The 89,723-nt window shown below is 64.2% G+C and carries 81 protein-coding genes and 2 pseudogenes; 51 read left to right on the top strand and 32 right to left on the bottom strand.

Annotated features, from left to right (window positions below):
• Window positions 1–203 precede the first annotated feature (203 nt).
• The 6 genes from QMG52_RS13995 to QMG52_RS13970 all read left to right on the top strand — a co-directional run bounded on the left by QMG52_RS13995 (window position 204) and on the right by QMG52_RS13970 (window position 6,729).
• Window positions 204–1,031, top strand: a complete 828-nt coding sequence (locus QMG52_RS13995) for an ABC transporter permease (protein WP_283561006.1) — start codon at window positions 204–206, stop codon at window positions 1,029–1,031.
• A gap of 202 nt (window positions 1,032–1,233) precedes the next feature.
• Complete coding sequence (locus tag QMG52_RS13990; protein WP_283561005.1) at window positions 1,234–2,274, top strand: ABC transporter ATP-binding protein; 1,041 nt, start codon at window positions 1,234–1,236, stop codon at window positions 2,272–2,274.
• 5 nt (window positions 2,275–2,279) lie between these two features.
• Complete coding sequence (locus tag QMG52_RS13985) at window positions 2,280–3,188, top strand: ABC transporter permease (protein WP_283561004.1); 909 nt, start codon at window positions 2,280–2,282, stop codon at window positions 3,186–3,188.
• 34 nt (window positions 3,189–3,222) lie between these two features.
• The gene (locus QMG52_RS13980; protein ID WP_283561003.1) at window positions 3,223–4,515 is read left to right on the top strand and encodes a sensor histidine kinase; all 1,293 of its coding nucleotides are present in this window, start codon (window positions 3,223–3,225) and stop codon (window positions 4,513–4,515) included.
• Between the two features lie 67 nt (window positions 4,516–4,582).
• Window positions 4,583–5,308: a response regulator gene (locus QMG52_RS13975; protein ID WP_283561002.1), complete on the top strand. Its 726-nt coding sequence runs from the start codon at window positions 4,583–4,585 to the stop codon at window positions 5,306–5,308.
• A 137-nt stretch (window positions 5,309–5,445) separates the two neighbouring features.
• A complete protein-coding gene (locus tag QMG52_RS13970; RefSeq protein ID WP_283561001.1) occupies window positions 5,446–6,729 on the top strand; it encodes a M18 family aminopeptidase in 1,284 nt (427 codons plus the stop codon).
• A 67-nt stretch (window positions 6,730–6,796) separates the two neighbouring features.
• On the opposite strand, the gene QMG52_RS13965 is transcribed toward QMG52_RS13970, so the two are convergent.
• Window positions 6,797–7,447: a DUF1345 domain-containing protein gene (locus QMG52_RS13965; protein WP_283561000.1), complete on the bottom strand. Its 651-nt coding sequence runs from the start codon at window positions 7,445–7,447 to the stop codon at window positions 6,797–6,799.
• Between the two features lie 121 nt (window positions 7,448–7,568).
• On the opposite strand from QMG52_RS13965, the gene QMG52_RS13960 reads away from it, so the two are divergent.
• The 5 genes from QMG52_RS13960 to rplI all read left to right on the top strand — a co-directional run bounded on the left by QMG52_RS13960 (window position 7,569) and on the right by rplI (window position 11,146).
• Window positions 7,569–8,849: an MFS transporter gene (locus QMG52_RS13960; RefSeq protein WP_283560999.1), complete on the top strand. Its 1,281-nt coding sequence runs from the start codon at window positions 7,569–7,571 to the stop codon at window positions 8,847–8,849.
• A gap of 553 nt (window positions 8,850–9,402) precedes the next feature.
• On the top strand, window positions 9,403–9,708 hold the full coding sequence (rpsF, locus tag QMG52_RS13955; RefSeq protein WP_283560998.1) for a 30S ribosomal protein S6: 306 nt from the start codon (window positions 9,403–9,405) through the stop codon (window positions 9,706–9,708).
• A gap of 62 nt (window positions 9,709–9,770) precedes the next feature.
• The gene (locus tag QMG52_RS13950) at window positions 9,771–10,355 is read left to right on the top strand and encodes a single-stranded DNA-binding protein (protein WP_283560997.1); all 585 of its coding nucleotides are present in this window, start codon (window positions 9,771–9,773) and stop codon (window positions 10,353–10,355) included.
• 84 nt (window positions 10,356–10,439) lie between these two features.
• Window positions 10,440–10,679 (top strand): 30S ribosomal protein S18, encoded by a 240-nt coding sequence (gene rpsR, locus QMG52_RS13945; RefSeq protein WP_196397754.1) that lies wholly within the window; start codon window positions 10,440–10,442, stop codon window positions 10,677–10,679.
• Window positions 10,680–10,696: 17 nt separating this feature from the next.
• Window positions 10,697–11,146 (top strand): 50S ribosomal protein L9, encoded by a 450-nt coding sequence (gene rplI / locus QMG52_RS13940; protein ID WP_283560996.1) that lies wholly within the window; start codon window positions 10,697–10,699, stop codon window positions 11,144–11,146.
• 65 nt (window positions 11,147–11,211) lie between these two features.
• On the opposite strand, the gene QMG52_RS13935 is transcribed toward rplI, so the two are convergent.
• The gene (locus QMG52_RS13935; RefSeq protein WP_283560995.1) at window positions 11,212–11,511 is read right to left on the bottom strand and encodes a hypothetical protein; all 300 of its coding nucleotides are present in this window, start codon (window positions 11,509–11,511) and stop codon (window positions 11,212–11,214) included.
• 31 nt (window positions 11,512–11,542) lie between these two features.
• Here QMG52_RS13935 and QMG52_RS13930 point away from each other — a divergent pair, with 31 nt between their 5' ends.
• Window positions 11,543–12,379, top strand: a complete 837-nt coding sequence (locus QMG52_RS13930) for a PhzF family phenazine biosynthesis protein (protein ID WP_283560994.1) — start codon at window positions 11,543–11,545, stop codon at window positions 12,377–12,379.
• Between the two features lie 52 nt (window positions 12,380–12,431).
• On the opposite strand, the gene QMG52_RS13925 is transcribed toward QMG52_RS13930, so the two are convergent.
• On the bottom strand, window positions 12,432–12,935 hold the full coding sequence (locus QMG52_RS13925) for a hypothetical protein (protein ID WP_283560993.1): 504 nt from the start codon (window positions 12,933–12,935) through the stop codon (window positions 12,432–12,434).
• A 577-nt stretch (window positions 12,936–13,512) separates the two neighbouring features.
• Between QMG52_RS13925 and dnaB the strand changes: the two genes are divergently transcribed.
• The 4 genes from dnaB (at window position 13,513) to QMG52_RS13905 (ending at window position 17,831) form a co-directional block, all read left to right on the top strand.
• Window positions 13,513–14,898 carry a replicative DNA helicase gene (dnaB, locus tag QMG52_RS13920; RefSeq protein WP_283560992.1) on the top strand — a complete coding sequence of 462 codons (1,386 nt, stop codon included), beginning with the start codon at window positions 13,513–13,515 and terminating at the stop codon, window positions 14,896–14,898.
• Between the two features lie 464 nt (window positions 14,899–15,362).
• Entirely contained in the window at window positions 15,363–16,685 is a 1,323-nt protein-coding gene (locus QMG52_RS13915; RefSeq protein ID WP_283560991.1) for an MATE family efflux transporter, read from the top strand.
• Window positions 16,686–16,764: 79 nt separating this feature from the next.
• Window positions 16,765–17,358, top strand: coding sequence for a hypothetical protein (locus QMG52_RS13910; protein ID WP_283560990.1), 594 nt, complete (start codon window positions 16,765–16,767; stop codon window positions 17,356–17,358).
• 131 nt (window positions 17,359–17,489) lie between these two features.
• A complete protein-coding gene (locus tag QMG52_RS13905) occupies window positions 17,490–17,831 on the top strand; it encodes a hypothetical protein (protein WP_283560989.1) in 342 nt (113 codons plus the stop codon).
• A 4-nt stretch (window positions 17,832–17,835) separates the two neighbouring features.
• Here QMG52_RS13905 and QMG52_RS13900 read toward each other — a convergent pair whose 3' ends face one another.
• Entirely contained in the window at window positions 17,836–18,846 is a 1,011-nt protein-coding gene (locus tag QMG52_RS13900) for an N-acetylglucosamine kinase (protein WP_283560988.1), read from the bottom strand.
• A gap of 143 nt (window positions 18,847–18,989) precedes the next feature.
• Between QMG52_RS13900 and QMG52_RS13895 the strand changes: the two genes are divergently transcribed.
• The 5 genes from QMG52_RS13895 to QMG52_RS13875 all read left to right on the top strand — a co-directional run bounded on the left by QMG52_RS13895 (window position 18,990) and on the right by QMG52_RS13875 (window position 24,087).
• Window positions 18,990–19,919 carry a MurR/RpiR family transcriptional regulator gene (locus QMG52_RS13895; protein ID WP_283560987.1) on the top strand — a complete coding sequence of 310 codons (930 nt, stop codon included), beginning with the start codon at window positions 18,990–18,992 and terminating at the stop codon, window positions 19,917–19,919.
• A complete protein-coding gene (locus QMG52_RS13890; RefSeq protein ID WP_283560986.1) occupies window positions 19,912–20,667 on the top strand; it encodes a sugar isomerase domain-containing protein in 756 nt (251 codons plus the stop codon). The genes QMG52_RS13895 and QMG52_RS13890 overlap by 8 nt, the downstream gene beginning before the upstream one ends.
• Before the next feature lie 114 nt (window positions 20,668–20,781).
• Window positions 20,782–22,197 carry an N-acetylglucosamine/diacetylchitobiose ABC transporter substrate-binding protein gene (gene ngcE / locus QMG52_RS13885; protein ID WP_283560985.1) on the top strand — a complete coding sequence of 472 codons (1,416 nt, stop codon included), beginning with the start codon at window positions 20,782–20,784 and terminating at the stop codon, window positions 22,195–22,197.
• Window positions 22,198–22,294: 97 nt separating this feature from the next.
• Entirely contained in the window at window positions 22,295–23,191 is an 897-nt protein-coding gene (locus QMG52_RS13880; RefSeq protein WP_434621720.1) for a carbohydrate ABC transporter permease, read from the top strand.
• A 38-nt stretch (window positions 23,192–23,229) separates the two neighbouring features.
• The gene (locus QMG52_RS13875; protein WP_283561009.1) at window positions 23,230–24,087 is read left to right on the top strand and encodes a carbohydrate ABC transporter permease; all 858 of its coding nucleotides are present in this window, start codon (window positions 23,230–23,232) and stop codon (window positions 24,085–24,087) included.
• A 115-nt stretch (window positions 24,088–24,202) separates the two neighbouring features.
• Here QMG52_RS13875 and QMG52_RS13870 read toward each other — a convergent pair whose 3' ends face one another.
• Entirely contained in the window at window positions 24,203–24,757 is a 555-nt protein-coding gene (locus QMG52_RS13870; RefSeq protein ID WP_283560983.1) for a CGNR zinc finger domain-containing protein, read from the bottom strand.
• Between the two features lie 105 nt (window positions 24,758–24,862).
• Between QMG52_RS13870 and QMG52_RS13865 the strand changes: the two genes are divergently transcribed.
• From QMG52_RS13865 to QMG52_RS13855, 3 genes are all read left to right on the top strand, one after another.
• Window positions 24,863–25,891 (top strand): EamA family transporter, encoded by a 1,029-nt coding sequence (locus tag QMG52_RS13865; protein WP_283560982.1) that lies wholly within the window; start codon window positions 24,863–24,865, stop codon window positions 25,889–25,891.
• A 107-nt stretch (window positions 25,892–25,998) separates the two neighbouring features.
• A complete protein-coding gene (locus tag QMG52_RS13860) occupies window positions 25,999–27,105 on the top strand; it encodes a WD40/YVTN/BNR-like repeat-containing protein (protein ID WP_283560981.1) in 1,107 nt (368 codons plus the stop codon).
• A gap of 12 nt (window positions 27,106–27,117) precedes the next feature.
• Window positions 27,118–27,414: a MoaD/ThiS family protein gene (locus tag QMG52_RS13855; protein ID WP_283560980.1), complete on the top strand. Its 297-nt coding sequence runs from the start codon at window positions 27,118–27,120 to the stop codon at window positions 27,412–27,414.
• A 183-nt stretch (window positions 27,415–27,597) separates the two neighbouring features.
• Here the strand turns inward: QMG52_RS13855 and QMG52_RS13850 are convergent, their stop codons facing one another.
• From QMG52_RS13850 to QMG52_RS13830, 5 genes are all read right to left on the bottom strand, one after another.
• Window positions 27,598–28,233: a DUF8462 domain-containing protein gene (locus QMG52_RS13850; protein WP_283560979.1), complete on the bottom strand. Its 636-nt coding sequence runs from the start codon at window positions 28,231–28,233 to the stop codon at window positions 27,598–27,600.
• 366 nt (window positions 28,234–28,599) lie between these two features.
• Window positions 28,600–29,622: an NAD(P)-dependent alcohol dehydrogenase gene (locus tag QMG52_RS13845; protein ID WP_283560978.1), complete on the bottom strand. Its 1,023-nt coding sequence runs from the start codon at window positions 29,620–29,622 to the stop codon at window positions 28,600–28,602.
• Window positions 29,619–30,482, bottom strand: coding sequence for a carbohydrate ABC transporter permease (locus QMG52_RS13840; RefSeq protein ID WP_283561007.1), 864 nt, complete (start codon window positions 30,480–30,482; stop codon window positions 29,619–29,621). Before QMG52_RS13840 ends, QMG52_RS13845 begins: the two co-directional genes overlap by 4 nt.
• 15 nt (window positions 30,483–30,497) lie before the next feature.
• Window positions 30,498–31,445 carry a carbohydrate ABC transporter permease gene (locus QMG52_RS13835; RefSeq protein WP_283560977.1) on the bottom strand — a complete coding sequence of 316 codons (948 nt, stop codon included), beginning with the start codon at window positions 31,443–31,445 and terminating at the stop codon, window positions 30,498–30,500.
• On the bottom strand, window positions 31,445–32,842 hold the full coding sequence (locus tag QMG52_RS13830; RefSeq protein ID WP_283560976.1) for an ABC transporter substrate-binding protein: 1,398 nt from the start codon (window positions 32,840–32,842) through the stop codon (window positions 31,445–31,447). Before QMG52_RS13830 ends, QMG52_RS13835 begins: the two co-directional genes overlap by 1 nt.
• A gap of 125 nt (window positions 32,843–32,967) precedes the next feature.
• On the opposite strand from QMG52_RS13830, the gene QMG52_RS13825 reads away from it, so the two are divergent.
• Complete coding sequence (locus QMG52_RS13825) at window positions 32,968–33,978, top strand: sugar-binding transcriptional regulator (RefSeq protein ID WP_283560975.1); 1,011 nt, start codon at window positions 32,968–32,970, stop codon at window positions 33,976–33,978.
• Complete coding sequence (gene xylB / locus QMG52_RS13820; protein ID WP_283560974.1) at window positions 33,975–35,375, top strand: xylulokinase; 1,401 nt, start codon at window positions 33,975–33,977, stop codon at window positions 35,373–35,375. Before QMG52_RS13825 ends, xylB begins: the two co-directional genes overlap by 4 nt.
• Before the next feature lie 78 nt (window positions 35,376–35,453).
• Here the strand turns inward: xylB and QMG52_RS13815 are convergent, their stop codons facing one another.
• Complete coding sequence (locus QMG52_RS13815; RefSeq protein ID WP_283560973.1) at window positions 35,454–36,935, bottom strand: mannitol dehydrogenase family protein; 1,482 nt, start codon at window positions 36,933–36,935, stop codon at window positions 35,454–35,456.
• A 262-nt stretch (window positions 36,936–37,197) separates the two neighbouring features.
• Between QMG52_RS13815 and QMG52_RS13810 the strand changes: the two genes are divergently transcribed.
• The gene (locus QMG52_RS13810) at window positions 37,198–37,437 is read left to right on the top strand and encodes a hypothetical protein (protein ID WP_283561010.1); all 240 of its coding nucleotides are present in this window, start codon (window positions 37,198–37,200) and stop codon (window positions 37,435–37,437) included.
• A gap of 30 nt (window positions 37,438–37,467) precedes the next feature.
• Here the strand turns inward: QMG52_RS13810 and QMG52_RS13805 are convergent.
• Window positions 37,468–37,749, bottom strand: a pseudogene (locus tag QMG52_RS13805) (winged helix-turn-helix domain-containing protein); the annotation flags it as partial.
• A gap of 830 nt (window positions 37,750–38,579) precedes the next feature.
• On the opposite strand from QMG52_RS13805, the gene QMG52_RS13800 reads away from it, so the two are divergent.
• The 3 genes from QMG52_RS13800 (at window position 38,580) to QMG52_RS13790 (ending at window position 40,911) form a co-directional block, all read left to right on the top strand.
• Window positions 38,580–39,467: an FUSC family protein gene (locus QMG52_RS13800; protein ID WP_283560972.1), complete on the top strand. Its 888-nt coding sequence runs from the start codon at window positions 38,580–38,582 to the stop codon at window positions 39,465–39,467.
• 209 nt (window positions 39,468–39,676) lie between these two features.
• Window positions 39,677–40,420, top strand: coding sequence for an SDR family NAD(P)-dependent oxidoreductase (locus QMG52_RS13795; protein WP_283560971.1), 744 nt, complete (start codon window positions 39,677–39,679; stop codon window positions 40,418–40,420).
• Window positions 40,421–40,422: 2 nt separating this feature from the next.
• The gene (locus QMG52_RS13790) at window positions 40,423–40,911 is read left to right on the top strand and encodes a MarR family winged helix-turn-helix transcriptional regulator (protein WP_283560970.1); all 489 of its coding nucleotides are present in this window, start codon (window positions 40,423–40,425) and stop codon (window positions 40,909–40,911) included.
• Between the two features lie 214 nt (window positions 40,912–41,125).
• Here the strand turns inward: QMG52_RS13790 and purB are convergent, their stop codons facing one another.
• A complete protein-coding gene (gene purB / locus QMG52_RS13785) occupies window positions 41,126–42,577 on the bottom strand; it encodes an adenylosuccinate lyase (protein ID WP_283560969.1) in 1,452 nt (483 codons plus the stop codon).
• A gap of 397 nt (window positions 42,578–42,974) precedes the next feature.
• Between purB and QMG52_RS13780 the strand changes: the two genes are divergently transcribed.
• A complete protein-coding gene (locus tag QMG52_RS13780) occupies window positions 42,975–43,394 on the top strand; it encodes a hypothetical protein (RefSeq protein ID WP_283560968.1) in 420 nt (139 codons plus the stop codon).
• Window positions 43,391–45,079 (top strand): hypothetical protein, encoded by a 1,689-nt coding sequence (locus QMG52_RS13775; protein WP_283560967.1) that lies wholly within the window; start codon window positions 43,391–43,393, stop codon window positions 45,077–45,079. Before QMG52_RS13780 ends, QMG52_RS13775 begins: the two co-directional genes overlap by 4 nt.
• A gap of 9 nt (window positions 45,080–45,088) precedes the next feature.
• Here the strand turns inward: QMG52_RS13775 and QMG52_RS13770 are convergent, their stop codons facing one another.
• Entirely contained in the window at window positions 45,089–45,517 is a 429-nt protein-coding gene (locus tag QMG52_RS13770) for a phage holin family protein (RefSeq protein ID WP_283560966.1), read from the bottom strand.
• A 59-nt stretch (window positions 45,518–45,576) separates the two neighbouring features.
• On the opposite strand from QMG52_RS13770, the gene QMG52_RS13765 reads away from it, so the two are divergent.
• The 4 genes from QMG52_RS13765 to QMG52_RS13750 all read left to right on the top strand — a co-directional run bounded on the left by QMG52_RS13765 (window position 45,577) and on the right by QMG52_RS13750 (window position 50,483).
• Complete coding sequence (locus tag QMG52_RS13765; RefSeq protein ID WP_283560965.1) at window positions 45,577–46,698, top strand: histidinol-phosphate transaminase; 1,122 nt, start codon at window positions 45,577–45,579, stop codon at window positions 46,696–46,698.
• 147 nt (window positions 46,699–46,845) lie between these two features.
• Window positions 46,846–48,081: a pyruvate dehydrogenase (acetyl-transferring) E1 component subunit alpha gene (gene pdhA / locus QMG52_RS13760; RefSeq protein ID WP_283560964.1), complete on the top strand. Its 1,236-nt coding sequence runs from the start codon at window positions 46,846–46,848 to the stop codon at window positions 48,079–48,081.
• Window positions 48,078–49,052: an alpha-ketoacid dehydrogenase subunit beta gene (locus tag QMG52_RS13755; RefSeq protein ID WP_283560963.1), complete on the top strand. Its 975-nt coding sequence runs from the start codon at window positions 48,078–48,080 to the stop codon at window positions 49,050–49,052. Before pdhA ends, QMG52_RS13755 begins: the two co-directional genes overlap by 4 nt.
• Before the next feature lie 12 nt (window positions 49,053–49,064).
• Window positions 49,065–50,483: a dihydrolipoamide acetyltransferase family protein gene (locus QMG52_RS13750; RefSeq protein ID WP_283560962.1), complete on the top strand. Its 1,419-nt coding sequence runs from the start codon at window positions 49,065–49,067 to the stop codon at window positions 50,481–50,483.
• A gap of 65 nt (window positions 50,484–50,548) precedes the next feature.
• Here the strand turns inward: QMG52_RS13750 and QMG52_RS13745 are convergent, their stop codons facing one another.
• Together QMG52_RS13745 and ald are read right to left on the bottom strand one after the other, a co-directional pair.
• Window positions 50,549–51,862, bottom strand: a complete 1,314-nt coding sequence (locus QMG52_RS13745) for an aminotransferase-like domain-containing protein (protein ID WP_283560961.1) — start codon at window positions 51,860–51,862, stop codon at window positions 50,549–50,551.
• A 202-nt stretch (window positions 51,863–52,064) separates the two neighbouring features.
• Window positions 52,065–53,177, bottom strand: a complete 1,113-nt coding sequence (gene ald / locus QMG52_RS13740; RefSeq protein ID WP_283560960.1) for an alanine dehydrogenase — start codon at window positions 53,175–53,177, stop codon at window positions 52,065–52,067.
• 281 nt (window positions 53,178–53,458) lie between these two features.
• On the opposite strand from ald, the gene QMG52_RS13735 reads away from it, so the two are divergent.
• Complete coding sequence (locus QMG52_RS13735) at window positions 53,459–54,685, top strand: PucR family transcriptional regulator (RefSeq protein ID WP_283560959.1); 1,227 nt, start codon at window positions 53,459–53,461, stop codon at window positions 54,683–54,685.
• 81 nt (window positions 54,686–54,766) lie between these two features.
• Here the strand turns inward: QMG52_RS13735 and QMG52_RS13730 are convergent, their stop codons facing one another.
• Both QMG52_RS13730 and QMG52_RS13725 read right to left on the bottom strand, forming a co-directional pair.
• Window positions 54,767–55,210, bottom strand: a complete 444-nt coding sequence (locus QMG52_RS13730) for a helix-turn-helix domain-containing protein (protein ID WP_283560958.1) — start codon at window positions 55,208–55,210, stop codon at window positions 54,767–54,769.
• Between the two features lie 235 nt (window positions 55,211–55,445).
• Window positions 55,446–56,312: a universal stress protein gene (locus QMG52_RS13725; RefSeq protein ID WP_283560957.1), complete on the bottom strand. Its 867-nt coding sequence runs from the start codon at window positions 56,310–56,312 to the stop codon at window positions 55,446–55,448.
• A gap of 252 nt (window positions 56,313–56,564) precedes the next feature.
• Here QMG52_RS13725 and QMG52_RS13720 point away from each other — a divergent pair, with 252 nt between their 5' ends.
• A complete protein-coding gene (locus tag QMG52_RS13720; RefSeq protein ID WP_283560956.1) occupies window positions 56,565–57,590 on the top strand; it encodes a Gfo/Idh/MocA family protein in 1,026 nt (341 codons plus the stop codon).
• A 57-nt stretch (window positions 57,591–57,647) separates the two neighbouring features.
• Entirely contained in the window at window positions 57,648–58,931 is a 1,284-nt protein-coding gene (locus QMG52_RS13715; RefSeq protein ID WP_283560955.1) for an MFS transporter, read from the top strand.
• Between the two features lie 80 nt (window positions 58,932–59,011).
• Here QMG52_RS13715 and QMG52_RS13710 read toward each other — a convergent pair whose 3' ends face one another.
• Entirely contained in the window at window positions 59,012–59,473 is a 462-nt protein-coding gene (locus tag QMG52_RS13710) for an Lrp/AsnC family transcriptional regulator (RefSeq protein WP_283560954.1), read from the bottom strand.
• A gap of 411 nt (window positions 59,474–59,884) precedes the next feature.
• On the opposite strand from QMG52_RS13710, the gene QMG52_RS13705 reads away from it, so the two are divergent.
• Window positions 59,885–60,385, top strand: a complete 501-nt coding sequence (locus QMG52_RS13705) for a DUF456 domain-containing protein (protein WP_283560953.1) — start codon at window positions 59,885–59,887, stop codon at window positions 60,383–60,385.
• A gap of 119 nt (window positions 60,386–60,504) precedes the next feature.
• Window positions 60,505–61,052, top strand: a pseudogene (locus tag QMG52_RS13700) (acyl-CoA thioesterase).
• An 800-nt stretch (window positions 61,053–61,852) separates the two neighbouring features.
• On the opposite strand, the gene QMG52_RS13695 reads toward QMG52_RS13700, so the two are convergent.
• A complete protein-coding gene (locus tag QMG52_RS13695) occupies window positions 61,853–62,623 on the bottom strand; it encodes an IclR family transcriptional regulator (RefSeq protein ID WP_283560952.1) in 771 nt (256 codons plus the stop codon).
• A gap of 334 nt (window positions 62,624–62,957) precedes the next feature.
• Here QMG52_RS13695 and QMG52_RS13690 point away from each other — a divergent pair, with 334 nt between their 5' ends.
• Genes QMG52_RS13690 through QMG52_RS13675 form a run of 4 tightly spaced genes read left to right on the top strand, consistent with a single transcriptional unit; the run spans window position 62,958 to window position 66,743 of the window.
• A complete protein-coding gene (locus QMG52_RS13690) occupies window positions 62,958–63,857 on the top strand; it encodes an ABC transporter substrate-binding protein (RefSeq protein ID WP_283560951.1) in 900 nt (299 codons plus the stop codon).
• Complete coding sequence (locus QMG52_RS13685) at window positions 63,854–64,843, top strand: amino acid ABC transporter permease (protein ID WP_283560950.1); 990 nt, start codon at window positions 63,854–63,856, stop codon at window positions 64,841–64,843. The genes QMG52_RS13690 and QMG52_RS13685 overlap by 4 nt, the downstream gene beginning before the upstream one ends.
• On the top strand, window positions 64,840–65,604 hold the full coding sequence (locus QMG52_RS13680) for an amino acid ABC transporter ATP-binding protein (RefSeq protein WP_283560949.1): 765 nt from the start codon (window positions 64,840–64,842) through the stop codon (window positions 65,602–65,604). The genes QMG52_RS13685 and QMG52_RS13680 overlap by 4 nt, the downstream gene beginning before the upstream one ends.
• The gene (locus tag QMG52_RS13675; protein WP_283560948.1) at window positions 65,601–66,743 is read left to right on the top strand and encodes an aminotransferase class I/II-fold pyridoxal phosphate-dependent enzyme; all 1,143 of its coding nucleotides are present in this window, start codon (window positions 65,601–65,603) and stop codon (window positions 66,741–66,743) included. The genes QMG52_RS13680 and QMG52_RS13675 overlap by 4 nt, the downstream gene beginning before the upstream one ends.
• 61 nt (window positions 66,744–66,804) lie before the next feature.
• Here the strand turns inward: QMG52_RS13675 and QMG52_RS13670 are convergent, their stop codons facing one another.
• The 5 genes from QMG52_RS13670 to QMG52_RS13650 are packed head-to-tail and all read right to left on the bottom strand — an operon-like array spanning window position 66,805 to window position 74,055.
• Complete coding sequence (locus QMG52_RS13670) at window positions 66,805–68,013, bottom strand: allantoate amidohydrolase (protein ID WP_283560947.1); 1,209 nt, start codon at window positions 68,011–68,013, stop codon at window positions 66,805–66,807.
• A 48-nt stretch (window positions 68,014–68,061) separates the two neighbouring features.
• A complete protein-coding gene (locus tag QMG52_RS13665; protein WP_283560946.1) occupies window positions 68,062–69,402 on the bottom strand; it encodes a formimidoylglutamate deiminase in 1,341 nt (446 codons plus the stop codon).
• The gene (gene hutI / locus QMG52_RS13660; RefSeq protein ID WP_283560945.1) at window positions 69,395–70,624 is read right to left on the bottom strand and encodes an imidazolonepropionase; all 1,230 of its coding nucleotides are present in this window, start codon (window positions 70,622–70,624) and stop codon (window positions 69,395–69,397) included. The genes QMG52_RS13665 and hutI overlap by 8 nt, the downstream gene beginning before the upstream one ends.
• Window position 70,625: 1 nt before the next feature.
• Window positions 70,626–72,401 (bottom strand): urocanate hydratase, encoded by a 1,776-nt coding sequence (gene hutU, locus QMG52_RS13655; protein ID WP_283560944.1) that lies wholly within the window; start codon window positions 72,399–72,401, stop codon window positions 70,626–70,628.
• A gap of 13 nt (window positions 72,402–72,414) precedes the next feature.
• Window positions 72,415–74,055 carry an HAL/PAL/TAL family ammonia-lyase gene (locus tag QMG52_RS13650; protein WP_283560943.1) on the bottom strand — a complete coding sequence of 547 codons (1,641 nt, stop codon included), beginning with the start codon at window positions 74,053–74,055 and terminating at the stop codon, window positions 72,415–72,417.
• Between the two features lie 506 nt (window positions 74,056–74,561).
• Here QMG52_RS13650 and QMG52_RS13645 point away from each other — a divergent pair.
• Entirely contained in the window at window positions 74,562–74,723 is a 162-nt protein-coding gene (locus QMG52_RS13645) for a hypothetical protein (RefSeq protein ID WP_283560942.1), read from the top strand.
• Window positions 74,724–74,929: 206 nt separating this feature from the next.
• Here the strand turns inward: QMG52_RS13645 and QMG52_RS13640 are convergent, their stop codons facing one another.
• Together QMG52_RS13640 and QMG52_RS13635 are read right to left on the bottom strand one after the other, a co-directional pair.
• Window positions 74,930–75,211: a hypothetical protein gene (locus QMG52_RS13640; protein ID WP_283560941.1), complete on the bottom strand. Its 282-nt coding sequence runs from the start codon at window positions 75,209–75,211 to the stop codon at window positions 74,930–74,932.
• Window positions 75,211–76,581 (bottom strand): hypothetical protein, encoded by a 1,371-nt coding sequence (locus tag QMG52_RS13635; protein ID WP_283560940.1) that lies wholly within the window; start codon window positions 76,579–76,581, stop codon window positions 75,211–75,213. Before QMG52_RS13635 ends, QMG52_RS13640 begins: the two co-directional genes overlap by 1 nt.
• 687 nt (window positions 76,582–77,268) lie before the next feature.
• On the opposite strand from QMG52_RS13635, the gene QMG52_RS13630 reads away from it, so the two are divergent.
• Entirely contained in the window at window positions 77,269–79,416 is a 2,148-nt protein-coding gene (locus QMG52_RS13630; protein ID WP_283560939.1) for an MDR family MFS transporter, read from the top strand.
• Window positions 79,417–79,587: 171 nt separating this feature from the next.
• Here the strand turns inward: QMG52_RS13630 and QMG52_RS13625 are convergent, their stop codons facing one another.
• From QMG52_RS13625 to gabT, 3 genes are read right to left on the bottom strand one after another with little or no spacing between them, the layout of a single operon-like run.
• Entirely contained in the window at window positions 79,588–81,069 is a 1,482-nt protein-coding gene (locus QMG52_RS13625) for an aldehyde dehydrogenase family protein (RefSeq protein ID WP_283560938.1), read from the bottom strand.
• A gap of 28 nt (window positions 81,070–81,097) precedes the next feature.
• Window positions 81,098–82,270, bottom strand: coding sequence for an acyl-CoA dehydrogenase family protein (locus QMG52_RS13620; RefSeq protein ID WP_283560937.1), 1,173 nt, complete (start codon window positions 82,268–82,270; stop codon window positions 81,098–81,100).
• A gap of 53 nt (window positions 82,271–82,323) precedes the next feature.
• Complete coding sequence (gabT, locus tag QMG52_RS13615; protein WP_283560936.1) at window positions 82,324–83,694, bottom strand: 4-aminobutyrate--2-oxoglutarate transaminase; 1,371 nt, start codon at window positions 83,692–83,694, stop codon at window positions 82,324–82,326.
• Between the two features lie 139 nt (window positions 83,695–83,833).
• Here gabT and QMG52_RS13610 point away from each other — a divergent pair, with 139 nt between their 5' ends.
• Complete coding sequence (locus QMG52_RS13610) at window positions 83,834–85,561, top strand: PucR family transcriptional regulator (protein WP_283560935.1); 1,728 nt, start codon at window positions 83,834–83,836, stop codon at window positions 85,559–85,561.
• Between the two features lie 15 nt (window positions 85,562–85,576).
• Here QMG52_RS13610 and QMG52_RS13605 read toward each other — a convergent pair whose 3' ends face one another.
• On the bottom strand, window positions 85,577–86,755 hold the full coding sequence (locus tag QMG52_RS13605; protein WP_283560934.1) for a CaiB/BaiF CoA transferase family protein: 1,179 nt from the start codon (window positions 86,753–86,755) through the stop codon (window positions 85,577–85,579).
• Between the two features lie 281 nt (window positions 86,756–87,036).
• Here QMG52_RS13605 and QMG52_RS13600 point away from each other — a divergent pair, with 281 nt between their 5' ends.
• Entirely contained in the window at window positions 87,037–87,195 is a 159-nt protein-coding gene (locus tag QMG52_RS13600) for a hypothetical protein (RefSeq protein WP_283560933.1), read from the top strand.
• Between the two features lie 24 nt (window positions 87,196–87,219).
• Window positions 87,220–87,423 carry a hypothetical protein gene (locus tag QMG52_RS13595; RefSeq protein ID WP_283560932.1) on the top strand — a complete coding sequence of 68 codons (204 nt, stop codon included), beginning with the start codon at window positions 87,220–87,222 and terminating at the stop codon, window positions 87,421–87,423.
• Window positions 87,424–87,655: 232 nt separating this feature from the next.
• Here QMG52_RS13595 and QMG52_RS13590 read toward each other — a convergent pair whose 3' ends face one another.
• Window positions 87,656–89,059, bottom strand: a complete 1,404-nt coding sequence (locus QMG52_RS13590) for an MFS transporter (RefSeq protein WP_283560931.1) — start codon at window positions 89,057–89,059, stop codon at window positions 87,656–87,658.
• A gap of 149 nt (window positions 89,060–89,208) precedes the next feature.
• On the opposite strand from QMG52_RS13590, the gene QMG52_RS13585 reads away from it, so the two are divergent.
• A complete protein-coding gene (locus QMG52_RS13585; RefSeq protein ID WP_283560930.1) occupies window positions 89,209–89,619 on the top strand; it encodes a PucR family transcriptional regulator ligand-binding domain-containing protein in 411 nt (136 codons plus the stop codon).
• Window positions 89,620–89,723: the final 104 nt, after the last annotated feature.

Below are 89,723 nucleotides of genomic sequence, written 5' to 3'. Positions count from 1 at the left end.
TGGAGCCTCCGCCCACCCGACACGACAACCGGGCTTTTGTCATGCCCGGACCCAAAAGTTGCCGAAATTCACGCCCCCGCCAGAATTCCGGCCTCAAAAAGCCACTACTCGCGGATCCGGGTCAGACTCACCGGGCACGGCACCGGCCAGGAAATAACTGACCACGCCAGTGGACCGGAGAAGGTCACGGAAAAGAGGGTTCAATGACCACGACTTTGCCCCAGATCCGGCTCAATCCCGCGGCACTGTGGCTCTCCGACGGATGGATCGTCACGAAGCGCAATCTGATCAAGATGAAGCGCTCGCCGGACATGCTGCTCTTCGCTGTACTCCAGCCGATCATGTTTGTGCTGCTCTTCAGCCAGGTGTATGGAGGGTCCATCGCGGTGACGGGGACGGACTACACGCAGTACCTGATGGCGGGGATTTTCGGTCAGACGGTGGTGTTCGGTTCAACGTTTTCCGGCTCCGCCATGGCCCAGGACCTGAAAGCCGGCATCATTGACCGGTTCCGGACCCTGCCAATGAGTCCTTCGGCGGTGCTGATCGGGCGCACCAACAGTGACCTGCTGCTCAACGCAATTTCCATGCTGATCATGATCGCCACCGGTCTTGCGGTGGGTTGGCGGGTGAACTCCTCCGTGCTGCATTTTCTGGCCGGCATTGGCCTGCTGCTGCTATTCAGCTATGCCTTCAGCTGGGTGATGGCCCTGCTGGGGATGAGCGTGAAGAGTCCGGAGACCATTAATAACGCCTCCTTTGTGGTGCTGTTTCCGCTGACTTTTATTTCCAATGCCTTCGTTCAAAGCAGCAACCTTCCCACTGCGCTGCGGCTATTCGCGGACTGGAATCCGGTCTCGGCCCTGGTACAGGCCGCGCGGCAGCTGTTCGGGAACCTAGGTACTGCGCCCATTCCGGATACGTGGCCTATGCAGCATGCCATTCCCACCGTGATAATCGGCGCCCTCGTGATGCTGACGGTCTTCGTGCCGCTGTGCGTGCGGAAATTTGCCTCCATCAGTTCCCGGTAGATTTCGGAGGGCCTGGACCGGGGCCGGCCCCGGGCCGATCCGAGGAGAAATCCCGATGTCATCCCTGCGGATTACCCGGAGCGGACCCTGAATCATCCCCCAGGCAGACGTTTAATGCCCGGAGGGTGAGTAGCGTTGAGGCTGAAATCGACAGACCGCAGCCACCAGGCTGCCGGCAGATCTACACAAAGAGGATGATCACATGATCGAGGCAACAAACCTCGCTAAGCATTACGGTGAAAAACCCGCCGTGGCGGGCGTGACCTTCACCGTCAGGCCCGGCCAGGTCACCGGTTTCCTCGGGCCTAATGGTGCCGGCAAATCGACCACGATGCGCATGATAGTCGGGTTGGATCGCCCTTCCGCCGGCTCTGTCATCGTCAACGGCCGCCCCTACGCCGAACATCACGATCCGTTGCACCAAGTTGGCGCGCTCCTCGATGCCAAGGCCGTGCACACCAGCCGCAGCGCCTACAACCACCTGCTGGCCATGGCGGCGACGCACAATATTCCGGACCATCGGGTGAACGAGGTCATCGAAATGACCGGGTTGGCGGAGGTCGCGAAGAAAAAAGCCGGCGGATTCTCCCTGGGCATGGGGCAGCGTCTGGGCATTGCCGCCGCCCTGCTGGGTGACCCGCAGACCCTTATCCTTGATGAACCGGTCAACGGGCTGGACCCCGAAGGTGTCCTCTGGGTGCGCAACCTGGTCAGGTACCTGGCCGGCCAAGGCAAAACCATCTTCCTTTCCTCGCACCTGATGAGCGAAATGGCCCAGACCGCGGATCACCTGATCGTCATTGGCCGTGGCCGGATCATCGCCGATGCCCCGATCAAGGACATCATCGCCGGCAACCAGCAGGCCCGGACCAGGGTACGGACGCAGCAGGTCTCCGAGCTGGCCGCTCTGCTCGCCGGCAACGGTGTGAGTGTCAACAGCGGCGAAAACGAGACACTGGAGGTGTCCGGCCTTGATGCTCGCCAGATTGCCCGCATCGCGCTGGACAACCGGGTGCTGATCTACGAGCTGACCCCGCTGAACGCCTCGCTGGAGGAGGCGTACTTCGATCTGACCAAGGACGAGGTCGAATACCACTCCCATCCACTCGACAGCGGCCCCGGCTCGGGTTCAGGTCCCGGTAACTTCGCCGCTGCAGTCCCCGCCCCGGGCGGCTTCCCCCCGGCCGGCACGAACGCCGGTCCGATGACCGGCAGCGGTTTCGACCGCGCGGAAGGAAAGTAAGAGCTATGGGTACCTCAACAACGGCCAAGTCGGCCGTCCCCTCGACCGCCGGTTCGGCCGGACTGACCTTCGGCGGTGTGCTGAAGTCCGAGTGGATCAAGTTCCGCTCGCTGCTGTCCACCAAACTCCTGGTGCTCTGCGCCTTCGTGGCCGTCATCGGCGTGGGCACGTTGGCGGCCTGGCTTCGCGGCACCGTGATACAGCAGCTCATGAGCGGCGCGGCAGATAGGGGGCCGGCCCAGGGTGCGGGCGGCGCCAAGCTGACCGAGGCCATGGCGGAACAGAGTCTGCCGCCGGCTTTCGAGATTTACGGTGTCCCCAATGCCGGTCTGCAAATCGGCATTCTGATTCTCGGATCCCTGGCGGTGCTGTTCATTTCCTCCGAGTTCGCCACCGGCATGATCCGCTCCACCATGACAGCCGTTCCCAGGCGCCTGCCGGCGTTCGCGGCCAAGGCCATTGTGCTGGTTGTGGTGGCCTATGCTCTCACGCTTGTCGCGGCGTTCGTCACCTTCCTGATCTCCATTCCGATCCTGCACGCCTACGGGGTCAGCATGAGCCTGCAGCGCGACGGCGTGGTGCAGGGGATCTTCATGGGCGGCCTGTACGTTGCCGGCGTCGCCCTGATCGGTCTCTCGCTGGGAGCGCTGCTGCGCAATTCGGCCGGCGGGATCATGGTGCTGGTAGCGCTGTTCTTCGTGCTGCCGTTCGCCACCTCGCTGCTCGGCCTGGTGCCGGGGGAATTCTGGATGCATGTCAATGAGTACGTGCCCAGCGTGGCCGGCGGCAGGATGCTGGAGATCGGGCACCGCGATGCCTTTATCGATCCGGGGGACGGTGGCCTGATCTTCCTGGCCTGGATCCTGGTCTTCCTGATTCCGGCCGTGGTCACGCTCAAAAAGCGTGACCTCTAGCCCGCGGGGAAACAGGGCACCTAAGCTCACCACCATGGGCACCACAGAGCAGGCGGGGGCACCGGCGGAACGAACGGCCGACGGTGCCACTGCCGAACTGCATGGCGGGCACGGCATAGCGGCCGTGTCCCCGGCCGAACTCACCGCGAGGCGACGCGGAGCGTTCCGGCGGTACTTTTACGAACGGCCGCTGGTCATGGATCTCGTGATCGTCGCCGTCTACCTCCTGCTGTCCGCGTCCACGGTAATCCCGCGGCTGATCGCCGGTGAGCTTCTGCACCTGATTCTGACCGTCGTCTCCGCCGGTCTGCTGATGTTCCGGCGGCGCCGGCCTGTCGCCGTCGTCGTCCTGCTGGCGGTGATCGAAACGGTGCTGCTGGTCCAGGACCCGCTCTCCAGTAACGCCAGCCTGAGTCTGTGGTTCGGGCTGTACGCCGTCGCGGTGCAGCGCGGCCGGGTTTTCAGCTTCATCACGACGGCGGCGGTCAGCCTCCCGCTGCTGCTGGTGTTCCTCCTCCTCTTCAGGCTCCCTACCCGAATGGTTGCAGAGGGGACCGACAACCTGGCGCTGACCGGCATCATTGCCGCCGCCGTCGTTCTGCTGTCCAATGTGGTCGCCACCGGAATCGGACTGAACGTACGGCGGGACCGTGAGCATGAGATGGACCTGCGCGCCTGGGCGGACCGCAATGCCCAGCTGGCGTCAGTCTCCGAGCGGAACCGGATCGCCCGTGAAATGCATGACGTGGTGGCGCACTCGCTGACGGTGATGATCGCGCTGTCGGACGGGGCCGCCATCGTCGTCAAACGCAGTCCCGAGCGCGCCGGCCAGGTGCTTGCGGAACTGTCCCAGACGGGACGCACCGCTCTCGCGGATATGCGCCGGGTGCTCGGCGTGCTGCGGGCGGACGGATCACTGACGTCGCAGTCGAGACCACCGCTGCCGGCCGGAGCAGGCATCGATGGTCTGCTGGACGGCTTTCGGACGGCGGGTCTGCCACTGACGCTGACCCGGACCGGACCGGCGCTCCCGACGGACCCCGCCTTTCAGCTCACCGTCTACCGGATCCTGCAGGAGTCGCTGACGAATGTGCTGCGCTACGGCCGCTCAATTTCACGGGTCCAGGTGGAAATTACGCATTGGGGCGGCCAGGTGCGGCTGCGGATATCCGACGACGGGCGCGGCAGCACGTCAGAAGTCCCTTCCGTGGGTACGGGGCAGGGGATTGTCGGCATGCGGGAGCGGGCCAACATCTATGCTGGAACGGTGCAGGCCGGCCCGGGCCCCTACGGCGGGTGGGTGGTTGAGGCCGTCCTGAACACCTGACCGCGGTGACTCTCGAATCGAGAGTCCGTCCGCACTTCACGAACGTTGGCCCACCGTTGAGGAGACCATGAGTTTGCCTGCGCACGACGACGACGGCGGCACGCCTGGGGCAGACGCCGCCGTTTCGGTGCTGCTGGTTGATGACCAGCCGCTGCTGAGAATGGGGTTCCGGCTGATTCTGGAGGGTGAGGAGTCGATCGTCGTGGTGGGGGAGGCCTGCGATGGTGCCGAGGCGGTAGCCAAGGCGGCGCTGTTGCGGCCCGATGTGGTCCTGATGGATGTGCGGATGCCCATTATGGACGGTATTGCCGCTACCCGGAAGATCACCGCGGGCGGGGGCTGCGCCCGAATCATCATTTTGACGACTTTCGACCTGGACGAATATGCGTTCGCGGGGCTGCAGGCGGGGGCAAGCGCTTTCCTGCTCAAGGATGTTGCCCCCGCCGAACTCATTCGCGCTATCCATCTGGTGGCCAGTGGGGATGCCGTGGTGGCCCCGCGGGTCACCCAGCGGCTGCTGGAGAATTTTGTCCGATCCCGGCCGCCGCGGAACGGGCAGGAGTCCAAGGACCCTTTGCTGGCCGAGCTGACCCGACGTGAGACCGAGGTCCTGCAGGCCATCGCGGAGGGCCTCTCCAATGCCGAGATCGCGCACACGTTCTTTTTGTCCGAGGCGACGGTGAAGACCCATGTGCGCCGGATTCTGACGAAGCTTCACCTTCGGGACCGGGTCCAAGTGGTGGTTTACGCGTATGAGACCGGCCTGGTGGTGCCGAGCAACCCCGACTACTGAACGATCGCTTCATCGGCGCCGGTAGCCGCGCCTATCCCCGCATACCAGCGGCAAGGTGTGATGGGCGGAATTCAATCCGGGTTCGTGAACCATCGGCTGTAGCTGCAGGGGGGAGGGATGTTTGGTTAAATCGTTGTATGACTGAAGCCGTGAACCACATCCTGGACCTGGGCGCCTACATCAGCTCGTCGCCGTCGAGCTTTCACGCCGCCCATGAGGCGGGACGCCGGCTGACCGCCGCCGGGTTCACTCAACTGGCTGAATCGCAGGCCTGGACCGGCGGACCTGGGCGGTTCTTCCTCATCCGCGACGGTGCCATCATAGCCTGGCTGACGCCGGAGCATGCCACGGCGGTCACCGGGTTCAACATTCTTGGTGCGCACACGGATTCTCCGTCCTTCAAGCTCAAACCCAAGCCCACCACAGGCAGGTTTGGCATGCTGCAGGCCGGCGTGGAAGTCTATGGCGGTCCGCTGCTGAATTCCTGGCTGGACCGCGAACTGAGGCTGGCGGGCAGATTGGTGGCGCTTGACGGGACCGAGGCGCTGGTGGCCACCGGCCCGCTGCTGCGCTTCCCCCAGCTCGCCATTCACCTGGACCGCGGGGTCAACGACGGGCTGGTGCTGGACAAGCAGCAGCACATGAATCCGGTCTGGGGACTCGGCGATCCGGCCGGCGCTGATCTGCTCGGGCTGCTGGCGGCCGAGGCCGGCCTGGACCCGGCGCAGATCGGCGGGTACGACGTCGTCATTGCCGACACGCAGGCCGCTGCCGTCCTCGGGGCGAAGGGGGAGCTCTTCGCCTCTGGCCGGATGGACAACCTGACCTCCGTCCATGCCGGCCTCGTTGCCTTGATCGCGGCCGCCGAAGCCGGCGCGGCGGACGGCCCGATCGCAGTTTTCGCCGCTTTTGACCACGAGGAAGTGGGCAGCGCCTCCCGCTCCGGCGCCTGCGGTCCGATCCTGGAGGATGTCTTGACCCGGGTTTCCGACGGGCTCGGTGCGACGGTGAGCGAACGGCGCCGCGCCTTCAGTAATTCCTTTTGTGTCTCCGCCGACGCCGGGCACGCGGTGCATCCGAACTATCCGGAGCGCCACGATCCGGCCAACCGTCCGGTGCTCAACGGCGGCCCGCTGCTGAAGATCAATGCCAATCAGCGCTACGCTACGGATGGTGCCGGGGCTGCCGTCTGGGCGCGCCTATGCCGGGGTGCCGGGGTGCCATATCAGGAATTCGTTTCTAACAATGTGATGCCGTGCGGCTCCACCATTGGACCGCTGACGGCCACCCGGCTCGGCATCAGGACAGTCGACGTCGGCATGCCGCTGCTGTCGATGCACTCGGCCCGGGAACTGTGCGGGGTGGAAGATCCCTTCCGGCTGGCCCGGGTGGCAGAGGTCTTCTTCGGGACCGTGCCCTGAGCGGCGGTGGTCTGAGCCCCGACCTTGGGCCGTGGGCTGAGTTCACGGCCGCGCGGGGACCGGCGCGCTACTGGGCCAAGCTGACCACCAGGTTGATGGTGGTGGCGAGGATGCCGGTGCCGAAGACGTAGGCCAGTAGGCTGTGCCGGAGCGCGGCGGAGCGCATTTCACGCGTTTGGATGTCCGTGTCCGAGACCTGGTACGTCATGCCCAGGCTGAAGGCGGTATAGGCGAAGTCCGTATACTGCGGCGGCTCGTCCTGATTGAAGCTGATTCCCTTCGGCACGCGCCGCGAGTAGTAGATTTCCGCGTAACGCAGAGTGAAGAGCGTGTGCACCAGGAGCCAGGACAGACTCACGGTGCCCAAGGCGAGGAGCGCCAGCAGCAGTTTGGCGATGCCCTTGGCGTCCTGCGCCGCGATCATGACCAGAACGACGGCGGCCAAGCTGACCAGGGCGGCCAACAGAATCAGCAGATCAGCGGTGGAGCGCCGGGGATCCTCCTCCACGGCATGCCGGGCCGTGGCATCCGCATCCATCCGGGAGATGGTCAGCCAGATCCAGAGGTTGTAGATCAGCGCCGCAGCCGCCCAGCCCACCGCCGGGGCATAGATCCACTCTCCCAAAAACGCGGTACCAAGGCCGGCAACTATCCCGGCCAGGATCATGATCGCAAAACGCAGATGCGCGCGCCGTGCCCGAAGTGATGTGATCGCCATGGCCCGATCTTCCCACAAGTTGCTGCGGGCCGGGCAGTGCGCATCCGCGGGTCTTGACGGGCGGGCGTATCGTGGCCAGAGTCAGCGGCGGCACGAATTCACGAACGACGGTGAGCATCACATGGCGGCGAACACAACCATCAATCCCACGGGTACCGGCAACGGCGTCAGGCAGATCGCCGCAGCCGGTGTCGGGAACGCCGTCGAATGGTATGACTGGTATGCCTACAGCTTTCTGGCAGTGAACTTTTCCGGCCAGATCTTCCCATCGCATGATCCCACCGCTTCCCTGCTCAGTGCGTTCGCCATCTTCGCTGCGGCGTTCCTGCTGCGGCCCATTGGCGGGCTTTTCATCGGCAATCTGGCGGATAAGATCGGCCGAAAAAACACCCTGTCACTGACCATTCTCACCATGGGTCTGGGCAGCCTCATTGTGGGCCTTACACCAACGTTTGACGCGGTGGGGGTCTGGTCCCCGATCATCCTGATCTTGGGCCGGATGATTTCCGGGCTTTCGGTAGGCGGCGAATTTGCCGCCAATTCGGTCTTCCTGGTCGAGTCCGCGCCCGCCAACCGGCGGGGATTCTTTTCCTCCTTTCAATACGTCTCCACCACGTTCGGTCAGCTCATCGCCTCCGGCCTGGCAGCGGCCCTGGTATTCAACCTCGGTTCAGCCGGCATGAATGCCTGGGGCTGGCGCGTGCCGTTCATCCTCGGTGCGGTTCTCAGCCTCGTTGGCCTGTGGATCCGGCGCGGCGCCGCGGAAACATTCATCGAACCGGAAAAGACCAAGCGGGCCGGGGTCTTCGACGCGCTGATCAAGTATCCCCGGCAGTCCCTGCTGATTGTGGGCATCACGATCGCCGGAACCATCACGTACTACACCTGGACCACGTACCTGCCCACATATGCCAAGGCCAACGGCTCGCTGGGCCAGGGCCCGCTGCTGTTGATGTCGACGATCGCCCTGGTGTTCTTCATGCTCATTCAACCGCTGGTGGGCGCGCTTTCGGATCGGATAGGCCGCAGGCCGCTGCTGATAGGATTTGCGGCGATCTTCACGGCCGGAATCATTCCCGGTCTGTATCTGGTGTCCAAATCCGGCTTCTGGGGCGCGCTTGGCGTCATGATGCTCGGCATGCTCGTCCTCAGCGGCTACACCTCCATCTCGGCGGCGATCAATGCCGAGACAATTCCAACCCATGTCCGCGCCGCAGGCATCGGCTTCCCCTACTCGCTGGCCGTCGCTCTCTTTGGCGGTACGGCACCGCTCATGGGCACCCTCTTCGCCGAGTGGAACAACCCAGGATTGTTCGGCTGGTACGTAATGGTCCTGACCGCCATTTCCCTGGTGGTCTACATCTTCCTTCCGGAGACAGCGCGCAAACCCCTGCCGGAATAGTGGTGGCAGGCCCGCATCGCCGCAGATCAACAGCCCAGGGGGATATCAGCGCGGCGGTCTGACGATTGGAGCCGTAAGACTCAAAGAGCTCGTTGAGGACGGTCTGGGCCTCCGCCTTCTCACTGCCCGCGTACGGTCTCCATGTGCCGGCAAAACTGACCAGAGCCGTCCGGATTTCCTCACCGCTGCGCGCCAGTGCGCCCCCAATCATCGATATTCAGGTATGAGCCGAGGTTACAGGAGCCGGAAGGCTTCCTGCCGGTAGTACGCGTCCTGCATAGCCATTTCCGGGATTTGTCGAGCGCGGTTATCGCCTCATCCAAGGCCAGCTTCGGACGTGGTGCGTTGCTGACCCGCCGCTGGGTTGCGTGCCGACCGCTATCCACAGCCGGTCCTGTCGCCGTCGTACTTACGGTAATATAGATAAGTCTGTGCTGGCGGCCGGTAGCGGGTTTTCCGCTTGCTCCTGTCCGTAGCCCGCCCAGTCACCGCAAATGAACCTCCTGTTACGGAAAGACCGTAGCCGTTTAGCCCAAAGGAGGTGGGTTCACATATGCGTCCTTACGAACTGATGGTAATCATCGACCCCGAGGTCGAAGAGCGTACCGTTGAGCCGTCGCTTCAGAAGTTTCTGAGTGTCATTACCACCGATGGTGGAACCATCGAAAAGGTAGACATCTGGGGCCGTCGTCGACTGGCTTACGAGATCAAGAAGAAGACCGAAGGTATTTACGCAGTGGTGAACTTCACCGCAGCTCCGGCTACCACGCAGGAACTTGACCGCCAGCTGGGTCTCAACGAGACCATCCTGCGCACCAAGATTATCCGTCCCGAGGACCAGAAGGTCGTTGCCGAGTAATTCCGGTTTCAGCTTTTCAGCGTTTTCATCCGTAGGAACACACCAGCAGGAAGCAGGAGCAGATGGCAGGCGAAACCATTATTACTGTCGTTGGGAATCTCACCAGCGATCCGGAACTGCGGTTCACGCCGTCAGGTTCGGCAGTAGCGAACTTCACCATCGCATCCACTCCGCGGACCTTTGACCGTCAGTCGAATGAGTGGAAGGACGGCGAAACGCTGTTCCTGCGCGCATCCGTTTGGCGTGAGGCTGCCGAGAACGTTGCGGAGTCCCTGACCAAGGGCACCCGCGTGATCGTTTCCGGCCGGCTGAAGTCGCGTACCTACGAGACCAAAGAAGGCGAAAAACGCACCGTGATGGAGCTTGAGGTCGACGAGATCGGCCCCTCGCTGCGCTACGCCAATGCCAAGGTCAACCGCACCCAGCGCTCCGGCGGTGGTGGCGGAGGCAACAGTGGCGGCGGCTTCGGCGGCAACAGCGGTGGCGGTAACTTCGGCGGCAACTCCGGTGGGGGAAACCCGGCTTGGAGTGGCGGCGGAAGCCAGGGATCGGGCCAGTCCGCTCCGGCTGACGACCCGTGGGGCGCGCCCTCCGGTGGTTCTGCAGGGTGGGGTGCGGGTCCGGATTCCTCGGAACCTCCCTTCTAAACACTATTCATGACGGCAGCTGCCGTCGCAAACCATCCCGTGGATCCATATCCACGGGCTCCACGAATACTAAGGAGCTCCACGATGGCAAAGGCTGAACTCCGTAAGCCCAAACCAAAGTCCAATCCCTTGAAGGCCGCTGACGTCACCGTCATCGACTACAAGGACGTAGCATTGCTGCGCAAGTTCATCTCCGACCGGGGAAAGATCCGTGCGCGCCGCGTCACGGGCGTCACCGTTCAGGAACAGCGCAAGCTCGCCCAGGCAATCAAGAATGCCCGCGAAGTTGCGCTGCTGCCCTACTCCGGCGCCGGCCGCGGCTAAGCGAAGGGGATAACTAGATGTCTAAGCTCATTCTGACCCATGAAGTCACCGGTCTCGGTGCCGCCGGCGATATCGTCGAGGTGAAGAACGGTTACGCCCGTAACTACCTTCTGCCCCGCGGCTTCGCCCTGACCTGGAGCAAGGGTGGCGAGAAGCAGGTTCTGTCGATCAAGGCTGGCCGTGCCGCTCGTGCGCATGCTTCGGTTGAAGCTGCCCAGGCCCAGGCCGTTGCTTTGTCCGCGAAGCCGGTCAAGCTCGTCGTCAAGGCCGGGGAATCCGGCCGCCTCTTCGGTACCGTTAAGGCCGAAGATGTAGCCAAGGCAGTCGAGGCTGCCGGGCTCGGCACGATCGACAAGCGCAAGGTTGAATTGCCGGCGCACATTAAGAGTGTTGGCTCCTACACCGCCAACGTCCGTCTGCATGAGGACGTTGCCGCTGTGATCAACCTGGACGTCGTTTCCAGCTAATCGATCAACAGTTGAAGGGACTCCAAGCGAGTTTGGGGATCCCGCAGGTTTGAAGGCGAGGGCCTCTACCCATCGGGTAGGGGCCCTTTGCCGTCCCCGATGGGACCACTGCCCTCCGGATCGGTGCCCTCCGGATCGGTGCCGGCACGTCCAAAGGTGGCATAGCTGGTGAACGCGTCGCTGGTCATAAGCTTTTGCACCCGCTCCAGCGTGCTCAGCTTCCCCTCCGCCTGCTCCCGCTGATTCTCGGCCAGCGCGGCCCGCAGCGCCGCCCGCTGACGAGCGTCGCGGTCGTCGTCCGCTTCGGCGCGGTCGTCACCCGTTCCGGTGCCGCCGCCGTCCGTCCCCCTGATGCCGTCCACCATGGGCTCAGTCTAGGCCTGATAGCCTGTGGCCGTGACCCTGCGACCGTTTGCCCAAGTTGACGTCTTTTCCGGCTCTCAGTACCGCGGAAATCCGCTCGCCGTGGTGCTGGACGCCCAGGGGCTCAGCGGCGATCAGATGCAGCAGTTCGCGAACTGGACCAACCTTTCCGAAACCACCTTTCTGCTGCCGCCTGGCGAGCCCCTTGCCGACTATAAGATCAGGATCTTCACAGCCACTGAAGAGTTTCCCTTTGCCGGACATCCGACGCTCGGCTCCGCGCACGCCTGGTTGGCGGCCGGTGGAGTGGCTAAGAGTGGGAACATGCTCATCCAGGAATGTGCCGCCGGTCTGGTGAGGGTGAAGCACGACGGCGACCGGCTGGCCTTCGCGGCCCCGCCACTGACACGCTCGGGACCGCCGGACGAAGCCACGATGGGTGCGCTTGCTGCGGGGCTTGGTCTGGCGGCTGCGGAGCTGCTGGACGTCTCGTGGCTGATAAATGGACCGGAGTGGATCGGCGTACTGCTTGGCTCGGCGCAGCAGGTCCTCGACGTCCGCCCTGACTATGGCGCGCTCGACGGACTCAAGGTTGGGATCATAGGGCCACACACAGCACGATCGGAGACTTACTTCGAAGTGCGTACGTTCATTGCCAACGACGCGGTGACAGAGGACCCGGCCACCGGCAGCTTCAACGCTGGAGCCGCACAATGGCTGATCGGCTCCGGGCGGGCACCGACGCGCTACGTTGCCTCGCAGGGCACCGTGTTGGGCCGGGCTGGACGGATTTATATCGAGGCGGACGGAACGGACATCTGGGTGGGCGGACGCTGCCGAACCTGCATCAGTGGGACGGTTGGGATCTAACGGCGAGACCCAGCGGTGGAGGCTCAGCGCCCGCTGTTACCCCGCTCCGCTGTTACCCGAGCCGGTCCACGAACGTCTTCGCATCCATGAGGCCAACACCCGTCTTGGAGCGCAGCAGCGCGATGGCCTGCATCTTGCTGCCGTTGCGAACTAGCGCCTGAAGCTGTGAGACCAGCTGCGGATCCATTGACATGGGCTGGTCCTGGCCGGCAAAGCGACCACCATTCTGGCCCCCATTACGGCCGCTAAGGTTCTGCCCGTGGGATTCATTCTGACCCCGGGCGACGTTCTGGCCATGGGTTTCGTTCTGTCCCTGAGCGGGCGACGTGCGGTAAGCGTTGGCCTGAGAGTAACCGGTACGCTGGGACGGATGGGCCGGGCGCTGTGCGGCCGAGCGCGCCGACGCCTGGATCTGCGCCTGCGCCTTGCGCGCCAGCTCCTGCTGATAACGGTCGGCGTCGGAGAGACCGCTCTTCCCGGTTCGGCCCGCCTTGGCTGCCCAGACAAGCACGATGACTCCGACGACCGCGATGAGCACCACAATGAACCAGTCCATAACCCGAGCATATGCCACCTTTGGCCAGCTGCGAACGGTCCGGTGCGGCGCAGCCAATCCTATGCTCGCAACGGATTATCTGACTGCTCGCGACCGGCGGTCAGACGCTCATCGGCCGGGCGTATGCCCGTACGGGAATATGCCATGGTCAGACGCCCCCGACGGGATCCAATGGCGATACCAGGGGTGCATACTTCGCCATTTGCACGCCGCCGGCTATCGGCAGTGCGACGCTTTGTCAACACGTAAGCTGTGGATGAGGGTTGGAGGAAAACTTCTTTTCCTCCACAGGTTGTGGGGAACGTTGTCGCAGGTCAGAGCCGTATGAGCGCGGAATAATTAATGATATCCACAGCGTTCTCCCCAGCCTGTGCACAAGACACGCCCGCACTATTCACAAGTTATCCACAGGCTCGGGTTGGCTGTCCTGCGCTGAGGGTCTACCGTGACTGAGGATCCCTTCCCAGCAACGCACTTTGTCGGTGCCGGCTGTTAGGAATGAGGTATCCGCGGAACAGTCCGGCATCTTGTCGGTTCACGGTCGGCAGACCTGCGCGGCACGAAAGGGGCATTACCGATGTCAACGACGAATGTGGACTCGGTCGGGACCCTCCGCGAACCGGATTTTGCCCGCACCCCGCCCCAGGATCTCGTTGCGGAGCAGAGCGTGCTCGGCGGCATGATGCTCTCCAAGGATGCCATCGCCGACGTGGTCGAGGTGCTGCGCGGCAACGACTTCTACCGCCCCTCGCACGAGAGTATCTATGAGGCAATCCTCGATCTGTACGGGCGTGGTGAACCTGCGGACGCGGTCACCGTGGCGGATGAGCTGACCAAGCGCGGGGAAATTTCCAAAATCGGCGGTCCGGCCTATCTGCACCAGCTGATCCAATCCGTTCCCACCGCGGCCAACGCCGGCTTTTACGCCGAAATCGTCGGTGAACGCGCGGTCCTGCGGCGGCTCGTAAACGCCGGCACCAAGATCGTGCAGCTCGGGTACGCGAACGACGGCGAGGTTGAAGACATCGTCAACGCCGCCCAGGCTGAGGTGTACGCCGTCGCCGAGCGCCGCTCCGCGGAAGACTACGTCGCCCTGAAGGACGTGATGGAATCAACCGTCGACGAAATTGAAGCCTCCGGGCACCGTGGTGAAGGCATGACCGGCGTGCCTACCGGATTCTACGAACTCGACGAACTCACCAACGGGCTGCACGCCGGGCAGATGATAGTTATCGCGGCCAGGCCGGCCGTGGGCAAATCTACATTCGCTTTGGACTGGGCCCGTTCCGCGGCGATAAAGCACAACCTGCCGACGGTGGTCTTCTCGCTGGAAATGGGCCGCAACGAGCTCGCCATGCGCCTGCTCTCAGCCGAAGCCACCATCAGCCTGCAGGATCTGCGCAAAGGAACCATCAAGGACGATCAGTGGTCCAAGATTGCCACCACGATGGTTCGGATGAATGATGCACCGCTTTTCATCGATGACAGCCCGAACATGTCCTTGATGGAGATCCGGGCGAAATGTCGTCGGCTTAAGCAGCAGCACGGGTTGAAGCTGGTCATTCTGGACTACCTGCAGCTGATGTCTTCCGGCAAAAAGGTCGAATCGCGCCAGCAAGAGGTCTCCGAGTTCTCCCGCGCGCTGAAGCTTCTCGCCAAGGAACTGCAGGTCCCTGTCATTGCACTCTCGCAGCTGAACCGTGGTTCGGAGCAACGTACGGACAAGAAGCCCATGATCTCCGATCTTCGCGAGTCGGGCTCGATCGAGCAGGATGCGGACATGGTGATCTTGCTGCATCGCGAGGATATCTATGACAAGGAATCACCGCGGGCCGGGGAGGCTGACGTCATCGTGGCCAAACACCGTAACGGTCCCACCAAGACCATTGTCGTCGGATTCCAGGGCCACTATTCCCGATTCTCCAACATGGCCGTTGACTCCGCCGGCACCGGCTCCTTCTAGCTTCGCTGGCAGACCTGTCCTGAATTTTGTCTCGATTCGCTGGCCGGCGTAGCTGGCGGCGATGATCAGGAAGGCGCCGGCTACGGGGGGAGGGCCCAGGCTTTCGCCGCCAATGGCCATTTTGACGACGACGGAGACGACCGCGGCGACGAAATACGCCGGTGGAAGCCAGCGTCGGGCTGCGACGGATTCGAGCATGGGAGTGAAGATGACCGTCATCGAATGGGCAGTAGTGCCAGAACAGCGACGACGAATCGGAGGGCCAGCAGGGCCGGAACGGAGGAGTGCCCGGTCAGGACTTTCCGCTGCTGACGGCCGATTTTTATCTGGTGCTAGCTCAACGGCTGCCCGACAGTCCCGCGTGGCCGCGCACTTTGAGCGTGGAGCCGCTGCTGCGGGAACTCCGGGCGTCCATGGTCGCTCTGACGGCCAGGTGGTCGGTCGCTGACGGCTAGCATTGTCCGGTGCCCACAACTACTATTAGCCGACAGATCCTGCATCTGGCGGTCCCCGCCTTCGGCGCGCTGATTGCGGAACCACTTTTCTTGCTCGCCGATTCGGCGATTGTCGGGCACCTTGGCGTGGACCAGCTAGCTGGCGTCGGACTCGCGGCGACGGTGTTGCAGACGGCCGTCGGGCTGTTGGTGTTCCTGGCGTATTCGACGACGCCGGCAGTCGCCCGATTGCTGGGGGCCGGACGGCTGGCTGACGCGCTCGCCGTTGGGCGGGACGGGCTCTGGCTGGCGGTACTGCTGGGCTTCGGGCTCGCGATAACCGGGTACGCGCTCGCCGCGCCCGCCCTGGGTTTGCTGGGAGCCAGCGGCCCTGTTCTGGATTTCGGCGTCGAGTATCTTCGGTTTTCGATGCCGGGGCTGCCCGCAATGCTGCTGGTGCTGGCCGCAACGGGCGTGCTGCGGGGTCTGCAGGATACCCGGACGCCGCTGCTGGTGGCGGGTGTGGGCTTTATGGTCAACATCGCACTGAACTTGCTGCTGGTGTTCGGGCTGGGCCTCTCGGTGGCTGGCTCGGCGCTTGGGACCAGCATCGCGCAGTGGGGTATGGCGGGGGTCTATCTGGTTATCGTGGCCCGGGCTGCACGGCAACACGGGGTACAGTTGGCTCCTGATTGGGCCGGAATTCGTGCTGTATCGCGGGTGGGAAGCTGGCTGATGCTGCGTACGCTTAGCTTGCGGATTGCCATCCTGGCCACTGTGCTGGTGGCCACGGCGCAGGGGGCCGTGAATTTGGCAGCCCATCAGTTGGCCATGACGATCTTCACCTTTTTAGCGTTCGCGCTGGACGCGCTTGCGATCGCGGCACAGGCGTTGGTCGGCAAGGAGCTCGGCGCGGAGAACGTGCTCCGAGTCAAGGAGTTGACCGGCACCATGGTCCGCTGGGGACTGGTCTTTGGGGCTGGAACCGGACTGCTGCTGCTGGGGGCCGGGCCCTGGGCCGGGTGGCTGTTCACCCCGGACCATGGGGTGCATGCAGCGCTCGCGTCGGCCCTGTTGGTGCTCGCCATCGGCCAACCACTCGCCGGACTTGTCTTTGTGCTGGACGGCGTGCTGATAGGAGCCGGCGATGCCCGGTACCTGGCGCTGGCCGGCGTGGCCAATCTGTTGGTTTACCTGCCGCTGCTGTTCTGGGTCTGCGCTGCAGCAAGAACCGGGCCGGGCGGGCTGGGCTGGCTGTGGGCGGCCTTCGCACTGGGCTATATGGCCGCGCGTGCGTTGACCCTCGGGCTACGGGCGCGGAGCACTCGCTGGATGCGAGCCGGGGCACATTAGGGATTGCACATTTGCATACTGGAGTCGACGGGAATCAGGAACTGCGCGGGAACCTAGCTAGGGCGACTAAACTGGCACGGTGACTGAACCTCCCGTACCCGTTCTCCTGCCCGACGCCGGCAGCCCGGCGCAGCCGGCGTCGCTGTGGAAACCGGTGCTGTTGCGCGCTCTTGTGGGTCTGGTTTTCGGCGCGGTGACGGTTTTTTGGGCCGCGCCGAACACCGCCGGGATGGGACTGGCAATCGGGCTGTATTTCCTGGCCTCCGCCGCCTCCCTGAGCTGGCTGCTGCAGCACCTACGCTTGGCCAAAACGAACAAGAACTTCATTGCCTTGGCGCTGCCTGCCGGCGTCCTTGCAGCCTGCGGTTTCATCCTTTTTTTCCATGCTTCGAACTCGTTTGTGGCCTGGATCGGGGCGGCGGGGCTGTTCGTGCTCGGGCTCGGTGAGCTCTACCTGGGCATCAAATACCGCGGGAGACACCTGTTGGCGCGGGACTGGCTCACGGCAGGCATTGTGGGCATCGGTACGGCTGTGGTGCTTCCCTTTTTCACGGAGCTGGGGCCGCACGCTCTCCTTGGCGTGGCTGGCGGCGGCTCGATCGTCACCGGAGCCCTGCTGCTGCTGGCCGGCCTGACCATCCGCTTCGACGCGGGGAAGCCGGCCAGGCCGTAAACTAGAGATACCGGGCCTTCTACTCCGCGTAGAACTTGCGGGTGGGCTCTGCCGCGGGACAACATTTGCGCGTGCCGCCCTGCAGAACGGGCAAAGCACCGGCAGCGCCGGAAACAACAGGAGGACATGACGTGGCGGAGAAGAGACCGGCAACGCCCGGGGAACCGCGGATCTCGGTAAAGGCGCCGTTGGGGTTTTCCTTTGTGCTGGGATTGATCGCGGGGGTCGTGACGCTGGTTTTCTCAACTGGAGGCACCGCGCATACGCCCCGCTGGGATCTCGCGGCCATCGCGTTCGGCGTCGCTTTCATTGTCTGTCTGGTCGTGGCCGCGATGCTGTCCATGAGCTACAAGGAGAACGCCCAACACCTGGGCAAGGGATCAGGTGTGAATCTCACCTCCGCTGAGCGGCTGGCTCAGAACCAGCGTCGGCAGCAGAAGCCGCGTAACGACGACGGCGGCTCCCGGCAGTAGCCAGCTAGGGTCCGCGAAGGGCCGCCAACGTGTTGCCGATCCGGGAATAGACTGCTGCGTCTACGGTGACCCCGGCGTGCCGCAACGCGAGCACCGCGGCCCCCACGACGCCGTCGGCGACCCGTATCACTCCTGCGCCTTCGAGTGCGGGGCCGGGCAGTGACCGCTCCACCGACGACGCCAGCGGGGAATCCCTGCTGAGGATGCTGCCGCCGAATACGACGGGTCCCCTGGTTGATGGATCAATCACGGCACCGAGGGTGGCGGATAGGGCTCTGGCAGCGCCTTCCAGTATTTCCCGCGCGACTGGATCCGGTGCGGATTTGTTCTGGGCGGCTTCAAAAGCAAGCGGGGCGAAGCGGGCGAGTTCCACCGGCCGCAGGTCGTAGAGCGCGTCGACCATCTGCTGGGCCGCCGCCGGGCGTCCTTGGATGATCGTGGCCAGTCCCGGGTCGATGCCGAGGGCATCCATCAGTGCGGCGGTCAGCAGAGTCCGCGGCCCGCGTCCATCCACCGCTGCGGTGACGGCTCGGACCACGTGATGACCGATCCAGAACCCGGATCCGGCATCGCCGAGCAGCCAGCCCATTCCGTCCGCCACGGCGTCGAGCCTGCCGTCCTTGATTCGTGCTCCCACCGCGCCGGTTCCCGCCACGAGTGCATACCCTTGGTCATGAAAGGTCCCGGAAAAAAACGTCGCCAATAGATCAGCTTCGATCACAAGGCTTCCCCGCAGCCCGAGCGCCGCTAGTTCTCCAGAGAGCAAGTCCGCCGAAGTGTGCACGGACGAGCCAGCCATCGCGATGACCGCCGAAGAGTAGCCGCCGGACGCCGCTCCCAGCTGCGCCGCGGCGCCTTCCAGTGCCCCGCGCAGGGAGGCCAACGCGACCGCAAATCCGCTGGAAACAGGGTTTCCGCTGCCACCCCTGCCGTAGCCAAGGCAGCTGCCCAAGCGGTCCAATATGACGGCGCGGGTGGACGTTCCTCCGGCGTCAAAGGCAAGAATATTCTGCATCGTTACCATTCCGTGTCTACATTATGACTTGACACACATCGAGTCTGAGAATAGTTTTCAAGGATCGATCGAAATCGAGAAACGGATTTTCATTCATGTCAACGTTCACGTCTGCTGGTGGGGCTGGTACTGCGGTGGGTGTCGTGAACCGCATTCAGGCCAAGCTACCCGAAATGCCGGCAGCCATGGCTAAGGTCGCCGGATATCTGCTCCAGCATCCGGCGGCGCCGATCCAACTGTCCATCTTGGAACTGGCCGAGCAGACGGGGACCTCCGCGGCCACCGTGACGCGGTTCTGCCGGCTCCTGGGCTACACCGGCTACGTCCCCTTCCGTGTGGCCATTGCCGGGGATGCAGGACGCAGCGATGCCAAGGAATCCTGGAAGGTGGACATCGGCCGCGCCTTTGGTCCGGATGATGCTCCGGAGGACGTCCTCAGTACTTTGGTCAACGCACACACTCGGTCACTGCGCGAAACAGCGACGGTCATGGACATGGCGCTGATGAATAAGATCGCCCGGCGGATCGCGCTCAGTACTCATGTGGACATTTACGGCATCGGTGGCAGTGCGTTGATGGCCAAAGAGATGCAGTCCAGATTATACCGGATCGGAATTAATGCACACCATTGGTCGGAGGCCCACGCCGGTCTGACCAGCGCCGCCATCCAGGACAGCACCTGTCTGGCCATCGGTATCTCCAACACCGGCCGGACCGAGGAGACCATCCAAATGCTGCGGCAGGCCGGTGCGGCCGGAGCCATGACGGTGGCCTTGAGCAACAACCCGGGTTCCCCGCTTGCGGAGGCGGCGGACCTGCAGATCATTACCTCCGTCCACGAGCAGTTCCTTCAGCCTGACGATCTTTCGGCCAAGCACGTTCAGCTGCTGGTGCTGGATCTGCTCTATCTGCTCGTGGCCCAGCTCAACTTCACGCAGACCACGACGAAGCTTGCTTCCTCCGCGATGGCCGTCGCACCGCACCGTCGGTCTACCCGGTCGACCTCAAGGGTGGATCAACACGACAGTCTGTACACCGCGACGTCGGCACGAAAGAGGAGGAACCATGTCTGACGTGGTGGACCGGTATCTGCTTGAGGTCACGGGCAGACTGGACCAGCTGGCTGCGGAGGCCCGGTCCGGCGGTCTGGACGGGGCGGTGGATCTGATAGTCAACGCCCTGGAAGCCGGCGGCGTAGTGCAAACGTTTGGCACCGGTCACTCCGAGGCCTTCTCGATGGAGTTCGCCGGCCGCGCCGGAGGACTGATCCCGACCAATAAGATCGCCCTGCGCGACGTCGTCCTCAGGGGCGGCCGCGAAGCTGGCACTCTTGGCGGCTCCTCGCTGGAAAGGGACCCCGCCGTCGTCGACGAACTCTTCGATATATCTCCCATCGGCGCGGCGGACGTCTTTATTATCGCCTCGAACTCCGGGGTCAACGGATCGGTCGTGGGCTTGGCGCTGCTGGCGAAAGACCGCGGACACAAGGTCATCGCCGTCACCAGCCTACGGCATACCAATGCCGTCGAGACCAAGCACCCCAGTGGTATGCGGCTCAGTGAGATCGCCGACGTTGTCATCGATAACGAGGCTCCTTACGGCGACACCACACTCGAACTTCCAGGTATAGGGGGTGTCGGCGCCGTCTCATCGATCACGGCAGCGTTCATTGCACAGCTGCTGACGATCGGAACGGCCCGTCGGCTCGCGGCCGCGGGGAAGACACCGCCCCTGTATATTTCGGCGAATATTCCGGGTGGCGACGAACACAACAAGGGCCTCGAAAACCTCTATCAGGGCAAAATCAGGCGCGAGGCATGACCTGCGGAATTACCGGAGCCGTTCAGCATCCTGTCAGACAGGGATGCGGCGCCGGACGAACCAAAAACATTAGATCGAACCCGTTTCGCACCAATAATGGAAGGCTCTAAAACAATGAACATCCAGAACAAAACTCTGCAACGCCGTGGTTTCCTCCGGGGCGTCCTGGCTGCGGCGGTCCTGGTGCCCGTCGCCGGTTCGCTGGGATCGTGCGCGGGCGGTGGAGGCGGCGCGCCCGCCGCCTCCACGGCCGCGGGCCCGGTATCCGACACGAACCCCTTCGGCATGGCGGATAACTCCACCATTGATGCGGTCATCTTCAAGGGCGGCTACGGCATCGACTATGTCGAATTCGCGGGCAAGCTGCTGGAGAAGAACCATCCGGGCAGCACCGCCAAAATAGCGCCCTCGACGGCCATCGCGCAGGAACTGCAGTCGCGTTTCGTCGGAGGTAACCCGCCGGACCTGATTGACAATTCGGGTGAAGGCGCCATGGGGTTCAGTGCGATCCTGGACCAGCTGGAGGACCTGAATTCCGTCCTCGAAGTTAAGAACCTCGAGGGCACGGTCATCAAGGACACCCTGTATGCGGGGGTAGAGGCGCCGGGAACCTTCGGCGGCAAGCTGGCTGCGTTGAACTACGCGCTGACAATATACGCCCTGTGGTACTCGGCCTCGTTGTTCCAGGACAACGGCTGGACGGTCCCGAAGACCTGGGACGAGGCGCTTGACCTCGGCGCCAAGGCCAAGGCCAAGGACAAGTACCTCTTTGTCTGGGGTAAGGAAGCGGCCACCTACTACCAGACCCTGGCCCTGGGTTCCGCCATCAAGGAAGGCGGCGACGAGGTCCGCCTGGCCGTGGACAACCTCAAGGATAAGTGCTGGTCCCAGCCGGCCATCCAAAGCGTGTTCGCCGCGATGGAAAAGGCGGTCAAGGCCGGCTACTTCAAGCCGGGTGGTTCCGGCACGAAGTTCACGGCGGCACAGGCACAGTGGAGCAACGACGAGTCTGCTCTGCTGTACCCGTCGGGTTCGTGGATTGAAAACGAAATGAAGGACCAGACCAAGCCCGGCTTCAAGATGACGGGGGCGCCGGAATTCACGGTCACCTCATCCTCCAAGATGCCGTACGAGGCCATGCACAGTGCCGCGGGCGAGCCTTTCATCGTTCCGTCCAAGGGCAAGAATGTTGCCGGCGGCAAGGAACTGCTGCGCACCATGTTGTCCAAGGATGCGGCCACCAACTTCGCCAAGACGAAGCTGGCCCCGAGCATCGTCAAGGGCACGGTCCCGGCCGACGGGTTCGGCTCCACGGCCCTGGTCTCCCAGACCAAGCTGCTCGACGCCGCGGGGTCGAACATCTTCACCTGGGGTTTCGTTGACCTGTACGGAATGAACAAGGACCAGCTGGTGCTGTGGAACACCTTCCTGGACGGCAAATCGGACGCGGCGACGCTTACTTCCGGCCTGCAGAAGATCACCGATGACGTGCGCAACGACAGTTCAGTAACGAAGATTGAAGTGAAGTGAAGTGATTGATCTAAGTTCCCAGGTGCGTCCTGATAGCGGCAAGCCCGCCGCTATCAGGTCCCGCCGGAAGAAACTGACCTTCGACAAGGTCAGTTTCATGGTTGTTTTTCTCGGCCTGCCGCTGGCTGTATACGTTATTTTCGTGATCTCGCCGTTCGTCCAGGCCGCGTATTACTCCATGACCGACTGGTCCGGGTTCACCGCGAATATGAACTTCATCGGCCTGGACAATTACGTGAAGCTCTTTCACAACGCCACATTTATGAAGGCACTTGGCAACAACATCATTCTGGTGATTGTGTTGCCCCTGGTGACCATCATCCTCAGCCTGATTCTTGCCACCCTGGTCACCGTTGGGGGCAGCAGCCGCGGACAGATCAAGGGCCTGAAGAACTCCAGTTTCTACCGCGTGGTCTCGTTTTTCCCTTACGTCATTCCTGCCATCATCATCGGCATCATGTGGACGCAGATCTATGATCCGAGCAACGGTCTGGTGAACGGAATCCTGACCTCACTCGGCTTAGACCAGTTCAAGTCCTTCCCGTGGCTCGGGGATGAACGCACCGCCATGGTCGCCACGATGTTTGTCATCGTGTGGGGTTTCATCGGCTTCTACATGGTCCTGTTCGTCGCGGCCATCAAGGGCATCCCCGCGGAGTTGTTTGAGGCGGCCAGGATCGATGGCGCCGGCAGGGTCCGCACCATGGTCAGCATCACCGTTCCGCTGATCCGGGACAACATCCAGACGGCCTACGTCTACATGGGAATCCTGGCCCTTGACGCCTTCGTTTACATGCAGGTCATGAATTCCGGCGGTGGCCCCAACAACTCCACGCTGGTCATGTCCCAGCAGCTGTTCTCCACCGCCTTCACCAAGAACCAGTTCGGCTACGCCAGTGCCATGGGAGTGGTCCTGGCGGCCGTAACCTTGGCGTTCTCCGGGCTGGTGTTTCTGGTCAACAGGCTGACCGGCGGAAAGGATGACGCACGATGATGTCGCTCAAACAGACCTCACGACGGCGTGCGGTACCCATGGAACTCCTGGGGAAGTCCAAGGAAACGTCCGGCGACAAGGCCGTCGCAGCCGTCTCGCACACCATGCTCATCATCTGGTCCCTGATCGTCATTCTGCCGCTGTTGTGGACCCTGATGACGTCCTTCAAGACGACGCGGGAGATTTTTGCCTCCCCGTTCTCCCTGCCCGGGCAGTGGAATTTTGACAACTATGTCTCGGCCTGGACCACGGCGGGGATCGGCAGCTACTTTGTGAACACCATCATCGTGGTGGGCTTCGCCCTGATCATTGTGATGGTGCTGGGCGCAATGTGCGCCTACGTGCTGGCGCGCTTTAAATTCCCGGGCAGCCGCGCCATTTACTACCTGATGCTCGCCGGCCTGACATTCCCGATCTTTCTGGCCATCGTTCCGCTGTTCTTCATCCTTAAAAACATTGGCCTGCTCAATACCCTCCCGGGCCTGATCATTGTCTACGTGGCGTTTGCGCTGCCGTTCACCGTGTTCTTCCTCTTTTCCTTCTTTAAGACGCTCCCCCACGAGATCGGCGAGGCGGCGGCCATTGACGGGGCAGGGGAATGGCGGACCTTTTTCCAGGTCATGCTGCCGATGGCGAAGCCGGGGCTGGCGTCGGTGCTGATTTTCAATTTCCTCGGACTCTGGAACCAGTTCCTCATTCCGGTCGCGCTCAACACCAATGTGGGGCACTACGTCCTGTCCCAAGGCATGGCCGCGTTTGCGTCCCAGGCGGGATACGCGGTCAATTTCGGCGCACTGTTTGCCGCAGTCGTGATTACCGTGGTCCCCGTGCTGGTGGTGTATGTGATCTTCCAGCGCCAACTGCAAGGATCCGTTTCCGCGGGGACCAACAAATAATGCGGACCTGATCCGACGGCGGGCCGGCGCCGGACAGTTGCGGAGCCACCTTCCGCCAACTGGCCGGTGCCGCGTCTGATGCGCCAGATTCGCCTTTGTCCGGTGCGGCTCCGGTTCAGGCCGGCATTTGATCCGATTTGCGTCGGCGGCGGTATGCCGCCACGTGGGTGCGGTTGGCGCAATTGCCGGTGTCGCAGAAGCGCCGTGAGCGGTTTTTGGAAAGGTCGAGCACCACTGCGTTGCAGTCGCCGGCCGCGCAGATGCGCAGCCGGCCCAGTTCTTTGCCCCTGATGACATCCACCAGGGCCATTGCCGCTTCCGTACCCATCCGCAATGCCAGCGGGGCCTCCGGCGCGGTTGCGTGCAGGTGCCAGTCCCACTGGTCGTGTTTGACCAACTGCGGTAACGCCCGGGCATTGGCGAGGATCAGGTTGGTCAGCCGCACGGCGTCCTCCTCCTCTGCCGTCCAGATCTCCCGCAACTGACACCTTAATTGCCGGACCGACCGAAGCTCGGCAAGGCTGCGCGTGCGCGGGCCGGAAAACTGTTCCTGCTCGACGAACACCTCCAGATCATGGACAGTCGCCAGGGCGTCGGCATCGCGTTCCCCGGTGTTGATAAGCGCTGCCGCCGATCCAAGCGCAATCTCGGTGTCATTGCTGAATACCACTTTGACTCCTGACATAACATAGTCGTAGAGTCACTACCATACCGCGCTTTACTCATGACGTCCCCTTGGTGAGGACGCTCAGGACCGACACCGGAGTATGACCTGATGACGACGATACGCAAGACCCGCAGCCCGGCATCCTCCGCATTGCTGGTGGCCCTAATTTCGGCGGCGGCCTTTGCGCTTTCCGGCTCGTTTGCCAAGTCCCTCTTTGAAAGCGGCTGGTCTCCCGGCGCGGCGGTGGCGGTACGCATTGGCGGCGGTGCCGTCGTCCTTCTGGCCCCCGTGCTTGTCACCCTGGTCCGGCGATGGCACACCGTGCGGCGGTCCTTGGGCCGGGTGGCGTTGTATGGGATTGTGCCGATTGCCCTCTGTCAGCTCTTCTACTTCAACGCCGTTCAGCACCTTTCGGTGGGCGTTGCGCTGCTGCTGGAATACCTTTCCCCCGTGTTGCTGGTTGGCTGGGTTTGGCTGCGCACACGCACGTCACCTCGGGTGCTGACGGTCCTCGGCGCTGTGTGCGCGATGGGGGGCCTGGTACTGGTGCTCGACCTTGCAGGGGCACAGAAGCTGGATTTGCAGGGCGTTCTGTGGGGGCTGGCCGCGGCCGTCTGCTCAGCAGCGTTCTTCATCATGTCCGCGCGGTCGGACGACAACGTGCCGCCGGTGCTCATGGCCGGCGGCGGTATGGCGGTGGGCGCCGGACTGATTTTTGCTCTCGGTGGGCTTGGCGCGATGCCGCTGACCTTCTCCACCGGGGACGCAATCTTCGCCGGCCGGCAGGTCAGCTGGCTGGTTCCCATTTTGGGACTGGTGCTCGTGACGACCGTTTTCGCGTACATAGCCGGGATAGTGGCGGTACGGGGGCTCGGGTCCAAGGTGGCTTCCTTTGTGGCGTTGTTCGAGGTGCTGTTCGCGGTCATCTGGGCCTGGCTGCTGCTTGGTGAGCTGCCGCGGTCCATCCAGCTGCTCGGTGGGGCGCTGATCGTGGCCGGGGTGGTGCTGGTGAGGCTGGATGAACTACGCGGCCCCCGCCATCCGGAACTGGAGCACGCCAACTACCTGGAGACGCTGCCCGAAACCCGGTCCGAAACCCTGAACTCCCGCCAGTCGAATGTGGACATCTGCCCCTGAAAACTGCACGTGCCGCCGCGCGGCAATTTTTGCCCCGGGGCCAGATCCTGAGCCGATTTTGACCCGGACCGAAAAAACTGTTGCGTCGGGCCCTCCCCGGTGGTCGAATGGGGGGCATGGCAACCAACGCGAGCGTGGTTTTGGCGATCGGCACCAAAAAGGGTCTCTGGGTGGGCACCAGCAAGGACCGCAAGACCTGGGATTTCACCGGCCCGCATTTCCTGATGAACGAGATTCCCGGCATCGGCATCGACACCCGGGGGGGCCGGACGCGCATTCTAGTGGCCGCACGCTCCGAACACTGGGGAACCAATGTGGTGCATTCGGATGATTTCGGCGCCAACTGGACCGAGCCGGAGCAGGCTGCGATCGCCTTTCCGCCGGACACCGGGGCCGCGTTGGAACGCATCTGGCAGCTGCAGCCCGATTCCGCCGACCGCCCGGGCGTGGTGTGGGCGGGCTGCGAACCGATCTCCGTCTGGAAATCCACCGACGGCGGCGAGCACTTTGAGCTCAACCGCGGGTTGTGGGACCACCCGCACCGGCCCCAGTGGGGCGCGGGCTTCGGCGGTGCGGCCGCGCATACGGTGCTGCCCAGCCCGGCGGACCTGCAGACGGTCCATGTCGCCATGAGCACCGGAGGCGTCTATCGGAGCACCGACGGCGGGGAATCATGGGAGGCCCGGAACCACGGTATCTCGGCATATTTCATGCCGGATCCGCAGCCGGAGTTCGGCCAATGTGTGCACAAGATCGCCCGCGACGCCGTACAGCCGGAGCGGCTCTACGCACAGAATCACCACGGGGTGTACCGCTCCGATGACAATGCGGACAGCTGGACCTCCATTGCGGACGGGCTGCCGGCGGACTTCGGTTTTGTGATGCTGTCGCACCCGAGGCGTTCCGGCACCGCTTGGGTGATCCCGATCAAGGCCGACGGCGAGCGGATTCCGCCGGACGGAAAGCTTGCGGTGCACCGCACGGACGACGCCGGAGCCAGCTGGATCCGCGCGGATGCGGGCCTGCCGCAGTCCGAGTACAACGTAGTCCTCCGAGATGCGGCCGCGACGGATACGGCAGAGCCTGTAGGGGTGTACTTCGGGACACGCGGCGGGTCCGTGTACGCCAGCGCGGATGAGGGCACCACGTTTACGGAAGTCGCCTCTCACCTGCCCGATGTGCTCTGTGTCCGTGCCGCCGTCGTCGCCGGTTAACCCAGGAATGCCATGACCGAGCCTGCGGACGTTCTGGTGCGTGTCCCCAGTCTGCTGCGCCCGTTCACCGGCGGGAGGGAAGAACTCCTGCTCGCCGTGGAGGGGGCGGTGTCCGTGGCGGCGCTGCTGGACACGATCGGTGCTCAGTTTCCTGTCTTCGACCGGCGGGTGCGCGATGAGACGGGCGCGCTGCGCCGCTACGTTAACATTTATCTGGGGCACGACGACGTCCGCCGGCTCCGCGGGACGGACACCGAGGTGCAGCCCGGGCAGGAGCTGATGATCATCCAGTCCGTGGCCGGCGGCTGACCGGTCCTGTCCGCCGGATACTAAACGGCGAGTCGTCACATCTGCCCCTACAACGGCCGGTGCTGGCGGTAGTCGGCGGGAGTGTCATCAACCAGTGTTCGTGAGACTAGCGGACGGCATCGGTTTGCGGCTGGCAGGATGTCAGAATCACTTCCAGGTGGCGCGCGATTTACGTCATATCAACTATTCGTGGAGCTTCGGTGCGGTGTATTCGTAGGTGCCCTTTTGAAGCCTGTAAACAACACCTTGGTCTGCAAGCCGCCGCATGAGCACATTGACATTTCCCTGCTTGCGGGATGTCACCCGATGGATATCGGCGGTTCGCAACGGCGGATACTCGCAATCCCCTGTGAGTTGCAGTAGGTGTTGTTCGGCAGGGGTTAGGGAATCGATCGTTGGAGAGTAGAAGTCATGATCCAATCGCCTGAAGATAGTCTCACGGAGTCCTACTAGAAGGCTGGCAGTCATGGAGTCTGTTGTGATGTCTTCCGCCTCTTCCCAGGGTTCGGCCCCCACAGTTGCACAATGTCCCCACAGTTGCACAATGTATGGATAGCCCTCAACGTCGTCCATTACGGCGTTTACAAGATCCGAACGGGCCGTTCTGCCGGTTCCATCGAGTGGCCGGAGGAAAGCCTCTCGGGTTTCTTCCCGTGTCAGACGACCAACTTCTTCCCGCGGAACATCCGCTCGCTGTAGGTTCTCGCTGGTCATCGTTGCCAACGAGCGAACGCTATTGACGACCATTTCTGTTCGCTGCCGAAGGTTTTCGATGCGGGATACCTGAGCTTGCACTTCGATGAGGCGGCTATGGAGCACGTTAACGATGGCGTCTTCACGGTTGTGACGGGGTTCGAGCTGGACGCGGCAGGCTGCCCAATTAAGTTCGCCCTTTTGATCTCTTCGAAGTGTTTCAGCAGGACAGTCTTGGGTTCTTCCTCACCGACGCCTTCACCCTGCTGGGCACCATTCCCCGACCATCAAACCGATGCCACTTGGCCGCCGCATCCACACGGCCAAGAACGCGCGGAAAATGCTGCCCCAGTCCCATGAGCGGCTCCCCCGCGAACACCGTGTCCCGGCTGCTGGTTCCTGTTTCGCAAACGTTTACCGGCGGCACCGGCCGACGGTGCAGCGCTTGTCATGAGAGACGTGCGGGTCATGCGGACCCTGGCTGAATTGGCGTCAGGGGTGGACTACCGCCTTCAGTGCGCCGGGGGTGGCTCCGACGGTCAAGGCCGCTTCCACGTCATCGAGCCCGTGCACCGAGGTGACCAGTCCGTCCAGGTCCACCGCGGAGCTTGCCGCCAGTTCGATCGCCGCCGGCCAGGTGTTGGCATAACGGAACGTTCCGGTGATCACGAGTTCGCGGCCCTGCACCAGCTGCACCGGCAAGGCGATGGTGTCGGCTCCCATCCCAACCAGGACACACCGGCCCCGGGGAGCCAACCGGGCCAGTCCGTCCAGTACCGCCGGTTCCGCTCCGGTTGCGTCGATGAAGACGTCGAATTCGGGCCCGGTGGCCGGGGCCGCGCGTGCCGGATAACTATGCGACGCACCGTAGTGCGCCGCCAGTTCCAGGCGTTCGGCGCGGACATCCGTGAGGGTGACGACGCCGCCGGCCAGCTGGGCGACCTTCGCCGCCAGCAGACCGATCGGGCCCGCACCGGCCACCAGCACCTTGTCGCCAAGCCCCACCTTGCCCGCGCGGCCGGCGGCGATCGCAACGCTCAGCGGCTCCAGCAAGGCGGCCGCGTCGTCGGACACGGAATCCGGCACCGGGTGGCAGAACGCCGCGGGGTGGACGGCATACTCGGCGAACACACCGTCCACCGGCGGGGTGGCAAAGAACCGCACACCGGGATCGAGGTTGTAGCGGCCGGCCAGCGTCTGCGAGGAAAGCGGCTCCGGGACCCCCGGTTCCAGCGACACCCGCTGCCCGGTGGCCAGGTTCAGCACTCCAGGTCCGAGGGCCACGATAACACCGGAGGGCTCATGGCCGAGCACCAGGGGCCGGTCCACCAGATAGTTACCGATCCGTCCGTGCCGGTAATAGTGCGTATCCGATCCGCAGACGCCCACTGACTTGATCCGGACCAGGACCTCCTTGGGCCCTGGCACCGGGATGGGGCGATCTTCGACATGCACGCTGCCGTGACCGGCATCGAAGGGACCGCTGAGAACCGCAACCTTCATCGACGTCGTCATTTCACCGCTCCCATGGACAGGCCGCGCACCAGCTGCTTTTGCGCCACCCAGCCGGCAATCACGACCGGCAGCGACGCCAGCACGGAGGCCGCCGACAGCTTGGCCAGGAACAGGCCCTCGCTTGTCATCTGCGAGACCAGGAAAACGGGCACCGTGGCCGCGTTGGCGGCGGTGAGGTTCAGGGCGAAGAAAAACTCGTTCCAGGCAAAGATCACGCAGATCAGGGCCGTCGCGGCCAGGCCGGGCGTGACCATGGGCATCAGGATGGTGCGCAGGGTCTTGATCAGGCCGGCACCGTCCATCGCGGCCGCCTCCAAAACCTCGGCCGGGACCTCCTGGAAGAAGGAGCGCATCATCCACACGGCGATGGGCAGGTTCATGGCCGTGTACAGCACCACCAGCGTCCAGATGTTGTCCAGGGCCTTGATCTGTCCGGCAATCACGTAGATGGGCATGATCACGGCGACCACGGGCAGCATCTTGGTGGAGATGAAGAAGAACAGGACGTCCTGGGTCTTCTTCACCGGCCGGATGCTCAACGCGTACGACGCCGGCACTGCCAGCAGGATCACGAAGACCGTGGACACGCCGGTGGCGATCAGCGAATTCAGGAAGTAGCTGCCCGCTCCGTTGCCCAGGACGGCCGCAAACTGGTCGAACGTTGGCACGAAGAAGAAGACGGGCGGGTTTGAGGCGGCCACCGATTCCTGCTTGAAGGCCGTCATCACCAGCCAGATCACCGGGGCGAAGAAGATGAACGCCAGCACCCACGTGCCGGTGGTGATCGCGGAACCACTGAGCCGCCGTCGGGCTTCACGGGACCTCCGCTCGGCGGACGGAGCGGTGGAATGGGGGGTCATGGTGGTGGTCACGGCTTAGTCCTTCGTGTCAAAGCTGCGGAAGATGAGGCGCAGGGCGAACGTGGCGATGATGATGGTGGCGATGACCACCACTACACCCATCGCGGCTGCCTGGCCGATGTCGAAGCCCAGGAAAGCCCGTTGGTAGATGTAGAACGGCAGGTTGGCGCTGGCGGTGCCGGGGCCGCCGGCGGTCATCAGGTAGATCTGGTCGAAGGTGTTGACCACGTAGATGGTGCCGAGCAGGACGCCGAGCTCAATGTAGCGGCGCAATTGCGGGAGCGTGACCCAAAGGAACGTCTTGCCCCAGCTGGCGCCGTCAATCTGCGCCGCTTCCAGCACGTCCTTGGGCTGCGACTGCAGGCCGGCCAGCACCAGCAGCATAGTGAACGGCGTCCACTGCCAGACCAGGGCCATCAGGATGGAGACCACAGGGAACGACGACGTCCAGTCCACGGGCGGGATGCCCACCAGGGAGATCACCCAGTTCACCAGGCCGAAGCTTGGATTGAGCATGGAGACGCTCCAAAGCGTGGCACCGGCCACCGGCATGATCAGGAACGGGGTGATGAGCATGGTGCGCACCACGCCCTGGCCGCGGAACTTGCGGTCGAGCAGGAGCGCGAAGATGATGCCCAGAACCATGGCGGCAAAGACGCAGCCCAGGGTGATGATGATGCTGTTCAGGGCGGAGCTGCGGAATGTGGAGTCCAGGAAGATGTCCACATAGTTTTGCAGGCCGGTGAACTGGTTGCCGTCCGGACGCAGCAGGTTCCAGTTGCGCAGCGAATACCAGATGGTGACCAGGAACGGCAGCTGAGTGACGATGATCGTGAAGACCAGGGCCGGCAGCAAGGGACCGCGCCGGCGCCAGCCCTCCACCTTGGAATGCCTGGTTCCATTCGTGGCATTCTTGAGCTTGTGTTGTTTGAGATTGTGCCGGTCAACGAGAGTGCTGGCCATCACTTTCCTCCTTGTTCGTAGGACTGCGCAATGGATTCCGCATAGAGCTGCGCCTGCTTGAGTGCGTCTTCAACGGATTTTTGTCCGGCAATCGCGGCCGAGACCTGCTGACTGACCCGGGTGCCCAGGTCCTGGAACTCGGGGATGCCCACAAACTGCAGGCCCGGGTAGGGGACGGGATTGACCATGCTGGTCTCCTGCGTGGCCGAGTACATGGCATCCAGGGTGGGCTTGGCATAGGCCTGCGCCACCTTCGCGTACTCGGGGATTTCATAGGTGGACTGGCGGCTCCCCGGGGGTACCCGCTCCCAGCCGATTTTGTTGCCCACCAGCTTGATGTAGTCCTTGTTCGTCATCCAGGAGATGAAGTCCCAGGCCGCAGCCTTGTGCTTGGTGGTGGTCGGGACGGCCAGCGACCAGCTGTACAGCCAGCCGGCGGACTTGGTGTCCTTCACGGGTGCCGGGGCGTACCCGGACTTGCCCGCCACCAGCGAGGAACTGGGATCCTCAATGCTGGAGACCATGGCCGTGGCGTCGTACCACATGGCCGCCTTGCCCTGGCTGTAGCGGGTGATGCAGTCGCCGTAGCCACTGGTTGCGGCGCCGGGCTGGCCAGCCGTTTGCAGCAGGTCCACGTAGTCGGTGACGGCGGACTTGACCTGCGGCGAGTCCAGCCTGGCCTTCCAGTCCTTGTCGAACCATTGGCCGCCGTAGGTGTTGATCACGGTGTCCAGCGGCGCCATGACCTCGCCCCAGCCAGCGAGCCCGCGCAGGCAGATGCCGGCGAAGTCCTTCGATGGGTCGTTGAGCTTCTGGGCCAGGGCACTGACTTCGGCCCAGGTGGGGTGCGCCGGCATGGTCAGCCCGGCCTGCTTGAACAGGTCCTCGCGGTACACCAGGAAGGACGATTCCCCGTAGAACGGGACCGAATACATGTCACCCTTGTAGCTGAGCGCATCCTTGATGGTGGGGATGAAGTCCGCGGTGTCGTAGCCGGACGTGGCATCGGCCATCGGCTGGAGGTCCTCGATCCAGCCGTTCTTCGCCCACATCTGGGTTTCGTAGTTGGAGATCATGACGACGTCGAACTCGCCGCCGCCGGTGGCCACGGATGCGGTGATCTTGGCCCTGGCCTCATTCTCGGGCAGCGTCACGAATTTCACGTTAACGTCCGGGTGCTTGGCTTTGAAGTCGTCCTGCAGGGAAATGGCGTCCTTCATCTGCGGGTTGGCGACGATGGCCACGACGATGTCGGCTTTGGCGCCTTCGCCGCTGGCAGCCGGGGCGCAGCCGGACAGCGCAAGGGTGACGGCGGCGGCGCCCGCCAGCAGGGCCCCGAGCCGGGTCTTCCCGTCCTGCGGACGCCGGCGACGTGCGTTGTGGTGTGGAAATTTCATTGGCCCCTTCAATCGTCGTGCTCATTTGAGAGCGAACAGTTGCTCATTTGTAAAGTGACTCTAGTCATATAGACTCGTTTGAGCAAGACCTGATGCTCATCCGCATTATCCGAAAGAAGAATCCCGTGCCCCAGCCAACGCATGAAGAGCTTCTTGCCCTCATCGGCAGGGACTACTATTTGGGCAATAGATCCAAGGTCGAGATAGCCACTACCTACGGAATTTCACGCTTCCAGGTGGCGCGGATGCTGGATGAGGCGCGCGCCGAGGGCATCGTGAAGATCGAGGTCCGCACGCCGGGTTCCATGCCGCCGAAGGATCTGCATCAGCTGGCGGCCTGGCTGGGTATCCGGAAACTCGTAGTGGTCAAAACCGCCGGCGACGAGGTCCAGCAGCGCGACATCCTGGCCCGCGCCGTGGCCCGGGAACTGATGGGCGGCGTCCGCGCCGGTATGACTCTTGGGATTTCCTGGTCCCGCACCCTGGACCTCGCCGCCCGGTATGTCACCGAGTTGCCCAAATGCGATGTGGTTCAGCTGGCGGGCGCGCTGCCGGTGGCCGGCGACGGCAATCCGCTGGAGCTGATCCAGCGGCTGGGACAGGCCTCGAACGGCCGCACCTGGCCACTGTGGGCGCCGCTGGTCGTGGACAGCGCCGCCATGGCCTCGGGGCTGAAGCTGCAGCCGGAAATTTCCGATGCCCTGCGGAAGGCCGATGAGCTGGATATTGCCGTCATTGCCATCGGTGCCTGGGCGCCGAGCCTATCCACCGTCTGGGACCGGGTGGACAACGCTGCACGCGAGCAGGGCATCACCGGCGGCGCGGTCGCGGAATGCTCCGGACGCCTCATCGACGCGGCCGGATCGGCGGTGGTCACCGAACTGGACAGTCGGATCCTGGGCGTCAGTCTGAGCCAGCTCAAGCGCACACCCATGGTCGTCGCCGTCGGGCACGGGGCCGAACGCGCCGCCGCCGTCCGCGCCGCCTCTGCGGCAGGCATAGTCAGTACGCTGGTCGCGGACGAATCCCTCGCCACCGCGCTGATCAAGGAAAAAGGCCGGCAGGAAACGGATCAGAAAGTAATCGACTCGAAGGAAATAGACCTGAAGGAATACCAGCTCAAGGAAAAACTGTGACGACGGTTGTGGGAGTCGATTCCTCAACCCAGTCCTGCAAGGTGCTGGCCGTCGATGCGGGAACCGGGCGCATCGTCGCCAGCGGCACCGCCGCCCATCCGGACGGGACCGCCGTCGACCCGCATCTTTGGACGTCGGCGCTGCGCCAGGCTTGGCACAGCGCCGGAATTCCGGGGCTGGGCGGGGACGTGACGGGCGTTTCCGTGGCCGCCCAGCAGCACGGCATGGTGGCCCTGGACGCAGAAAACGAGCCGGTCTTTGACGCGCTGCTCTGGAACGACATCCGCAGCGCCGGCGACGCGCGGACCATGCGCGCCGAACTCGGTGCCGAGGCCTGGGTGGATGCCGTCAATGTGGTGCCGGTGGCCTCTTTTACGCTGACGAAGCTGGCGTGGCTGGCGCGGAACGAGCCCGCGGCCGCCGCACGCCTGGCGCGGGTGGTGCTGCCGCATGACTGGCTGAACTATCAGCTGTCCGGGCGGTTCACCACGGACCGCAGCGACGCCTCGGGGACGGGATATTTCAGTCCCGTCACGGACAGTTACCGGCCCGAGCTGCTGCAGCGCTACTTCGGCCGGGTTCCGGAGCTGCCACCGGTACTCACACCCGGCGGCCAGGGCGGCCCGGTGCTGCCGTCCTGGGGTCTGCAACACGCCGTGCTGGGCGCGGGCGCCGGAGACAATGCCGGCGCCGCCCTTGGCTTGGGCCTGCAGCCGGGGGAAATCGTTGTATCCATCGGAACGTCGGGGACGGTCTTCACCACGTCGACCACCCCCACCCGCGATCCGAGCGGACACATCGCGGGGTTCGCGGATGCCACGGGCAACCACCTGCCGCTGCTTGCCATGTTGAATTCGGCGCGGGTGATGTCGGCGACGGCCCAGATGCTGCAGATCGATCTGACCACCCTTGACGCGATGGCGCTCGCAGCCGACCCGGCTGCGCAGGGGTTGATGCTGCTGCCGTATCTGGATGGCGAACGCACGCCCAACCTGCCCGACGCCCATGGCAGCCTGCTGGGGCTGAGCCGGTCGAATATGACCGCGGAAAATGTGGCCCGGGCCGCGGTTCTGGGCGTGCTGAATTCGCTGGCCGACGCGATTGACCGGATGAAGGAGCACGGGGTGCCCGCCGAGCGGGTGCTGCTGATCGGCGGCGGGGCCAAATCACGGTCGCTGCGGCAGGCGGCGGCCACGGTTTTCGGGCTGCCCGTCGAGGTGCCGGTGGCCAACGAATATGTGGCTCTTGGTGCGGCCCGCCAAGCTGTCTGGGCCGCCACCGGCGAATTGCCGGCGTGGGGGCGCCGGATCGAGGCGTCCTTTGAGCCCGACGGCGGATGGGGCGCCGAGGTGCGCGGCCGCTACAATCAGGCGCGGTTGGCCGTCTACGGGGTTTAGCCGCAGAGGTGTAACGGCAGGGAGCCGCGGGTGCGAAGGCGGCTATGTGGACGCCCCGCCCGGCGGCAGGAGCGTCAGCTACCCGACGAGCTGCGCTACGGCCGCGCGTGCGCCCGCGGTGTGCAGCGTATCGAGGGTCTGCAGGTAGGCGGCGACGAAGCGCTCGCTGTCGATCAGGTCGCCGAAGACCTCGCGGTTGGCCAGAAACGCGAGCTTATCCTCGTGCTGCCGTGCGGCCGCGGCCATCAGCGGCCCCTTGAGGCGGTCGACGACGTCGATCACCCCGCCGTTTTCGTCGACGCCCTCGGCGTACCGCGCCCAAGACGCGACGATGCCCGCTGAACGGAAGATGTCGCCGTCGTTCTCCAAATTGATCCGGATCACCGGCAGCAGCCACTTCGGGATCCGGTCCGAACTTTCCGCGCACAGCCGCGCCAACGTGTCACGGACGTATGCATTGGAGAAGCGTTCGATCAGGGTGCGCTTGTAAAGCGGCAGGTCCACGCCCGGCAGTTCGGCGAGCGTGGGAGTGCCCTCTTGATCCATGTAATCGAGCAGGAACCGGGCGAACAGGGGATCCTGAGCGACCTCATGGGCGTAACGATAGCCGGTCAGGTAGCCGAAATAGCACAACCCCTGATGGCTGGCATTGAGCAGCCGCAGTTTCATCAGCTCGTAGGGTTCGACGTCCTCCACCAGCTGCACCCCGGCATCCTCGTACGGGGGCCGGCCCAGACTGAAATGATCCTCCAGCACCCATTGTTCAAAGGGTTCGCAGACCACGGGCCACTGATCCTCAACGCCGAATTCGGCGGCGATGGCCTCCCGGTCGGCATCCGTCGTGACAGGGGTGATGCGGTCCACCATGCTGTTCGGGAACAGAACATTCGCCGCCATCCAGTCACCGAGTTCGGGGTCCTTGAGGGAGGCAAATGCAGTGAACATCTTCTTGGCCACGTCCCCGTTGCCCTGGATGTTGTCGCAGGACATCACGGTGAAGGGCGTCATGCCGCGCGCGCGCCGACGGCCCAGGGCCTCGGCGATGAGACCGAAGGTTGTCCGCGGCGCGGCGCCGGGCTGCAGATCCAGCAGCACGTCCGGGTTTGTGGCGTCGAACTCCCCGGTGACATGGTGGAAGTTGTAGCCGCCCTCGGTCACGGTAAGTGAAACGATGCGCACTTCCGAGGAAGCCATCTTCTCGATCACCGCCTCCGGATCGTCCGGCGCGAACAGGTACTGCGCAACGGAGCCGATGACGCGGGCCTCGCGGGTGCCGTCCGGATTTTTCAGCAGCAGGGTGTAGAGGCAGTTTTGATCTGCCATTACCTGCTTCATTTTCTCATCGTGGGCCAGCACACCGACGCCGCAGATGGCCCAGTCCAGGGCTTTCCCCTGATTCATCAGCCGGTCCAGGTACATGGCCTGATGAGCGCGGTGGAAGCCGCCCATGCCGAAATGCACAATACCGGTTTTCAGGGTGCTGCGGTCATACCCCGGTGTGGCAGGGGCGCCGATGCGTTCGGCCAGGACAGGCAGGGCGGCGGAGGCCAGTGTCGTCATCGAATCTCCTCGGTTGCAGGAACTTTGCTTCAGAGTATCATATGAGCAATTCATCCGTGCTCAAATGAGCACGGCTCCTTTTCCCGGCCGCCGAGCAGGCACTCGCCGGCCCTCGGCGCAAACGACGAAGCCGCCATCCCGTCGACAAGTCTGCCTAGCGGGGCCATTTGCCCCTTGAGATCCGGTGGAAAGGGGCACATCTTTCCACGGGACCAACGTCGGCCCGCGGAGAACAGGAACGGCGGCGCGCCATGGATAGTCGATGAGTTCGGCGGTGATGCACGAGTTCTGCGGCCTGCTGTGCTGTTTTGCCTTCCGCTCGGGCATTGGCTGCGATCTTCAGCCTTTCGGCCCCGGCTTGCCCATGAAGGCCACGGCGAGCCGGACCTTGGCGAGGGGTCATTTTGCCCCGATGACAACACCAACGAAAGAAGCCACAGAAGTCCTCACGGGCAAGAACCCGGAGGGCCATAAACTCCTCGCCATCCGCATGAACCGCTGACAGAGCATTAGCCCCCGCAATGTCCCGCAGGATCTGCAGGTGTCCAGTCCAGGCCTCGCGTCCGTTCGCGGTCAAACTCGCCGAGGTTCGCGGCATCTTCCCGGCGAAAGTCTTCTTGATCTTTACGTAGCCGGCCTTTTCCAAGACGGACAGTTGTTTGCTGAGGACGGAATCGCTGACCTGGATGGCGTCACGGAGGTCCTTGAAGTCGAAGGATTCCGCACGAGCCAGCGCTGCCATGATGGAAAAGCGGACCGGTGAGTGGACGAGCTCATTGAGCTTGTGACGGGGATGATCCGAGGCAGTGCTCATGCGCGCAGTTCGCGGAAGGGGGCGGCCAGGCCGATGCCGCCCAAGACGATGGCGGACGATATGTAGAACCACAGGTTGCCGTCCCGGGAGAGACTGACCCCACACCCAATGCAACCCCGTACAGGGCGAAGTAGGCGGCCAGGGATGTCAGGAACCGCTTCGTGAACCCGACTTTGGTCGACCTCTGAAACATCGGCCAGATGCTTGCCGTCGCAACGGCCCAAACACCCATAGCAGCGGCCAGCAGCGGCGCGCCGTACGAGGAAACTTTTTTCCATTTAGTCAAGTACTTTCCGTAGAGCAGCTGGACCGCCCGTGCGATGGCGCCTGCCAACCGCCGGGCGGACTACGGTCAAGCCTGGTGTGACCCTTGAGCCACAGAGCTGGGTGGAGCTCTTCTCGATAACGAAGGATTTCAAGGATGGTTCGAATCGAGAATCGGCAGCCTGCGGTTTCCAACGATCGCTGTCACATTTTTTTGCGACGTTTGGGCGGCCGCCGCCCGTACCGAAGAAAACACCACGCCACGTCCAATTGTGAAGGGGCGGACATGCGCGGCCAGCGTCCTGGCCCACCCCGCACATCTTGCAGGTGTAGCAGACGGGACGGATTGCCGGGGGTGATTCGTGCCAGAAAAATAATGGTGTTCCATCGTGGGATCGAGAGGGATTCGCACCAGTATGGTGGTTGTTAATGCCGATCTCTTCACCAAATCCATCCTCGGAGGGTTCATGCACCTGCTACCCGCCGGCCCATGGAAAGGTAACGACACCATGGTGATTTTTAGCCGCCCCCAACCGGGAACCCTGCCGATAACGTTAAAGCTTTTAGTGGCAATCCTGATTCCTTCCGCAATCGTGAGCGTGCTGGGAGGGTCCTCGGCCAGCATGGGATTTGGCCTGGCGATGGGCCTGGGGATGGCGGTCACTCCGGTGAGTCGACCGCGCCAGGCGGCGCTGCTGGTGGTCCTGGGCGCCGCACTTGGCGGGTTGGCGGCATGGGCCGGTTCAACGCCGTGGGCCATCGCGGTGCTTATGTTCATCTCTGCGGTCCTGTTTGCGGTCACCAACCAGCGCTCCGCCGGGCTGCTCTCGTTGACGCCGATCATGGTGATCCTGTTTGGCCCGGGTCCTATCAACCTCAGCTGGTGGTCCGCGGCGTTGTGGATTCTTGCCGGTGGCGTGGTAGGTGCCTTCATCACCCGCATGCTGAAGTTCCAGGCTTCGACCCTGCCCGTGGAAAAGCGAACTGCCTGGGAGCACGGCATCGCAGTGGGCCTGTTGTGCGCGGCGATAATGTTCTGGAGCCTGACCAATAACATCCCCCATGGCTACTGGATCGCCGTGACCGTACTGATGGCCTTGCGACCACTGCCCAACCAGCGCCGCGAGACCTTAAACGGGCGCCTCATCGGCACCTTCCTGGGGGCCGTGGTGGCCCTGCTGGTGGTGCTGTTCCTGCCCGTGTGGGGCGCTGTCATTGTCGCCGTGCTGTGCCTGTTCTTCCTCGTCTGGTATTCCATGGGAGGGGCCTACCTGATGCAGGCGCTGGCCTTGACACCGATGCTGTTGATCTTCGCCTCTCTCGGCGACGTCGAGCGCGGTGTCGAGCTGACCCTTGAGCGTGTCATTTTCACGGTGATTGGAATTGCCGCGGCGGTGCTGATCGCCATGCTGCTACGGCGCTGGGAATCCCGGCGTGAGGTCGTCTCCGGGTAAAACTTCAACACTCCCCTGTGCGTCGTCACCCTGTAGCCTCGTCCTGCTCCGGGGCACGTTGGTCCGCCCGGGCATTGCGCCTCGATTGCGGCGTGATACCGGGAGGTTACCGGACGAGGTGTTTGCCGGGCCGGTGTTCCGCTGGGCACCTCCCGGGTATATGCTGTCTATGCGACAGTAAATTCGACCCAAGGAGAAGAGCTTTTCTCATGCTTTTTGAGAACCAGGTAGCACTTGTCACCGCAGCCGGAGCCGGAATCGGCCGCGCCATTGCCCTGCACCTAGCCGCCGACGGTGCCTCGATCATCGTCTCAGACGTCAACGACGAGGCCGGCGCCGAAACCGTTTCGCTCATCGAGGCCGCCGGCGGACGCGCCGCCTACAAGCATGCCAATGTCGCCGAAGCGGACGAGGTCAACGCTCTGGTTCCCTTCGCAATCGAGAGCTTCGGCCGCTTGGACATGGCAGTGAACAACGCGGGTGTCGGGGCCATGCCCAAGCCCGTGCAGGAGGTCACCGCCGCGGACTGGGACCGCACCATCAACGTGACCTTGCGCGGCACCTTTCTGGCCATGCAGACCCAGGTCGCCCACTTCCTGGAGCAGGGACGCGGTTCCATCGTGAACATCGCCTCGCTGGCAGGCATCAGTGCCACACCCCAACTGACTCCCTATGGAGCGGCAAAGCACGGGGTGGTTTCCTTGACCCGCAGCGTTGCCAAGGAAAACGCGGCACTGGGCATCCGCGTCAACGCGGTGGCGCCGGGCGCCATTGAAACCGCCGCGCTGGCTTCCCTGCCTCCCAAGGCCAAGGCCGGATACGCCGCAGAGATCCCGATGAAGCGCCTGGGACAGCCGGAGGACATCGCCAACGCAACCGCCTTCCTGCTTTCGGACCAGGCCGCCTTCATCACCGGCGTCGTGCTGCGCGTAGACGGCGGAACCGAGGCCTAGCCATGGCCGCAACGGAGCAGAATGCGGCGCTAATCCAGGTCCTGAACGGGATCTTGGCGCAATGGACGGCGCCGGACTTCACCACCGCGGTCGCCGCGCGCGAGGGCGTGGTGCTGGACCCGGGGGCCCTGACGCTGCTCACCATCCTGAACAACTCCGGTGCCCAGCGGCCCTCGGCGCTGGCCGAGCGGATGGTTACCGGAGCCTCCAACATCTCCAAGATAACCGCGCGCCTTCAACAGGCTGGACTCGTTGGTCGTTCCGGGGACCCGATGGATTCGCGGGCCTCGCTGATCGTGCTCACCCAGGCCGGGCAATGGGCAGGGGAGGCACTGCAGCGTTCGGGAAATTCCCTCATCGATGAGCTGCTGGAAGATTGGAACGCCGAGGACCGCAGCGACATGGTGCGGCTACTAACCCGGTTCGAGGTCGAAAGCAACCGCGTAGCCGCCACCTTGAGGGACGCCCACGGGCCGCCTACGTGCTCGTAGCCGCCACCTTGGGCGGCCTCATAAACCTACAGGATTATAAGACGCCGAGTATCCGACGTCGGCACTGTCGCGCCGGAAACGCTTGGTGAGTGCCGCCGTGGGGCCTTACAAACTGCCTGCCTTGACCCCGGACTGCCTGCCCCTGGACGTGCTGAACCGGCGGTGCTGAACCGGCGGTGCTGAACCGGCGGTGCTGAAGTATGTGCGGCAGCGACTAATCCCGCAGATGATTCACGAGAAGGTCCGCAATGCCCGTGTAGCCGCCGGGGGTGAGGGCCAACAGGCGCGCCTCGGCGTCCGCGGAGAGCCCCAGCCCGGAGACGAAGTCCTGCATGCGGGCGGCATTTACACGCTGCCCTCGGGTCAGGTCCTTGAGCCGTTCGTACGGGTTTTCCATCCCGGGGACGCCGGCGATCGCTTCCGCACGCATCACCATCTGGATCGCCTCGCCCAGCACCTCCCAGTTTTGGTCCAAATCGGCCGCCAGCACGTCCTCGGCGGTGTCCAGCCGGTCCAAGCCGCCCAGTACGTTGTTGATGGCCAGCAGTGAATGACCGAAGGCGACGCCGATGTTGCGCTGGCTGGAGGAATCGGTCAGGTCCCGCTGCCAGCGGCTGGTCACCAGCGTGGCCGCAAGGGTATCCAGCAGTGCGCTGGACATCTCCAGATTGGCCTCGGCGTTTTCAAAGCGGATCGGGTTGACTTTGTGCGGCATGGTCGAGGACCCGGTGGCGCCGGGAACAGGAACCTGGGCAAAGTAGCCGATGGAGATGTAACTCCAGACGTCCGTGCAGAGGTTGTGCAGGATGCGGTTGAAGCGGGCCATGTCGGAGTAAAGCTCGGCTTGCCAGTCGTGCGACTCGATCTGCGTCGTGAGCGGGTTCCAGGTCAGGCCCAGCCCCTCAATGAAACTGCGCGAGACCTGCTCCCAGTCCGCCGAGGGCACAGAGACGTAGTGCGCGGCATAGGTCCCGGTGGCTCCGTTGATCTTGCCCAGATATTCAGTGTTTTCCACGCGCTTTAGCTGCCGGCCGAGTCGATGCGCCGTCACCGCGAGCTCCTTACCCAGCGTCGTTGGTGTGGCGGGCTGGCCGTGCGTACGGGAGAGCATGGGAACGCCGCGGTTCGTCTGCGCCATTTCCGTGATTTTGGCCACCAGTGCCCGGGCGGCCGGAAGCCAGACATTCTGCACGGCGCCCTTGATGCCCATTGCGTAGGCGAGGTTGTTGACGTCCTCGCTGGTGCAGCCGAAGTGAACCAGCGACGTGAGATTTTCGATTCCGATGCTCGGCAGCCTTCGCCCGAGGTAGTATTCCACCGCCTTCACATCATGGACCGTAACCTTTTCGATTTCGGCCAGTTCCGCCACGGAGCCGGCGTCGAACCCGGTCACGATGGCGCGCAGTTGAGCTTGCTGATCGGCGTCCAGCTCAACGGTTCCGGGCAGCACCCGGTGCGACGTGAGGTGGATCAGCCATTCGACCTCGACGGCCACCCGGTCCCGGTTCAGCGCAGCTTCGGAGAGGTAGTCCACCAGCGGTGCGACCGCCCGCTGGTACCGGCCATCGAGCGGGCCAAGCGGAATGCGCGCATCGGCGGCGGCTAAAGCCACCCGTCCGGAGGGTGTGCGGGTGGCAGATTCAGCGGCGGTAGCGGTTTCAGACATACCGCAATTCTTTCACGAAGTCCCGCAGCCCGACGGTTGGGCGGCTCCTTGCAGTGCATAAACCAGGATTTGAGGTGAACCCGTCCTGCACAGCCCTGCAAACGACGGAGTGGGGGCACCTTTCTGGTGGCCGCTCTGGTCGGTCAGCAGCTGCCGGTCTAGCGTCGTCAGCAGTAGACCGCGAGGCTGGTACAAGCCGCGGTCAGGCAGCGGGCAGGGGCCGGCCGCACAGGCACGGCACGGCCGGACGCGGGGAAGGGGAAGGGGCAGGACTGATGGCGATGGCGGGGAAGGGGCAGGACTGATGGCGATGGCGGGGAAGGGGCAGGACTGATGGCGATGGCGGGGAAGGGGCAGGACTGATGGCGATGGCGGGGACGGGGAAGGGGCAGGACTGATGACGACGGCGGGACGGCTCGCGCCACGGGCCGATGACGTAGCGCGCCTGACAGGTGACCTGTTCAGGGCGGCGGAAGATATGGACGGGCTGAGGTGCCGGGTGCATGGCGCCGGTCAGCTGCGCTGGCAATCGCCGGCCGCCACCGCGTTCCGGAACCTGCTGGCGGAGCGGGAGCGGCGGATGCAGGACGCCGCGGGCATGCTGCGGGACGGCGCGGAAATGCTGCACCGCTATGCGTCCCAGCTCTACGCGGAGGAGTCCGATGGCACAGCGGGACAGTCCGCACTGGGTAGTTTGGCTGGCTCTGGGATTTTAGCCGGCGGCGGCGTCTTGGCACCGGTGGGCAGGGCAGGGGCGGGCGGTCCGACGGGTTCCGGTCGCCTTACCTGGTCCGGTGCTTCGGGGCTGTTGCCGTGAATCGGCAGATCCGTGGCTGGCTGACGGATCCGCAGAATATTGCACCGGAAGGGCCTGTCGGCGGCCCTGTCCTGGCTGCACCGTCCGTAGCGCCGGCCAGCAGCTATACCGTGCGCGGAGGAGCAGGCTCGGTCAGCTACGTGCTCAGCGAGATGGTCCTGGCAAGTTCCGGGCTGCAGCGCGTTGCCGACGAACTGGCTGACGTGGAACGGACGGCAGCCGGCGCCCTAAATTATGCGGAGTGCGCGACACCCATCGGCGGTGCCCAACCTTTTGGCCTCATCCCGGTCCTCCGTGACGCTGCAGCAGATTGCCGTGAGTGCCGCGTTGAACTGCAGAAAACGGCCGACAATGCCCGGACCGCCGTAGTCCGCTATCAGGATGCGGAAAACCAGGCCATGGCGGGGCTGGAGTGGCAGAAGTCAGCTGACGCCAACATGGGCGGCCTGCTGCTTCGCGTCTTTGGGCTGCCGCTGGCCCCGTTTGTGGCCATGTACCAAGCCACCTCACTGGGAGTCGATGTGCAGAAACGAGGACTGCGGGACGTGACAGAGGACGTAATGGGGCATGTACCCGATTACCTGGCCGGCCTGCTGGGTTTTCCGCCTGGGCTGCCGTCGCAGACCGCTTCCGGTCCGGGCCGGACGGGGGTGCTGAAGCCGGCTGGTGTGGCCGCAGCGACCGGGCTGCGGCACTTCATGGACGCAGCCGGTGTATTCATGCTGGGAGACCTGCTGATGCGGCGGGTCCCACCGTCTGAATGGAATGCCGCCCAGCGTCCGGCACTCCGATTTCCGACGCGCCCGGGTCCGACCGACCAGGGACCGGTACCCCGGCCGTCGGAGAGGCAGGGTGCAGAGTGGGGGACCGGCGCCCAAGCCGACTTCGCCCTCGGCACCATGGCTCCCACGCTGCACGACGCACTGGCCGGTTCTCAGGACGCTTACTCGGTGGCGCCCGCGGCCATCGTGATCAAGCGGGTCGACCGCGGCGACGGCTCCGTGGCGTGGATAGCCGATCTGCCCGGGACGGAGCAGTGGTGGCCGCTGGACAGTGCCAATCCCTGGGACGTGGAAGGGGATGTGGAAGCAATGACGTCGGCCCAGCGGGCGAACTTTGCACAACATCAGATCCTGGTCCAGGAGTGGGTCAAGAGTGCGCTCCGGGATGCCGGCGCCATGCCCGGGGAAGGAGTCATGATCAACGGCCATAGTGGCGGCGGAATCCACGCGGCAGCCATGGCCTCCGACCCGGCGTTCCTCGCTGAGGTTAACGTGCGGATCCTCAATATAGCCGGCGCCCCCGCGGCCAATCAGAACGTGCAGCCGGGGATCAAGGTGCTGGCCTTGGAAAATGTCGACGATGTGGTCCCGGCTTTGGACCTGGCAGTGGCGCCTGAGTCCGCCGATTGGGTCACCGTTACCACCGACCGTCGGCGGGTTAACACATGGCTGGATCCGGGGAAGTTGGTCACCGGGGCGCACAGTCTGGATTCTTATCTGGATGACGCGGACCAATTGGATGGAAGCCTGAACGTCTCGGTGCTGGCGCACAGGGAGGCGCTGCTGGAATTCCTGGGTCCGGCGGCGCTGACCGGAGCAGTCAGCTACCGCAAATTCGTCTACCAGGGCACAGACAAAAACAGGCAGAAAACGCAAGGCGAAAAGACCAAAGACGCAGGGTAAAGACGCCGTCTAGCTGCGCCTGCTGACCCGGCTCCTGTTGATGCCGGTGAGGGCGATGGCGATCATCGAAACAACGCTGATCACGATCGCCGCCAGCACGGCGGTCCACAGGAAGGTGTCGATGGTGAAGCGAACGGGCGTGTAATGGCTCAGCCAGGAGGTCAGCCACAACATGGCGGCATTGATAATGACGGTGAACAGACCCAGAGTGATAAAGGTGATGGGTAGGGACAGCAGTTTCACAATTGGCTTGACGAGGGCGTTGACCACGCCGAAAATCAGCCCCATGGCGACGAAGGCCAGTACGGTGCCTGCGGTGCTGTTGCCCGGAATTAGCCCGTCCGCGCCGGTGGAGGAGATCTGCAGACCAGGCAGGAGTGCGCTGGCGATCCAGAGCGCCAGCGCATTGATCAGGACACGGACAATGAATTTACCCATGCGCCATAATCCCATACCTGCCAGACATGGGCACGGGCCAGCGGCATTAAGCTGTAACCATGACAACTGAGAACCCCACCGCTGCTGCTGTGGTTCACCCCCGCTCCGTCGTGGGCACGCTGCCCCGGTATACCGCAGGCAAACCGCCCATCGTCGTCGAAGGACTGCAGAGCTTCAAGCTTTCGTCGAATGAAAATCCACTGGGACCCGTTCCGGCCGTGCTCGATGCCGTGCGTTCGCTCGCGGACATCAATAGGTATCCGGACTCACTGAGCACCAAGCTGCGCACTGCACTGGGGAAGTTCCTGGACGTGGCCGCCGAGGATATTGTCACGGGTGCTGGCAGCCTGGGTGCCCTGAACCAGCTGCTGTCCGCGTTTGCGGGCCAGAACGAGGACGGCCGCCCGGACGAGGTCATTTACGCGTGGCGGTCTTTCGAGGCATACCCGATCTGCGTGGGACTGGCCGGGGCCCAGAGCATCATGGTCCCGCTCAAAGCGGATGGTACCCATGACCTGGACGCCATGGCGGCTACCGTTACGGACCGCACCCGGGTGATCCTGCTGTGCACGCCGAACAATCCGACGGGACCGGTGCTGTTCACGGAGGAAGTGGAGCGGTTCATCGGCTCCGTCCCGGCCGATGTTGTGATCGTCATCGACGAGGCGTATATGGAGTTCGTCCGCGCTGAGGATGCCGTGGACGGCATTGCCATGTACCGCAAATACCCCAACGTGGTGGTCCTGCGGACCTTTTCCAAGGCGCACGGGTTGGCCGGGCTTCGGGTCGGGTACTCTGTGTCCCGGCCCGAACTGACCCGGTATCTGCGGGTGACGGCCACGCCCTTCGCCGTGTCTTCGCTGGCTGAGCACGCCGCCGTCGTGTCCTTGCAGAACTACGGGCAGGTTGTAGAAAGGGTACAAAGTCTTGTGGATGAACGGAACCGTGTGACGGCCGGCCTCAGGGCCTTGGGCTGGGACATTCCCGATGCGCAGGGAAACTTTGTCTGGCTCAACTTGGGGGAGAACAGCACCGGGTTTGCCGCCCTCGCCGAGCAGCGGGGGCTTTCCGTCCGGGCCTTCGGCGACGAGGGCGTGCGGGTCAGCATCGGCGAGACCGAAGCCAATACCCGCTTTCTGGAACTCTGTGCGGAGTATACAAAAGCGCCGCAGCGTTCCTAGCGCTTAATAAACGTCAGCAGGGCCGGCCTGCCGCTACAGTTGAATCCGGAAATAGATGAATATATGCGTCTGCGGGAAACATTCCGGAAGACGTATGTCTTCCCACTGATGAACCGATGTTGCAGATGCGGCAGGCGAGGAGACGGTATGGGCGCCGCCCAGCTACCCACCACCGAGTTTGAGGATGCCGGAATTGATGAGCCCGGGGGGTCCTTGGAAGCAGCCCAGGCGGCGGAAACGGCCGCCCCCGAGGACGATATGGTCCAGCTGCTGGGCCCGGACGGAACACTCCGGCACGACGCTACCTTCAGCCCCTTCCTGGAGCGCCTGACTCCCGAGAAGCTGCGGGGGTTTTACCGCGACATGGCCACCATCCGCCGGTTTGATCAGGAGGCCACAGCCCTCCAACGTCAGGGCGAGCTTGCCCTCTGGGTGCCGCTGACCGGCCAGGAAGCGGCCCAGATCGGTTCCGGGCGGGCCACGCAACCGCAGGACTATATCTTCCCCACCTACCGTGAGCACGGCGTGGCGCTGACCCGCGGCGTCGATCTGTCCCAGCTGCTGAAGCTTTTCCGGGGCATTTCCAACGGCGGTTGGAACCCCAAGGACAACAATTTTCACTTGTACACCCTGGTCCTCGCCGTGCAGACCCTGCACGCGGTGGGTTACGCAATGGGGATCCAGCGTGATCTGGCGGCCGATCCGGAAACCGAGCCTGCCGCCGCCGTCGCCTATTTCGGTGACGGTGCCAGCTCCGAGGGCGACGTGCACGAATCGATGGTTTTCGCCGCCTCCTACAACGCCCCCGTTGTCTTCTTCTGCCAGAACAACCACTGGGCCATATCCGTTCCCTTTGAGGTCCAGTCGCGGGTCCCGCTGGTGAACCGGGCCGGCGGCTATGGGTTTCCCGGTATCCGGGTGGACGGCAATGACGTCCTCGCGGTGCACGCCGTCTCGGAATGGGCGCTGGAGCACGCGCGCTCGGGCCAGGGACCGGTGTTGATCGAGGCGTACACCTACCGCGTCGGCGCCCACACCACGGCCGATGACCCCACCAAGTACCGGCCGGCGGCTGAGGAGGACAAGTGGCGCGCGAAGGACCCGCTGATCCGGCTGGAAACATATCTGCGCGCACAAAACCTTGCCGACGATGCGTTCTTCGCGTCCATTAAGAACGACGGCGACGAGCTGGCCGCCTATGTCCGCAAGACAACGCTGGCCATGACCGTCCCGGACATCCGCTCCTCCTTTGCCAACGTGTATGCGCAGGCTCACCCGCTGGTGGCCGAGGAACTGGCTTGGTTTGAGAATTACGAGGCCTCCTTTGCCGACCAGGGCGCGGGCACTGTCGCCGGGAGCACGACCGAAAACGGTGCAGCATGACCACGATGACCATCGCGAAGGCCATCAACGAAGGCCTCCGCGCGACGCTGGCCGCCAATCCGAAAACGCTGATCATGGGCGAGGACATCGGTGCACTCGGTGGCGTGTACCGGGTCACGGAAGGATTGAAGGCCGAATTCGGTGCGAACCGGGTGATGGATACACCGCTGGCCGAGTCCGGCATTATCGGCACCGCGATCGGGATGGCGCTGCGTGGCTACAGCCCCATCTGTGAGATCCAGTTCGACGGTTTCGTTTTTCCCGGCTTTAACCAGATCACCACCCAGCTGGCTAAGATCCACACCCGCAGCAGTGGTCAGCTGAGCGCGCCGGTGGTCATCCGCATTCCCTACGGCGGTGGGATCGGGTCCATTGAGCACCACTCCGAGTCCCCGGAGGCTCTCTTCGCGCACACCGCCGGTCTACGGATTATTTCACCCTCGAATGCCCATGATGCGTACTGGATGATCCAACAGGCCGTGGCGTGTCCGGACCCGGTCATTGTCTTTGAGCCCAAGCGACGGTACTGGCTCAAGGGCGATGTGAATACGGAATCGCCGGGGCTTGATGCATTCCAGGCCCAGGTGCTGCGCGCCGGAACGGACGCCACGGTGGTCGCGTACGGGCCGCTCGTTCCCGTGGCGCTGGCCGCCGCGGATACCGCGGCGGAGGAAGGGCACAGCGTGGAGGTCATTGACCTGCGGTCCATTTCCCCGATCGATTTTGACGCCGTAACGGTGTCAGTGGAGAAGACCGGGCGGCTGATCATTGCGCACGAAGCGCCCACCTTCGGGGGCCTCGGCGGGGAGATAGCGGCCCGCATCAGTGAGCGTTGTTTTTATGCGCTGGAGGCGCCGGCTCTCCGAGTGGGTGGGTTCCACATGCCCTACCCGGTAGCCCGTGTGGAGGAGCATTACCTGCCGGACATTGACCGGATACTAGAGGCGCTCGACCGCGCCCTGGCGTACTAAGGAAGGCCACCGATGTCCGCACTGAATACGTTCAATCTGCCCGATGTCGGCGAAGGCCTGACCGAGGCGGAAATCGTCTCGTGGAAGGTCAAGCTTGGCGATATCGTTGCCATTAACGATGTGCTCGTCGAGATTGAAACCGCCAAGTCCATTGTTGAGCTGCCCTCGCCCTACGCCGGGCTCGTCGCCCAGTTGCTGGTCGAGGAGGGGCAGACGGTGGACGTCGGCACCGCGATCATCAGAATTGGGGCCGCAGCGGAAGCGGCCGGTGCGATCCCCATGTATGGCGCTCCGGCGGCGGATGTGGAGCGGGCGCCCGTTGGGAAGCCGCTCGTTGGTTCAGGACCCAAAGCCGACGCGGTCAAGCGCCGGCCGCGGCGCACGGCAACTCCGTCCGTCCCAACGGCGGCTCAGTCTGTCACCTCGGCGGCTCCGTCCGTCACCATGGCGGCTCCCGCGGTGGCGACGGGCACGGACTCCTTAGTGACGCCGTCGTCCGTTCCATCCTTCGGATCTGGCGCAAACGGGACCAGGGACGGCCGCGTGCTGGCCAAGCCTCCGGTCCGCAAGGCAGCCAAGGATCTCGGGATCAATCTGGCCGATGTATCCCCGACGGGGCCGCGCGGCGAGGTCACGAAAAAGGATCTACTCAGTTACCAGGACCAACGGACCGCGGAACGGGACGACGCGGGGAGCTTCTGGCAGCCCATCAGGGCCAGCGGGCTGGGCACTGCCGCGGATCAGCGCGTCTCCCGGATTCAGGTCAGGGGCGTGCGGAAGGCGACGGCGAGGGCGATGGTGGAGAGTGCCTTTAGCGCCCCGCACGTGAGCATTTTTGTGGATGTCGATGCCAGCCGCACAATGGAATTTGTCAAGCGGCTGAAAAATTCGCGGGATTTTGAGGGCATCAAGGTTTCGCCGCTGCTGATTCTGGCCAAGGCCGTGATCTGGGCGGCGGCGCGCAATCCGTCGGTCAATGCGACCTGGACCGGGGATGAGATTATCGTCAAGCACTTCATGAATCTTGGCATCGCCGCCGCAACGCCGCGCGGGCTGCTGGTGCCGAACATCAAGGATGCGCAGGATTTGTCGCTCAAGGAGCTGGCCGTTGCCATCAATGAGCTGGCCAGCACCGCGCGCGCGGGCAGGACGCAGCCGGCGCAGATGGCGGGCGGCTCGCTGACCATCACCAATATTGGCGCCCTGGGCATTGACACGGGTACCCCGATCATCAATCCGGGCGAGGTGGCGATCGTCGCATTCGGCACGATTAAGCAGAAGCCATGGGTGCTCGACGGCGAGGTGCTGCCGCGCTGGATCACCACGCTGGGCGGTTCCTTCGACCACCGCGTGGTCGACGGCGATTTATCTGCCCGCTTTATGGCGGACGTGGCATCAATCCTGGAAGAGCCGGCGCTGCTCCTTGACTGATCATCTGAGGCGCGTGTTTTGTGGCCAATCCACGGAACGGCCACTAATGGGTACCCCAGATGAGGTTAATGGTGACGGTCGACGGCGGCACGCAGCACCGGGGCGAGCCGGCGGACACCCTCCCAGATGTTTTCCGGCGTAGCGGAGCTGAAGGCGAGCCGCAGAGTGTTGCTGGGCCCTGTGACCGAGGTGAAGGCAGCTCCCGGCACAAACACCACGCCGGCGTCGATCCCCTTGCGCAGCAGCGGATAGGTATCCACGTGCTCGGGGACTGTCAGCCAGATAAAGAAGCCGCCCGCCGGCGCGGTCCACCGGATCCCCGCGGGCATGAGCTCGGTCAGCGCCGCGAGCATGGCTTCGCAGCGTTCCTGGTAGAGCGCTCGGTAGGTGCGGATCTGCCCCATCCAGTCAAAGTCCCGCAGATATGCCGACACGAGCATCTGGTTGAACGTCGGTGGGCATAGCGTGACAGCTTCGCTGGCGAGGTAAAAACGCTGCTTCAGATGTGCGGGGACCAGCGCCCAGCCGATTCGCAGACCAGGGGCAAAAATCTTGGAAAAGGACCCCAAATACAGCACTTCGCGCGCATTCCCCACCCGTAGCGGTGACGCGAGTTCGCCCTCGAACTTCAGCAGACCGTACGGGTTATCCTCCAGCACCAGAACGTTCGCTTCGCGGCATATATCAACGATTTCCTGCCGTCGACTGGGGGAAAGCGTTACGCCGGAGGGGTTGCTGAAGTTGGGAATCGTATACAGCATCTTGACTGTTTTGCCCGCGGAGCGCAGTTCGGCGATGCGGCGCCGGAGCTCTGATGGCACCAGGCCGTCGTCGTCGACCAGGACGGGCTGCACATCGATCTGGTACGTCTCAAACGTGTTCAGCGCACCCACGTAGGTCGGATCCTCAATCAGCACGACGTCCCCGGGATTGCAGAACACCTTGGCCGCAATATCCTGGGCGGACTGGGAACCGGCCGTGATGACGACGTTCTCCGGATCCGCATCCGTGATGCCCTCGGCGGCCATCACCATGCAGATCTGCCGCCGGAGTTCCAATGTCCCCTGGCCGCCGCCGTACTGCAGCGCCTCCAACCCCTGCTCGGCGATGATGGCTGCCGCAGCCTGTCCCAGCTTTTCCAGCGGCAGGGACTGCAGATACGGATTGCCGCCGGCCAGGGACACGAGGCCGGGCTGCATGGAGATTTCAAAGACATCCCGAACCGCGGACTGCTTGATATTTGCGGCGCGGTCGGAGAAGAGCGACTCATGTGGGTGGACGGTTCCGGAGCTTTGCGCTTCGGCCCGTAGGAGGGCCTCTTCGGCTTCGGCGGGGAGCGGCTCTGCGGCATCGGTGGCGCGCGCTGTTTTGTAGGTCACAGACCAAGGATAGCCCCATTGTTGCTAAAGAGGCATCAAATGTTTTCTAGTCATCTCCGATTGGCCGGCCGCTGCGACCGTGACTGCCGTCTGTAACTGTTCCTGCTGCTCGCCACCGCGTCTGGCGTCAGCCAGGCCGCGGTCACCGATCGGCGACCGACGGCGGGGGCTCGAGCCCAACCGCCGGTTGCCGGCGCTGTTGTCAGAGGAGTCCGGACCAATCCGCCGCCAGTTCCAGCCCGAGAGCGCTGGAAACCGAGTGGTGGGTCACCTTGCCGCCGGCCACGTTCAGTCCGGCCGCGAGCGAGGCGTCCCGCTGCAGCGCATCGCTGACGCCGAGGTTGGCCAGGGCGACGGCGTACCGCAGGGTGACGTTGGTCAGCGCGTAGGTCGAGGTGTTCGGCACCGCGCCCGGCATGTTCGCTACGCAGTAGAAGATCGAGTTATGCACCGTGAAGGTGGGGTCCTCATGGGTGGTGGGATGGCTGTCTTCAAAGCAGCCACCCTGGTCCACGGCGATATCCACCAGAACTGACCCCGGCTTCATCCGGGACACCATCGCGTTGGTGACCAGCTTCGGCGCCTTGGCTCCGGGGATCAGGACCGAGCCGATCACCAGGTCGGCCTCCAGCAGGGACCTCTCAATTTCAAGCCTGTTGGATGCCACCGTCTTAAGCCTGCCCTGGTAGATGGCGCCGAGCTCGCGCAGCCGCTCAATATTAATGTCCAGGATGGTGACCTCGGCGCCTGCGCCCACGGCCATGGCCGCGGCATTACTTCCCGCTACCCCAGCACCAAGCACCACAACCTTGGCCGGCCGGACACCGGGGACACCCCCGAGCAAAATGCCGGGGCCGCCGGCGGGCGCCGTCATGCTCTGTGCACCGACCTGTACGGACAGCCGTCCGGCTACCTCGGACATGGGTGCCAGCAGTGGCAGAGAACGGCCAGCCTGGACGGTCTCATACGCGATGGCGGTCACGCCGGATTCCATCAGCGCAGCGGTCAGCTCGGGTTCGGCGGCCAAATGCAGGTAGGCGAACAGGATCAGACCCTGCCGGAAGTGGTGGTACTCGGCGGCAATCGGCTCCTTGACCTTCATCACCATATCCGCGCGCTTCCACAGTTCCTCCGCGGTGTCCACCAGCTCGGCACCCGCATCCGTATATTCCGCATCGGTGATGTTCGAGCCCAGACCAGCGCCCTTTTCAACCAGAACCTGGTGGCCGTGGTCCCTAAACTCGTGGACCCCTGAGGCGGTGATGGCGACGCGGAATTCGTTGTTCTTAATTTCCTTGGGGACGGCGATGATCATGGTTTCTCCGTAGCTGGGTCTGGCTTCTGGGACTGAAATTTGAGTCTGGCTTTTGGGACGGGGACTTTTGGGACGGGGATCGGGCCGGATGCGAGGACGGCCGCGTTGTCCGCCGGGTATTCAGCTTAGGTCCGGATGTGATGCGCGGTACAGGCGGCCGCAGGGCTGTCCGAGCGCCCGCGGCGGTATTCCGGTCCGTTTGGGCCCCGGGGATCGACATATGTCGTGTGCGGGGACGTCAATTGTCGTCTGCTGTCGCCGGCCAAAAGTAATGTTGGAGCATGCACACAACCGACGTTGAGCAGCTGGTCGAGCAGCTGGCCGCGAAGCTGGGCAGGGGGCTGTCGCTGGAGGATCTCGACGGCGTCCTGCTCGCCTACAGCTCGGACCAGTTGCATGCGGACAAGGTGCGGGTGAATTTCCTGCTCAGCAAGCGGGTTCCGGCGGATGTCAGCGGGTGGCAGCTCTCGCATGGTATCTCGGCTGCGGTGCGCCCCGTCGTCGTCCCGGCTAACGATGAGCTTGGCATGCTCGGCCGCGTCTGCGTTCCGCTGCTGGTCCGCGGCTTCCGGGTGGGGTACCTCTGGGTGCAGCAGGACGAGGCGGACCAATCGGCGACGGCGATCCTGGCTCAGTTGCCCGGTGTCCGGGACGGTCTGGATCTGCTGGCGTCGTTGTTGCTGGATTCAAATACGGCAGAATCGGAGAGCCGACGCCGGCGGGAGCAGGGCTTCCTTGCCGCGTGTGCTGCCGAGACCGCTGCCGCGGCGGCCGGCCGGGAGGAGATGCTGCAACGCGCGCCATGGCAGCTGGGGATTATTTTTGAGGTCGCCGGTGCCCCGGCGGGGCCCGGGCCTGCCCCGGTGTTACCCGCGCGGTCGGATCCGCTGGCCGCTACCCTAATTCATCGAGCCGCAGCGCTGCAGGCCACGATCGGCATCGACGACGCCCTCTTCAGCGCCGGCACCGACACTCACGCCGTGATCCTGTTCCATGCCTCGCACGGTGAGAGGAGCCATGCCGCCGTGCTGGAGCGGTATGAGCGGGAGCTGGCGAAGCGCGCAGGCGCTACGGCCCGGGTTCTGATGGGACTCAGCGAGCCCTTCGCGGCCCAGCGGCAGCTGGCCGCTGCGTATCAGCAATCCGCGGTGGCTGTGCAGGCGTCGGCGGTGGATCCACAGTTCGGCGATCTGCTCAATTACCGGTCCGCGGGCGTTTATCAGCTGTTGGCGGCAGGCCGCTGGGATCAGCTGACATCCGTGCACTACCGCACCCTGCAGGCGCAGGACCGCAACGCCGAACTCCTGCCGGTGCTGGAACTGCTGTACGACAACGACGGCGCGGTGCAGGACGTAGCGGACGCGGTGCATCTGCACCGCAGTAGTGTCTATAACCGGATCGCGCGCATCAGGGCGCTGCTCGGGACTGATCCGCTGCATGGGCGGATTCGGTTGGAACTCCATCTGGCCATCAAGGCCGGCCGCTGGCAGCGCAGGCCGCGGTTGTGATACCGCGGTTGTGATACCGCGGGGGCCGATCCGACCGCGGCACTGCAGCCCCGGCCCCGGCTCTGCCGCCGCGGCGAGGGGTTAGTCCCCGGCCGCCCCGCCACCGGTCACCCCGCCACCGGCTGTCCCGCCCCCGGTTGCCCCGCCACCGGTCTCCAGTGCATTCGGCTGCGTCGCCAGCCACGCCAACATGTCCTGCAGGCGGATCCGCCGGTGCGTGCCGCGGTACTGCACGGGGATGATGCCGGCATCAGTGAGCCTGCGCAGATAGGTGTGCGAGATGCCTCCGACTTCGGACGCCTGGGAAGTGGTCAGCAGATTTTCCACCGAACTGACCACGATTCCTTCGCCGCGGGCAAACCGTTGCAGCAGGTCCAGTACTGCGCCCACCGCGCCGGTGGAGAGCCGGTGAACGGTGCCGTCCACGAAGATCGTCACATCCTGGTCCGCCTCGAGGACACGGGCCAGCGACCGCGCCTCCTCATCCGGAAGGGGCGGCGCGGTACGCGGCGGTAGTTGGGCCATGGGTCGAGCCTAGACGCATGACGAGGGCATGGCTTTGTTCCGGCAGGTGCTGGAAGCGAAGACCGAAGACGCAGAGATCCCGGCCGACTGGGCAGTCGACCAGAGTGGCAAACCCACCACCGGACGCCGTTGAAGCCCTGTTGGATGCGGAGTCAGGGGATGGTCTTCGAGGGTAGCTGAACTCTGCGCGCAGTCGCGCGGGTCGGAATATTCCACTTCCGGCGATCGCGGACGTTCAGCACGGGCTTCCGTAATCGCGAGGTACTACGACCATCGGAACCGGCAGAGCACGGAGCATCTTGTTCGCGGTCGCACCGAGAAAAATTTGGCTGTTCTGAGCCAGTCTGCTGGAGCCTATCAGCACGATGTCATTGTCGTCCCATTCAAGGCTTTCAATTGCTGCTTCAATGGTTCTTCCTTGAGCGATCAACGCAGTCACTGTCGTCTTTTCGTCTGCTTTTTCAGCTGCCCGTGTTCGTACCGAGTCTGCATGGGATCTGGCGCGTTCAACGGACTGGCTGTTGCTCTCGGTTTCCTCGGAGCCCAGGGCGACCAGCGAGATCAGTCGCAGGGGAATGTGCCGCCGTGAGGCCGCGTCGACCGCCACATCCAAGAGCGTGTCCGCTCCTTCTCTGGTGCCCACGGCGCACGTCATGCGAGTGACGGCACCCTCTGACCGGTAACCGGACGGCGCGAGCGCCACTGGAATCGGAGAGGCATGCAGCAGTGCATTGGCGACGGAACCGATGGTAAAGCGCTTGAGCAATCCGTTGCGGGCAGCACCGACCACGATGAGACTTGCGTTTAGCTCCGTGGCAGCTTCAATCAGGCCCTCGGCGAATGAGTCTGCGTAACTGATGTGCTTGTGCGCGGGAAGCCCTTGAGGCACCATGGCCAGTCCCTCGTCCAGCCATCCGTCAGCGGTGCCGGTGAGGAATTCCTGGACGGCCCGCTCCGGAGGGAAGGCGGCGTCCTGCGGCGCCGGATTGCTGAGAACGTGAACCAGGTCCAACTGAACGCCGGTGGTTTGTGCCAGAGCCGATGCAAGGGCAATGGCGTCCCTGCCGCGGGCATCTTCGGTATAGCCAACGATATAACGCATACGGACTGCCTTCTTTCGTCCCACGCTGCGTACTGAACTCGGTACCAGCTAAAGTATCCCAGCTGTTCTGGGCATCTGCACCCAGCAGGTGCCCAGAAGACGGTCATGGCCGTCGAGCAGGCGGAACGCCGAGCATGGTCAATAAAGGGACTCAGGGCCCGGGAATCCACCCCCTAACGAGGCTGTAATACGAGCGGGGGTCCCGGTCCGCTCCCATCTGTGCCATCGGTGCCTCCCGGTAAGCTGGCTGCCATGCAGCCCATCCGCACCGCCATTGTCGGCTTCGGCCTGGCCGGAAGCGTCTTTCATGCTCCCGCCATCGCTGCCAATCCCCGCTATTCACTGGATTCAATCGTCACTTCCAACCCGGAGCGTCGGGCCCTGGCGCGGGCCCGGTACCCGCGGGCGCGCGTCCTGGACAGCGCGGACGAGCTGTTCGCGCAGCCCGGACTGGATCTGGTCGTCCTCGGCACTCCTCCGGCCAGCCACGCGCCGTTGGCGCACGCCGCGCTGGACCGCCGGATCGCCGTCGTCGTCGACAAACCGTTCACCGTGACGTCGGTGCAGGGACAGGAACTGATCGACCGGGCCACCGGGCTGGGCGTACCGCTGACCGTCTACCAGAACCGGCGCTGGGACGGGGAATACCTCACGCTGCGCAAACTGCTGGCGGAGGACGCGCTCGGCGAGGTGTACCGTTTCGAGTCCCGGATTGAGCGCTGGTCGCAGGAGATTGCCAAGCCTTGGAAGGCGGCGGCAAGGGCGGACGACGGCGGCGGCCTGCTGTACGATCTGGGCACGCACTTGATCGATCAGGCGCTGCAGCTTTTTGGTCCCGTTACGCGTGTGTACGGCGAGCTGAGTGCGCGGCGGCCGCAGGAAAAGGCCGACGACGACGACTTTGTGGCGCTGCGTCATGCCAACGGCGTGCGCTCGCACTTATGGATGAATTTCAGCGCCGCCCGGCTGGGCCCCCGCTTCCGCGTGCTCGGCGCCAAGGCCGGGTACACGAAGTTGCGCGCCGATCTGCAGGAGGCACAAATCCTTGCCGGCGTGCTGCCCGGTAGTGCGGCCTACGGCCTGGATCCGCAGGAGAACTGGGGAACGCTGGGCCGCGACGGGGCGCTGATTCCCGTGCCAACGGAACGCGGAAATTTCCCGGCGTTCTATGAACTGCTGGCGGCGTCGCTGCTGGAGCGCGGCGCGCTTCCGGTGGATCCGGCGGACTCGGTGGCGGCACTGAAAATTATCGAAAGGGTGCGCGCACAGAACGGCTGACGCCGTAGGCTGAAGCCAATAGCGGGCGGTCCATCCGCTGGTCGAGGAACGAGTGCCATGACGCTGAGCCAGCCATCTAAGAGTTATCCGGACAGAGGCACCGCCGGAACGCGAACGGCGCTGCACGAGCCTGTCACGAAGGTCCGTCACCGCTGGACGGCCGGCGTGGTGCTGGTCAACGTGGGCATCAACGCCGCATTCTTCGGTCCGATCCAGGTGCTGCTGGGCCAGCAAGCCATCCACTTCGATGCCGCCAATAAGGAAGGAATTCTGGCGCTGGTGACCGGCTGCGGCGCCGCGGTTTCGCTGGTGGCCAACCCGCTGTTCGGGGCATTTTCGGACCGGACCCTGTCCCGCTTCGGCAGACGGGTCCCCTGGGTGCTGATCGGTTCCCTGCTGGGAACGATCGGCCTGCTCGGGCTCATGGCCGCTCCCGCAGTGGCCGCGATGACGGCGTTGTGGTGCCTGGTCCAGCTGGGCTGCAACGGGGCGCTCGCCGCGATCACCGCGGCGGTCCCGGACCGCGTTCCGGTTCGCCAGCGCGGGACCATCGGCGGTCTTGCGTCGATGGGGGCAACGGCCGGTATCCTGATCGGCGCTGGAGTAGCCGCTGCGGTTGCCGGAAACTTCGGACTCGGTTACCTGGTCTGCGCGGCGGCACTGATGCTGGGGATCGTGATGTATTTGTTCACCTCGGAAGACCAGCCCCTCGATCCGGCGCTCCGGCCGGCCTTTTCGCTGCCAGGCTTCCTGCTGAGCTTCTTCTCACCCTTCGCTTTTCCGGATTTTTGCTGGGCCTGGCTGACGCGGTTCCTGGTCAATGTGGGGAATCACTTGGTCACGCTGTACCTGCTCTTCTTTCTGATGGATGCGGTGCGCTACGCGGATCCGGCACTCGGAGTGCTGATCTTGACCGGCATCTATGCCGTGATGACGCTCATCACCGCCGTTATTGGCGGGATGTGGACGGACCGGGCCGGGAAACGGAAACCATTCGTGATCGGTTCTTCCGTCATTATTGCCCTGTCCGCGCTTATTCTGGCCTTCTTCCCGACGTGGGCCGGAGCCTTGGTCGGCGCCGCGGTGCTGGGCGTCGGCTATGGGGCGTACCTCGCGGTGGATTTTGCCCTGCTGACACAGGTGCTCCCGTTCGCCGCCGATCGCGGTAAGGACATGGGGGTGATCAACGTGGCCAATTCACTGCCGCAGGTCATTGCGCCGGCAGTTGCCTGGCTCCTGGTGACGGCGGTCAACGGTGGGTACCTACTGCTCTACCTAGTCGCGGCCGTGATCGGGCTGCTGGGAGCCGTTTTCGTCGTCAAAATCAAGAGCGTGGACTGACCGCAGACACTTCACGCCAAGTGGGGAGACAGGCCTTGGCGCCCGCTATTAGGGCGGATGTCCCCCGGTCGGGAGGGTCGTTATTCGGAGGCGAGAAGCCCGGTCATTCGATAGGGGATCAGCTCGCGCAGGAACATGCTGGTGGATGTGCGCATGATGCCGGGACAGAGCCGGATTTCTTCACTGACCCGATACAGATCGTCCGGTGTCCGTGCCACCACCCGCACCAGCAGATCGGTATCGCCGGCCGGGGCATGGCATTCGAGCACCTCGGGAATCCGCTTGAGTCCCTCGATCGCCTCGCGTAAGTGGTGCTGGTCCACCTCCACCCGAACGCTCGCGCCCACGCCCCTGCCCAGCGCCGCCGGAGTTATGCGGCTGCTGTTGGCACGCAGTGCGCCCGAGGCCGACAGCTTTTCCAGCCGGGACTGGACGGTGCCGCGGGCCAAGGCAAGTTTTTGCGCCAGCAGCAGCACCGGAATGCGCGGGTCTTCATCAAGGGCCAGCAGGATTCTGCGGTCGGTGGCGTCCAGGTTCTGCAATATGACCACTTCCCGGAGATTTGATGGAGGCGTGTTTGATCATATTGTCCACTATCCGCAGCAGCGATTGCACTGATTGTCTGCAGTTTGTTCCAATGGACAGCAGCAGCCGGACAAGCCACAAGCAACCTCCGGCGAGGATCCGACCGTTGGCCTACCGGTCCCGGCCGGAGAAGTCCGCCGACACAGCGGCAACCTCACGATGGAGCGCGTCCTCACCTGAACGCGCCGTTCCGCTGTTTTCGCAGCCGAAGACCCCAGGATGTGCCTTGCGCATCCAGGGGGCTTCGTCGTCGTTCAAGACCTTGGCATATCCGGCCCGGTTTGGCTGGCGGTGGCTTGTCGGCCTGCTGGACCGGCTTGGCTTGCCCGGCCCGGCATGCGCACGGCTGGCAGTGGCAGACTGGCACCATGGACACCCAGCTGGTTTGGACAGTCATTTGCGGTTTGCTCATCTGCGTTGGAGCCGCCGGAGTCGTGATCCCGGTGCTGCCGGGCAGCATCCTGATCGCGCTGAGTCTGCTGGCCTGGGCCCTGGCGGTGGCGAACCCCGTCGGCTGGGTGGTGTTCGCAGTCGGGCTCGTGTTGGTCACCGCCGGCATGCTCTCCAGTGCGGTGCTGACCGGGCGGACCATGCGACGGCGGCAGATCCCCGGGCGGTCAGTGCTGGCCGGCTTGGCCTTGGGAATCGCGGGGTTCTTCATTATCCCCGTGGTCGGGCTGCTGATTGGTTTTGCGGCCGGACTTTTTCTCAGCGAGCTGGCGCGGCAGCGTGGCTTGGCCCCAGCACTGTCGTCGAGTCTGGCCGCGCTGAAAGCGACCGGGCTGGGCATACTGGCCGAATTCGGTTTCGCCGCACTGGCCGGCAGCGCGTGGATCATCGGCGTCTGGATCCAGATCGCCACCCGGTAGTTCTCCTCCGTGGGCGGTAGCGCTGGCTCGAGGAGATCAGCCGGTGACGCCCGGCGAAAGAGTTTCCGCATGGATGGGCGGGTAGCCCGCCATAGTTACCGGCGAGTAGCATGGACGGAATGCACCTGCTCCTGCGCACCCTCCCGCACATATTTCTGCTCTCCCGACGCCGCCGCCGGATTGGCTTTTGGGAGCCCTCCTCGATGGCCATGCGGGTTCTCCCGACAGACCTCGATCTGGCCATGCACGTCAACAACGGCATGTATTTTTCGCTGATGGACCTGGGTCGGCTCGGACACCTGGCCCGCAGCGGCATGTGGGGCACAATGCGCCGCAAGGGCTGGAGTCCTGTGGCCGGCGCGGAAACGATCGCGTACCGAAAATCCTTGAAATTAGGGCAGCGCTATTCCTAGGGACTCACGTCGTTGGCGTCGATGATAAGGCCATTTACTTCGAACACCCGATGGTGGCCGACGGCGAGATCTACGCCCGCGCGCACGTCGCCACCCGGCTGGTCGGCAAGCACGGGCCGGTGAGTAACGAGGAGATCTTCGCGATGGCGGGACCGCCGCCGGCAGACCTGGTACTGCCCGACTGGATCCGGCAATGGCGCGAGGGGAACGCCCTGCCCGGCAGCCGGAGGCCGGCCCCGCACAGCTGGGTGTGAGACCGCCGGGGACTTCCTCTGCTCCCGACGGTGGAGCTATTCGGGCCTGTGCCGACGTTGCATTTTTCTGCGGATCCGGCCGCCGCCCGGACCGTCAGCCGGGCGAGGGGGTACGCCGGCGAGCCGGGGCAGAGTTTCCGGTGCGACGAGGATGGCGCCGCCGAGCAGTCGAGCCCGGTGGACCAGCACGACGAGCCAGATGGCGATGACCAGGAGCAGCAGGACAAGGACGACTGGCGCGAGATAGGACCGCCAATTCGGGCAGAACGATGAAGATCCACAGCACCAGGGCGCCGAACACGATGACGGTCGAGGAGAGAGCCAGCAACAGCCGGCTGTATTCGTACGGGTGTTGCAGCCTCCGGATGTCCATCACGGGACCGGACGGGATGTGCGCCGTAGCGGCCGCGCCTGGCGGGACATCCGGCATGCCGGGTATTGTGCTGATTCCCCACCTCGGGCGACGCGCTGAGGAACCTACAACATTATGCAGTGGGCCGCGTTTACCGGCGCGTTATTGGCTCTGTAAAGTACCCGGACGGCCCGTGCCGGAGCCGAGACCTGGCTCAGGGATCGAAAAAGCCTTTATCGTTTCCACCCGGGCGTCTGGGACCTTACCCGGTTCCGCCCCGGATGCCCAACGGGCCCGAAATGCACCCGCCAATTCCTATTCTTGGGCCGCCCTAAATCTGCCCAAATGAAGGACGGATAACGTAGCGGGACGGGTATTGATTCCGGCGCTGAGCATCCCGGCTGAGCCCAGGACCGCGGCCTGAGCCCTGTTCCAGCGGCCGCGCCGATCAAGCCGCCCCTGGACGTGGAAGTTCGACGGCGTTGGAGAGTTGCGTGGCCGCGGAGCGGAGCGCCTGAGAGGCCTGATGGGCCCAGGCGTTGCTGCTGCAGCGGGTTTCCGGGCCGGCGACGGTGAGCGAGCAGATGATCTCTCCGCCGGAGAAGACCGGGCGCGAGATGGCCACTGCACCGGGATTGAGTTCACCGTGCGAGACGGCCTGCCCGGACTGGCGGATATGCGAAAGCTGTTGAATCAGAGGCTGGCGGGTCAGCGTTTTATCCGTGATCCGTTTCAGCCCGAATCCGAGGACCTTCGCGATGACTGTGTCAGGAGCATGGGCCAGCAGGACCCGTTGGCCTGCACCGGCGTGCAAGGGCAGAAGCTGGTTGATGTCGAAGGCGTACCGCAGCGGGTGCGGGGAGACCACCTGTCGGAGGCAAATGGCGTTCAGTCCCGAGCGGACCGTGAGGACGGCTGTCTCCGCTGTGCCTTCAACGATGGATTCGAGCACCGTGACACCAAGTTCGGCCAGGCGGGTGTGTGTCAGGTGCTGCCCCGACAGCTCCAACAGCCGCCAGCCGGGGATGTAGGAGCCGTGGTGTTCCTCGATCAGGGATAGTCCACGGAGTGTTTTGACGTATCGGTAAACGGTACTGGCCGGGACGCCGACCTCCTCGGCTATGTCGACGATGGTCACGTCGCCCCGCGCCGCGACGCACATCATGACCGCCAGCCCGCGTTCGAACGAGGACTGACCCTCCGGCACGATGCTCGTCATTCTCAAATACTAAGGGACGCCGTCAAGAAGCCGACGCAGCTGCCGGTGCCGCGGGACCGCTCTCGGGCTGCCGCGTATGGCGGGGACGCCCGCAACAGCGGGGGTTGCTGTGCATCTGCGGCTAACCGCAGAGCCCTGTGTGTTTCGATAGCGGCGAGCTTCACATTCTCAGTGGCTGAAAAACCGTCGTTGTCGGCAGCCTGCGCACGTTCGTATGCTCATCAGGAGCAGCGACTGTGATATTCGGCACAAAATGTGTTGAACGTGGGCCGTCGCAGCGTCGGCCACGTGGTGTCCGCCCGTGAACGCAGTTGACCTTATGAATGGAGATCTCATGTCACCGTCCATCCGCAGTAAAAAAGCCGTCCTCACGGCCGGCCTTGTGGCGCTTCCGCTGGCCTTTTCGCTGGCCGGATGCGGCGGGGGCTCCTCAGCCGAAAGCACGAGCGCCGGCACTGCCGCACCGCTGCACGGCATGCTGCCCGCTGCAATCCAGTCCAGCGGTACCCTGAACATTGCCAGCAATGTGGAATATCCACCGTTTGAAACGTTCGACACCGACGGCAAAACCGTGATCGGGATCGACCGGGAAATTGCCGATGCCTTGGAGAAGAAGCTCGGAATCACCATCAAATTTAACAATATTTCCTTCGACGCGATCATCCCAGGTCTTGCTTCCAAGCGTTACGACATGGCGATGTCGGCGATGTCGGACACCTTGGAGCGGCAGAAAGAAGTCGATTTTGTCGACTATTTCAAGGCCGGTGCCGGCATCCTGCGGACCGTTGAGAATCCCAAAAAGATTGCCACGCTGGCTGATACCTGCGGAATGAAAGTCGGCATTGTCAAGGGAACCACCGAAACCGAGGATGCGGACGCGCAAACGAAGGTGTGCGAATCAGAAGGCAAACCGGCCGTCGATGTCACGATTTTCCCGGGTCAGAACCAAACGATTCTTGCCCTGACGACCGGACGTGTGGATGTGGTCCTGCTGGACTCAACGTCAGGCTCCTCCGTGGCCAAGGAATCGGGCGGAAAGCTTGAAATGCTCAGCCCCTATATGTCCGGCCCGTTCGGCATAGTGTTCCCGAAGGGCAGCACCGAGCTGCAGAAGGCCGTGCAAAAGGGTATGCAGGAAATAACTGCGGATAACACCTACGGGGAAATCCTGAAAAAGTACGGCCAGGAAAAGGGTGCCGTCACGGAGTTTCCCATTAACGGCGGGACAAAATGAGTGCCGTCCTGACAAGGGAGGAGGCAGAACCGGCGCAGGTTGTCCCCTCCCGGCACACCGGACGGTGGATCACCGCGACCGTGGTGCTGGTGCTTGTCGCGCTCCTGCTGTACTCGATGGCAACCAATGAACGTTTCCAATGGGACGTTGTCGGCAAGTACCTTTTCGCAGATCCCATTCTGATGGGGGTGCTGAACACACTGATTTTGACGGTGCTGGCGATGATCATCGGCATCACCTTGGGCATCGTTGTCGCCGTCGGCCGTTTGTCCGATAACTTCATCGTTTCCAAGGCGGCGTGGTTCTACGCCTGGTTCTTCCGCGGCACTCCGTTGCTGGTCCAGCTTCTCTTCTGGTTCTTTCTCTCGGCACTGGTTCCGCGGATCGCCCTCGGCGTGCCGCTGGGGCCGGAACTGCTTTCCTTCGATACCAACAGCCTCATCACACCGTTTATGGCTGCGATGCTGGGGCTGGGGCTCAACGAGGCTGCCTACATGTCCGAGATTGTGCGCTCGGGCATTTCGTCGGTGACACCCGGCCAGACCGAAGCCGCCAAATCCATTGGCATGACGAGGCTGCAGACCATGCGGCGGGTAGTCCTTCCGCAGGCGATGCGGATCATCATTCCGCCAACGGGGAACGAAACCATCGGAATGCTCAAGCAGACCTCGTTGGTTTTGGTCATCGGATATTCGGAACTCTTGACCTCTGCATCGCTGATTTATTCACGGACGTATCAAACCATTCCGCTGTTGATTGTCGCCGCCCTCTGGTATCTGTTCATCACCGCTGTGCTGTCCGTCGCGCAGTACTTTCTGGAACGGCGCTATGGCCGCGGGTTCAGTCCGCTCAGTGCCATTCGCGTGGATAAGGACAAGGCGGACAAGATCGACAACGACGCGAGCGGTCCGGCTGCTGCAGCGAATCGGCAAGCCAGCGGAATTACGACCAGTGCACCCCCGGCGAATACGGAGAGCCCGTCATGAAAAAGCCCATGCTCAAGGCGTCGGCCGTCTGTAAGTCCTTCGGCGCAGTCGAGGTCCTGAGGGCAATATCACTCGAGGTGGCGGCCGGTGAAGTCGCGTGCCTGATTGGTCCGTCCGGTTCCGGGAAGAGTACTTTCCTGCGCTGTATCAACCACCTGGAAAAGATCGACGGCGGCCAGATGTGGGTCGACGGCGATCGAGTCGGCTACCGCCTCGTCGGCAATAAGCTCCATGAGTTGAAGGAGAGGGAAATCGCCCTGCGCCGGGCGTCGATCGGCATGGTGTTTCAGCAGTTCAACTTGTTTCCGCACCGGACGGCCCTTGAAAACGTCACCGAGGGCCCCATCATCGTTAAAGGAGTGCGCCGTCAGCAGGCCGTCGAGGAGGGGCGGGCCTTACTGGAGCGCGTGGGTCTGGGAAACAAAATGCACAACTACCCGAGCCAGCTCAGCGGCGGCCAGCAGCAGCGCGTCGCGATTGCGCGAGCGCTGGCCATGAAACCGGAACTCATGCTCTTCGATGAGCCGACGTCAGCTCTCGACCCGGAACTGGTGGGGGAGGTGCTGGACGTCATGAAGGATCTGGCTGAATCGGGCATGACCATGGTCGTGGTGACCCATGAAATGGGCTTCGCACGGGAGGTGGCGGACACCGTGCATTTCCTCTCCGAAGGGGTCCTGGTGGAAAGCGGGGCGCCGTCAAAGGTGCTCTCCAATCCGGATCATGCACGGACGCAGAGCTTCCTGGCCAAGGTCCTATGATGCATTCGCCGGCAGACGCCGATGGCGCTGGCGCCGCAGGGGACCGGCATGAGTCAGGTACCGCGACGCGCCCACGTCCGGGCGGAATGCCCAACATTCTTGCCCTCGACGGATATGGAACGTCCAGACCGCCGGAAGTTCCCCTGCGGTACCGCCTGTCCTCGAACGAAAACAGCTACCCGCCGCTGCATCCCGTCGTCGAGGCGATTTCAGCGGCCGCGGCAAGCCCGAATCTGTACCCGCCGCTCGTTCCGTTCGCGCTTGCCGGGCGCCTCGCAGCGGTCAGCGGCGTGGATCCGAAGAACGTCTGGATCGGCGCGGGTTCGGTGGCGGTCCTGGAACAGCTGATCAGAGGTTTTGCCGGACCCGGGGACGAGGTGATCTTTGGCTGGCGTTCCTATGAGGCCTATCCGATCATCATCGGCGCTGCCGGTGCCGTGCCGGTGCCGGTTCCGCTCATCGGCCACGATCAGGACCTGGCGGCGATGGCCCGACGAGTGGGGTCGAGGACGCGCGTCGTCATTCTCTGCAACCCGAACAATCCCACCGGAACGGCGCTGAGCCCCGTTATGCTCCGCACGTTTGCGGCCGGCCTGCCGGCGGATTGCCTGCTTATTCTGGACGAAGCCTACCGTGAGTTCGTCCCGGCCCAGAGTGCCTTCGACGGGACAGAATTAATACGGAGCCACGCCAACGTCGCGGTCCTGAGGACCTTTTCCAAGGCTCATGGGCTGGCCGGAATGCGGGTTGGCTATGCCGTTTCGGCCCCGGCGATCATCGATGTGCTCGCGCGGGTGGCCCTGCCCTTCACGGTGGGCCGGATGGCCATCGCCGCCGCATCCGCTTCGCTGGATCAGCACACGGAGATTCAGGCCCAGGTGCGGGAGACCGTTCGCGAACGTGACGCCCTTATCCAGCTCGCCCGAGGCCTTGGCCTGCCGGTGTCGGCATCGGCTGCGAATTTCCTCTGGCTGTCCTTTGGATCCGACAGCGGCGCCTTCACCGACCGCTGTGCCGCAGCGTCGATAGGGGTGCGCTGCTTTCCGCTGGAGGGGGTGCGCATCACCGTCGGATCCGCGCAGGCCAATGCAGCCGTCGCCGGCGTGCTCAACGAGTATGCTGGCGTGCTCGACCGCTAGGCCGGTGTGCTCGACCGCTAGAGCGGCGTGCACCAGCGCCGGAAACACGTCCCCGGTACGGTCAACAGGGGGGCGCTTCCGCGTCGGTAAGATGTGCCAGGACATCGGCCAGCGCCACCGCACCGGCGTCGGCGTCGGCGGTCTCGATCTCCTCCTGCGGCGCATGCGAAACACCTGTGGGATTGCGGACGAAGAGCATTGCCGTAGGCAGGCTGGCGGCCAGCACGCCGGCGTCGTGGCCCGCTCCGGATTCCAGCACCGGGACATTGCCCAGTACCCCGAGCAGCTCCGACGCCAGCCCCGGGTGGAACTGGACGGTAGGGCTGAGCGACTCCTCGGACAGCGTGACGGTGCAGCCTTCGTCCGCGGCAATGCGGCGTCCGGCGGCGTGGATTTCCTCAACGATGGCGGCCGTGACCTCGTCGGCCTGGTGCCGCACGTCCATCCAGAGGTCCACTCGTGAGGCAATGACATTCGTACCGCCGGGGATCGGCGAAATCCGGCCCACCGTTCCGCGCGCCCCTGGATGCGCCGCGGCGATCCGGCGGATGTCGACCACTGCCTGGGCAGCGGCGACCATCGGGTCGGAGCGGTCGGTCATCAGGGTTGTCCCGGCATGGTTGCCCTGCCCGCCGAAGGAAAGCCTCCACCGGCCGTGGCCAAGGATCGATGACGCCACCGCAACGGGTGCCTGCAGATCAATCTGGCCGCGTCCCTGTTCGATGTGCAGCTCAACAAAGCGGCCGATCCCGGCCAGGCGTTCGCTGTCCATGCCCAGGTGCTCCGGGTCCGTGCCATTGGCCCGGAACACCTCTGCCAGCGTGTTCCCATCGGCATCCGTGAGGTTGCGGGCCTTGTCCGGATCAATGGAACCGGACAGCAGCCGTGAGCCGATGCAGGCCACGCCAAAGCGGGATCCCTCTTCCTCGGGGAACACGGCCACGGCCAGCGGCCGGCGTGGCTCCTGGCCGCGCCGGCGCATCAGGTCAATCGCCGAGAGCGCACTGGCAACCCCGAGGGGACCGTCGTACGCGCCCCCGCCCGGAACCGAATCCAGATGGCTTCCGGTGACGACTGCGTCAGGACCGGGTTCCCCCCACCAGGCCCAGATGATGGAGTTCCGGTCGGTTTCGACCTGCAGCCCGCGCTGCTGTGCGGCGGCGACAAACCAGCCCCGCAGGTCCGTCTCGGCCGTGGAGAACACCGGCCGGCTGTATCCGCCGCGCCGGGAGTCCTTGCCAACGTCAGAGATCTGTCCGAGTAGCTGCATCGGCCGTTCCATGGACCCTCTTTCCCTAACTGTTGGCCGCGGCGCTGCTTAGAGCGCGCCGATGACCTTTGAGATTGCCTTATTGAGTTCAGCGCCGGTGTCAGGAACGCGGATGTTCCTGCCCTGGTCCACGACGATGGTGCCGCCGCGGATTACCGTGCGGACATCTGCGGCAGCGGCGGCAAAGACGATGTGCGGGAGCATCTCACCCGACGCAGCCCCGGCCGTGCGCGGCGAGAGCAGATCGATCACGGTGAAGTCGGCGAGCTTGCCGACCGCAAGGCTCCCGGCATCCCAGCCAAGCGAGTGAGCCCCGCCGGCAGTTATCGCGTCGGCGATCTGGGCGGCGTTGACGTGTCCGCGGCTGCCGCTGGTGAGCCGAAGATCCAGTTCGATCGCCCGGCCCTCTTCGAGCAGGTCGATCATCATGTGCGCGTCACTGCCGACGCACAGCCGCGCGCCGGCTGCGGAGAGCTCCCCGGCCGGTCCGACGCCGTCGGCCAGATCCCTCTCGGTGGTCGCGCACATGCAGATACTCGTGCCCGTGGCCCCGTAGGCCACAATGTCCTTTTCCGACAGGTGGGTTGCATGAACGGACGTCATGTCCGCACCCAGCACCCCGGCTTCGGCCAGCAGCTGGGTGGGAGTCAGTCCGTAGACCTCAAGACACTCCTGGTTTTCGGCCGGCTGCTCCGAAACGTGGGCATGCACGGGCATATTGTGCGCCCGGGCAAATTCGGCCACCGGACCCAACGCATGCCGCGGGACCGCCCGCACGCTGTGGATCGCCGCCCCCGCGCGGGCCGTTGCCGTTTCCTTCAGCTGGCCGACGCGCTCCGCCCAGTTTTCCCAGGAGCCGTCGGTGAACCGTTGCTGCACCCCCGTCAGCTGCCGGCCGTCAACTCCGCCCTGCAGATAGCACGTATCCAGCAGCGTGATCCGCAGTCCGGCATCTTCAGCGGCCTGGATAACCGTCTCACCCATGATGTTCGGATTGCTGTACCGGCGCCCGGCCGGGTCGTGGTGCACGTAAAAAAACTCTCCAACACTGGTTACGCCCGCCAGGGACATTTCCGCATACGTTGCCAGCGCCAGCTCGTACAGGGAATCCGGATTCAGGGTTCCGGCGACGGAGTACATCAGGTTCCGCCACGCCCAGAAGCTGTCCACTCCCTGCTGGCCGCGTCCCCGGATGGCCCGATGGAAGACGTGCGAATGGGCGTTGGCGAAGCCTGGCATTGTCAGTCCGATAAGCCGTCGTGCGGAAGGCGGACATTGCGCGCCTGGGGTCACCGAGGTGATTTTGTCGTTCTCGACGGTAATGAGGACATTCGCGGTGACGTTGTCACCACCGAGCCATGCATACTCGCAGAAAAATGAGTTATTCAACGCCCGCTCCTTTAACGATGGATCCATTGATGATGACGGTCTGCGTGGAATTGCGTCCCGGGCGGTACGCAATGTGCTCGTAGAACGGGACGTCCAGGACCTGAATGTCGGCTCCCATGCCGGGGACTAATGATCCTATCGTGGCGGACAGGCCCAGGGCGCATGCGCCCCCATAGGTCGCAGCCCGCAAGGCCTGCGCCACGGTCATGCCCCCGATCCGGCAGCCCATGGCCACGGCCAGGTGCATGCTGGTGGTCCAGGAACCCGGACAGACGTCGGTGGCAAGAGCCACCTCCATGCCCGCGGCATACAGCCTCCGGGGATCCAGCGGTGCGGGGTGCTGCACCGCGAATTCCAGGCACGGCATGTAGACGCCGGTGACTCCGGCTTTCGCGAGGGCACGCAGTTCGTCGTCGGTGGTGTAGTTCAGATGGTCGGCGCTGACCGCGCCCACCGCGGCTGCCAGCTCCGCGGCACCGGTGTGGCTGTAGGCGTCCAAATGGATCTTTGGCCGCAGGCCATGGCGCTGTCCCTGTTCAAGAATTTTCCGGGACTGTTCTAAGGAGAAATAGCCCGTATCGCAGTAGACATCGTTGAACGCGGCGCTGCCCTCACGGCCTACCTCCGTCAGCTGGGCCAGGATGTCCTCGGTCCACGCTGCGCCGTCACGTTGCGGATCAATGGCGTGCGCGCCCAAGTATGTCGACATGATCCGGGCCGGCAACAGGGCGGCAAGGCGGGCATTCACCTCCAGCAGGCGCTCCTCGGTGGCGGTGTCAAGCCCGTAGCCGGTTTTGCTTTCCAGCGTCGTGGTGCCGGAGGAGATCATCTCCTTGATCCTGCCGGCCGCGGACTGGACCAGTTCGTCCACCGATTGTGCACGCGTATCAGCCATGGTGCCCACAATCCCGACGGAGGCCCCGGACGGTGGAACCTGGCCGGCCACCTTTGCAGCATATTCGAGGGCGCGGTCGCCGCCGAAGACCACATGCGTGTGGCTGTCCACGAAGCCCGGCAGCACCACCTTCCCGGTCGCGTCGATTTCCCGGCGTCCGCTGAAACCGCTGACATCACCGACGGCGGTGATGGTACCGCCGTCGACGGCTACCCCGCCGCCGCGGATGCGTCCGATAAGATCGGACGCATCCGCGGCGCAGGTAAGCAGCTCTGCGGCTCCGGTGATCACTAGATCAACGCGGTGCTTTGGGACTGAAGCCGGCATTTCAGCCCTGTTCCGGGCCAAAGGTTGCCGTCGGGGTCCACCACAGCGGGATGGTGACGCCCTCCGCCGGACCGACTGTGTTGGCCACTTCCTTGGCGCGGGCATAGCCGGACTGTGCGTGCCGGACGACTCCGATGCCGCTGTCAACCGTCAGGCAGGCCTTCAGCCGGTAGGCGGCGGTGTCGGTTCCGTCGGCGATCATGGTGACGCCGGTGTGCACCGAGTCTCCCATCGCGTAGTTCGCCTGGATGGCGATCAGGTCGCACATGCCCGAGGCGTTGAGCAGGCCGTTGAGATACGGCCAGTCGGAGATCAGATCGGATCCGTCGGGCATATTTTCCGATTCGAAGGTCGGATTGATGATCGAACCGGAGTCCAGATTGTCCCGGGAGAACGCCACCGTCCCCTTCACCTCACCGCGCTGGATCAGTTCATTGACGGCCAGACCGAACTTCTTCCGCTGGCCGAAACCGAGGTAACAGACCCGGGCGGGCAGTCCCTCAATGGGAATATGCTTCCGCGCCAGGGTGATCCAGCGGGTGGCAATTTCATCATCCGGAAACAGCTCGAGGACAAGGTCGTCCAGGCGCGCCAGGTCTTTGGGATCCCCGGAAGTGCACGTCCAGCGGAACGGTCCGCGGCCCTCCAGGAACAGCGGCCGCAGGTAGGCGGAGACAAACCCGGGGATTTTCAGCGCGTCCGCGAAACCATGCAGCTGGCATTCGCGCCGGATCTGATTCCCGTATTCAAAGGTGGGAACGCCGTTATCGAAGAACCGGTTCATCGCGGTGAGCTGGCGGACCATCGCTGTGCGGGAGATTTCGAAGTACGCGTCCCGGTCCTTCTTGCGGAATTCTTCCGCCTCCAGGACGGTGTAGCCGATCGGCACGTAGGCCAGCGGGTCGTGGGCCGGGGTCATTTCCGTGACCACGTCGGGGCGGACGTCATGCTCCAGGGCGTACTCGAAGAGTTCGGTGGCATTTGCCACCACGGCGATGCCCAGCGGTTTTTTGGCTGCCGCGGCCTCCTGCGCCAGCTCGATCGCATGCGGGATGGAATCCGCCAGCACATCCGCATAGCCGACCTTGATCCGGTTGTTGATGATCCGCTCGTCGACGTCGGCGCAGATGGCAACGCCGCCGAGCATTGTCATCGCACGGGGCTGGTTGCCGCCCATCCCGCCCATGCCGGCACAGAACAGGATCTTCCCGACCCAGCTGCCGTCCAGGTGGATGTCGGCGACGGAGCGGAGCGTTTCGAACGTGCCCTGGATGACTCCCTGGGTGCCGATGTACTCCCACGGCGACGCGGTGTACTGGGCGAAAATTGTCAGGTTCTTGTCCTGCAGGTCGTAGAACGTCTTCCAGTCCGGCCGGACGAAGTTCGTGGTGGCCATGACCACCCGGGGCGCAAGCTCATGGGTGTCGAACACGGCCACCGGCATGCCGGACTGGACCACCAGGGTCTGGTCATCGGCCAGGTTCTTCAGCGAGTCCACGATCGCGTAATACGATTCCCAGTTCCGCGCAGCCTTCCCGATGCCGCCGTAAACCACCAGGTTTTCCACGTGCTCGGAGAGTTCCATATTGTTCTCCAGCATCCGCAGGATGGTTTCCTGCTTCCAGCCCTTGCAGCGCAACTCGTCGCCGCGCTGTGCCTTGACCTCGTAAAGGATCTCCGGCTTTTGCGCGGGAAGTTCTCCGAACGCGATTCCGGTAGCGTTGCCGCCCGGATGCTTGGTGGTGATCGAAACTGTTTGGTCGGTGCTCAGTGCCATGGTTGGGTGCTCCTTAGTTGAGGGTGGAACGGACGACGGCGGCTACGGCACCGCTGTGCACGAGCTCGACGGCCGCACGGACCCGGGGGTAGAGGACGGTGTCTTGGGTAATATGGTCGATCAGCCGGCCGTCGGCCGAACGGTGGGACCGGAGTAGTTCCAGGACTGCCCTGCTGCTGGGCGAGAGGGCGGAGACGTCCTTGCCGGCGGCCGTGAGCCGCAGTTCCAGCGCCTGGGCCGACATCAGGAGCTCGATCCCAATGACGTTTTCGATGTTCGAGACAATTTGCCGGGCGTGACGTCCGGCGTTGTTGGCCATCGACACGTGATCCTCCTGATTCGCGCACGTCGGGATGGAATCCACGCTGTCCGGATGCGCCAGGGTTTTGCAGTCCGAGACCAACGCGGCGGCCAGATACTGCGGAAGCATGTAACCGCAGTCCAGTCCGACCTTTTCGCTGGCTATCAGCATGTCCGGCAACCCGCGGTTAAGCGTGCCGTCGTCGAGCCTGAACAGCCGACGTTCGGCGATGCTGCCGATTTCCGTGACGGCAATCGAAAGGAAATCCGAGGCAAAGCCGACATACTCGGCGTGGAAGTTTCCGCCCGAGACGGCTTTGAGCGTCCGTGATGCCGGAAGGTCGGGGAAGACCAGCGGGTTGTCGGTTGCGGCGTTGATCTCGGTCTCCACAATCCCGCGGACAAAGCGGAGCGTATCCTTCACAGCGCCCAGAACCTGTGGTGTGCAGCGCAGCGAATAGGCGTCCTGCGGGGGCTGGCGGACGGGATCCTGCTCTTCGCTGCCGTCAATGAACTCACTGCCGGCCAGCAGCTCACGGATCCGCGCGGCGACCTCAATCTGCCCGGCGTGGCCGCGGGCCTGATGGATCTGCGGGATGAAGGCATCCCCGAACCCTGTCAATGCCTCAATGGACATGGCCGCCGTAATCTGCGCCGTCTCCAGCAGATTCTCGGCATCCGCGAGGGCCAACGCGGCCTGGGCTGCCGAAAACGAGGTCCCGTTGGCCAGCGCCAGACCTTCCTTTGGACCCAGGACGATGCGTTCAATGCCGGCGGCCTGCATGGCGGTGATGCCGTCCACAAGCCGGCCGTCCAGGTATGCCTCACCGCTGTCCACGGCCAGGTCATCACCCGCAGGCCGGGTCATGACAATGGCCAGATGTGCCAGCGGGATGAGGTCCCCGCTTGCGCCGAGGGAACCGAACTCCGGGACAGCCGGAAAGACGCCTTTTTCCAGCATCGCCAGCAGAGTTTCGGGAACAACGCGGCGGACGGCGGAGTACCCCCGGGTAAGGCTGACGGCACGGACGAGCATTGAGCCCCGTACCACTTCCTCATCCAGGGGCCGTCCAACGCCGCTGGCGTTGGAGATGATGAGCCGGCGGGAGAGCTCCGAGGCATCCTCCACCGTGTCGAACGCCTGGCGCCCTGCCAGGGATCCGAAGCCGGTGTTGATGCTGTAGATCGCGGCGACTTCTTTCCCATCGCGCATGTCGTCCATGATTGCCGATACCCATTGCTCGCTGGCCTGCATTGCGTCGACTGCGGCCGGGGAGATGGACGCGGATTCGCGGCCGCGCACCACCGACATGAAATCTTCGAGGGTTAGGGGTGCATTCCCGATTTCGATCACGTATTGCCTCCTTGTAGATGCCCCTAACGCTAATCACGTTCGAGGCGATCGCAAGGAAGTGTTCTCATCTACCGATAACCCGAGAGGTCGAGTCCGCTGGCAAGGTCAGCACGAGGGGCGGTGCGAACCGTATGAAGGGGCCATGAATCCCATGCCTATGTCTGCTTCACCTCCGCCCGGCTGATTCCCCCCGCCATGTCGCCTCGGTGCCCGGATCCCGGACTTCTCGCAGGTTGATAACCGTGAATCCCTGCTGGCCTGAGACATGGCGAAAATTCGCACAGATCGGGTAACAATGCCGTAAATCCCGGGAGCGCCCCCAGATCCGTCCGGGCAGCAGCCGGACTGAGGCGCAGCTTCCGGGCCGCTCCTCCCCTTCGGTGAACGCCGCGGCTGTCGCCTTGGCGGCCAGGTACCGCCAGACTTGGCATGATGTCCGCAGGACGTCAAAGATTTGCGTATCGGCATCAGGGACTTTCGACAACGTACAACCTGCGGGCACGCAAATGATCCGAACTTCCGAGGAGACGGACTCCGGTAACACCGAGCGGCTCCGGCTGGGTGCCTTGAAGAATCTGCCTCTGATGGACACTCCGGCTGTGGAGCGGTTCGACCGGATCACGCGGACGGCCCGCGAGCTCTTCGATGTGCCCACCGGCTCGCCGTGACGTGGCAGCGCCGCGTCCGGTTTTACGCTGGACAGCCCCCGAGCGTCGGAGGAGGGCATCGGGTCGGTTCCTTATGGGCAAACAGCGCCGCTCCAACGAGCAGCAGCCCGAGGACGGTCAGCAGGCGCGCCCCGAAGTTCAAACCTGCGCAGGCAAGTGCGGCCCCTGTGGCAGGAACGGTTGGATTCATTGCGTTGATTGAGGTGCTAATCCGGCCGCTGGCCCAACGACCCCGGCAGGCAGCTATCGCGGAACGCGACGATCCGCCGCCGGAACGACGAGACCAGGCGAACGGGGTTTCCGACGCACAGCGGCCCCGGCTGATAGGGATTGATGCCCACCGCGGAAACGAAGGCGTTGGCACGCTGCGAGGCGTTGCCGGCGATGCCAAAATATCCCACCATGTCCTTGACGAAGAACCGGTGCTGTCGCAGAGCCGGAGCACCTCCGCCACGCGGTCCCGAATGTCCGCGGGAATTTCCGTCCACTAGAAGTCCTCCTCCGGCAGCGGACGGGCATCGAGATTGTCGAGCTCCTCCCGGCCGCCGACGGTGCGCCGCAGCTGCTCCAGCATCAACCCTTCGAAGCAGTTGTCAGGGCCGCCGGACGGTCTGTCCGGCGCGTCCGCGTCCCTGTCGAGCTGCGGCAGCACCCCGACGGGGCCCGGGAGGGGCGGCTCCCACCCGCGGTCGGTGTGGATCAGCTGGACGAAGTCGGGCTGATACCGGTCGATGGCGGCCAGGGTCTGCAGGGTCAGTTCCTTCTGGATGCCCCGCTCGGCATGGCAGTAGCGGACAAAGGCGCGCAGCAGATTCGGCAGCAGCAGAACCTCCAGGGGCGCGGCGATCCTGTCCGGGGCCCAGTCCAGCAGGACGATTTCCACCGCGGTCGGGCTCCAGCGCAGCGGGTCCCCGGGACCGGAAGCTGTGCCGAACCAGAGGACCATCGTCAGCAGCGCCCGGTGGTCCTCGGTGTCCAGCTCCCGGCCGAACGGGGAGCGGAAGAATTCCCCGCTCAGTGCCTCAAGCTGATTTTCGCTCCACTCGGGCCGCTGATAGCCGTGCCCACCGGAGGGCGCCGCCCGCAGCACCGCTTCGGTCAGCGGCCGAACGCCCGGCCATGAATCCGTCTCCAGCGGTGAAACTGTGCGGGCGCCGCGGCTGATGGCTTCCTCGACGCGGGTACGGGCGTCCGCCGGGGAGAGCTCCGCCCAGAGGCTCCCCGGCTCCGAAATGTAGCTCTTCATGCCGGTGATCACCTCCGCGACGGGCTGGGGAATGGCGAAGGCGTCTTTGACCAGAGTCCCCATGTTGTGATCGACGTAGATCACCAGCGTGAATTTGTAGCCGGCCGCCGTTCGAACGCCCAGCAGAACGTTATCGCCGTCGCCCAGCACGTGCGACTGTTCCACCGCCCGGTACAGCACCAGACCGGCAAACTGCTGCAGCAGATTATCGGCGTCGGTCAATTCGGCACGCAGCGTGCGGGCGATCCGGGCGCGCTCCAGGTCATCAGCGGACAACGCATGGATCGCGGCCAGCAGCAGTTCCGTTTCCGGCAGGCCGGCCCCCAGCAGAGCGTTCAGAAATCCCGCCCGGTCCGCCGACCCCGGCTGCCGCAGCACCGAAGGATCGTTCCGGTCCGGCTCCAAAACGGCCAGCGTCGAACTCGCGAGCTCCAGCAGCGGCAAGGGATTCTCGAACCCGGCGGCGGCGTTGATGCTCGCCAGGAGATCGTCGGCATCCGGCCGCGCTGGTTGGCGCCGGAAAGACGGCGATGACCGCGGCTGCGGGGGCTCGGGCGGTCCGGATTCTTTGTGCGGGCCCCGGCCACCGGGTGGATTCTTCCGTTGCGACATTCTTCCAGCCTAATGCGGGGCGGACGGCGCGCATTAGGACCGCCGTCGTTCGGTGCGCCAGGCTGCGGGAAAATGACGACCACAGCGACAACTACGGCACCATGCCTGTCCGGTCAGCTCAGCCAGGGTAGGAGCCCTGGGGCCGTCTAAGTTTGATCACTTTCAAGCAGAATCGCTGTCGAAAACACGGCGTGTCTCCTGATTTTTGCAGTATTGCCCCTTCAATTTCGCAGTATCGCCCCTTCAATGCAGTATCGCCCCTTCAATATGGTCAAAATTTGACAAATATGGTCAAAATTTGACTCAGCCGGGGGCGATATCCGAATCGACAACCCAATCGACAACCCCACTTGACGCGGAACGCCAGGACGAGCCCGTGATCCTCGCACTGGCTGAGCTCGCCAGATAGGCATGCTACGGCACCTCAGATTCAGAACCAGCAGCCTACGACGGCGGAACTAGGGGCGGGCGCGACGGCGGAGCTAGGGCGGGCGGCGCCGGGCGGCCCACCGTGAAGGATCTGCGAAGTCTTCCGAAGCCCCGTCACGCGGGGCTAGCATGGCACTACCGACGCCAAGCCCGCCGGCGTCGGCCGCACCGCCGTTGCCAGCGCGACTCCGCAGTCAGAGAAAGCGGAGCCACGGCACAGCGGCTGCGCGGTGGGAACAACACGGAACGGAGTTCGGGATGGCCGGGCAGAAATCGCAGCGGGCACCGGTGACGGGGCGCGCCCGCCTGCTGATCATCGGCGCGCTCATGCTCGGCATGCTGCTCGCCGCGCTGGACCAGACCATCGTTGCGACGGCCCTGCCCACCATCGCCGGGGATCTGGGTGGCCTGAACCACCTGTCCTGGATCGTCACGGCCTACCTGTTGGCTTCCACCGCGCTGACCCCGCTCTGGGGCAAGCTCGGAGACCTTTACGGTCGCAAAATCTTCTTCCAGGCCGCCATAGTGATCTTCCTGGTGGGCTCTGTGCTGGCCGGGTTCAGCGGGAGCATGGGCGAGCTGATCGCCTTCCGCGCCATCCAAGGTGTGGGCGGCGGCGGCCTGATGGTGGGTGCACAGGCCATCATCGGGGACGTGGTTTCGCCCCGGGAGCGCGGGAAATACCAAGGATATTTCGGTGCAGTCTTCGGAGTCACCAGCGTTATCGGCCCCCTTATCGGTGGCCTGTTTGTTGACCATCTGTCTTGGCGCTGGGTTTTCTACGTCAATATTCCCATCGGAGCGGCGGCACTGATCGTGGTGGCCTCGGTGCTGCCCGGCTCCGGGGAACGGGTCAAACGACAGATCGACTACCTGGGCACCGCAGCACTCGCCGCAGCAGCCACCGGTCTGGTGCTGGTGACAACCCTTGGTGGCACCTCATACTCCTGGGGCTCAGCGTTCATCATCGGCCTCGCCCTGGCCAGCGCGGTGTTGATCGTGCTGTTCGTGCTGATTGAGCGCCGTGCCAAGGAGCCCGTCATTCCGCTGAGCCTGTTCCGCAACAGGGTCTTCGCGGTAGCCAGCGGAATCGGCTTTATCGTCGGTTTCGCCATGTTCGGCGCCATCACGTTCCTGCCGTTGTTCCTGCAGGTGGTCCGGGGCGACGCCGCCACGAGCTCCGGGCTGCAGCTGCTGCCCATGATGGGGGGCCTGCTGCTGACGTCCATCGGTTCGGGCCTGCTGATATCACGGTGGGGCCGCTACAAGATCTTTCCAGTGGCCGGCACCGCCGTCATGACCGTGGGCCTGTTTCTGTTCTCCACCATGGATCAGAACACGCCGACCATCGTGGTCTCACTGTTCATGTTCATCCTGGGCATCGGCATCGGCGGGGTCATGCAGGTGCTGGTGATTGCGGTGCAGAACGCCGTGGATTACTCCAATCTGGGCACAGCAACCTCCGGCGCCACCTTCTTCCGGTCCATTGGCGGCTCGTTCGGCTCGGCCGTTTTTGGGGCCATTTTCGCCGCCGTGCTGGCCACACACACTCTGCCTGCGGGCCTGAGCGGGGCGAACATCAACCCCGCGCAGCTGGCGGCGCTGCCGCCGGGTGCGCGCGACGAATTCATTTCCCAGTACGCCAACGCGCTGCAGACCGTGTTCCTGATCGCCGCACCCGTTGGTGCGCTGGCCTTTGTGCTCACCTTGCTGCTGCCCGAGCTGAAGCTGCGGGCCACGGTGGACGCCGATGCAGCCGAGGCCTTTATTCCGCCGGAGGGACGCACATCGCTGCAGGAAGTGGAGCGCAAGCTCAACCACCTGCTGCAGCACGAAAACCGGGCGGAGATGTACCGGCATTTGGCTCAGCAGGCCGACGTCGATGTGGAGCCAGGGGCCGTGTGGCTGCTTTACAGGTTTGCCGAGCGGCCGGCCGCCAGTCTGTCCACGCTGGCCAGCGGTCTGCACACCGGCCAAACGGATCTGGAGCCCCTGGTGCAGGAGCTGCTCCGGAACGAGCTGGTCACGGGCATCTCGGTAAGGGGCGCCCCGGCTGCCGACGATCGGGCTGCGAAAGCCCGGGCCGCGGGCGGGCGGGGCGCTCCCAATGTGGATGCCGGGGCCGACGACGGCGGCACGCGTCGTGGCTCTGACGGCCGTCCCGGCGGCGCGCACGCCGCTGCCCACATTCGCAGCGACAGCGGCGAAAAGTTCACGCTCACGCCAGCCGGGCGTTCCGCCGTCGACCGCCTCACCACGGCCCGGCGTGACGGGCTCACGGAGCTGCTGGCCGGTTGGGACCCGGGGGAGCACCCGGAGCTGGCGGAGCGCTTGGAGCAACTGGCGCATGACCTGCTCGCCGACGACGATCAACTGGTGCTCGATGCGGTGCCCGCGGAACGGTGATTCGCCGACTCAGCGTCCGTCACCCGGATACCTGTCGTCTGTCTGTCGTCTGCCTGTCTTCCCGCGACGGTTTCCGAACCCGGTCAGCGGAAGCCAGCGCCGTCGCTGCCCGGACATGCTCACACGGCCGGACATGCTCACATGCGGGAGAAACTCACGCGCCGGGCTTCCTCACGTTCCGGGGGTTCCGCCGCGCAGATAGACGGTCGTGGTGTGCGTGAAGAACTCCTTGGCGGACTGGCCCTGCTCCTTAGGCCCATAGCCGCTCTTCTTGGCGCCGCCGAACGGCACATGCGGGTCCGCGCCGGCCGATTCGGAGTTCACGTGCAGAATGCCGACGTCGATCTCATCCATCGCTTCCAGGGCGCGGGTCACGTCTTGGGTGAAAAGGGCAGCCGAGAGCCCGAATTCGCTGTCGTTGGCGAGCTCGAAGGCCTCGTCCGCCGTGGCCGCCCGGCGGACGCAAAGCACCGGGCCGAACAGCTCCTCCCGCCAGGCATCCACCGGTCCGGCAGCGGCGCCGGCAGCCGGCAGCTCCACAATGGTCGGGGCAATAAAGTAGCCGGCGGCCAGCTCGCCGCCGCTGTAGGGGCGGCCGCCCGTGACCAGCGTTGCCCCCTGGGCCAGCGCCGTATCGATGCCGGTTTGGATGGATTTGCGGGCGCCGTCGTTGACCACCGGCCCCATTTGGACCGACGGATCGGCGGGATTGCCCACGATGAGCGATTCGGCCCTGTTCCGCAGCATGGCCAGGAACTCGTCCGCAACGCTGTCCGCGACAATGAGCCTGGAGGTGGCCGTGCACTTCTGGCCTGTGGAGCGGAAGGCGCCGAGCATGACCTGATCGGCGCCGAGTTCCAGGTCCGCGTCGGCGAGCACCACGGCCGCGTTCTTGCCGCCCATTTCCGCTTGGACGGGAACTCCCCGGCCGGCCGCAGCACCGGCCAGCCGGCGGCCGACGCCGGTGGAGCCGGTAAAGGTCAGGCCGTCCAGGGCCGGGTGCTCCACCAGCTGGTTTCCGATCGAGCCGGGGCCGATCAGCAGGTTCAGCACGCCGGCGGGCAGGCCCGCGGCGTCCAGCGCCTGCGCCAGGCGCATGGCCAACAGCGGCACGGCGCTGGCCGGCTTCCAGACCACGGTGTTGCCGTACGCCAGCGCCGGGGCGATTTTCCAGGCAGGAATGGCGATCGGGAAGTTGAACGGCGTGATCACGCCGACGACGCCGAGCGGTTTGCGGGTGACCAGGATCTTCTCGCCGCGGCGCGGCGAGGAGAAGATCTCCCCGGCCGTTCGGTCGCCGTCGTTCCCGTAATAGCGGAAGATCTGCGCGGCCCGGCGCACCTCGCCCCTGCCCTCGGCGAGCGTCTTGCCCTCTTCGCGGGCAAGTTCGAGTCCCCAGCTCTCCGCGGACTCCTCAAGGACGGCCGCCGCCCGCAGCAGGACGGCGCCACGGTCATGCGCGGGGGTGCGTGCCCACCCGCGCGCGGCCCGTGCCGCTGCACCCATGGCGGCATCGACGTCGTCGGCCTGTGCCTGCAGCCCGCGCGCCACGCACTCTTCGGGCCGTGCCGGATTGAAACTGCTGATGGCCGCACCGGTGCCATCGAGCCAGGCGCCGTCGATGTAATGCCGGAGTTGAATAACGTCGGTCATGGTCCCTCTTTCTTAGGGGAAGGCGTTCTTAGCGGAAGGCAGGGATGCCGGTGATGTGCTGGCCCAGGATCAGGGTGTGCACCTCGTCGGTTCCCTCGTAGGTGCGGACGGATTCCAGGTTGTTCGCATGGCGCAGCGGGGAGTAGTCCAGCGTGATGCCGTTGCCGCCAAGGATGGCCCGGGCGTCGCGGCAGATCGTGATGGCCTCCCGGCAGTTGTTGAGCTTGCCCACGGAGATCTGGTGCGGGCTCAGCTGCCCGGCATCCTTGAGCCTTCCCAGATGCAGTGCCAGCAGCGTGCCCTTATTGATTTCCAGCGCCATGTTGACGAGTTTTTCCTGCGTGAGCTGGTACCCGGCCAGCGGTTTGTCGAACTGCAAGCGCTCCTTGGCGTACTCCAGAGCCGCGAGGTAGCTGTCCCGGGCGGCACCCATGGCTCCCCAGATGATGCCGTAGCGGGCCTCGTTGAGGCACTCAAACGGCCCGCGCAGTCCCTTGGCGTGCGGGAGCACGGCGTCGGCGGGCAGGCGGACGTCGGAGAGTTCGATGTCGCACTGGATCGAGGCGCGCATGGAAAGCTTGGGCTCGATCGGGGTCGCGGTCAAACCCTGGGTGTCGGTGGGGACGACAAAGCCGCGGACGCCGTCCTCGGTCTGCGCCCAGATAATGGCAACCTTGGCGACGGAGGCCAGGCCGATCCAGCGCTTGCTGCCGTTGATGACCCAGTCCGCGTCCGAGCCGCCGCCGTCCCGGCGGGCGAAGGTTTTCATGGCGCCCGGGTCGGAGCCGGCAGTGGGTTCGGTCAGGCCGAAGCAGCCGATCGCAACACCCTCGGCCATCTGCGGCAGCCATTCGTTCTTCTGCTCCTCCGAGCCGTGTTTGTGGATGGCGCTCATGGCCAGCGAACCCTGCACGCTGACGAAGGTGCGCAGACCGGAGTCGCCGGCCTCGAGTTCCATGCCGGCAAGACCGTAGTCGACGGCGGATCGGCCGGCGCAGCCGTAACCCTTCAGGTGCATGCCGAGGAGCCCCAGCTTGGCCATTTCCGGAACGATGTCCAGAGGGAAGACAGCGTCCTCGTACCAGCCGGCGATGTTGGGTTTGATTTCAGTGTCCACGAACGCACGGACGGACCGGCGAAGCTCAATTTCGTCCGCGCTGAGGAGGGAATCAATATTGATCAGATCAACTGCATCTGGCATGGTTTTTGCTTTCTGTGGGGAGGGACGGCTGAGTTGCGGGTGCGGCCGGCCGGCTAAACGACGACGGCGGCAACCGGCTCGCGGTCCGCCGCCAGGATGCTTTCGGCAAGAACCTGGAGACCGTCGGCCAGCAGTTCCTCGCCGATCACCAGCGGCGGCAGCAATCTGATCACATTGCCGTAGGTGCCGCAGACCAGCACCAAGACCCCTTGCTCGTGGCAGCGTTGGGCAATGGCCTTGGCAAGGTCCGGTAGCGGCTCCAGCGTATCCTGATCGGCGAATTCGACGGCCAGCATGGCTCCGCGCCCGCGCACCTCGGCAACGATGGCGGTGCCGGTGAGTAACGGTTCGAGGGCAGCCCGGGCCGTTGCTTCAATGGCGCGCGCGTTCGCCAGCAGGGTGCCATCGGCGAATGCCTCGAAGACGCCCAAAGCCGCCGCGCAGGCCAGCGGATTGCCGGCGTAGGTGCCGCCCAAGCCACCGGTGTGGACAGCGTTCATCAGCTCGGCGCGGCCGGTCACCGCGCTGAGCGGCAGCCCGCCGGCCAGCGCCTTGGCGGTGAGGATCAGATCCCCTACCACGCCTTCATGCTCGCTCGCGAAGAGGGCACCCGTGCGGCCCATGCCGGCCTGGATCTCATCAATCACGAAGACGATGCCGTGGCGGGTGGCGATCTGCCGCAGACCGGTCAGGAAGCCTGACGACGGAACAATGAAACCGCCCTCGCCCTGAATGGGTTCAATGACCATGGCGGCAAAGTTCTCCGCGTCGTGTTCGGCAAGTGTCTGCTCCACGCCGGCCAACGCCTCAGCCGTGGCGTTGTGCGCGCCCGTCGACCACCGCAGCGGCGCGGCCATGGGTGCGCGGTACACGTCGGTGGGGAACGGGCCGAAGTTCTTCTTGTAGGGGTTCTCCTTGGCGGTCATCGCCATGGTGAGCATGGTGCGGCCGTGATAGGCGTCGTCGAAGACCAGCACCTTCTGTCGCCCGGTGGCAGCGCGGGCGATTTTCACGGCATTTTCCACCGCCTCCGATCCGGTGGAGAACAGGGCGGTGCGCTTCTCGAAGTCGCCGGGCGTGTGCTTGTTGAGCCAGGCGGCCACCTCGGTGAAGGACTCGTATTCGGTGACCATGAAGCAGGTGTGCGTGAACCGTTCCAGCTGTTCGGCCACCCGGGCCCGGACCTGCGGATTCGCCGCACCCACGCTTGTAACGGCTATCCCGGAAGCGAAATCGACGAGCCGGTTGCCGTCCACATCCTGCAGGATTCCGCGGTCGGCACGGTCGATGAAGACCGGCAGCGTGATGCCGAACCCGCTGGTGACCTGCTCCACGCGTTGACTGTGCAGCAGTGCCGACTTGGGCCCGGGAAGCGCGGTGGCAAGGTGGCGGGACTGGGGGAGCGGCGACAGGCTGGTTGTCATGGAATCCAAACTAGTCACTCGACGCGGCGCCGGCATTGGATGAATCGACTAAACTGGACCCCGCTGTTGGATACACTGTCCCTTAACGGTGGAGAAGATCCGGTGCAGTAGGAGACGCAGTAGGAAAGGGACAGCCACCATGATCAGCTTGGCGCAGCTGTGCGGTAGCCTCGGCGGCTCGCTCCGCCCGGCCACCGGAACAGAACCGGCACGCCGGCAGATCTCCGGCGTGCACATTTCGGAGCTCGAGGATCCCACGCCGTATCTGGAGGGTGGTGAGCTGCTGCTGACCACGGGCATCCCCGTCTCGGGCAGCGCGGAGAACGTGCTGCGATATGTGCGGCGGCTGGTGGAACGGAACATAGCCGCTCTTGGTCTGGGATTGGGTGCGGGTATCGACGTGGTGCCGGGGGCACTGACGGCCGCCTGCGAAACTGAGGGCATGCCGCTGCTGGTTGTCCCGGCGGGCACACCCTTCATGACCGTTTCGCGCGCCTACTGGGACCTGATGGCCCGCGGCGGACAAGCGGACCTGGCGGCCAGTCTCGGAACCCAAACAGCACTGGCCCGCGCGGCCACGCGCCCGGATGCCCTGATCTCGGTGGTGAAGGCACTGGCCCAGGCCCTCGGCGGCTGGGTGGTGTACCTGCCGTCGCCGGACGGGCCGGCGACCATCTGGCCGGCCACGGCGCTGGGTGTTGTTCCGCAGCTCCGGCAGGAGACCTCGCGGCTAAACATGGCGACCACTTACTCGGCTGCAACATTCGCGCTGCACGGGACCGACGTCGTCGAATATCCCGTCCTGGTGGGGCAGCAGATCGCCGGTTTCCTGGCCATCGGCGCCGTCCGGAAGCTGACCAAAGCTGACCGGCAGGTCATTCTGACGGTCTGCGTCCTGCTCTCGCTCAAGGCGCAGCAGGAACTGGAAATGGCCAGTACGCGCGCGGCACTGGGGGCCGCGGTCGCCAAGATGATCCTGAAAGGACATGTGGAAGCCGGGCGTGCGCTCGCGGCGGATCTAGGCATGGCTCCGCCGCCGGAGCAGGTCCGGCTCCTGGTCATCCGGGCCGGACCGGACGCCTTCGACGGATCCGGCTCCTCCGACGTGGTCGCCTCCGCGGGCAACCCCGTCGCCTCCGCCGGCGCCCCAGCTGGATTTGCAGGCGCCCTGAATATCCCGGGAACGCTGGACGGTTTGGCCTCGCTGGCACAGGGGGATCCCTGGTCAGGACTCATTCCGGCGGTGCGCGCCTCCGGATTGGGGTACACGTCCGGCGGCCTGACCGTGCTGATCCTCGACGCCGAGCCGCCGTGGAGCAGCGCAGCGGAGACCACCGTCGAGGGCGACGCCGGGCCGGCTTGGCGCGGCCCGGAGGCAGCGTCCGATTCAACTGCCGGCCGGCGGCGACAGCTGCAGCCGGGGTCGGCGGCCAATTCGTGGGGACCAAACGCCTCGGCCCGGTTGACCCCGCGCGCGCTCCCCGCCGATCTGGCGGCCGCACTGAGCCGGCCCATGTCGCTGCACCGCGCGTCGGACAATATCGCGGAGCTGACCGATGCCGCCCGCCGGGCCGACGCCGGGCAGCTGGTCGGCGCCGGCAGCACTCCGGCCGACCGGCAGGCCGAGCAGTGGGTGGCGCAGCTGCGGGCTTACCCACGGGCGGATCTGGTGGAAACCGTGCGCAGTTATCTGCGGCACCGCGGGCAGTGGGAAGTCACCGCTCGGGCATTGGGCGTGCACAGGAATTCGCTCCGGCACCGGATCGCCATAGCGGCCGGACTTCTTAACGCAGACTTGGACGATCCGGACGTCGCCGCCAATCTGTGGCTGTCGCTGCGGGCCGTACCAGGCCCCGCCGGGCGGTGAAGCCGCAATCCGTTTCTAATCCGCCGAAAGCCAGCTGCGGATGGCCTTGTCATCGGCTCCCAGAGCCGGCGGGGCCTGAGTACGCGGCGGCAGCGGGGGCGTCCACGTGATCGGATGGCGGACCTGCCGCCCGACCGTTTCGCCCGCCGGGTTCCGGACGTCAATGACTGGCCCAAGGCCCAGCGACTCCGCGAAGTTCAGGCCCTCGGCGATGGTAGCCACCTGGCCGGCCGGGACCCCCGCGCCGGTCAGCTTGGCCTGCCAAATTTCCGCCGGCGCGCTGCTCAGCACGCCCTCCAGCAGTTCCACCAGCTCCAGCCGGTGCGCAACGCGTGAGCTATTGATGGAGAACCGTGGATCGACGGCCAACTCCTCGCGCCCCAGCACCGCCGTGAGCCGGGCAAACTGACCGTCATTGCCGCAGGCCACTGCCAACGGCCCGTCGGCGCATTGGAGCAGTTGGTAGGGCACGATCGACGGGTGGTCGTTGCCCATCCGGCCGGGGATTTTGCCCGCGCCCAGATATGCCTGGGCCTGGTTGGCCAGTGCCCCCTGCAGGCTGGAGAGCAGATTCAGTTCCAGCCGCGCCCCGCGTCCGGTGGATCTGCGCGCGGTGAGCGCGGCGAGGATGCCGATGGCGGCGTCCTTGGCGGTGAGCACGTCGACCAGCGCAACGCCGGCCTTGACCGGGCCGCCGTCGGCTTCCCCGGTAATACTCATCAGACCGCCCAGTGCCTGGACAATGAAATCGTAGCCCGGCAGCGCCGCACCGCCGGCGCTGCCGAATCCGGTGATCGAGGCATAAACCAGACCAGGATTCTCCGCCGCGAGCCCCTCATAGCCGAGCCCGAGCTTTTCCATTCCGCCCACCATGAAGTTCTCGACGATGACATCGGCCCTGAGCGCGAGGCTGCGCGCCAGCTTCCGGTCGGCTGGGTCGGCAAGATCCAGGCAGACGGATTCCTTATTGCGGTTGACGCTTTCAAAATACGTTGCCCCCGTCGCGGAAAACGGCGGCCCCCAATGGCGGGTGTCATCCCCGGTCCCGGGCCGCTCGACTTTGATCACACGGGCGCCCAGATCGGCCAAATTCATGGTGGCCAGCGGACCGGCCAGGACGCGGGAAAAATCGGCGACGACGATTCCATCGAGCGGGCCGGCTGACGGTTCTGCGCAATGCGCGGAGGGGAGCATTTGTGTCCTTTTTGCTGTACGGGCTGCATCTCCAAGGATGCAGGGCAGGAAGGGGCTGCCTTGTCCTTCTGTCTTGTGGCGTCCGGCTTGTCACGTCCGGTGGTTTGGAAGCTTAGCAACGGTCTTAGGGATCCTCATTGGACGTTCTATCCAGTATTGGTCAATCGGCCTACCGGCGCATTCGCTCGTCGTTGATTGGCCATTCAGATCCACCGGAATCAGATCCGCCTGCGACGGATTGGCCGCACTTTGCGTCGGCTGAGGTAAACCTATGGAAGCAGATGCCGGCCCGAGAAACCGGCCGCCTGCGGCCCCGGGGCCAGATCGGCGGTTTCGCGCAACTGGCCGGCGGCGGGCCGGCCGAGCAGGTGGCCCAACCGCTGACGGATGCGATCATTCTCGGTGTCCTTGCCCCGGCGCGTCTGCCCAGCGAAGCATAACTGGCGAAGCGTCTTGGTGACGCCGTGGTCACCGCGCGGGAGGGCCTGGGCGCGCTGGGCGGGGCCGAATCGGTGGAGACACGGCGCAGCCGTGAGGGCGGCAGCTTCGTCAGGGCAGCCGAGACCACCCACACCTCCCTGCTGCATGCCCGGCTTCAGCGGCTGGCCAACGTGGAGATCTCGGATCTGGCCGTCTACTTTGCCACTATTGCTGCCAGGTGCGTATAACAAGCGGCCGAACGTTCCTCCGCGCAGGCTAATGCCCGCCTGTCGGCCAGGCTCGGGGGGGTGGGCCGGGGAACGCCCCGGGGCATTACCGCAGCCGAGTCCGGGGCCGTAACGGGGGTGGGGAGCCCGTGCCGGGAGCCGAGTCGGGGAACGAGGATAGGGAAGAGACGAGGACGGACAGCGGGCCGGCAGCCCGGCTCGGGACGGAGAGGGGGTCCGTGCCTCAACATTGCTAGCCCTGCGGCGCATTCGATGCCATTAACGCAGGAGCCTTGCCGCGTTCAGCTTCGGTGACAGGAAGCCCGGAGGTGTCTTCAAGGCTTCTGCCTTTGGTTTCGGGCGCCCAGGCGTAGCAGACGAGCAAACCGACGAGAGTCAAAATTGCGCCGAACATCATGGTGGTCCCTGTTCCGAGTTGCTCGAGGCTTATGGGCAGTAGATAGACACCTGTGGCCGCCCCGATCCGGCTGATGCCGACGGAGACGCCAACGGCGGTGGCACGGATCTCGGTGGGAAACAGTTCGTTCGGGTAGATCCACTCCGTGATATTCGGACCGCCTGACGTGAATGCGTAGAAGCAGAACGCAAAAATAACGAACCAGAGGGGGCCATTCGGGAAGAGCCAAAGTGCCACCAGCGGGAGCAGCATCAAGGCAAACGGGATCACGGTCATGGGCCGGCGTCCCTTTGTTTCCACCAGTTTCATGGCCGGAAGGCAACCGACCGCGAAGAGGATGGTAATGGTCAGCTCACCGACGAGACCCAGCGGTCCGTCGGCGATGCCGAAGCCTGCCAGTATCAGTGGGCTGAACGTGAGCAGCGCGTACTGGGGGGTGATCTGCGTCAAATAGAGAGTCCCGCACATAATTGTCCGCTTGAGATAACCGCCGGAGACAATTGCCTTGAAGGCGGCCCGGCCCGTCATCTCCTCCTGCTTGTTTACGGACGTCTGAGTCGAGAGATTGAGTTTCCTGCCGTAGACAGCTTCGACTACCTTTTCGGCCTCGGCGACGCGCCCCTTCAGGAGCAGCCAGCGCGGGGATTCCGGGATCCCCCGCCGCAGGGCCACGACGATTACGCCTAAAATCGCGCTGCTGAGCAACAACCAGCGCCAGGCGCCGTAGCCGCCGGTGGAAACCACCACCGTGGTGCCAACCACGTATGCAAAGCCCGCCCCCAGGGACCATGAGAAGGCCGCCATGCCGATCATGTAGCCGCGTTTTTTCGTCGGCGTGAACTCTGTCAACAGGGACGTTGCGATCGGATAGTCGGCACCGATGGCCAGCCCAAGGATGAAGCGCAGGATTATCAGCTGCCATCCGAGCTGGATAAACGTTGAGAGAAAGCATGCAGCGACCAGCACCGTGAGGTCGAGGGCATACATCTTTTCGCGTCCGATCCTGTCGGTCAGGTTGCCGAAGATCGTCGCGCCGAACAGAATGCCCACGAGCGAGGCCGCGCCGATGAGCCCGACTTCCACGCTGCCGAGATTGAAATCCGCCTTAATACCTATCAACGCGATCCCGATGATGCTCAAGACGTATCCGTCGAGGAACGGTCCGCCGCAACAAGCGAGCAGAAGTTTTTTATGGAATTTCGAGACGGGTGCCTCATCCATGATGGCCAGGGAATCCATAACGTCTCCTTTGACAGGTGGGGTTTGCATTATTGCGTGATGGAAATCACGGTTGATGCCTCGGTCGACATTACCCATAGGCGCCGGACCGCACTATTAGACAGTTGTATGAATTCCGCCGAATGTTCATACATGAGTAGGATCAGAGAATGAATGAGCCGCTGCGCATCCGGAGCCTGACGGACATACCAGCCCTGGGCAGCCGGGTCGTCGCGGGGGCGGGAGGCCTGGACCGCGAAGTTGTCTGGGCTCACAGCTGTGAAATGCCTGATCCCACTCAGTGGCTTGGCCCGGATGAGCTTCTCATGACCGTAGGGCTCTGTGTCCCCAGCGGTGCAGGGGAGCAGGTTTCGTTCATTGGCCGCCTCGACGATTCACGGCTGGCGGCCATCGCCATTGGCGACGAGTTGATGTCTCCGCCGCTATCGCAGGCAATGTTGGATGAGGCGGACCGCCGGGGGTTCCCCATTCTGCTGATCTCCCACAAGGTTCCTTTTGCTGCAATCGGGCGAACGGTAGCGGCCGCGAATTCCTCGATTCAGACCCGGATCCGCGAGTAAGAACTTTTTGACAGGGGTGTGTTAAACCGAACAAGTGCCCCTTGAGCTGGGAAAATAGTAGTTGCGAAGCCAAAATTTTCCAGACAGAGAAGGACACCTGTTCA

This window comes from Paenarthrobacter sp. PH39-S1 (assembly GCF_030063245.1).
Lineage (GTDB): Bacteria > Actinomycetota > Actinomycetes > Actinomycetales > Micrococcaceae > Arthrobacter_M.
This window is presented reverse-complemented; position numbering and strand designations above follow the sequence as displayed.

Coding starts and splice junctions, on each gene's coding strand:
- QMG52_RS13995 (WP_283561006.1), top strand. CDS start 204: ATGACCACGACTTTGCCCCAGATCCGGCTCAATCCCGCGGCACTGTGG.
- QMG52_RS13990 (WP_283561005.1), top strand. CDS start 1,234: ATGATCGAGGCAACAAACCTCGCTAAGCATTACGGTGAAAAACCCGCC.
- QMG52_RS13985 (WP_283561004.1), top strand. CDS start 2,280: ATGGGTACCTCAACAACGGCCAAGTCGGCCGTCCCCTCGACCGCCGGT.
- QMG52_RS13980 (WP_283561003.1), top strand. CDS start 3,223: ATGGGCACCACAGAGCAGGCGGGGGCACCGGCGGAACGAACGGCCGAC.
- QMG52_RS13975 (WP_283561002.1), top strand. CDS start 4,583: ATGAGTTTGCCTGCGCACGACGACGACGGCGGCACGCCTGGGGCAGAC.
- QMG52_RS13970 (WP_283561001.1), top strand. CDS start 5,446: ATGACTGAAGCCGTGAACCACATCCTGGACCTGGGCGCCTACATCAGC.
- QMG52_RS13965 (WP_283561000.1), bottom strand. CDS start 7,447: ATGGCGATCACATCACTTCGGGCACGGCGCGCGCATCTGCGTTTTGCG.
- QMG52_RS13960 (WP_283560999.1), top strand. CDS start 7,569: ATGGCGGCGAACACAACCATCAATCCCACGGGTACCGGCAACGGCGTC.
- rpsF (WP_283560998.1), top strand. CDS start 9,403: ATGCGTCCTTACGAACTGATGGTAATCATCGACCCCGAGGTCGAAGAG.
- QMG52_RS13950 (WP_283560997.1), top strand. CDS start 9,771: ATGGCAGGCGAAACCATTATTACTGTCGTTGGGAATCTCACCAGCGAT.
- rpsR (WP_196397754.1), top strand. CDS start 10,440: ATGGCAAAGGCTGAACTCCGTAAGCCCAAACCAAAGTCCAATCCCTTG.
- rplI (WP_283560996.1), top strand. CDS start 10,697: ATGTCTAAGCTCATTCTGACCCATGAAGTCACCGGTCTCGGTGCCGCC.
- QMG52_RS13935 (WP_283560995.1), bottom strand. CDS start 11,511: ATGGTGGACGGCATCAGGGGGACGGACGGCGGCGGCACCGGAACGGGT.
- QMG52_RS13925 (WP_283560993.1), bottom strand. CDS start 12,935: ATGGACTGGTTCATTGTGGTGCTCATCGCGGTCGTCGGAGTCATCGTG.
- dnaB (WP_283560992.1), top strand. CDS start 13,513: ATGTCAACGACGAATGTGGACTCGGTCGGGACCCTCCGCGAACCGGAT.
- QMG52_RS13900 (WP_283560988.1), bottom strand. CDS start 18,846: ATGCAGAATATTCTTGCCTTTGACGCCGGAGGAACGTCCACCCGCGCC.
- QMG52_RS13890 (WP_283560986.1), top strand. CDS start 19,912: ATGTCTGACGTGGTGGACCGGTATCTGCTTGAGGTCACGGGCAGACTG.
- ngcE (WP_283560985.1), top strand. CDS start 20,782: ATGAACATCCAGAACAAAACTCTGCAACGCCGTGGTTTCCTCCGGGGC.
- QMG52_RS13880 (WP_434621720.1), top strand. CDS start 22,295: ATGGTTGTTTTTCTCGGCCTGCCGCTGGCTGTATACGTTATTTTCGTG.
- QMG52_RS13875 (WP_283561009.1), top strand. CDS start 23,230: ATGGAACTCCTGGGGAAGTCCAAGGAAACGTCCGGCGACAAGGCCGTC.
- QMG52_RS13865 (WP_283560982.1), top strand. CDS start 24,863: ATGACGACGATACGCAAGACCCGCAGCCCGGCATCCTCCGCATTGCTG.
- QMG52_RS13860 (WP_283560981.1), top strand. CDS start 25,999: ATGGGGGGCATGGCAACCAACGCGAGCGTGGTTTTGGCGATCGGCACC.
- QMG52_RS13855 (WP_283560980.1), top strand. CDS start 27,118: ATGACCGAGCCTGCGGACGTTCTGGTGCGTGTCCCCAGTCTGCTGCGC.
- QMG52_RS13845 (WP_283560978.1), bottom strand. CDS start 29,622: ATGACGACGTCGATGAAGGTTGCGGTTCTCAGCGGTCCCTTCGATGCC.
- QMG52_RS13840 (WP_283561007.1), bottom strand. CDS start 30,482: ATGACCCCCCATTCCACCGCTCCGTCCGCCGAGCGGAGGTCCCGTGAA.
- QMG52_RS13835 (WP_283560977.1), bottom strand. CDS start 31,445: ATGGCCAGCACTCTCGTTGACCGGCACAATCTCAAACAACACAAGCTC.
- QMG52_RS13830 (WP_283560976.1), bottom strand. CDS start 32,842: ATGAAATTTCCACACCACAACGCACGTCGCCGGCGTCCGCAGGACGGG.
- QMG52_RS13815 (WP_283560973.1), bottom strand. CDS start 36,935: ATGACGACACTGGCCTCCGCCGCCCTGCCTGTCCTGGCCGAACGCATC.
- QMG52_RS13810 (WP_283561010.1), top strand. CDS start 37,198: ATGAGTTCGGCGGTGATGCACGAGTTCTGCGGCCTGCTGTGCTGTTTT.
- QMG52_RS13795 (WP_283560971.1), top strand. CDS start 39,677: ATGCTTTTTGAGAACCAGGTAGCACTTGTCACCGCAGCCGGAGCCGGA.
- QMG52_RS13790 (WP_283560970.1), top strand. CDS start 40,423: ATGGCCGCAACGGAGCAGAATGCGGCGCTAATCCAGGTCCTGAACGGG.
- purB (WP_283560969.1), bottom strand. CDS start 42,577: ATGTCTGAAACCGCTACCGCCGCTGAATCTGCCACCCGCACACCCTCC.
- QMG52_RS13780 (WP_283560968.1), top strand. CDS start 42,975: ATGACGACGGCGGGACGGCTCGCGCCACGGGCCGATGACGTAGCGCGC.
- QMG52_RS13770 (WP_283560966.1), bottom strand. CDS start 45,517: ATGGGTAAATTCATTGTCCGTGTCCTGATCAATGCGCTGGCGCTCTGG.
- QMG52_RS13765 (WP_283560965.1), top strand. CDS start 45,577: ATGACAACTGAGAACCCCACCGCTGCTGCTGTGGTTCACCCCCGCTCC.
- pdhA (WP_283560964.1), top strand. CDS start 46,846: ATGGGCGCCGCCCAGCTACCCACCACCGAGTTTGAGGATGCCGGAATT.
- QMG52_RS13755 (WP_283560963.1), top strand. CDS start 48,078: ATGACCACGATGACCATCGCGAAGGCCATCAACGAAGGCCTCCGCGCG.
- QMG52_RS13750 (WP_283560962.1), top strand. CDS start 49,065: ATGTCCGCACTGAATACGTTCAATCTGCCCGATGTCGGCGAAGGCCTG.
- ald (WP_283560960.1), bottom strand. CDS start 53,177: ATGATCATCGCCGTCCCCAAGGAAATTAAGAACAACGAATTCCGCGTC.
- QMG52_RS13735 (WP_283560959.1), top strand. CDS start 53,459: ATGCACACAACCGACGTTGAGCAGCTGGTCGAGCAGCTGGCCGCGAAG.
- QMG52_RS13730 (WP_283560958.1), bottom strand. CDS start 55,210: ATGGCCCAACTACCGCCGCGTACCGCGCCGCCCCTTCCGGATGAGGAG.
- QMG52_RS13725 (WP_283560957.1), bottom strand. CDS start 56,312: ATGCGTTATATCGTTGGCTATACCGAAGATGCCCGCGGCAGGGACGCC.
- QMG52_RS13720 (WP_283560956.1), top strand. CDS start 56,565: ATGCAGCCCATCCGCACCGCCATTGTCGGCTTCGGCCTGGCCGGAAGC.
- QMG52_RS13715 (WP_283560955.1), top strand. CDS start 57,648: ATGACGCTGAGCCAGCCATCTAAGAGTTATCCGGACAGAGGCACCGCC.
- QMG52_RS13705 (WP_283560953.1), top strand. CDS start 59,885: ATGGACACCCAGCTGGTTTGGACAGTCATTTGCGGTTTGCTCATCTGC.
- QMG52_RS13695 (WP_283560952.1), bottom strand. CDS start 62,623: ATGACGAGCATCGTGCCGGAGGGTCAGTCCTCGTTCGAACGCGGGCTG.
- QMG52_RS13690 (WP_283560951.1), top strand. CDS start 62,958: ATGTCACCGTCCATCCGCAGTAAAAAAGCCGTCCTCACGGCCGGCCTT.
- QMG52_RS13685 (WP_283560950.1), top strand. CDS start 63,854: ATGAGTGCCGTCCTGACAAGGGAGGAGGCAGAACCGGCGCAGGTTGTC.
- QMG52_RS13680 (WP_283560949.1), top strand. CDS start 64,840: ATGAAAAAGCCCATGCTCAAGGCGTCGGCCGTCTGTAAGTCCTTCGGC.
- QMG52_RS13675 (WP_283560948.1), top strand. CDS start 65,601: ATGATGCATTCGCCGGCAGACGCCGATGGCGCTGGCGCCGCAGGGGAC.
- QMG52_RS13670 (WP_283560947.1), bottom strand. CDS start 68,013: ATGCAGCTACTCGGACAGATCTCTGACGTTGGCAAGGACTCCCGGCGC.
- hutI (WP_283560945.1), bottom strand. CDS start 70,624: ATGCCGGCTTCAGTCCCAAAGCACCGCGTTGATCTAGTGATCACCGGA.
- hutU (WP_283560944.1), bottom strand. CDS start 72,401: ATGGCACTGAGCACCGACCAAACAGTTTCGATCACCACCAAGCATCCG.
- QMG52_RS13645 (WP_283560942.1), top strand. CDS start 74,562: ATGATCCGAACTTCCGAGGAGACGGACTCCGGTAACACCGAGCGGCTC.
- QMG52_RS13635 (WP_283560940.1), bottom strand. CDS start 76,581: ATGTCGCAACGGAAGAATCCACCCGGTGGCCGGGGCCCGCACAAAGAA.
- QMG52_RS13630 (WP_283560939.1), top strand. CDS start 77,269: ATGGCCGGGCAGAAATCGCAGCGGGCACCGGTGACGGGGCGCGCCCGC.
- QMG52_RS13625 (WP_283560938.1), bottom strand. CDS start 81,069: ATGACCGACGTTATTCAACTCCGGCATTACATCGACGGCGCCTGGCTC.
- QMG52_RS13620 (WP_283560937.1), bottom strand. CDS start 82,270: ATGCCAGATGCAGTTGATCTGATCAATATTGATTCCCTCCTCAGCGCG.
- gabT (WP_283560936.1), bottom strand. CDS start 83,694: ATGACAACCAGCCTGTCGCCGCTCCCCCAGTCCCGCCACCTTGCCACC.
- QMG52_RS13610 (WP_283560935.1), top strand. CDS start 83,834: ATGATCAGCTTGGCGCAGCTGTGCGGTAGCCTCGGCGGCTCGCTCCGC.
- QMG52_RS13605 (WP_283560934.1), bottom strand. CDS start 86,755: ATGCTCCCCTCCGCGCATTGCGCAGAACCGTCAGCCGGCCCGCTCGAT.
- QMG52_RS13600 (WP_283560933.1), top strand. CDS start 87,037: ATGCCGGCCCGAGAAACCGGCCGCCTGCGGCCCCGGGGCCAGATCGGC.
- QMG52_RS13590 (WP_283560931.1), bottom strand. CDS start 89,059: ATGGATTCCCTGGCCATCATGGATGAGGCACCCGTCTCGAAATTCCAT.
- QMG52_RS13585 (WP_283560930.1), top strand. CDS start 89,209: ATGAATGAGCCGCTGCGCATCCGGAGCCTGACGGACATACCAGCCCTG.